Annotated in this window: 109 protein-coding genes, 1 tRNA gene and 1 pseudogene (2 of these 111 cut by a window edge); 64 read left to right on the top strand and 47 right to left on the bottom strand. The window is 59.4% G+C overall.

The features are described from left to right. Together RXV90_RS02220 and RXV90_RS02215 are read right to left on the bottom strand one after the other, a co-directional pair. Window positions 1–1292, bottom strand: the 5' portion of a protein-coding gene (locus tag RXV90_RS02220; RefSeq protein WP_316646603.1) for a lipopolysaccharide biosynthesis protein. The gene continues 52 nt to the left of window position 1, outside the view; the window shows 1292 of its 1344 coding nt (coding positions 1–1292); it begins with the start codon at window positions 1290–1292; the stop codon falls past the left edge of the window. Between the two features lie 140 nt (window positions 1293–1432). After that, window positions 1433–2431, bottom strand: coding sequence for a glycosyltransferase (locus tag RXV90_RS02215; RefSeq protein WP_316646602.1), 999 nt, complete (start codon window positions 2429–2431; stop codon window positions 1433–1435). Here RXV90_RS02215 and RXV90_RS02210 point away from each other — a divergent pair. Then, window positions 2382–3401 (top strand): glycosyltransferase family 2 protein, encoded by a 1020-nt coding sequence (locus tag RXV90_RS02210; RefSeq protein ID WP_316646601.1) that lies wholly within the window; start codon window positions 2382–2384, stop codon window positions 3399–3401. The two genes, RXV90_RS02215 and RXV90_RS02210, sit on opposite strands and share 50 nt — an antisense overlap. 9 nt (window positions 3402–3410) lie before the next feature. Here the strand turns inward: RXV90_RS02210 and RXV90_RS02205 are convergent, their stop codons facing one another. Then, window positions 3411–4418 carry a glycosyltransferase family 2 protein gene (locus RXV90_RS02205; RefSeq protein WP_316646600.1) on the bottom strand — a complete coding sequence of 336 codons (1008 nt, stop codon included), beginning with the start codon at window positions 4416–4418 and terminating at the stop codon, window positions 3411–3413. Window positions 4419–4902: 484 nt separating this feature from the next. On the opposite strand from RXV90_RS02205, the gene RXV90_RS02200 reads away from it, so the two are divergent. Both RXV90_RS02200 and RXV90_RS02195 read left to right on the top strand, forming a co-directional pair. Continuing rightward, the gene (locus tag RXV90_RS02200; protein WP_316646599.1) at window positions 4903–6147 is read left to right on the top strand and encodes a GMC oxidoreductase; all 1245 of its coding nucleotides are present in this window, start codon (window positions 4903–4905) and stop codon (window positions 6145–6147) included. Window positions 6148–6172: 25 nt separating this feature from the next. Next, window positions 6173–7165, top strand: coding sequence for a glycosyltransferase (locus RXV90_RS02195; RefSeq protein ID WP_316646598.1), 993 nt, complete (start codon window positions 6173–6175; stop codon window positions 7163–7165). An 11-nt stretch (window positions 7166–7176) separates the two neighbouring features. On the opposite strand, the gene RXV90_RS02190 is transcribed toward RXV90_RS02195, so the two are convergent. From RXV90_RS02190 to RXV90_RS02160, 7 genes are all read right to left on the bottom strand, one after another. Next, window positions 7177–8484, bottom strand: coding sequence for an NAD(P)/FAD-dependent oxidoreductase (locus RXV90_RS02190; RefSeq protein ID WP_316646597.1), 1308 nt, complete (start codon window positions 8482–8484; stop codon window positions 7177–7179). 129 nt (window positions 8485–8613) lie between these two features. Beyond that, window positions 8614–9297 (bottom strand): transcriptional repressor LexA, encoded by a 684-nt coding sequence (gene lexA, locus RXV90_RS02185; protein WP_316646596.1) that lies wholly within the window; start codon window positions 9295–9297, stop codon window positions 8614–8616. Window positions 9298–9354: 57 nt separating this feature from the next. Then, window positions 9355–10539: a molybdopterin molybdotransferase MoeA gene (locus RXV90_RS02180; RefSeq protein WP_316646595.1), complete on the bottom strand. Its 1185-nt coding sequence runs from the start codon at window positions 10537–10539 to the stop codon at window positions 9355–9357. Beyond that, window positions 10536–11012 carry a cyclic pyranopterin monophosphate synthase MoaC gene (gene moaC, locus RXV90_RS02175; RefSeq protein WP_316646594.1) on the bottom strand — a complete coding sequence of 159 codons (477 nt, stop codon included), beginning with the start codon at window positions 11010–11012 and terminating at the stop codon, window positions 10536–10538. The genes RXV90_RS02180 and moaC overlap by 4 nt, the downstream gene beginning before the upstream one ends. Beyond that, a complete protein-coding gene (gene trpC, locus RXV90_RS02170) occupies window positions 11013–11819 on the bottom strand; it encodes an indole-3-glycerol phosphate synthase TrpC (RefSeq protein ID WP_316646775.1) in 807 nt (268 codons plus the stop codon). A 90-nt stretch (window positions 11820–11909) separates the two neighbouring features. Further along, window positions 11910–12926, bottom strand: coding sequence for an anthranilate phosphoribosyltransferase (gene trpD / locus RXV90_RS02165; protein WP_316646593.1), 1017 nt, complete (start codon window positions 12924–12926; stop codon window positions 11910–11912). Further along, window positions 12923–13504 carry an anthranilate synthase component II gene (locus RXV90_RS02160; protein ID WP_316646592.1) on the bottom strand — a complete coding sequence of 194 codons (582 nt, stop codon included), beginning with the start codon at window positions 13502–13504 and terminating at the stop codon, window positions 12923–12925. The genes trpD and RXV90_RS02160 overlap by 4 nt, the downstream gene beginning before the upstream one ends. Before the next feature lie 178 nt (window positions 13505–13682). Between RXV90_RS02160 and RXV90_RS02155 the strand changes: the two genes are divergently transcribed. After that, on the top strand, window positions 13683–15443 hold the full coding sequence (locus tag RXV90_RS02155; protein WP_316646591.1) for a divergent polysaccharide deacetylase family protein: 1761 nt from the start codon (window positions 13683–13685) through the stop codon (window positions 15441–15443). A gap of 29 nt (window positions 15444–15472) precedes the next feature. Here the strand turns inward: RXV90_RS02155 and RXV90_RS02150 are convergent, their stop codons facing one another. From RXV90_RS02150 to gpt, 4 genes are all read right to left on the bottom strand, one after another. Beyond that, window positions 15473–16093: an HD domain-containing protein gene (locus RXV90_RS02150; RefSeq protein ID WP_316646590.1), complete on the bottom strand. Its 621-nt coding sequence runs from the start codon at window positions 16091–16093 to the stop codon at window positions 15473–15475. An 83-nt stretch (window positions 16094–16176) separates the two neighbouring features. Then, window positions 16177–17688 (bottom strand): anthranilate synthase component I, encoded by a 1512-nt coding sequence (gene trpE, locus RXV90_RS02145; protein ID WP_316646589.1) that lies wholly within the window; start codon window positions 17686–17688, stop codon window positions 16177–16179. Continuing rightward, window positions 17688–19526 carry a peptidylprolyl isomerase gene (locus RXV90_RS02140; protein ID WP_316646588.1) on the bottom strand — a complete coding sequence of 613 codons (1839 nt, stop codon included), beginning with the start codon at window positions 19524–19526 and terminating at the stop codon, window positions 17688–17690. The genes trpE and RXV90_RS02140 overlap by 1 nt, the downstream gene beginning before the upstream one ends. A gap of 72 nt (window positions 19527–19598) precedes the next feature. Further along, window positions 19599–20102, bottom strand: a complete 504-nt coding sequence (gene gpt, locus RXV90_RS02135; RefSeq protein ID WP_316646587.1) for a xanthine phosphoribosyltransferase — start codon at window positions 20100–20102, stop codon at window positions 19599–19601. A 190-nt stretch (window positions 20103–20292) separates the two neighbouring features. Between gpt and RXV90_RS02130 the strand changes: the two genes are divergently transcribed. Together RXV90_RS02130 and RXV90_RS02125 are read left to right on the top strand one after the other, a co-directional pair. Next, window positions 20293–20844 (top strand): YeeE/YedE thiosulfate transporter family protein, encoded by a 552-nt coding sequence (locus RXV90_RS02130; protein WP_316646586.1) that lies wholly within the window; start codon window positions 20293–20295, stop codon window positions 20842–20844. A 3-nt stretch (window positions 20845–20847) separates the two neighbouring features. Then, window positions 20848–21438: a DUF6691 family protein gene (locus tag RXV90_RS02125; RefSeq protein WP_316646585.1), complete on the top strand. Its 591-nt coding sequence runs from the start codon at window positions 20848–20850 to the stop codon at window positions 21436–21438. A gap of 72 nt (window positions 21439–21510) precedes the next feature. On the opposite strand, the gene fabI is transcribed toward RXV90_RS02125, so the two are convergent. After that, window positions 21511–22317 carry an enoyl-ACP reductase FabI gene (gene fabI / locus RXV90_RS02120; RefSeq protein WP_316646584.1) on the bottom strand — a complete coding sequence of 269 codons (807 nt, stop codon included), beginning with the start codon at window positions 22315–22317 and terminating at the stop codon, window positions 21511–21513. A 144-nt stretch (window positions 22318–22461) separates the two neighbouring features. Between fabI and pdxH the strand changes: the two genes are divergently transcribed. The 5 genes from pdxH (at window position 22462) to RXV90_RS02095 (ending at window position 28534) form a co-directional block, all read left to right on the top strand. Beyond that, complete coding sequence (gene pdxH, locus RXV90_RS02115; RefSeq protein WP_316646774.1) at window positions 22462–23064, top strand: pyridoxamine 5'-phosphate oxidase; 603 nt, start codon at window positions 22462–22464, stop codon at window positions 23062–23064. Between the two features lie 120 nt (window positions 23065–23184). Beyond that, window positions 23185–23715, top strand: coding sequence for a cold-shock protein (locus tag RXV90_RS02110; protein WP_316646583.1), 531 nt, complete (start codon window positions 23185–23187; stop codon window positions 23713–23715). Continuing rightward, entirely contained in the window at window positions 23685–24167 is a 483-nt protein-coding gene (locus RXV90_RS02105; protein WP_316646582.1) for a DUF192 domain-containing protein, read from the top strand. The genes RXV90_RS02110 and RXV90_RS02105 overlap by 31 nt, the downstream gene beginning before the upstream one ends. 43 nt (window positions 24168–24210) lie before the next feature. Then, window positions 24211–24287, top strand: a tRNA-Pro gene (locus RXV90_RS02100). 581 nt (window positions 24288–24868) lie between these two features. Next, the gene (locus RXV90_RS02095; protein WP_316646581.1) at window positions 24869–28534 is read left to right on the top strand and encodes a vitamin B12-dependent ribonucleotide reductase; all 3666 of its coding nucleotides are present in this window, start codon (window positions 24869–24871) and stop codon (window positions 28532–28534) included. A gap of 234 nt (window positions 28535–28768) precedes the next feature. Here RXV90_RS02095 and RXV90_RS02090 read toward each other — a convergent pair whose 3' ends face one another. Then, window positions 28769–31165: a glycogen/starch/alpha-glucan phosphorylase gene (locus RXV90_RS02090; protein ID WP_316646580.1), complete on the bottom strand. Its 2397-nt coding sequence runs from the start codon at window positions 31163–31165 to the stop codon at window positions 28769–28771. A 512-nt stretch (window positions 31166–31677) separates the two neighbouring features. Continuing rightward, window positions 31678–32340 carry an SOS response-associated peptidase gene (locus RXV90_RS02085; protein ID WP_316646579.1) on the bottom strand — a complete coding sequence of 221 codons (663 nt, stop codon included), beginning with the start codon at window positions 32338–32340 and terminating at the stop codon, window positions 31678–31680. A 172-nt stretch (window positions 32341–32512) separates the two neighbouring features. Between RXV90_RS02085 and RXV90_RS02080 the strand changes: the two genes are divergently transcribed. After that, complete coding sequence (locus RXV90_RS02080) at window positions 32513–33256, top strand: transglycosylase SLT domain-containing protein (protein ID WP_316646578.1); 744 nt, start codon at window positions 32513–32515, stop codon at window positions 33254–33256. 18 nt (window positions 33257–33274) lie between these two features. Here the strand turns inward: RXV90_RS02080 and RXV90_RS02075 are convergent, their stop codons facing one another. Both RXV90_RS02075 and RXV90_RS02070 read right to left on the bottom strand, forming a co-directional pair. Then, on the bottom strand, window positions 33275–33877 hold the full coding sequence (locus RXV90_RS02075) for a GNAT family N-acetyltransferase (RefSeq protein ID WP_316646577.1): 603 nt from the start codon (window positions 33875–33877) through the stop codon (window positions 33275–33277). A gap of 88 nt (window positions 33878–33965) precedes the next feature. Beyond that, complete coding sequence (locus tag RXV90_RS02070; RefSeq protein ID WP_316646576.1) at window positions 33966–34535, bottom strand: YcbK family protein; 570 nt, start codon at window positions 34533–34535, stop codon at window positions 33966–33968. Window positions 34536–34849: 314 nt separating this feature from the next. Between RXV90_RS02070 and RXV90_RS02065 the strand changes: the two genes are divergently transcribed. Genes RXV90_RS02065 through RXV90_RS02050 form a run of 4 tightly spaced genes read left to right on the top strand, consistent with a single transcriptional unit; the run spans window position 34850 to window position 39082 of the window. Then, window positions 34850–36457, top strand: a complete 1608-nt coding sequence (locus RXV90_RS02065) for a L,D-transpeptidase family protein (RefSeq protein ID WP_316646575.1) — start codon at window positions 34850–34852, stop codon at window positions 36455–36457. 29 nt (window positions 36458–36486) lie between these two features. Continuing rightward, entirely contained in the window at window positions 36487–37578 is a 1092-nt protein-coding gene (gene lpxD / locus RXV90_RS02060) for a UDP-3-O-(3-hydroxymyristoyl)glucosamine N-acyltransferase (protein ID WP_316646574.1), read from the top strand. 32 nt (window positions 37579–37610) lie between these two features. Then, on the top strand, window positions 37611–37877 hold the full coding sequence (locus RXV90_RS02055; RefSeq protein ID WP_316646573.1) for an acyl carrier protein: 267 nt from the start codon (window positions 37611–37613) through the stop codon (window positions 37875–37877). Beyond that, the gene (locus RXV90_RS02050; protein WP_316646572.1) at window positions 37874–39082 is read left to right on the top strand and encodes a beta-ketoacyl-[acyl-carrier-protein] synthase family protein; all 1209 of its coding nucleotides are present in this window, start codon (window positions 37874–37876) and stop codon (window positions 39080–39082) included. The genes RXV90_RS02055 and RXV90_RS02050 overlap by 4 nt, the downstream gene beginning before the upstream one ends. Before the next feature lie 12 nt (window positions 39083–39094). On the opposite strand, the gene RXV90_RS02045 is transcribed toward RXV90_RS02050, so the two are convergent. Beyond that, window positions 39095–39688 (bottom strand): invasion associated locus B family protein, encoded by a 594-nt coding sequence (locus tag RXV90_RS02045; RefSeq protein WP_316646571.1) that lies wholly within the window; start codon window positions 39686–39688, stop codon window positions 39095–39097. 422 nt (window positions 39689–40110) lie between these two features. Here RXV90_RS02045 and RXV90_RS02040 point away from each other — a divergent pair, with 422 nt between their 5' ends. Beyond that, window positions 40111–41655: a helicase HerA-like domain-containing protein gene (locus RXV90_RS02040; protein ID WP_316646570.1), complete on the top strand. Its 1545-nt coding sequence runs from the start codon at window positions 40111–40113 to the stop codon at window positions 41653–41655. A 13-nt stretch (window positions 41656–41668) separates the two neighbouring features. Here the strand turns inward: RXV90_RS02040 and RXV90_RS02035 are convergent, their stop codons facing one another. Then, on the bottom strand, window positions 41669–42952 hold the full coding sequence (locus tag RXV90_RS02035) for an HlyC/CorC family transporter (protein WP_316646569.1): 1284 nt from the start codon (window positions 42950–42952) through the stop codon (window positions 41669–41671). A gap of 73 nt (window positions 42953–43025) precedes the next feature. On the opposite strand from RXV90_RS02035, the gene RXV90_RS02030 reads away from it, so the two are divergent. Further along, on the top strand, window positions 43026–43844 hold the full coding sequence (locus RXV90_RS02030; RefSeq protein WP_316646568.1) for a metallophosphoesterase family protein: 819 nt from the start codon (window positions 43026–43028) through the stop codon (window positions 43842–43844). On the opposite strand, the gene RXV90_RS02025 is transcribed toward RXV90_RS02030, so the two are convergent. Together RXV90_RS02025 and RXV90_RS02020 are read right to left on the bottom strand one after the other, a co-directional pair. Beyond that, window positions 43828–44757, bottom strand: a complete 930-nt coding sequence (locus RXV90_RS02025) for a site-specific tyrosine recombinase XerD (protein WP_410482330.1) — start codon at window positions 44755–44757, stop codon at window positions 43828–43830. The genes RXV90_RS02030 and RXV90_RS02025 overlap by 17 nt on opposite strands. Further along, window positions 44754–46307 (bottom strand): hypothetical protein, encoded by a 1554-nt coding sequence (locus RXV90_RS02020; protein ID WP_316646567.1) that lies wholly within the window; start codon window positions 46305–46307, stop codon window positions 44754–44756. Before RXV90_RS02020 ends, RXV90_RS02025 begins: the two co-directional genes overlap by 4 nt. A gap of 282 nt (window positions 46308–46589) precedes the next feature. Between RXV90_RS02020 and RXV90_RS02015 the strand changes: the two genes are divergently transcribed. The 7 genes from RXV90_RS02015 (at window position 46590) to RXV90_RS01985 (ending at window position 53456) form a co-directional block, all read left to right on the top strand. Next, on the top strand, window positions 46590–47141 hold the full coding sequence (locus RXV90_RS02015) for a shikimate kinase (RefSeq protein ID WP_316646566.1): 552 nt from the start codon (window positions 46590–46592) through the stop codon (window positions 47139–47141). Further along, complete coding sequence (gene aroB, locus RXV90_RS02010; RefSeq protein ID WP_316646565.1) at window positions 47141–48253, top strand: 3-dehydroquinate synthase; 1113 nt, start codon at window positions 47141–47143, stop codon at window positions 48251–48253. The genes RXV90_RS02015 and aroB overlap by 1 nt, the downstream gene beginning before the upstream one ends. A 141-nt stretch (window positions 48254–48394) precedes the next feature. Continuing rightward, window positions 48395–49735, top strand: coding sequence for a proline--tRNA ligase (proS, locus tag RXV90_RS02005; RefSeq protein ID WP_316646563.1), 1341 nt, complete (start codon window positions 48395–48397; stop codon window positions 49733–49735). Next, a complete protein-coding gene (locus RXV90_RS02000) occupies window positions 49732–50562 on the top strand; it encodes an FkbM family methyltransferase (protein WP_316646561.1) in 831 nt (276 codons plus the stop codon). Before proS ends, RXV90_RS02000 begins: the two co-directional genes overlap by 4 nt. Before the next feature lies 1 nt (window position 50563). After that, entirely contained in the window at window positions 50564–51433 is an 870-nt protein-coding gene (locus RXV90_RS01995; protein ID WP_316646560.1) for a glycosyltransferase family 25 protein, read from the top strand. A gap of 66 nt (window positions 51434–51499) precedes the next feature. Beyond that, entirely contained in the window at window positions 51500–52786 is a 1287-nt protein-coding gene (locus RXV90_RS01990; RefSeq protein WP_316646558.1) for a lipoprotein-releasing ABC transporter permease subunit, read from the top strand. Then, window positions 52779–53456: an ABC transporter ATP-binding protein gene (locus RXV90_RS01985; protein WP_316646557.1), complete on the top strand. Its 678-nt coding sequence runs from the start codon at window positions 52779–52781 to the stop codon at window positions 53454–53456. The genes RXV90_RS01990 and RXV90_RS01985 overlap by 8 nt, the downstream gene beginning before the upstream one ends. On the opposite strand, the gene RXV90_RS01980 is transcribed toward RXV90_RS01985, so the two are convergent. Further along, window positions 53449–54360, bottom strand: coding sequence for a hypothetical protein (locus RXV90_RS01980; protein WP_316646556.1), 912 nt, complete (start codon window positions 54358–54360; stop codon window positions 53449–53451). The genes RXV90_RS01985 and RXV90_RS01980 overlap by 8 nt on opposite strands. 134 nt (window positions 54361–54494) lie before the next feature. On the opposite strand from RXV90_RS01980, the gene RXV90_RS01975 reads away from it, so the two are divergent. Continuing rightward, window positions 54495–54902, top strand: a complete 408-nt coding sequence (locus RXV90_RS01975) for a c-type cytochrome (RefSeq protein WP_316646555.1) — start codon at window positions 54495–54497, stop codon at window positions 54900–54902. 11 nt (window positions 54903–54913) lie between these two features. Here the strand turns inward: RXV90_RS01975 and RXV90_RS01970 are convergent, their stop codons facing one another. The 3 genes from RXV90_RS01970 to RXV90_RS01960 form a co-directional block, all read right to left on the bottom strand. Further along, window positions 54914–56152 (bottom strand): aspartate kinase, encoded by a 1239-nt coding sequence (locus tag RXV90_RS01970; protein ID WP_316646554.1) that lies wholly within the window; start codon window positions 56150–56152, stop codon window positions 54914–54916. A gap of 144 nt (window positions 56153–56296) precedes the next feature. After that, entirely contained in the window at window positions 56297–57202 is a 906-nt protein-coding gene (locus RXV90_RS01965) for an AEC family transporter (RefSeq protein WP_316646553.1), read from the bottom strand. A 106-nt stretch (window positions 57203–57308) separates the two neighbouring features. After that, window positions 57309–57989: an ImuA family protein gene (locus RXV90_RS01960; RefSeq protein ID WP_316646552.1), complete on the bottom strand. Its 681-nt coding sequence runs from the start codon at window positions 57987–57989 to the stop codon at window positions 57309–57311. A gap of 185 nt (window positions 57990–58174) precedes the next feature. Here RXV90_RS01960 and RXV90_RS01955 point away from each other — a divergent pair, with 185 nt between their 5' ends. After that, complete coding sequence (locus tag RXV90_RS01955; RefSeq protein ID WP_316646551.1) at window positions 58175–59218, top strand: aldo/keto reductase; 1044 nt, start codon at window positions 58175–58177, stop codon at window positions 59216–59218. Between the two features lie 373 nt (window positions 59219–59591). Further along, complete coding sequence (locus RXV90_RS01950; RefSeq protein ID WP_316646550.1) at window positions 59592–60146, top strand: lipocalin family protein; 555 nt, start codon at window positions 59592–59594, stop codon at window positions 60144–60146. Here the strand turns inward: RXV90_RS01950 and RXV90_RS01945 are convergent. Continuing rightward, on the bottom strand, window positions 60116–60967 hold the full coding sequence (locus RXV90_RS01945; protein WP_316646771.1) for a helix-turn-helix domain-containing protein: 852 nt from the start codon (window positions 60965–60967) through the stop codon (window positions 60116–60118). The genes RXV90_RS01950 and RXV90_RS01945 overlap by 31 nt on opposite strands. A 138-nt stretch (window positions 60968–61105) precedes the next feature. Here RXV90_RS01945 and RXV90_RS01940 point away from each other — a divergent pair, with 138 nt between their 5' ends. Both RXV90_RS01940 and RXV90_RS01935 read left to right on the top strand, forming a co-directional pair. After that, the gene (locus tag RXV90_RS01940; protein WP_316646769.1) at window positions 61106–62005 is read left to right on the top strand and encodes a fatty acid desaturase; all 900 of its coding nucleotides are present in this window, start codon (window positions 61106–61108) and stop codon (window positions 62003–62005) included. Window positions 62006–62044: 39 nt separating this feature from the next. Further along, on the top strand, window positions 62045–62947 hold the full coding sequence (locus tag RXV90_RS01935) for a DMT family transporter (protein WP_316646549.1): 903 nt from the start codon (window positions 62045–62047) through the stop codon (window positions 62945–62947). Between the two features lie 28 nt (window positions 62948–62975). On the opposite strand, the gene RXV90_RS01930 is transcribed toward RXV90_RS01935, so the two are convergent. Both RXV90_RS01930 and RXV90_RS01925 read right to left on the bottom strand, forming a co-directional pair. Then, on the bottom strand, window positions 62976–63650 hold the full coding sequence (locus RXV90_RS01930) for an NUDIX hydrolase (RefSeq protein WP_316646548.1): 675 nt from the start codon (window positions 63648–63650) through the stop codon (window positions 62976–62978). A 46-nt stretch (window positions 63651–63696) separates the two neighbouring features. After that, on the bottom strand, window positions 63697–64095 hold the full coding sequence (locus RXV90_RS01925; RefSeq protein WP_316646547.1) for a DUF983 domain-containing protein: 399 nt from the start codon (window positions 64093–64095) through the stop codon (window positions 63697–63699). Between the two features lie 206 nt (window positions 64096–64301). Between RXV90_RS01925 and RXV90_RS01920 the strand changes: the two genes are divergently transcribed. From RXV90_RS01920 to RXV90_RS01905, 4 genes are read left to right on the top strand one after another with little or no spacing between them, the layout of a single operon-like run. Next, a complete protein-coding gene (locus RXV90_RS01920) occupies window positions 64302–64778 on the top strand; it encodes an EF-hand domain-containing protein (protein WP_316646546.1) in 477 nt (158 codons plus the stop codon). Window positions 64779–64798: 20 nt separating this feature from the next. Further along, entirely contained in the window at window positions 64799–65428 is a 630-nt protein-coding gene (locus RXV90_RS01915; RefSeq protein ID WP_316646545.1) for an RNA polymerase sigma factor, read from the top strand. Then, the gene (locus RXV90_RS01910; protein ID WP_316646544.1) at window positions 65421–65765 is read left to right on the top strand and encodes a hypothetical protein; all 345 of its coding nucleotides are present in this window, start codon (window positions 65421–65423) and stop codon (window positions 65763–65765) included. Before RXV90_RS01915 ends, RXV90_RS01910 begins: the two co-directional genes overlap by 8 nt. Further along, the gene (locus tag RXV90_RS01905; RefSeq protein WP_316646543.1) at window positions 65762–66250 is read left to right on the top strand and encodes a periplasmic heavy metal sensor; all 489 of its coding nucleotides are present in this window, start codon (window positions 65762–65764) and stop codon (window positions 66248–66250) included. The genes RXV90_RS01910 and RXV90_RS01905 overlap by 4 nt, the downstream gene beginning before the upstream one ends. Before the next feature lie 66 nt (window positions 66251–66316). On the opposite strand, the gene RXV90_RS01900 is transcribed toward RXV90_RS01905, so the two are convergent. Continuing rightward, window positions 66317–67687 carry a diguanylate cyclase gene (locus tag RXV90_RS01900; protein WP_316646542.1) on the bottom strand — a complete coding sequence of 457 codons (1371 nt, stop codon included), beginning with the start codon at window positions 67685–67687 and terminating at the stop codon, window positions 66317–66319. A 92-nt stretch (window positions 67688–67779) separates the two neighbouring features. Between RXV90_RS01900 and RXV90_RS01895 the strand changes: the two genes are divergently transcribed. From RXV90_RS01895 to RXV90_RS01825, 15 genes are all read left to right on the top strand, one after another. Continuing rightward, window positions 67780–68058, top strand: coding sequence for a DUF3572 domain-containing protein (locus RXV90_RS01895; protein WP_316646541.1), 279 nt, complete (start codon window positions 67780–67782; stop codon window positions 68056–68058). Beyond that, the gene (locus RXV90_RS01890; RefSeq protein WP_316646540.1) at window positions 68055–68582 is read left to right on the top strand and encodes a hypothetical protein; all 528 of its coding nucleotides are present in this window, start codon (window positions 68055–68057) and stop codon (window positions 68580–68582) included. The genes RXV90_RS01895 and RXV90_RS01890 overlap by 4 nt, the downstream gene beginning before the upstream one ends. Window positions 68583–68711: 129 nt before the next feature. After that, window positions 68712–70148, top strand: coding sequence for a Glu/Leu/Phe/Val family dehydrogenase (locus RXV90_RS01885; protein ID WP_316646539.1), 1437 nt, complete (start codon window positions 68712–68714; stop codon window positions 70146–70148). A gap of 144 nt (window positions 70149–70292) precedes the next feature. Beyond that, the gene (locus RXV90_RS01880) at window positions 70293–70694 is read left to right on the top strand and encodes a TadE/TadG family type IV pilus assembly protein (protein ID WP_316646538.1); all 402 of its coding nucleotides are present in this window, start codon (window positions 70293–70295) and stop codon (window positions 70692–70694) included. Window positions 70695–70917: 223 nt separating this feature from the next. Continuing rightward, window positions 70918–71271, top strand: a complete 354-nt coding sequence (locus RXV90_RS01875) for a pilus assembly protein (protein WP_316646537.1) — start codon at window positions 70918–70920, stop codon at window positions 71269–71271. Between the two features lie 206 nt (window positions 71272–71477). Further along, entirely contained in the window at window positions 71478–71888 is a 411-nt protein-coding gene (locus tag RXV90_RS01870; protein WP_316646536.1) for a TadE/TadG family type IV pilus assembly protein, read from the top strand. A gap of 3 nt (window positions 71889–71891) precedes the next feature. Then, window positions 71892–73220, top strand: a complete 1329-nt coding sequence (locus RXV90_RS01865; RefSeq protein WP_316646535.1) for a Tad domain-containing protein — start codon at window positions 71892–71894, stop codon at window positions 73218–73220. Window positions 73221–73478: 258 nt separating this feature from the next. Beyond that, window positions 73479–73874 (top strand): TadE/TadG family type IV pilus assembly protein, encoded by a 396-nt coding sequence (locus tag RXV90_RS01860; protein WP_316646534.1) that lies wholly within the window; start codon window positions 73479–73481, stop codon window positions 73872–73874. A gap of 4 nt (window positions 73875–73878) precedes the next feature. After that, window positions 73879–75201: a pilus assembly protein TadG-related protein gene (locus tag RXV90_RS01855; RefSeq protein WP_316646533.1), complete on the top strand. Its 1323-nt coding sequence runs from the start codon at window positions 73879–73881 to the stop codon at window positions 75199–75201. A gap of 65 nt (window positions 75202–75266) precedes the next feature. After that, window positions 75267–77204, top strand: a complete 1938-nt coding sequence (gene dnaG, locus RXV90_RS01850) for a DNA primase (protein ID WP_316646532.1) — start codon at window positions 75267–75269, stop codon at window positions 77202–77204. A gap of 107 nt (window positions 77205–77311) precedes the next feature. Continuing rightward, complete coding sequence (gene rpoD, locus RXV90_RS01845) at window positions 77312–79300, top strand: RNA polymerase sigma factor RpoD (RefSeq protein WP_316646531.1); 1989 nt, start codon at window positions 77312–77314, stop codon at window positions 79298–79300. Beyond that, a complete protein-coding gene (locus RXV90_RS01840) occupies window positions 79297–79752 on the top strand; it encodes a macro domain-containing protein (RefSeq protein ID WP_316646530.1) in 456 nt (151 codons plus the stop codon). Before rpoD ends, RXV90_RS01840 begins: the two co-directional genes overlap by 4 nt. 131 nt (window positions 79753–79883) lie before the next feature. Further along, a complete protein-coding gene (locus RXV90_RS01835) occupies window positions 79884–80159 on the top strand; it encodes an HlyU family transcriptional regulator (protein WP_316646528.1) in 276 nt (91 codons plus the stop codon). 13 nt (window positions 80160–80172) lie between these two features. Next, complete coding sequence (locus tag RXV90_RS01830) at window positions 80173–80637, top strand: UDP-N-acetylglucosamine--LPS N-acetylglucosamine transferase (RefSeq protein WP_316646527.1); 465 nt, start codon at window positions 80173–80175, stop codon at window positions 80635–80637. After that, window positions 80634–81107 (top strand): glycosyltransferase, encoded by a 474-nt coding sequence (locus RXV90_RS01825; protein ID WP_316646526.1) that lies wholly within the window; start codon window positions 80634–80636, stop codon window positions 81105–81107. The genes RXV90_RS01830 and RXV90_RS01825 overlap by 4 nt, the downstream gene beginning before the upstream one ends. 234 nt (window positions 81108–81341) lie before the next feature. Here the strand turns inward: RXV90_RS01825 and RXV90_RS01820 are convergent, their stop codons facing one another. Next, complete coding sequence (locus RXV90_RS01820) at window positions 81342–81665, bottom strand: TfoX/Sxy family DNA transformation protein (protein ID WP_316646525.1); 324 nt, start codon at window positions 81663–81665, stop codon at window positions 81342–81344. Window positions 81666–82161: 496 nt separating this feature from the next. Beyond that, the gene (locus RXV90_RS01815; protein WP_316646524.1) at window positions 82162–82905 is read right to left on the bottom strand and encodes a sulfite exporter TauE/SafE family protein; all 744 of its coding nucleotides are present in this window, start codon (window positions 82903–82905) and stop codon (window positions 82162–82164) included. A gap of 113 nt (window positions 82906–83018) precedes the next feature. Here RXV90_RS01815 and RXV90_RS01810 point away from each other — a divergent pair, with 113 nt between their 5' ends. The 11 genes from RXV90_RS01810 (at window position 83019) to phoU (ending at window position 93561) form a co-directional block, all read left to right on the top strand. Continuing rightward, window positions 83019–84050 (top strand): Gfo/Idh/MocA family protein, encoded by a 1032-nt coding sequence (locus RXV90_RS01810; RefSeq protein WP_316646523.1) that lies wholly within the window; start codon window positions 83019–83021, stop codon window positions 84048–84050. Window positions 84051–84154: 104 nt separating this feature from the next. Then, complete coding sequence (locus RXV90_RS01805; protein WP_316646522.1) at window positions 84155–85891, top strand: ABC transporter substrate-binding protein; 1737 nt, start codon at window positions 84155–84157, stop codon at window positions 85889–85891. A 101-nt stretch (window positions 85892–85992) separates the two neighbouring features. Further along, complete coding sequence (locus tag RXV90_RS01800) at window positions 85993–87054, top strand: ABC transporter ATP-binding protein (RefSeq protein ID WP_316646521.1); 1062 nt, start codon at window positions 85993–85995, stop codon at window positions 87052–87054. A 1-nt stretch (window position 87055) separates the two neighbouring features. Then, the gene (locus tag RXV90_RS01795) at window positions 87056–88129 is read left to right on the top strand and encodes an ABC transporter ATP-binding protein (protein WP_316646520.1); all 1074 of its coding nucleotides are present in this window, start codon (window positions 87056–87058) and stop codon (window positions 88127–88129) included. Continuing rightward, a complete protein-coding gene (locus RXV90_RS01790) occupies window positions 88126–88989 on the top strand; it encodes a carbohydrate ABC transporter permease (RefSeq protein WP_316646519.1) in 864 nt (287 codons plus the stop codon). The genes RXV90_RS01795 and RXV90_RS01790 overlap by 4 nt, the downstream gene beginning before the upstream one ends. Beyond that, window positions 88986–89783 carry a carbohydrate ABC transporter permease gene (locus tag RXV90_RS01785; RefSeq protein ID WP_316646518.1) on the top strand — a complete coding sequence of 266 codons (798 nt, stop codon included), beginning with the start codon at window positions 88986–88988 and terminating at the stop codon, window positions 89781–89783. The genes RXV90_RS01790 and RXV90_RS01785 overlap by 4 nt, the downstream gene beginning before the upstream one ends. Window positions 89784–89787: 4 nt before the next feature. After that, window positions 89788–90189, top strand: coding sequence for a DUF2160 domain-containing protein (locus RXV90_RS01780; protein WP_316646517.1), 402 nt, complete (start codon window positions 89788–89790; stop codon window positions 90187–90189). Window positions 90190–90226: 37 nt separating this feature from the next. Beyond that, window positions 90227–90628 carry a BlaI/MecI/CopY family transcriptional regulator gene (locus RXV90_RS01775; protein ID WP_316646516.1) on the top strand — a complete coding sequence of 134 codons (402 nt, stop codon included), beginning with the start codon at window positions 90227–90229 and terminating at the stop codon, window positions 90626–90628. Continuing rightward, entirely contained in the window at window positions 90615–91757 is a 1143-nt protein-coding gene (locus tag RXV90_RS01770; protein WP_316646515.1) for a M56 family metallopeptidase, read from the top strand. Before RXV90_RS01775 ends, RXV90_RS01770 begins: the two co-directional genes overlap by 14 nt. Window positions 91758–92063: 306 nt before the next feature. Further along, the gene (pstB, locus tag RXV90_RS01765; protein WP_316646766.1) at window positions 92064–92825 is read left to right on the top strand and encodes a phosphate ABC transporter ATP-binding protein PstB; all 762 of its coding nucleotides are present in this window, start codon (window positions 92064–92066) and stop codon (window positions 92823–92825) included. A gap of 10 nt (window positions 92826–92835) precedes the next feature. Beyond that, entirely contained in the window at window positions 92836–93561 is a 726-nt protein-coding gene (gene phoU / locus RXV90_RS01760; RefSeq protein ID WP_316646514.1) for a phosphate signaling complex protein PhoU, read from the top strand. Between the two features lie 230 nt (window positions 93562–93791). On the opposite strand, the gene hemN is transcribed toward phoU, so the two are convergent. The 4 genes from hemN to RXV90_RS01740 all read right to left on the bottom strand — a co-directional run bounded on the left by hemN (window position 93792) and on the right by RXV90_RS01740 (window position 98520). Next, on the bottom strand, window positions 93792–95141 hold the full coding sequence (hemN, locus tag RXV90_RS01755) for an oxygen-independent coproporphyrinogen III oxidase (RefSeq protein ID WP_316646513.1): 1350 nt from the start codon (window positions 95139–95141) through the stop codon (window positions 93792–93794). 95 nt (window positions 95142–95236) lie between these two features. Continuing rightward, window positions 95237–96154, bottom strand: coding sequence for a hydroxyacid dehydrogenase (locus tag RXV90_RS01750; RefSeq protein ID WP_316646512.1), 918 nt, complete (start codon window positions 96152–96154; stop codon window positions 95237–95239). A 34-nt stretch (window positions 96155–96188) separates the two neighbouring features. After that, window positions 96189–97571, bottom strand: a complete 1383-nt coding sequence (locus RXV90_RS01745) for an L-fucose/L-arabinose isomerase family protein (protein WP_316646511.1) — start codon at window positions 97569–97571, stop codon at window positions 96189–96191. Window positions 97572–97632: 61 nt separating this feature from the next. Then, window positions 97633–98520, bottom strand: coding sequence for a PfkB family carbohydrate kinase (locus RXV90_RS01740; RefSeq protein WP_316646510.1), 888 nt, complete (start codon window positions 98518–98520; stop codon window positions 97633–97635). Between the two features lie 244 nt (window positions 98521–98764). On the opposite strand from RXV90_RS01740, the gene RXV90_RS01735 reads away from it, so the two are divergent. Both RXV90_RS01735 and RXV90_RS01730 read left to right on the top strand, forming a co-directional pair. Continuing rightward, a complete protein-coding gene (locus tag RXV90_RS01735) occupies window positions 98765–99715 on the top strand; it encodes a tripartite tricarboxylate transporter substrate binding protein (RefSeq protein WP_316646509.1) in 951 nt (316 codons plus the stop codon). Between the two features lie 66 nt (window positions 99716–99781). After that, window positions 99782–101740, top strand: a complete 1959-nt coding sequence (locus tag RXV90_RS01730; RefSeq protein WP_316646508.1) for a tripartite tricarboxylate transporter permease — start codon at window positions 99782–99784, stop codon at window positions 101738–101740. On the opposite strand, the gene RXV90_RS01725 is transcribed toward RXV90_RS01730, so the two are convergent. The 8 genes and pseudogenes from RXV90_RS01725 to RXV90_RS01690 form a co-directional block, all read right to left on the bottom strand. Further along, complete coding sequence (locus RXV90_RS01725; RefSeq protein WP_316646507.1) at window positions 101737–102633, bottom strand: XdhC family protein; 897 nt, start codon at window positions 102631–102633, stop codon at window positions 101737–101739. The genes RXV90_RS01730 and RXV90_RS01725 overlap by 4 nt on opposite strands. A gap of 388 nt (window positions 102634–103021) precedes the next feature. Beyond that, a pseudogene (locus tag RXV90_RS01720) lies at window positions 103022–103843 on the bottom strand (enolase C-terminal domain-like protein). 9 nt (window positions 103844–103852) lie between these two features. Beyond that, window positions 103853–104692 carry an N-formylglutamate amidohydrolase gene (locus RXV90_RS01715; protein ID WP_316646506.1) on the bottom strand — a complete coding sequence of 280 codons (840 nt, stop codon included), beginning with the start codon at window positions 104690–104692 and terminating at the stop codon, window positions 103853–103855. Continuing rightward, entirely contained in the window at window positions 104692–105690 is a 999-nt protein-coding gene (locus tag RXV90_RS01710) for an ABC transporter ATP-binding protein (RefSeq protein ID WP_316646505.1), read from the bottom strand. The genes RXV90_RS01715 and RXV90_RS01710 overlap by 1 nt, the downstream gene beginning before the upstream one ends. Beyond that, window positions 105687–106661, bottom strand: coding sequence for an ABC transporter ATP-binding protein (locus RXV90_RS01705; RefSeq protein WP_316646504.1), 975 nt, complete (start codon window positions 106659–106661; stop codon window positions 105687–105689). The genes RXV90_RS01710 and RXV90_RS01705 overlap by 4 nt, the downstream gene beginning before the upstream one ends. Continuing rightward, the gene (locus RXV90_RS01700; protein WP_316646503.1) at window positions 106658–107578 is read right to left on the bottom strand and encodes an ABC transporter permease; all 921 of its coding nucleotides are present in this window, start codon (window positions 107576–107578) and stop codon (window positions 106658–106660) included. Before RXV90_RS01700 ends, RXV90_RS01705 begins: the two co-directional genes overlap by 4 nt. After that, window positions 107575–108552: an ABC transporter permease gene (locus tag RXV90_RS01695; protein ID WP_316646502.1), complete on the bottom strand. Its 978-nt coding sequence runs from the start codon at window positions 108550–108552 to the stop codon at window positions 107575–107577. The genes RXV90_RS01700 and RXV90_RS01695 overlap by 4 nt, the downstream gene beginning before the upstream one ends. A 58-nt stretch (window positions 108553–108610) precedes the next feature. Then, entirely contained in the window at window positions 108611–110194 is a 1584-nt protein-coding gene (locus RXV90_RS01690; protein WP_316646501.1) for an ABC transporter substrate-binding protein, read from the bottom strand. Between the two features lie 180 nt (window positions 110195–110374). On the opposite strand from RXV90_RS01690, the gene RXV90_RS01685 reads away from it, so the two are divergent. After that, the gene (locus RXV90_RS01685) at window positions 110375–111286 is read left to right on the top strand and encodes a LysR family transcriptional regulator (RefSeq protein ID WP_316646500.1); all 912 of its coding nucleotides are present in this window, start codon (window positions 110375–110377) and stop codon (window positions 111284–111286) included. A gap of 24 nt (window positions 111287–111310) precedes the next feature. Here the strand turns inward: RXV90_RS01685 and RXV90_RS01680 are convergent, their stop codons facing one another. Further along, window positions 111311–112837, bottom strand: a complete 1527-nt coding sequence (locus tag RXV90_RS01680; protein ID WP_316646499.1) for a M81 family metallopeptidase — start codon at window positions 112835–112837, stop codon at window positions 111311–111313. A gap of 48 nt (window positions 112838–112885) precedes the next feature. Between RXV90_RS01680 and RXV90_RS01675 the strand changes: the two genes are divergently transcribed. Beyond that, window positions 112886–113845 (top strand): M14 family metallopeptidase, encoded by a 960-nt coding sequence (locus RXV90_RS01675; protein ID WP_316646498.1) that lies wholly within the window; start codon window positions 112886–112888, stop codon window positions 113843–113845. Between the two features lie 37 nt (window positions 113846–113882). Here the strand turns inward: RXV90_RS01675 and RXV90_RS01670 are convergent, their stop codons facing one another. Next, a protein-coding gene (locus tag RXV90_RS01670; protein ID WP_316646497.1) for a thiamine pyrophosphate-binding protein crosses the window boundary here: on the bottom strand, window positions 113883–114209 show its 3' end. 1332 nt of this gene lie beyond the right edge of the window; 327 of the gene's 1659 nt are visible here — the last part of the coding sequence; the start codon falls outside the window, past its right edge; it ends in the stop codon at window positions 113883–113885.

Here is a 114209-nt window from a genome sequence, read left to right as displayed (position 1 = left end):
GACGTGTTCTGGGCTGCTGTGGTTCCCAGGAGAACTAGCATACCCGCGACGGCGACCCAGGGTGGTGCCGCAGCAAGAGCTGCCATGAGCAATCCGCTAACACCGATGGCAAGCACAAGCGCGTTTGTTGGCGTGAGGGCAGTTATCCCGGCACGTGCCTTCAGGATCCAGATACCCGACAGCCCGAGCACCAGATGGGCGAGCACGAGCGACAGGGCGGCCCCGGTCTGACCAAGCCTGGGCACCAGGACCAGTAGGAAGATAGCCAAAGCCACCAGGCTTCCTAAGCGGGAAAGCGTGGAGAGCCTGAGTTCGCCGACCATGGACAGATGAGCACTGTGAAGGCCGAAACCGACCTGAAGGAGATAGGCCGCGCAAAGTATCAGGAAGGCATCATAGGCCGCGCCGAACTCTCCAAAAAAATCCAGAAGAGGCCGGCCAATCAGGATGAAGATCAGAACTGCCGTTCCGGAGGCGAGGATGCCGAGCGTGCGCGCAACGCCATACTCGCGCGCGACCGTCTCTGCCTTGCCTTCAGCGCTGTGGCGCCGAGCGCGGGGTGTATAGGCGGGAACGAAGACCTGTTGCCCCGCTTCGACAATTGCCGCAAAGCGAGAAGCCACGACGTATTGTGCGACAAGCGACGGGTCCGGGGCGAACGCAGCAAGGACCATGATGTCGAGGTGGTGGAACCCGGTCTGGGCCAAACGTATTGCGAAGAACTGCAAACCATCGCGCATGTCACGGAGCGAGAAGGACCCGGGTTCTGATTCCGTTCGTCCGCGAGCGCGCCAGGCCAAGACGGCAGCCGGCAGAAGCGCGGCTATAACAGCTGCGGGTGCCACTGCTGCAGCTCCGAGACCGAATACGAATGTTGCCGCGAAGCCGAGACAGCGGGAACCGTCGGTCATACCGCCCGTGGTTTGCGGTATCCCGACCTCGTGGTTGGACTGATACCATGTAACCAGTGCAAGCACGATCGCCGTAGCAGGCACTATCGGCGAGAGTGCAATAAGCCAGGGCAGAACCTCGGTTTCTCCCGAGAGGTTGGGCCAGAGTGACAAGACAAGAATAGCAAGGGCGGCGGTTGCCGACGCGGTTACGAAGACTAGCGCGATGATCTGCTGCGCAAGACGCCTCCCTCGCAGGAGGTTTGCTTCCGGGGGCAGACCGCCGATCTTCAGGAGCATAACGCGCTCTGAACCGTAACCGGCCGTGTATCCCAAAATCACGGCGACTGACATCGCGACTGCATAGCCAGCAAAAGCCTCGGCTTCGAGAATGCGCGTCAAAAGCCATAGCGAAAGCACTCCCGCAACCATTGCAATCGCCTGAGATGTAAGAACTCCGATGGATCCGGAGAGATAGCTTCTCCCTGACGGTGTGAGGCTAGGTTTTCCCGAAGGCTTCGGTGCTGCGGTCATTCAAGTGGTCAGTAAATCGGTGCCATTTGCGTTTCTGCTTCTTCCCGTCGGACGTTGCGCCACCGGCAGTATTCCATTTCTGCGAGATCCGATGCACTCGGACCGGATCCAAACAGGTACCCGATTGCCTCGCCAACCGCTCCGAGGCCACAGAACAGGGCGAGATACGGAGACGCGCCTAGCAGCGCTGCCCTTGTGCCCGGCGATTGTGCTGCATGAAGCGCCGAATGCAGAAAGCGTTTCACAGCTATGGCCGGGGAAGCGGCGGCAAATGCCGCGCGCTTGTAGAGCGGCCAGTTTTGTGATCGCGTCGCGGCGAAGGCGCGCCCTGCAAGAACGTGCAGCCTAAGGGACGGGGCGAGCCGTGAGTAATTGAGATGCGCGGTTTCGACCATGGGATCGGTGTAGAAGCGGTGCCCTTTTGCCGCGAGCTCTTTCTGAAGTACCCATTCCGCTTCGAGGAGATCCGGGAGCCTCTCGCCAAGTTCCAGCAAAGCGTCGCGCCGGTATGCTGAGTTATGGCCCGCGACTTGATTCGTTGGGCCGGCCGCATGAGTGCCGAGCCAGTAGGCGTATTCGATGAACAATGTGGCCCAGCTGAGCGAAGTGTCTGGGTTTGCGTTTCGCATGACGGGACCCACTGCAGTATAGCCCTCATCCATCCTGGCGAGCATGCGCTCGGCCCAGTCGTCGCTTAAAGGAAAGGCGTGGTCTTCGCAAAAGATCACACGGTCTTTCGAGGCATGTCTTACACCTTCGGCTCGTCCCCTGGCGGAGGTTGATAGATCGCCTGTAACCGCCTGAAAAGATTGAAACTCATTCGGGCGCAAGGCGCTGATATTATCGACATGCTTTGGGTGCGCAACGACGATCACCTCGAGTTTGTCGGCAACTGTCTGGGATCGAAGACGCGAGAGAAACGCGGTCAGCGCTTCCGGCTTGTCCCCTGTGACGAGGATGGCACTCGCGCCGATCTCGCTGCCACTTGCACTTGCAGCCTCGCTCATCAAGACTTTGCCTCATACCGGTTCGTTCCACGTCGCGAGTACTATGGAGCATTCAGACCATAAAGCCCAAGCTCGAGTGCCCGAGCAGCAAGACGGTGGGGCACAATTACCCCGTTCGACGATCATTGTGCCCAGTTACAATCGGCCGGATGCCCTTGGCCGTTGTCTGCAGGCGCTGATCGAGCAGGACGATGGTGATTTTGAAGTGGTCGTGGTCGACGATGGTTCTGCCACACCTTTGCAGGGAGTTTGCGCACCTTACGGACCGCTTGTGCGTTGTATACGACAGGAGAACGCGGGCCCTGCAAAGGCTCGAAACAGGGCTGTCTCGGAGGCGCGTGGGCGCTTTCTGGCCTTTACGGACGATGATTGCCGGCCGCGCCCCGATTGGCTCCGCCGACTGCGCGAGGCGCATGCTGGGGTCGACGAGCGACTGGTTGGAGGATGGGTCGTGAACGGCCTTCCCGACGACATGCTCGCCACCACGAGCCAGGAGCTTTGCGATTACCTGTACGACTACTTCGGAGCACGAAACGGCACGATGCCGTTTTTCACGACCAACAACATGGGGTGCTCCAAGGCGGAATTTGAACGTGTCGGCAAGTTCGACGAGCGTTTTTCGACGGCGGCTGCCGAGGATCGTGAATTCGGAATGCGTTGGCAGGATCTTGGTGGTGAGCTTCACTTCACCGAAGGTGCGGTGGTCGACCATTACCACGGAATGACTTTGCAAAAGTTTCTGCGCCAACACTGGAATTACGGCCGAGGTGCGCATCGGCTGCATCGGATCATGTCGATCAAACAGTTGGGTAATCGGAAGATCGAGCCGTTCCGCTTCTATCGCGATCTGGTGTTTTACCCGGTCCGCAAGAACGGCATGCTAGCGCTCCCTCGATCTATTATGATGGGGTTGACGCAGTTCGCGATGGTCGTGGGATATGCGCAGGAGCGGTTTCGGAAAACCGGTTGAACCCGAAACTCAACTCGGTTTTGCCGGAGAAAACCGCCCGTAGGCATAGCCGCCGAGGGCGGTTGCGTAGTGTATCGCGTGATAGGGAATTGCCTTGAGAGCGAGGATCGGCCCGCCCACACGCCAGAGGAGGGCAAGGAACGAGGCATTCAGGGCGACGAAGCCGAGGGCTGCGCCCAAGGCGGCCCAGAGCGTAAAGGGCCAGATCAGGGCGCCGAGAAGCGCGCCAGAAAAAGTGAGTACCGCCAGTGCCGACAGCTTGTGCCGCAATCCGGTATTCAGAGCGTCGGGGGCTATCCGGCCCTTCGCGATCAGACGTGTCCATGGGATCGCACGGCCCCAGAAATCGGTGCGGACCATGGAGCGCATTGTCCAGACCTTCAGATGCGATCCGAGAATCTTGGGGTCGAGAATGATCCGGCCACCTTCTGCGATCAGACGCAACCCGAATTCCACGTCTTCAATATCTGTCCAGTCAGGGTCCAGCCCGCCGGCTGCGTCGAATGCGGCCCGGCGCACGGCGCCAAGCCCTGTCCAGAAAGTTTGCGCCTCTCTGGGGGCCGTCTGATGCACATGATGGTGCAGGAGGTTTCGGTACTTGCTTAGGGCGGGTGATGGCGGGGGGGTGTGATCGTAAGATCCGATAACTGCAGTCGTCGAGGGATCGTCGAATGCCTTCAGCAAGCGCTTTAGGGCGTCGGGATGTACGGTGACATCGGCGTCGACGAACAGGATGATCTCTGCGTCCGACGCGGCGACGCCCTTGTTTCGTGCAAGGGCAGGGCGGAGGGGTGTCTCGTTTCTGATCACCGTTACACCTGCGTCGCGGGCAAGATCGCCCGTACCATCTGAAGAGCCGTCATCGACGACGATCAGCCGATCTCGCGGCATCCCCGCATTGTGAAGCGCTGCGATGCAAGCGCCCAGGGTGGAAATGGCATCCTTTGCGGGCACCACGACCACCGCGCCGCGCATATCCAACGCCTCGTGGGATACTGGTTCTGGTTTCTTAGTCAATCGTGGCCCTTCAGAGCTATTATCTGCGGATTCGTCTGCCTTGCTGTTCTCATCCATTGCACTGCTGTAGCACTGAGCCGAGAACACGGCGAGACCGTGACGACGTCGAGAATTCGGGAGACAATCGGTGTTTGTGGATGCGGAGGACCTGCCGGATGCCGGAGACCTGGCGGCAGATATCTGCATTGTCGGGTCCGGACCTGCAGGCCTTTCGGTGCTGGATCGCCTTTTTGAGAGCCGGCTCGACATCATCCTACTCGAAAGTGGAGGCCTGGAGCGGAACGATGAGAGAAGCGCGGCGCTAAACCGGGGCGTGAGCAATCTTGAAGAATATCCGTTCAGCGGCGCGAGAGCACGTGCCTTTGGGGGAACCAGCAAGATATGGTCCGGAGCCTGCGTTCCTTTGGAGCCGGAAGATTTCGAGAGGCGTGCCTGGGTGCCATACAGTGGCTGGCCGATCGGGGCCGAGGACATTGCTCCGCACATGGAAAGGGCGCGAGAGATCTTCTGTATGGTGGACGATAGCGGCTTTGCCGCGCGCCTTGCAGCTTCGCCCTTTCACGGCGGCGATCTTGAAGCGCGGGTGGTGCAATACAGCGGCCCTCGTGATCTGGGGCAGACATATCGGTCGCGCGTGGCGCTTGCGGAGAACGTGAAGTGCGTAACCGGCGCGACGGTTACGGCTCTCGATGTGGCGGAGAGCGGGAAGATCGTGACGGGCGTGAGGTTCAGCGACCTGCGACACCGGTCGCTGCGTCTACGGGCGAGGGTGATCGTGCTTGCCGCGGGGGGGATCGAAACGCCGCGGCTCTTGCTTGCTTCGGGCGGTCGGGAGCGTGGTGGTCTTGGAAATGATCATGACGTCCTGGGACGTTACCACATGGAACATCCGATGCGGTCGGTCGGGACAGTGAGGCTAGGGTCTGCGGCGCGACTTGTGAGGCCGTTCACTGATCTGACCGCTGCGGGGACAGCCGCTTTGGAAGGCACGTTCGGATTGTCTGCGGAGCGCCGGGAGGCAGACGGGCTTCTGAATATGCATCTCAGAGCCTATCGCTATAACCGGTTGGAGGAGCGTAGCGACATAGTGGAGGCGAAGCGTGCCGCGGCATCGGGCGGTCACGCGGCAGTGAGGGCGCTGGACATGGTGCGCACGCTTGGGCCTCGGGGCCTTCCGGCGGGTGCTGTCTACGGTGCCTGGCATTTCTGGAACAAGTCGCTGGCTCATGCGTGGTTTGACAGGGTGCGTTTCGTGGCATTCCTGGAGCAGGAACCCGATCCGCAGAATCGCATAACCCTTTCCGGAGAGCGTGATGTTCACGGGTGTCTTTTGCCACATCTCGGCTGGCGCGAGAGCCGGATGATGACCGATAGCGTGGAACGCTCGCTGCGGGCGATCGCGGCGGCGTTCGAGGAACGTGGGCTGAGCGAGGTGAAGATGGGCACCGAAGCCGTTGCGCATCTTCAAGATTATGGCGGCTATGGCCTGCATCACATGGGTGCGACCCGGATGTCGGATGATCCCCGCACGGGCGTCGTCGACGCGTCCTGCAAGGTGCACGGTGTCGAAAATCTCTATATCGCCGGAAGTTCCGTCTTTCCGACCGGTGGCGCAGCTAATCCGACGTTGATGATTTCTGCTCTTGGTTTGAGGTTGGGCAGCCGCCTTAAGGGAACGCTGTCAAACAGGGCGGACTGTGGTATCTTTTCAAGCAGAGTAAGTGAGTAGCTGAGTTTTTTGGGGGAACTAGCCAATGCAGGGTAAGGAACCATCGTTTTCGATTGTTTCGGCAACGGACGGCGCATTTGACGTTTGTCGGCGGTCGCTTTCGAATTTCGCGAAGCAGACTCTTCGAGATCAGATCGAGATCGTTCTCGTCGGTCCCAGTATCGAGGAAATGCAGCCGGATTATGAGCTTCTGTCCCAATTCGGCGCCTATCAGATCATCGAGGTTGGACGGTTACGATCAACCGGACACGCGCTTTCTCTGGGTTTCAAACACGCGCGGGCGCCATTTGGCGCGTTTCTTGAGGAGCACGGATTTCCGCGGCCTGACTTTGTGGAGAAACTTTTAAAGACGTTCGACGAAACCGGATCGGATGTGGTCGGTTACACCCTCTTGCCTCAGAACCCTGGTACGGTAGCTTGGACGCATATCTTCCTGCAATTCGGCCCGGCTGTTCCGGATGTTGTTTCGGGGCCTGCTAAGCGCCTCGGAGGTCATCACGTGGCGTACCGGAAGGAAGTTCTTACTCCGTTTGGTGATGATCTTGAAATTCTGATGGCGAACGAATCCGTGCTCTTCGAGATTTTTCGAAACAAGAACATTCCGATGTATCTGACCAACGAAATTACCGTGGGCCATACGCAGATATCCTATCTTCCCGCTCTTTTCCGTCACGAGTTCATCTCAGCGATGATCTTTGCCGATGCGCGGTGGAAGACACAGAACTGGCCGGTTTGGAAGCGCGCTGTCTATACTCTCGGCGCACCGGCGATCCCTTTCGTGCGTGTTGGACGATCACTAAGGGATATCCGCCGGACGGGTCGTGGGCCGGAAATGTCGGTTCTTGTGCTGCCCACAATGGTCCTTTCTGCGGGGGTCTCAGCAATGGGTGAAGCCATCGGCTATGTTTTCGGGGCAGGCAGACGCGCCATCGACTACAGGACGGCAGTGGAGCTTGATAGGTACTCCTACACGACGGAGGCGGATCGGAAGCAGCTGGTCGGGGCAGACGCTGCTTGAGACAGCCCCAATCAGCCTAGTACCGAGAAACTCGATTCCTGGTTGATCTCGCGTTTGCGCGAGTAGAATCCGACGTCGATCGTACGGTCGATATAAGGCAGGCGGAACTTGAGCGGGGTGGTGTCGTGATCGGCGCCACCTTCGCAATAATCAATGAGTGCCGCCATCATCTTGCCTGCTATCGGGGCATTCTTGTACTGGTTCCCGCTCGTGCCGCAGGCCATGTAGAAGCCCTTGAGCCACGACTTGTCATAGATGGGTATCCAGTCCGTCGACGCATCATAAAGATCGACGACGCCACGCATCCGTGATGGTATTCCCAGGGAAGGCACGCGCTGGGCGTAGCGGAGGGCTTGGGTTGTCCACTGTTCCGTGAAGTTGCGGTCGTATGTCTTATCATTTTCAGTCCAGACATGGGGATCGCATTCGGGATCTTCGGAGCCGACGAGAATATGGTTGCCGTGTTCGGGACGCACGTAGACGCCGATATCGTTGTCGGAGATGACCGGGGCAGTATTCTCGAAGTCGTAGCCTTCGGGTGACGGGATGTGCACGACCTCCTGGCGGAGGGGGCGTGTTGCGATCGTCATCTCGTCGAGAATGCCTGCCATTCTATTGATGAGCGAAGATCCGGGGCCAGCCACATTGACGACAACAGGCGCATGGATCTCGTTTCCATCGGACAGCCTGACACCCTTCACAATGCCGTTTTCCTTCAGAATCTCGGTGACTTCCGCGTTTAGTCTGAACTCTGCGCCATGCAGTCGGGCCGCGTCGGCGAGGTTCTGTGCAGAAAGAGCCGGGTCGGTCACGTAGCCGCCGTTCGGCCAATATACGGCTCCTTCGAGGCGTCGCCCGTTCGGCGTGCCGAAGGCATCATCATCACGCGCTTTCGGCGGAAAATAACTGTCGAGGGCGTAAATCGGAAGGCGTTCCATGATCTGGTCGCGCCCCCATTCCTCGTGCGGGATGCCGAGATCGCGGGAGTTCTTGATGTGCTTTGCGAGGTGCCCGTTCTCTTCGGTCTTCATGACCATGCATCCGCATTCGCGGAACTCGGCAAGCATCGCCTCGGGACCGAGGCCAAGGTATTCTGCCCAGTCACGCCAGTAGTGATAACCTTCCCATGCAAAGGCCGTTCCGTCGAAGGTGGAGTAATGCATGCGGATGATTGCACAGGATCCCGCAGTTGAGCCGTGGCCGATCTCACGATTGCGATCGAGCGAGATGGTTTTCCAGCCTTTCTTCGCCATCTCAAATGCGGTAGCGGCGCCGATTACGCCCGTACCGATGATGATTGCGTCTTTGGTTTCCGCCATGTCCGTTCCCCTTCGGAGTTCGTTCGGTGATAGAGGGGTTCGGTGCGCAACGTAAAGCCCCGGCGGCGTCATACCGGGGCTTGCGGGCGACAGGGTGTGGGCTTCCGCCCACCAAATGGCGTGAAGGTTTCAGTAAGTGCGGATCAGGCCGACCAGGCGCCCCTGAACCTTTACCTGATCATCACGGAACATGCGTGTTTCGTAGGCAGGATTCGCCGCCTCCAGTGCGATCGAACTGCCTTTGCGGCGGAAACGCTTGAGCGTCGCCTCATGTCCTTCAACAAGCGCTACGACGATATCGCCGTTCTCGGCAGTCGATGTCTCTCGAATTACGACCACATCGCCGTCATTGATCCCCGCTTCGATCATGGAGTCGCCTTTGACTTCCAGCGCATAGTGATGGCCCTGACCCGATAGCATGTCGCCCGGCACAGCTACGGTGTGGGACTGTTCGCTGATCGCCTCGATCGGTACACCTGCTGCGATGCGGCCCATAACGGGAAGCGTCATCGCGGCGGCTTCGACCATGCGCGAGGCCGCCGGTGGATCGCTTCGGTCGCCATCAATGACCCGGGGAGTGAAGCCCGAATTTTCAAGCGCCTCGGGCAGCTTCACGACTTCCAAAGCGCGGGCCCGATGCGGAAGCCGGCGGATGAAGCCCCGTTCCTCCAACGCGCTGATCAGCCGATGAATGCCGGACTTCGACCTGAGATCCAATGCATCCTTCATTTCGTCGAATGAGGGCGGGACGCCATCACGCGTTACGCGGGCATTGATAAACTCTAGAAGCTGCAACTGCTTGCGGGTCAGCATCGGGACCTCCATGCGTGGCTCGTTCAGCTTGTGTTCTAGGCATGTTCTCGTTTTGTGTCAACTTCTGCCCGTCAGAGGCAAGATGTCCACAAACTCGCCTGTGTCTTTGGGGCCGTCGTTGGGAGGACGTACGACGAGGACATCGGCGCCTGCGAGAACACCGATCAGGCCAGAGTCCTGACGTTCAGCCACCCGGATACCGTCAGATTGGTGCGTGGCGCGCATGTAGTGCTCACGTGGGCCGTTCGCCGTGACCGGTTCGGCCAGTGGCGCCCTGCTTTGTTGTAAGGCGGCTGCGGGGAAGCCGAGGAGACGGCGGAGGGCAGGACGCAGGAACACGTGCCCACATACGAGAGAGGATACGGGGTTTCCGGGCAGGCCGATGATCGGTGTGTCATCAAGTCGACCTGCCATGAGCGGTTTTCCAGGACGCATCGCGACTTTGTAAAAAGCCGTGTCGAGGCCGCGTTCTCCGGCTGCGCTGCGGACGAGATCGTGATCCCCGACCGAGGCGCCGCCTATGGTGATTATCAGGTCGGCTCCGCGTGCAAGATCGAACGCAGCGTGGAGGCCTTCCACGGAATCGCGCGCGATCGGCAGAAGGCGAGGAAGGCCGCCTTCCTCCGAGACGAGCCTTGCGAGACCGAGACCGTTGGACGCGATGATTTGATCGGGGCCGGGATCGTCGCCGGGCATCACCAGTTCGTCGCCTGTGGCAAGAAGCGCCACGATAGGGCGCCGCGTGCAGATAAGGACAGGAGCGTTCATGGCGGCCGCGAGGGTGAGGGCCGAAGAATCGAGGCGGCGCGGCGCACCGAGCGTATCGCCAGCTTTGAAATCCGCACCGGAGGGGCGGATATAGGGGCCCTTGTCGAGCGCATCGCTGAGGGTGATGCGGCTTCCGTCGCGCCTGACATCCTCCTGGATCACAACACGGTCGGCACCAGCCGGAACGGGCGCGCCGGTAAAAATCCGGATTGCCTCGCCGGGGCCAAGTGTGAGATCGGAGGCGTGCCCTGCTGCAGATTCGCCCGTGACCTTAAGGCGGGCACCGGGAAGGGCATCGGAGCTGCGTACGGCGTAGCCATCCATCACCGAGGCGGCGAATGGCGGCTGATCGCGCATCGCGGTGACCGGGGAGGCGAGAACCCTACCGCCGGCATCGCGGATCGCAACAGGCTCGGACCCCAGTGGTTCGAGAAGATCGAAGATATGGCCGAGGGCGGTGTCGACCGAAATCATGTCGCTTTGTAACGCCCTGATTTCCCGCCGTCTTTCAAGGTTACTGCGATGCCGCCGATTTCCATGCCTTTTTCGACGGCCTTCAGCATGTCGTATATCGTGAGGCAGGCGGTGCTGACTGCGGTTAGTGCCTCCATCTCCACCCCGGTCTTGCCTGACGTTTTCACCTGGGCAGCTACGCGTATGCCTGGCAAGTCTGCGTCGATTTCAAGATCGAGCGACGCCTTGGTGATCGGAAGCGGGTGGCAGAGTGGGATCAGATCGGAGGTGCGTTTCGCCCCCATAATGCCGGCGAGGCGGGCGATGCCCAGAACGTCGCCTTTCTTCGAAGTGCCGTCGCGGACGATTGCGAGTGTTTCGGACGACATTCGTACATGGCCACGTGCGACGGCGATGCGGTCGGTATCGGCCTTGTCGGAGACATCGACCATGTGAGCCTGACCGGCGGCATCAAAATGGGTGAGGCTGGCCATTCAGGCGCTCCGTGCCAGAGGGTTGGAGAGGATGGCGGTTGTCGCTGCGGCCACATCTTCCTGGCGCATCAGGCTTTCGCCGATCAGGAAGCACCGAGCGCCGTGACGAGCAAGATCTGCGAGATCGTCGGGCGAAGACAACCCTGATTCCGCGACGAGCAGCTTGTCTTCGGGTACACGGGCAGACAGGCGCCGCGTCACGTCGAGATCTGTGACGAATGTTTTCAGGTCCCGATTGTTAACGCCAAGCAGTGGTGATGTGAGCTTAAGCGCGCGATCAAGTTCTGCCTCGTCGTGAACTTCGACGAGCGTGTCCATCCCCCAGCCTGCAGCTGCGTGTTCCAGCTCTGCCGCCTGCGCATCGGTGACGCTGGCCATGATGATAAGAATGCAATCCGCCCCCCAAGCGCGAGCTTCGGCGACCTGATACGTATCGTACATGAAATCCTTGCGCAGGACGGGCAGAGAGACTGCTGCGCGGGCCCCGGTGAGGAACGCGGGCGCGCCCTGAAAGGAAGGTGCGTCGGTCAGTATGGACAGGCACGTGGCGCCTCCAGCGGCGTAGGCGCGGGCGAGGGCAGGCGGGTCGAAATCGTCCCGGATCAGACCTTTAGAAGGGCTTGCCTTCTTGATTTCGGCGATAAGGCCGTAGCCGGTTTCTGTTGCCGCAGACAGGGCGGCGTGAAACCCCCGTGGGGGCGATACTGAGCGGGCGGCATCCTCGACAATGCTCAAGGGGCGCGCAGTTTTGGCTGCGGCGACTTCTTCGAGCTTATAGGCCTTTATGCGGTCGAGTACGGTTGTCATAGGCCTTCTGATACTCGGACCGACCGCCAATGAAAAGCGGCTCGTGTCGCCATGTTTCGGTCGGCTGACGCGACACTCCGGCCTTGGTGATCAGCCTGCTCGGGTGACCTCCGCCAGGGTTTCGACCGCACGTTTCGCCGCGCCGCTGTCGAGGCTTTCCCTGGCCTGGGCGACACCGTCCTCCAGGTCGCCGGCTTTGTCAGCGATCATCAGAGCGGCTGCGGCATTGAGGAGTACCGCATCGCGGTAGGCATTCTCGGCGCCTTCCAGAAGCGCGCGAAAGGCGCGGCCGTTGTCTTCGGGGGAACCACCGAGAATTGCTTCGAAGGGATGAACCGGAAGGCCTGCGTCTTCGGGATGCACTTCGCGGTCGGTTACCGTGCCGTCTTTAAGCTCTGCAACCCAGCTTTTGCCCGTGATCGTTAGTTCGTCGGTGCCATCCGATCCGTGGACGAGCCAGGCGGCCTGCGAGCCCAGCGCCTGCAGCGTCTCGGCCATCGGTCGGATCATTTCTCGCGCAAATGCCCCCGTGAGTTGACGTTTGACGCCGGCGGGGTTCGTAAGTGGACCGAGGATGTTGAAGATCGTTCGTGTTCCGAGTTCGGCGCGGGTCGGCATCACATGGGCGATCGCGGGGTGATGCATCGGCGCCATCATGAAGCCGATACCAGCCTTTTCGATCGCTTTTTCAACGACCTCGGGGCCGACCATAACTTCTATCCCCATTTGCCCCAATGCATCCGCGGCACCGGACTTGGAGCTGAGGTTTCGGTTGCCGTGCTTGGCGACGGGGACGCCCGCGCCCGCAACGACGAAAGCGGTTGCGGTGGATATGTTGAGTGTACCCTTGCCGTCCCCACCGGTTCCGACAATGTCGATCGCTCCTTCTGGCGCCTTCACAGCCCTGCACTTGGCGCGCATGACCGCGGCCGCCGCCGCATATTCCTCGACCGTTTCGCCACGTGTGCGGAGCGTCATGAGGAAACCGCCGATCTGGCTTGGCGTCGCCTCGCCCTCGAACAGTACGGAAAATGCCGCTTCGGCTTCGGCGCGGGTGAGCGGGCGATCGACGGCAGCCGCGATGAGGGGCTTCAGTGCATCGCTCATGCCGGTTCCGGCACCAGTTCGAGGAAATTTCTCAAAAGTGCATGTCCATGTTCTGAGGCTATCGACTCTGGATGGAACTGCACCCCGTGAATGGGAAGCGTCTTGTGCTGCAAACCCATGATCGTGCCGTCTTCAAGCTCTGCGGTCACTTCGAGGCATTCGGGCAGAGTGGCACGTTCCACGATCAGCGAATGATAGCGCGTGGCTTCGAAAGGTGATGGTAGCCCGGCAAACAGGCCGACGCCCCGATGCGTAATGTGGCCCATCTTGCCATGCACGATCTCGTGTGCACGTACGACCTTTCCGCCGAAGGCCTGGCCAATTGTCTGGTGGCCGAGACAGACCCCCATCAGGGGTGTTCCAGTTTCAGCGGCAGCTTCGGTCAGCGCGAGGCAGATGCCTGCCTGATCCGGATCGCAGGGTCCGGGGCTGAGCAGGATTGCGCTTGGACGAAGGCCCATCGCTTCCTGAACGTCGAGCGCGTCGTTTCTGCGCACGACAGTTTCTGCACCTAATTCGCCAAGAAAATGGACGAGATTGTAGGTGAAGCTGTCGTAATTATCGATGAGTAGCAACATGGGTAACGCAGGGCAGCAGATCTGTTTCGTTTGGGGATACCCCCCGGAGGCGGCCCGCGCTATACATGACGTCGAAGATCGGGGACGGTCAAGGCACCATCGCGCAAGGGAAAGACGCGGCGGGCGCTTGGCGGAGGCCCTGATTTCGAGAGGCGCGCGATATTGACGGAGCAGACACGTGTTACGTGGCATTTTCGCAGGTGGATTCTGGGGTGGGCTTATTGGTATCATCACCGTGGCCCTCACGTCTCAGCTGGCGGACTGGCGGGATCTGACACCGGCGGTAACCGAGGCCGAGACAGAGCAGGACATCCGGCCGGAAGAGCCCGCTGAAGCGGCGCAGGAGCCGCCTGTTGTGATTGCGGGAACTGTGACTGACAAGCCGGCGGATACATCAGCCCCCGCATCTGCCACCGATCAGGCGCAGGAGATCTCTGCGCCGTCGCTTGAGACCTCGCCCCCAAGCCAGCCGGCTGCGAGTGATGCGCCAGCAATGGTCACAGCCCCGGCAGAGCCCTCGCTTGTGCCCGGCACAGTTGCAGAAACCGAAGCCGGGAGCCCGGCAGGGGTGAGCATCTCTCAGACGGTTGCGCCTGCCGCCGATACACCGCCGAGTATGATCAGCACGGACACAGCCCTGACGCCTGCGCGGCTTGCTCCGTCTGCGCAATCGGAAACCTTGATGCTGGGTCCCCCTGCCGAAGAGGGAATGGCGCCAGAGGCACCGCTCAAGATGGCTGCTCTTGATCTGGCGCCCGCGCCTAACTCTGCGCTCGCACCGCCTACGGGGCCGGGCGCGGGCGTCGAAGCCCCGGAGATTCCGGATCGACCCGTTCCACCAGCACCCGAAGTCTCGACTGCGGAACCTGTTCTCCCTGACGCCGAACCTGCCCCAGTTGTTCCGGCAGAGATGTATGCGGATCCACGTGCCGTGGCCGATGAACCGGAGCTGTTGCCCACGGAAGAGCCCGCACGCGCGCCCGAGGAAGAATTGCCGCCTGTGGCCGAGACCGCGCCTGCCGCACAACCAGAGACCATTCCCGAAGCACCGGAACCGGTGGTGGTGATCGAGGCGCCTGAGCCGGTGCAAGTAGTTGAGGCGGAGAAGACGGAGCGCGTTGAAGACGCACCCACCGACGTTGCCCAGGCGAACCCCGAGTCGTCTGGGGAGGTTCGTATTCTCAGACTCCCAACGATCGGTGACGGAGCCGAAGGTGACGCGGGCGATGAGGCCGAAGACCCGGGGGCAGAGGAGAATTTGCAATCTGCGCAGGAAGGTATTGGCGGTGCTTTGACGCGGAACGCGATTGACTTTGAGGTGCCCCAAGGGGCCGCGCGTATCGCGATTGTCCTGGTTCACAGCCCGGACGCCCCGGCCGCGGAGGAATTGCCCGTTCCTCTTACATTCGCCGTGCCTTCGGGTATGCCCGATGCGGCTGATGTCGTGTCATCCTACAAGGCAGCCGGACACGAGGTGATCGTGGTGCCGGATCTGCCCGACCGGCCGACGCCGCAGGATGTCGAGGTTGCCGTCTCCGCGGCAGAGCAGATCCTGGCCGGGGCCGTCGCCATGGGCGATGTCTCGGGCGCAGGATTTCAGGGCGTACGTGGAGCGGCGGGGCAGGCGGTTTCGGCTGCCGGTCGCAGCGGACACGGGCTTGTAACTGCTGGCCGCGGTTTCAACAGTGTGGAACGGCTTGCAGCAGAGGCTGGTGTTGCGGCGTTCGCGCTGACAACGACGGTCAGTGAGCAGGTAACGGATCCGCGCGCCATGGCCCGTGCCCTAGATCAGGCGGCGTTTCGCGCGCGGCGCGATGGTGCCGCAGGGTTCCTTGGACACGCCTCGGGGGCGCAGATTGCCGCGATCTTGTCCTGGATCGCTGACGTCGATGACGACTTGGCGGCGGTGCCGATTTCGACAGTGCTCAAGGGGCAGTAACCCGGAACGGATTTATTGTCCTACCGCGGTCACTCGCTGGTCGCGGCGTGAGATTGGCCCATCGGAGAGACGTAGCCCTCCCTTATGATGTCGGCGTCGTAGGCCTTTCGGCCGAAAACTTCCCGCACCATCGGTTCAAAGTAGTCGAGCGGTTTTGAAGCGTAATCCGGATCGAAAGATGATTGATCCCATCTTTCACAGAATGCTGCGCAACTGTCGAAACAGGGATGATCACGGAACCTGTCACGCGCGTTCCTGTCCCACCCGTAATGGTGCGCGAAGTAGAGCATCTGGAAGATCCCGTGATGTTCCACGACCCAGGAAACGTCCCACCTGACAAAGGGGCGAATGACTTCTGCCGACATCCGATCATGGTTCTGTGGAGCCAGCCCGTCGCCGATATCGTGAAGGAGCGCACCAATCACCCAGTCGATGTCGGCCCCGTCGGCCTCGGCCCGTGTGGCCGACTGAAGCCCGTGTTCCAAACGGGTGATCTTGTAGCCCTCAAGCGTTTCCTCGCCCTGGCTGGCAAGTTCGGTGAGGACGCGGTCGGGTGTCATCCGGTGGTAAGAGTGCTCGAACCTGGCGAGAAGCTCGTAATCCTCCTTCGTCCCATCTTTCATCTGGGTGAAGCTGACAGTCTCGGTCATGGTGCGCCTCGGTTCAACATTCCCATCAGGATTGGGCAGCACCCTGGCCGTCTCAAGCCCTTTCGCGACAGCGCAGTTCGTTTTCAGGCGTTACCCAGGCCCGTGAAGAGACCCGCATCCGCCGCGGCTTTGCGGATGGCGCGCGCCTTGTTAACGGTTTCCTGGTATTCCGCTTCGGGATCGCTGTCATAGACGACACCGCCGCCGGCCTGGATGTAAAGCGTCTGATTCTTCAGCACGGCGGTGCGGAGCGCGATGCACATATCCATGTCACCACCGGCCGAGAAGTATCCAACGCCTCCGCCGTAGACGCCGCGTTTCTCAGGCTCCAGTTCGTCGATGATTTCCATGGCGCGAACTTTCGGAGCGCCAGAGACGGTGCCGGCAGGTAGGCCCGCCAGCAGGGCAGACAGTGCATCGTGCTCATCGGAAAGCTCACCAACGACGTTGGATACAATGTGCATGACGTGGCTGTAACGCTCGATAATGAATTGTTCTGTCGGCTTCACGGTTCCGATCTTGGCAACCCGGCCAACGTCGTTCCGCCCGAGATCCAGAAGCATGAGATGTTCGGCGCATTCCTTCTCGTCAGCGAGGAGATCTTCCTCGTGGGCACGGTCTTCTTCTGGCGTTGCGCCGCGAGGGCGTGTTCCCGCGATGGGCCGGATCGTCACCTCGCCACCGAAGACGCGGACAAGAATTTCCGGGCTGGCTCCGATCACCTGGAAGCCACCGAAGTTGAAATAAAACATGAAGGGCGAAGGATTGGTCCGCCGAAGGCTTCGGTACAGTGCGAAGGGCGGCAGGCTGAAAGGCTGGGCCCAGCGTTGCGAGGGGACAACCTGAAAGATGTCGCCGGCACGAATGTATTCCTTGGCCTTCTCAACCGCCTCCAGGTAGGCTTGGTGGCTGAAGTTTGAGGTGGGCTCTGCGATGTCGGCACTTGCGCCCAGATCCCTTGTTTCGCCCGCTACGCCACGGTCGAGGTCGCGCACGGCATCCATCACGCGCTCCGCTGCCTGGGCGTAAGCAGCCTTCGCGCCTAGGCCACTTGATACCCATGCGGGAGAGACAACAGTGACCTCGCCCTTCACCCCGTCGAGAACGGCGATGACAGACGGCCGGATCATCACCGCGTCAGGCAGGCCGAGGGGATCGGGGTTTACGTCGGGCAGGTGTTCTACCAGCCGGATCATGTCGTATCCGAGATATCCGAACAGCCCGGCGGCCGCTGCCGGCAACTCCTCGGGGAGATCGATCCGGCTTTCGCCAATCAGGGCACGGAGCGTTTCGAGCGGGGATCCCTCCAGTTCTTCGAAGGTCGTGCGATCGAAGCGTGCGTGGCGGTTGATGCGGCTTCTTTCGCCGTCGCACTGCCAGATCAGATCGGGTTTCAGGCCGATGATCGAATAGCGGCCCCTGACTTCACCACCTGTTACGGATTCGAGGATGAAGCTGTCCGTCCGAGCCTCCGCCAGTTTCAGCATCAGGGAGACAGGCGTATCGAGGTCGGCAGCAAGCCGGGCATAGACAACCTGGTTCTGTCCAGCTTCGTAGCCGTCACGGAACGCCTCAAAAGGGGACAGCGCCGCCATCAGTTGAACTGGGCGTTCACGGCGTTCAGCGCCTGTTGATTGATCTGGATGCCGGCCGTGTTCTGGATCCGTGTCACGAATAGCTGCAACGCATCGGCTGCCATGGATTGGCTGGCCTGCAGGGAAAACTCGCGAATAAGAGCCGCAGCCTCCGGATCCGTTGCGTCAGGCTGTGTGATGGCGTCGAGACGTACGAGTGCCGCTCCATCTGGTGTCTGGAAGACGCGGATATCGTCCTCATCCATCTGAAAGATGCCTTCGACCATCCCTTGTGGGGCACGTTCGAGGAAGGCATCGCGCGTGATGCCACGTTCGGTTCTGAGCGGCAAATCCTGGCCCGCCATCTCGCCCCCCGCTTCGATGCCCTGCCGGGCGGCCTGGATGCGGTCGGTCAGGCGGTTGCGCGTTTCTGCCGCTTCCCATTCCGCAATGACGTCGTCGCGGATCTCTTCAAAAGACTGGAGCTCCGGGGGGCGGATTTCGTCAAGCCGGATCGCGAAGATGCCGCCTTCTTCGATCTCGATAAGTTCGGGAAAATCACCCTCGGATACGAGGAGCGCCGCGTCACGGAATTCCAGGTAATCCGCGATTCCGCCTTCAACGTCCTGGCGCCAGCCGATCTGGCCCAGTGCCAATTCGGTTTCTTCGGCGAGTTCCTCAAGCGTCGCCCCACCGGCAAGAAGGTCGTCGACCTCGTTGAACATGTCGTCGATCAGGCGGCGGGCGCGATCCGACGCCAATTCGGCCTCGAGTTCCGGGCGGGCTTCTTCGAGCGTTGTCTCGCTCGCCGAAAGAATCGCATTGACACGGAATAGCGCGGGTCCCAGCGGAGAAGGCAACGGCCCGACCACGCCAGTATCATCGAGGGCGAAGACGCCTTCACCCGCGTCACCCAGGTCCGCGACCGTCACATCGCCCAGGTCGATGTCATCGAGCGTCAGGCCACGGTCCGCCACGACATCTTCAAACTGCACCTCGCCGGCCTCGATACGAGCTTTAGCAGCTTCCGCGGCGTCCGCGTTCGGAAAGACCAGCCTTTCCACAAGACGGCGTTCGGGGCGGATGTAGTCGCCGGACCGAGATTCGTAGAGTTGCCGCAGCGCGTCTTCATCGATTGCCACCGTGTCGAGCAGCATCTGCGGCGTTATCCAGGCATATGTGATAATGCGCGTTTCGGGGACGGTGAAACGCGCCGGATTATCGGCGTGAAATGCGCGAAGTATTTCCTCGGTCGGTTCCGGCAATGGCGCCTCTAGATCTTCGGGGCCGAGAATGGACCAGGTGATGTCGCGGGTTTCGCGGGCCCAGTTGTAGATTGTCTGGGTATAGCTGCCAGGGACCGCGATCCCCCCGACCACAGATGCTTCCAGGATGTTGCGCGCAGTGTCTGCGCGGACGCGGTCTTCGAACTCCGCGATCGTCACACCGTTATTGCGGAGTGTCATCTCGTAGGCTTCGCGATTGAAGTTGCCGTCGGCACCGCGAAAGCTCGGGATTTCCAGTATCTGATCGCCAACTGTCTTGTCGCCTACAGAAATGCCCAACTTTGCCGTTTCATTTTCGAGCGCCGCAACGCCGATCAGCCGGCCGAGGATGGCCTGGTCGATGCCAAAGCTGCGGGCCTGTGAGAATGTCATTGGCGTGCCGGCCTGTGCCATTGCGCGCAGTTCGCGCTGTACAGCCTGAGCGTATTGATTGACGCCAATCTCGGTGTCGCCGACCTGACCCACGACCCGTATGGATCCGCCGAAATTCGTCGCCCCGAAACCTGCGAGCCCAATGAAGAGCAGGCCGAGAATGACCCAAATAGCGGCTTTCGAGATCTTGTTCTTCGCCATGCTGCTCGCCCTAAAGAGACCCTTTGGAGGCAGGGTTTATGTCAGGAAATAAAGGCCTGCAAGGGCAGTGGATCAGTCGGTGGCCCGGTAGGGTTCCACATATTGGAGGGCCATGTCCCATGGAAAGAAGATCCACGTATCCTGGCTGACTTCAGTTATGAAGGTATCGACCTGCGGGCGGCCCTTGGGTTTCGCGTAGACCGTCGCGACATGGGCTTTCGGCATAAGGGCGCGGACGACCTCGAGCGTTTTCCCGGTATCGACGAGATCGTCAACGATCAGAACTCCCGTGCCATCGCCCACCACGTCCATATCGGGGGTCTTTATCACCCGGGGTTCGGATTGTTCCTGGTGATTGTAGCTTTTGACACTGATGGTATCGACCGTGCGGATATCGAGTTCGCGCGCCACGATCATCGCCGGCGCCATGCCGCCACGTGTAATTGCGACGACCATGCGCCAAGCGCCATCGTCAGGGCCGTGCCCGTCGAGGCGCCAGGCCAGCGCGCGAGCATCGCGGTGGATCTGATCCCAGCTGACGTGGAAGCCTTTTTCGTGGGGCAATCGGTCGTTCATGATGGCCTACATCGCGGATTGATGGAGGCGCTTCTAGCGGAAACTCCGGGCTCTGAGAAGGTCGGAAGTGCGGCGGCCAGTACGGCACCCGGCGCGGTCAGACAAGATTTTGCATTCAATTTTTGATATGCATCAAGTTCTGCGCACCCAATACGTATTACAATGTTTGAATATAATAATGGAGGTGTCTATGCATATTAAATGGAAGTCTGGAGGCCTACTTCTTGGCCTGGTGTTCTTTCTGGCGGTTGCGCTGGTAAAGCCGATTGGGGTTTCCACGCAATTCGTGATCCTCGACGGTGTACTGTGGGACGCCATTGCGCCGTCGGTGGTGAGTGAAACCGATAGCGGATATACCTCGACAAACGCCTATCTCGCGAAATCCGGTGGCAAGTACGCAGCTTCGGTTGCAGATCCGTTGAACTACAGCTTCGTCTTCGTGCTTGCGATGATGGTAGGGGCGGCTCTTTCCGTATGGCAACGTGGTGGGCTTGATGCCTCCGAGCGCTCGATCCCGGCGCTCTGGCGTGCGAATTTCGGCGATGGAACGTTCAAGAGATACGCGGTGGCCTTCCTGGGCGGCTTTGCGGTGCTCTACGGTGCCAGGCTCGCGGGTGGCTGCACCTCTGGGCACATGATGTCGGGCATGATGCAGACCGCCCTGTCCGGCTACATCTTTGCTGCCGGCGCTTTCGCGGCGGCGATCCCTGTCGCTTTGATGATGTATAAGCAGGAGGCTTGAGCCATGACATCCATCTTACTTGCTACACTGATCGGCGCGGCGTTTGGAGCGGTGTTGGATCGGATCGGGGCAACGAACCCCAACCTCATCGGCAAAATGCTGAACCTCACAAACACGCACCTGATGAAAACCATTCTTCTGGCGATCGGCACTGGATCGATCCTGATGTTTGGCGGTCAGATGATGGGACTCGTGGATGTGGGCCATATGTCGGTGAAGGCCACATATGTGGGTGTCTTCCTCGGTGGCCTCCTTCTCGGCGCTGGCTGGGCCGTTTCGGGCTATTGTCCCGGAACCGGCGTTTGTGCCGCGGCATCGGGAAGAAAGGATGCTCTTTTCTTCGTGGCCGGCGGGCTGCTCGGGGCTGCGGCCTACATGGCGACATATCCCGCATGGAAGGCATCGGGCCTGTTGACGGACATTGCTGGTGGAAAGGTGACGATGGGCGAAATCCCTGCCTCGGGCTATGACGCGGTGACTTCGCTGCCTGGTGATATCCTCGGCATCGCACTTGGAGCGGTGTTCGTGCTGGTAGCGTTCCTACTACCCGAACGCATCGTCCCGGATCACGTGATCGGACATCCGGCTGAATGATCAACCAAGCTTATCGGCCGGATGTGACACTCCAGCCGGAGCCACTATGGCAGCGTATCGGGCAGGGCCGACCTAGACGGTTGAGATATCCGGGGCGTCGACCGCCTTCATCCCGACAACATGATAGCCAGCATCGACGTGAAGTACTTCGCCGGTCACCCCAGAGCCGAGGTCGGACAGAAGATAGAGCGCTGAACCGCCCACGTCATCGATCGTCACGTTGCGACGGAGTGGCGAGTTCAGTTCGTTCCACTTCATGATGTAGCGAAAATCTCCGATACCCGACGCAGCAAGCGTCTTGATCGGGCCGGCCGAAATCGCATTGCAGCGGATGCCGTCCTTGCCGAGATCCTCGGCGATGTAACGCACCGAGGCTTCCAAAGCGGATTTTGCGAGGCCCATGACGTTGTAGTGCGGCATCACCTTTTCGGCGCCGTAGTAGGTAAGTGTCAGAAGATTGCCACCCTCTGGCATCATGGCAGCGGCACGCTGTGCGACGGCGGTGAAGGAATATACAGAGATGTCCATCGACATTAGGAAATTTTCACGGCTGGTGTCGACATAGCGGCCACGGAGTTCGCTCTTGTCGGAAAATCCGATCGCGTGGACAACAAAGTCGAGCGTACCCCATATTTCCTTCAAGCTCGTGAAGAGCGCGTCGAGGGAGGCCTGATCCGACACGTCACAAGGTAGCACGATATCCGATCCGAGCTGGGCCGCCAGCGGATCGACCCGCTTCTTGAGTGCATCGCCCTGATAGGAAAAGGCGAGGTCCGCGCCTGCACCCCGCAGCGCCTTTGCGATGCCCCAGGCAATCGACTTGTCATTGGCAAGGCCCATGATCAGCCCGCGCTTGCCCGTCATCAGTTCGCCCGGCATGTGTTTCGCGTCCTTCACTCGCAGAATTATCGTGCGCGTCCTCTAGGCTATCTGCCGGTCGGCATCAAGAAGTTGGGCTTGCGCAGCGGAGGTCTGAGCCGTATGCCGCGCCTTCGGCGCGCAATCGGGAGCATGTTCGGCATGATGGAAAGAAGTGGGATATTCGCCGGAGACGATCCTTTCGCAATCGTACGGGACTGGCTGGCGGAAGCGGAAGGCAAGGAGTTGAACGACGCAAACGCGATGCAACTCGCCACAGTGGACGCGTCCGGGCTGCCGAATGTGCGCACAGTACTTCTGAAGGAAGTAGAGGACGATGCGTTCGTCTTTTATACGAACTACGAAAGTGCGAAGGGCCGGGAAATCGAGGCGACCGGCGTTGTGGCATTCGTCCTTTACTGGAAATCGCTTCGGCGGCAGGTGCGTGTGCGCGGCCATGTCAGCCGGGAGGACGGACCGCAGGCAGACGCGTATTACAGTTCGCGTGCGTTGCAGAGCCGAATTGGTGCGTGGGCGTCCGAGCAGTCGCGGCCCTTGTCGTCGCGCAGCGCCTTAATGGCGAAGGTGGCAAAGGAGGGCGCGCGCCACGGCACCAACCCACAGCGCCCCCCGTTCTGGGGTGGGTTTCGCATCAGGCCGGTAGAGATCGAGTTTTGGGCAGATGGCGCGTTCCGCCTGCACGACCGTTTCAGATGGACGCGGCAGGAGATTGGCGAACAGTGGAGCATCGAGCGCCTTCATCCGTGATATTCCCGTTTCTGAAAACGTAAAACATCGGGATTTTTCGGATTTTTCCTTGCAACCGGCGCAGGTTGTGTCGCTAACTGAAAAAAACAAGCCCAAAGGGCGATCGGGACACGTAATGTTATGAGCGACGGAGACGAGCGGGGGCGCACGGTTTCTGGTCGGGTCAAATGGTTTGACCCGTCTAAGGGATTCGGATTCGTGGTTGCCGATGAAGGTGGCCCGGACATCTTGCTTCACGCGAATGTTCTGAGAAATTTCGGCCAAAGCTCGGTGGCGGATGCCGCCGGAATTGAGATCATTGCTCAACAGACGGCGCGCGGCATCCAGGCTATCGAAGTTCTGCGCATCGATCCGCCGGAGCCGGATGGCGATGAGGAAGAGAGCGAGGCCGAAATCGGAGAGGCGGTAGATACATCGCTTCCTTTGCAGCCCGCACGCGTGAAATGGTTCGACAAGGCGAAGGGCTTTGGCTTCGCGAACGTCTTCGGACGGCCCGAGGACGTGTTTCTGCATGTCGAGGTTTTGCGGCGGTCAGGGCTCGCCGATCTGCAGCCTGGAGAGGCCGTGTCTTTGCGCGTTGTCGATGGGGCGAGAGGCCGAATGGCGGTTCAGGTGACGAGTTGGGAAGCGGCGCTAAAAGACGATTCCTGACGGTCTTAGCCGCTGCGAACCTGGCGGCAGGCATCGCGAACGCGGCTTGCGTGCCCGATGTTGTCGAGGTGCGCGGCGACTGGGGCAAGGCGCGATTCACCGTGGATATCGCCGACGACCCGCAGGAGCGCGCACGCGGCCTGATGCATGTGCCCGAAATGGCGCAAAGCCGGGGAATGCTGTTTCTCTATGATGCACCGCATCACGCGACCTTCTGGATGAAGAACACGCTTATCCCGCTGGATATGATTTTCATTGGGGAAGACGGTGTTGTGACCCATGTCCATGAAAATGCGATCCCGCACGATGAAACAGTGATTGATGGGGGGGAGGGCGTTGTTGCGGTTCTGGAGATCAATGGCGGCTTGTCGTCCCGGTTTGGGATAGAACCGGGTGACGCCCTGCGTCACCCCGGAATCGATCAGAACCTAGCCGCCTGGCCATGCGAGTAGGGGCTTTTCAGAGGGACCAAGGGCCGATAGAAGGCGCAAGCGTCGGGGCGTAGCGCAGTCTGGTAGCGCACCTGTTTTGGGTACAGGGGGTCGTGAGTTCGAATCTCGCCGCCCCGACCACACTCTGAAAATCAGCCACAGCATGTTGTGGTTCTAAGTTTATAAACCGCTAGACGATAACTGCTGTCGTCAACCCACCAGATATGGTGGTATCTTGTCTTAGTGCAGACGCGTAGAACAGCGCGATTCCCGGTACCCCTGGGCCAAGGCAGTCGCGGAAGATCGTGCCATAGAGACCCTGGTAATTTCCCACAAATTTCGTAGTTTCAGTAGGTTATCAGAGGCATCGTCAGCTTCACCTCAAAGTGATGAATCGCCCCCTCTTGAACGTGCGCAACGGTCAACGATATTTTTTTGTTTCACCCCACATTTTGTGGTTGACGGTTGCCCCCTCACTACGGCAGCTTGTGCGGGCTGGCAGGGTTTCCACAATATGTAGTGGTTAGCGGGCCAGGCGGGAGAGATATCACTGAGCTCGGCCGACCCCAAGCGGCCATCAGCGACCGGCGTGTGCGTACACCGCGCCGGAACCCCCAACTCTTTCCGCCGCTCCCGGCCCTGCCAGCACGAACGCCGGGGTGATCCGTGCCAAACGCGGGCGCTCCCAAAAGAAGCTGAAGAGTGACGATGGGGCACGGCCAATGAAGATCGAACGCGCATTTACCACTGCCGGGGCAGACGCCTATGACGCGGTGGCCTTTACGACGACCACCTCCGAGATTCGGAACCCGGACGGCACGGTTGTTTTCAAGCTTGAAAACGTCGAGGTGCCGGAAGGCTGGAGCCAGGTGGCCTCGGATGTCATTGCTCAGAAATATTTCCGCAAGGCCGGCGTGCCGGCGCGGTTGAAGAAAGTACGCGAAAAACGCGTGCCCGAATTCCTGTGGCGATCCGTGCCCGATGAGGTGGCGCTTGCAGAGCTCCCCGAGGACGAGCGGTTTGTAGGGGAAATCTCGTCAAAGCAGGTCTTCGACCGACTTGCGGGAGCTTGGGCTTATTGGGGCTGGAAGGGAGGCTATTTTACGTCGGAAGAGGATGCGCGTGCCTATTTCGACGAGATGCGGTTCATGCTTTCAACTCAGAGAGCGGCACCGAACAGCCCGCAGTGGTTCAATACCGGCCTCCACTGGGCATACGGAATCGACGGACCGAGCCAAGGCCACCACTATGTCGACCACAAAACCGGCAAGTTGACTAAGTCGAAGTCGGCCTATGAGCATCCGCAACCGCACGCCTGTTTCATTCAGTCATGCGCCGACGATCTGGTGAACGAAGGAGGGATCATGGATCTTTGGGTGCGTGAAGCGCGGCTTTTCAAGTACGGCTCTGGCACCGGGACCAACTTCAGTCACCTCAGGGCAGAGGGCGAACGGCTCTCCGGTGGTGGCAAGTCATCAGGCCTTATGGGCTTTCTGAAGATCGGCGATCGTGCTGCCGGTGCGATCAAATCAGGTGGCACGACACGCCGGGCGGCGAAGATGGTGATCGTCGATGCCGACCATCCCGATATCGAGCAGTTCATCCAGTGGAAGGTGCTGGAGGAGCAGAAGGTGGCGTCGATCGTCGCCGGTTCGAAAATGCATGAGAAGATGTTGAATGGCATCTTTGAAGCGATCCGGACCTGGGATGGCATTGAGGATGACGCATTCGATCCTGCAGCGAACGTTGCGCTGAAAGCGGCGATCCGCGAGGCCAAGAAAGTCGCTATCCCCGAGACCTACATCAAGCGAGTGCTGGATTACGCCCGGCAGGGACACACCTCGATCGAGTTTCCGACCTATGACACGGACTGGGATTCGGAAGCCTATAACAGTGTTTCGGGCCAAAACTCGAACAACTCGATCCGTGTGACCGACGCTTTCCTCAAGGCGGTCGACGAAGACGGCGACTGGGAGCTGATCAATCGTGTGGATGGGAAGGTCGCAAAGACCGTGAAAGCGCGCGACCTCTGGGAAAAGGTCGGTCACGCAGCCTGGGCTTGCGCCGATCCTGGAATTCAATACCACGACACGGTAAACAGTTGGCACACCTGCCCCGAGGATGGGCCGATCCGCGGATCGAACCCCTGTTCGGAGTACATGTTCCTCGACGATACAGCGTGCAACCTGGCATCGATGAACCTGCTGACCTTCCTGAAGGACGGGGTATTCCAGGCCGAAGACTATATGCATGCCACGCGGCTCTGGACGCTGACGCTTGAAATCAGCGTGCTGATGGCGCAGTTCCCGTCGAAGGAGATTGCGCAGCTCAGCTACGACTTCCGGACCCTCGGCCTCGGCTACGCCAATATTGGCGGGCTTCTGATGAATATGGGCTACGGCTATGACAGCCTTGAAGGCCGGGCGCTGTGCGGAGCTCTGACAGCAATCATGACGGGTGTGGCCTATGCCACGTCTGCCGAAATTGCCGGGGAACTTGGCCCGTTCCCAGGGTATCTGAAGAACCGTGAGCACATGCTTCGGGTCATCCGCAATCACCGGCGTGCTGCGCACGGTGCGACCTCGGGCTTTGAGGCGATGAACGTGAACCCGGTGGCACTTGACGCCGAGAACTGCCCGGATGAGCGGCTTATCGATCTGGCGCGCGCCGCCTGGGACGAAGCCCTCGCGCTTGGTGAAGCAAACGGCTACCGCAACGCGCAGGCGACCGTTATCGCGCCCACGGGAACAATTGGCCTTGTGATGGATTGCGACACCACCGGAATCGAGCCGGACTTTGCACTTGTGAAGTTCAAGAAGCTGGCCGGCGGCGGTTACTTCAAGATCATTAACCGATCAGTGCCGGCCGCACTGGAGGGCCTGGGTTACACGACAGCGGAGATCGGTGAGATCGTGAGCTATGCCGTCGGGCACGGCACGCTCGGCAATGCCCCCGGGATCAACCACACGGCCCTGGTCGGCCATGGTTTCGGCCAGACGGAGATCGACAAGATCGAAGCCGCTCTGCCGTCCGCCTTCGATATCCGCTTTGTCTTCAACCAATGGACGCTTGGGTCTGAGTTCTGCACCGATGTGCTGGGTATTCCGGCCGAAAAGCTCAACGATCCGACCTTCGACCTCTTGAAGCATCTCGGCTTCAAAAAGGCCGAGATCGATGCCGCGAACGACCATGTTTGCGGAACGATGACGCTGGAAGGCGCACCGCACCTCAAGGAAGAGCACTACTCGGTGTTCGACTGTGCCAATCCCTGCGGCAAGAAGGGCAAGCGCTTTCTTTCGGTCGACAGTCACATCCGCATGATGGCGGCTGCGCAGAGCTTCATCTCGGGGGCAATCTCAAAGACGATCAACATGCCGAATTCGGCGACGATCGAAGATTGCCAGAAGGCCTATGAACTGTCCTGGTCGCTCGGGGTAAAGGCGAATGCGCTTTACCGCGATGGCTCCAAGCTGTCACAGCCGCTTGCGGCCGCGCTGGTGGAGGATGACGACGAGGCGCTTGAAACGCTCGAGACGGGTACACCGGCCGAGAAAGCGCAGGTTCTTGCCGAGAAGATCGTCGAGAAGGTCGTGGTCAAGGAGATGATCCGCTCGCATCGCGAGAAGATGCCGGAGCGCCGCCGGGGCTATACGCAGAAGGCGATTGTGGGCGGCCATAAGGTTTACCTGCGGACCGGTGAATACGAAGACGGCAAGCTCGGTGAGATCTTCATCGACATGCACAAGGAAGGCGCCGGCTTTCGGGCGATGATGAACAATTTCGCCATCGCCGTATCGGTGGGTCTGCAGTATGGCGTGCCGCTTGAGGAGTTCGTCGATGCCTTCACGTTCACCCGGTTCGAACCCGCCGGGATGGTTCAGGGGAACGAGACGATCAAGAATGCGACCTCGATCCTCGACTACATCTTCCGCGAGCTTGCGGTCAGCTATCTCGACCGGACCGATCTGGCACACGTTAAGCCTGAAGGCGAAACCTTCGACGATCTGGGCCGTGGCGAGGATGAGGGCAAACGGAATTTCACCGAAGTGCCTGGAGCCGTGGGCTCTTCTCCGGTGGAGGTTCTGAAGAGGGTTGCATCGACCGGATACCTTCGAGGCCGCGCGCCACAGGAACTGGTGGTGCTGAACGGCGGCATGGCGCTGGGCGGCAGCGTTGCAACGGATGTTGCTCTGCAAACGCTGGTGGCCGAGCATACGGAAACAACGACGTCGCTTGCGACGGGGACCGTTTCCATTGACGCATCCACCAAGGCGAGGATGCAGGGTTACGAAGGAGATCCGTGTGGCGAGTGCGGGAACTACACGCTCGTCAGAAACGGAACTTGCATGAAGTGCAACACCTGCGGGGGAACATCTGGGTGTTCGTGAATACGGCGGAGGACTGGGGCGGACGAGCAGATATCTGCGTAATCCGCTCCATCCGCCTCCGCAAAACGCGCTAGCGCGTTTCGCGGGACCTGGGGCGGGTGCGCTCGCCCCTGACGCGGGTCAGGCCGCAGGCAGAAACCGGGCGGTACTAAGACAGAGCCTGATCAGCGAAACTCCAGGGGCCCTTTCGGGGGCCCCTTTTTCTTTGGGGCCTTGGCTTCGAACTTCCAGGTATCACTCGGCCGCCGTGCGACGCGCCGCGGTGGCAACTTCCGCGTCCCAAACATCCGCCATGTAGCCGCGGATTGTACGGTCGGACGAGAACCAGCCGGAACGCGCGGTGTTCAGCGCGGCCATTCGGTTCCAGCGTGCAACGTCGCGGAATGCGGCGTCGATCTCTCTCTGAGCACGCCAGTAGTCATTGAAATCCGAGGCGACGAGGAAATAGTCGGGGCCCGAGATATTGTCGGCGATCCCGTGAAACTTTGTCGGCGCCTCTGGGATGAAGGTGCCGTCGCGCAGCGTTTCCAGCGCACGTGCAAGCCTTGCGTCGTCCGCGATGGCCTGCGCGGCGTGATCCGGGATAGTGCGGCGGGCGACGACTTCGTCCGCCGTCATTCCGAAGAGAAAGAAGTTCTCTTCTCCCACGCGTTCGCGGATCTCTACATTTGCACCGTCCAGAGTGCCGACTGTGAGCGCCCCGTTCAGGGCGAATTTCATGTTGCCGGTGCCTGAGGCTTCCTTGCCTGCGGTCGAGATCTGCTCTGACAGGTTCGCCGCAGGTATGAGACGCTCGGCGACGGAGACATTGTAGTTCGCTGGATAGATGACCTGAAGATAGGGCGCTGTTACCGGATCGGAGTTGATCGTGGCGGCGACGCTGTTGATAAGGTGTATGATCTCTTTGGCGAAAACATAGCCCGGAGCCGCCTTGCCACCGAAAATCTTGACACGTGGCGTCCAGCCTGCGTCGGGTTCGTCGCGGATATCCTGCCAGAGGGCGATCGTTTCCAGGATATTGAGGTGCTGGCGCTTGTATTCGTGAATTCGCTTGATCTGCACATCAAAAAGCGCGTCCGGATCCGCGCTGATCCCGGTGATCTCGCCCAGCCAGTTCGACAGTTCGGACTTGTTGGCGCGCTTGATCGCGGCGAAGCGATCGACAAACGCCGGATCCGAGACGTGGGGTTCAAGTTCGGCCAGCCGTTCCGCATCATAGACCCAGTCAGGGCCGATCGCTTCGGTGATCAAGCCCGAGAGTTCGGGGTTGCAGGTCAAGAGCCAGCGCCGCGGCGTTACTCCGTTGGTCTGGTTTACAATCCGCCCCGGATGTAGGGCATGCAGGTTCTCGAAAACTGTAGATTTCATCAGCTCGGTGTGAAGCGCCGAAACGCCGTTCACCCGGTGCGCCATGATGAAGGACAGTTCCCCCATGCGCACCTCGCCGTCATTCAGAACGGAAACGGCCCGGGATGGGTATTGGGTGCGATGGCTTTGGTCGATCTGCTCTATGATCTGCATGTGTCGGGGCAACAGAGAGCGCATCAAGTGCTCGGGCCAGGCCTCGAGCGCTTCGGGCAGGAGCGTATGGTTCGTGTAGGACAGGCAAGCACGGGCCGTCTCTTCGGCATCCGAAAAGGTAAGGCCACGTTCATCAAGAAGGAGCCGGACGAGTTCGGGGCCCGCGATCGCCGGGTGCGTATCGTTGAGTTGGATGGCAACCTTCCGGGGAAGGAGGCTTAGATCATCATACTCGCTTTCAAATCTGCGCAGGATGTCGCGGAGCGATGCTGCGGTGAAGAAGTACTCCTGCTTCAGGCGTAACACCTTGCCTTCATCCGTTGTATCGTCGGGATAAAGGACGCGACTCAATGTTCGCGCGACGGCTTCGGGGTGGGCCGCGCCCTCGAAGTCACCGCGGTTAAACCGGTCAAGATCGAAAACCCGAGTTGGCTCGGCCGCCCAGAGCCGCAGGGTGTTGGCCCAACGCCCTTGCCATCCGATGATCGGCGTATCGTGCGCTTCTGCGACTACGGCTTCGGAAGGACGCCAGATGCCGCGTGCACCCTTTACGTGGACATGGCCGCCGAAGCCGATCTCGAAAGCCGCTTCGGGTCGCGTGAATTCCCAGGGATTTACTGTGCGCAGCCATTCCTCGGGATCCTCGACCTGCCGACCGTCTTCGAACCGTTGACGAAAGAGGCCATGCTCGTAGCGAATTCCGTATCCATAGGCCGGGCAACCCAGGGTCGAGAGGCTTTCCATGAAACATGCGGCGAGCCGTCCGAGCCCGCCATTACCGAGCGCAGCATCGGGCTCACCGTTGATGATATCGGGGAACGACAGGCCGAGGCTGTGGAATGCCTCCGCGGCCTCGTCGAGGATTCCAAGGTTGACCATGGCGTCCTCGAGAAGACGACCGATCAAAAACTCCATCGAAAGATAATAGACCCTTTTTTCGCGCCCTTGGTAGGTTGCACGCGTAGAGGTAAACCAACGGTCTACGATACGGTCACGTACCATGTAGCTCAAAGCCATACGCCAATCATACGGCGTGGCATGATCAGCATCCTTGCCGAGCGTGAATTTCAGGTGCCGCAGAATCTCGTTTTGGATATCGGTAGTCGTCATCGGTGCCCCATGGTGAGTTAACGGAGACCTTTCGGAGCTTGATCCGCAAAGTGCAACCCGTCCGGACTGCTTTTTGCCGAATCCTGACCAAGTCTCTCTCGGTATGCCTGCGAATCGAGCGTCGAGAAATGTTTGCGATAACAGTTCAGAAGGCAAGGGGAGGGATAATTTTTCGGATCTAACACGAGCAGATGCCTGCCGGTAAATGACGGTTTGCGCCGTAGTTCCAGTATGTTTGCGTTACAATCGACACACTCCCCGTCAATTGTGTGCCGATGATGCAACGCAGCACGCGAATGCGTCTATCCAGCAGGACGCCTGCACAAATCTGTGATATCCATAGCGGGACGGCGCATTCAGCTTCGCCCGACCGGTTTGGACATTACAGCAGACCTATCGACAGCACTGATGCGCACTTGGTTTTCGTCGATGTTTCGTCGATGAGTTTGGTTCCTCCCTGACTGGACAGGCCGCGCTTCGGTGCGGCCCTTTTTTTGCCGGTTGACCTTGCGTCAGGCGGAGATCGGTTCGATCAGGTCGCACCCGCTTGCGCGGTTTGAATTGACCCTCGGATCGACCCGCCAGAAATCCAGATAGCTTTCCGGGGCAGGGCGCATCAGCATGGCGGCCCCCTTGCCAGCCTCTCCAAGCCAGAGGGGCCAGTCTTCAGGAGACAGGCAGACGGGCATTCTGTGGTGGATTTTCGCCATTGCCGCATTCGCGGAAGTGGTCACGATCGCACAGGTGTTCATGAGATCGTCGCCATGCCGCCATTCCTGCCAGATCGCGGCGAAGGCGATTGGGCCGCCGCCGCTGGGGCGGATGTACCAGGGAAGGCGTTTGTTGTCGGCATCCTTCGTCCATTCGTAGAATCCTGTCGCCGGAACGATGCAGCGGCGCTCGCGCGCGGCGCTGCGGAAGGCAGGCTTTTCAGCAATCGTTTCGGCGCGTGCGTTGATCAGCAGTGGGCCGTCGCCTGGGCTCTTGTACCAGTGCGGAATAAACCCCCAGCGCATCGATGTGAGACGGCGGCCCTCGCCCCCAAGGACTACAAGTATCTGATTGGTCGGACAGACATTGTGATTGGGAACCTGCGGCAGATCGTTGGCAGGAATGGCTTCGAACAGACGGGCCATCTCGTCGGCGGCTTCAGTGATGACAAAGCGTCCGCACATGCCGCGGAATTCTATGCGTCTTTGACGCAAACGCAATCCGATCCCAAGGCGTGTATATCGCACCGGATCGGCCGAGAAATGCCGTCTGGTCTACCGCAGGCAAGCGGTGTTTGACGCGCAGGCTTGTTCCATAGCAGACTTTCTTGTGGGGCGCTTGGAACCGATACGTTGCATGAGAATGATTTCAGTCTGTTTGTTAGTGCCCAGGTTTCTTGTAGTCCTTACGCTTTCTTTAGGCCCGACGTTTCCGGCACTACTGCTTGCGTCGACAGAGGCCGGTGTTATTCGTTCAATATCTCGTCCAGAGCCTCCCGAGTTCCAGATCGCAACGGCAGAGACTCCTCGACCTCAGGCACGGGTCTCGCATATCCCGCGCGCGCAGTGGGAGTACCGCAGAAACGGTTTGCTTTGGAGCCGCGTTTCGATGTCGGCAATAAGTGGTCATGGTCGGCCACTGATAGAGACCGTGCCCGAGGATATTGCAGATTGGTGCCCGTCGTATCCTTTCCAGACGCAGGAGAATCGGGCGGCCTTCTGGACGGCGCTTCTTTCGACCCTGACACGTTACGAAAGCACCTACGATCCGGGCGCTGTCGGCGGGGGAGGTCTTTGGTTCGGGCTTTTGCAGATTCTTCCGACGACGGCAGAGTTGCGCGGCTGCCGCGCGATCACCGGACGCGAGCTTCGTCACGGGCCGTCGAACCTGAGTTGCGCTGTGCGGATCATGGCGACTACGGTGCCCCGGGATAACGCAATCTCTGTCAAAGGAGAGCAAAGATGGCGCGGCGTGGCGGCGGATTGGGGGCCGATCCGTACCGACTGGATGCGACGTAACATGCAGGCTTATACGCGAAAGCAGCCGTATTGCCGACTTCTGTCCACTGTTCGGCCGAAACAAAGGCCCCCAGGATCCTGACGGAGGCACCTGAACGGATCAGCCGATCTCCGCAACCAGGGATTTGATCCAGACCTGCATCGGTTTTTCAGTTTCGGAGCTGCCACCAAGATCACGCCAAGTGTAGTGCACGATTGTATTGGCAATCGGGGTGTAGCCTCGTTTCTTCCAGAAGCTGTCGAGGGGGCGGTATTCCGGCGGCCGCGCCGGGTGATCTGGCGACCGTATCACTGCGCAGAAAGACGAATATTTGCATCCCTGTGCCCGCGCGGCGGCTTCTCGTTGGTCGAAAAAGGCGTGGCCGGCACCCAGTCCGCGATAGTCGGGTAGGAGAACGGATTCCGCGCAATAGAATATATCTCCGGGATCATATCCGGCGGCAACCAGCGGTGATGCAAAGGCAGGATCGTGCTCCCCGAGCGGGACGCCTGTTGCCGCTCCGACAATTTCATTGCCGTCGCGGGCGAGAACGACTATGGCGCCGGCGCTCTTGGCAAAAGTCGACAGATAGCGTTCTTCGTAGTCAAGATCGCCATCGTAGAGGTAGGGCCAATCCCTGAAAACCCGGATACGCAGCCGCGCCAGAACTGGCAGGAGGGCTGGAAGTTCCGCTGCGCTTGCCGCTGAGATGGTCAGCGTCATCTGAAGCGTATCTCAATTTTTGAGGCAGTAACTCCAAATAAAACGCCCGGCCGAAGCCGCGCGCATGGAGGTGGGGGACCCCTGCGGATCAACCGCCCCAAGTTCTGACCGGGCCGCAATCCATATGGACGAAATTTGATCGCGAGTAGCTTCCGACACCGCCAGCGCGGCACGCTGCTGCGGCACGCGCCATCTGGCCAACCGACCGTCCGTCAAGCCGAAGGTCGGCCGCCTGACCCTTCATGTGCAGAGAATTGCGCGCCACCGAGCGCGACCTCGATCGAAGCATCGCGTTTGTTTCAGGGGAGCGATAACCGGAAAGCATCATGTAGGGCTGAGGAGTATCGAGCAGACGATGTGCCGCCGCCCAGATATCGACTGCACGCGTATCGATGTTGGCGGTTCTGTCCGTTCGCCAGTCACGCATGAAGTTATTGATTTCTACCAGTGCCTCCGGAATGTATTCTCCGTCTACCCAGTAGACCGTGTCGATCTTCTCGCCAGTCCGACCGGAGAACATACTTACGCGCCGAATGTCGCCAGCACCCTTCAGAATGCCGAAGGCATTGGAGTAGGTCGGAGCGGCGGCTAATGCGGTTGCGGCAAAAGCGCCAAGCACGCCACGCCGCGTCCAAGCGGTCACGTCTGAATTGCTCATAGGTCCCGTTTTGTCCCAATTCCACGCCGCGGCGTTGCGCGACTGCTGCCTCATCCCCAGGCGTTAGCGGAGATATCTCACAAGTTCTGAATGTATCCAATGCCTTTGGTTAATATACAGCGACAATCGTCTGAAATCGGCGGAATTTTGCTCACTTATCCCCAGGTCGGGGAAGGCGTGCGCAAATTGCAACGACGTTGCAATCCGGCGACAGGCTCTGCCGGACTAGCTAAAATGTGATTGGAATCCCTTAATTCTTCACAGTTCGGTCTGATATATGCGTTTCTCGGGGGTCGCTGCTAAAGGTTTGTGTCATGTCATCTGTTTCCCGTCGCGATGTGCTGGCCGGAGGTGCCGCCGCCGCGCTCTTAGTTTCTGTTCCGAGTATTGGAAATGCTGCTGTCACGGCCTTCATGCAGGCGGTTGCGGAGGCCGCTTCGAATGATCGCGACATTGCCGCGTTTTATCGGGCGAACGGCTACAAGCCGATATGGACCGGAACGGGCAATCGCGACAAGCAGCGGCGTCAGTCCTTCATTAAAGCCGTTTCTCAGGCCGGTGATCACGGACTTCCCGCGGGCCGATACTCTCCGGATCTGATCGAAACCAATTTGCGTGGGGTTCAGAGCCAGCGCGACCTTGGTCGTCTTGAAGTTGAGTTGAGCCGTCTCTTCCTTCGCTACGCGCGGGACGTGCAGACCGGCATCCTGGCCCCGTCGCGTGTCGATGAACAAATTGTTCGCCAGGTGCCCCTGAGGAGCAGGGAGCAACTTCTGGACAGCTTCTCGAAGTCCACGCCTGCCGCGTATTTCAAGGCGCTGCCGCCGAAGTCTGACGAGTACAAGAACCTGATGAAGGAAAAGCTTCGGCTGGAAAAGGTCATCGGTTCGGGAGATTGGGGTGCGCCGGTTCAGGCCAAGAAGCTTGAACTAGGGAATGGCGGCAATGCCGTCGTCGCGTTGCGAAATCGTCTGATCCGCATGGGCTATCTGAAGCGCACGTCGCAATCCGTCTATGACGACAAGATGATGAAGGCCGTAGCAGCGTTCCAGCACGACCACGGTCTGACCCCCGATGGCGTTGCCGGTCCAAGCACGGTCGGCGAGATCAATACCTCTGCCGCCACGCGTCTGTCGCAGGTCATCGTTGCGATGGAGAGGGAGCGCTGGATCAACCATCCCAACGGGCGCGGCGATCGCCACGTTTGGGTGAACCTCACGGATTTCCGCACGAAGCTTTACGACAAGGGTCGCGTGACCTTCGAAACAAAATCGGTGGTCGGCGAGCGTCTCTACGACAAGAGAACGCCGGAGTTCTCCGATCAGATGGAGTATATGGAGATCAATCCGGACTGGACTGTGCCGCGTTCAATCCTGGGCCGCGATTACTTGCCCAAGCTGAAGCAGGATCCGAACGCGGCGCGGTATCTGCAGTTGATCGACGTGCGCGGCCGTGTGGTATCGCGCGAGAGCATCGACTTCTCGCAATATACCGAGCACAATTTCCCGTTCACGGTGCGCCAGCCGCCGGGACGCGCGAATGCGCTTGGCACGGTGAAGTTCATGTTCCCAAACCCTCATGCGATCTACTTGCACGATACGCCGCAGCGGCACCTCTTCCAGCGTGAGGTTCGGGCCTATTCTTCAGGCTGCATCCGGCTACATGATCCGCATGATTTTGCGTATATCCTTCTTCGCCGACAGATGAAGAACCCGGAATCTTACTTCCAGAACATCCTTGCGAGCGGCAAACAGACCATCGTGCCCCTCGATACTCCCGTACCGGTACATCTGGACTATCGCACGGCGTTCACGGAACCCAAGCGGCGCACGCAGTTCCGTCGTGACATCTACGGTCGCGATGCGAGGATCTGGAAGGCGCTGGAAAATGCCGGGGTGGCACTGCGGGCGGTTCGCGGATAAGGATCGGGGCCTGAACGAAGGGGCCCGACATGCGTTATACCACTGGTGAGATCGCGGAAGGATTGGGCGCGGCGCTTTTCGGCGCGCCCAACCTGACGATCTCTGGTGTGGCGGAACCAGCTGACGCTGGGCCCGATGACCTTGCAATTGCAATGAAGCCGGAATTCGCTGCGCGGTTGAGCGACGGCAAGGCCCGGGCAGCGATCCTTTGGGATGGGGCGGACTGGCTAGCGTTTGGCCTTGATTGTGCGATCATGGTCCCGCGCCCGCGATATGCGCTGTCAGGCCTGACACGATTGATGGATCCCGGGCCGGACATCGCTTCGGGCATTCATGCCGCGGCGGTTGTCGACCCCTCTGCCGTCATCGGCGAGGATGTCAGCATAGGTCCGTTTACAGTGATCGGTGCCGGCGTGCGGATTGGTGCGGGTTGCCGCATCTCTTCGCATGTCGTGATTGCAAGGGGAAGCGAGGTTGGGGAAGGAGCGCTAATCCACTGCGGAGTGCGGATTATGGAGCGCGTACGCATTGGCAAACGACTGATTTGCCATCCCAATGCGGTGGTCGGAAGCGATGGGTTCTCATTCGTTACCCCCGAGAAATCGTCTGCGGAAAGGGCGCGCGAAACCCTTGGCGTTGCCGTCGAACAGGGTGACCAGAGTTGGACGCGCATACATTCCCTCGGAGGCGTCGAGATCGGAGACGACGTTGAGATCGGCGCCGGTTCGACCATCGATGCGGGGACGATTCGCGCAACAAGGGTCGGACGGGGCACAAAGCTCGATAACCTTGTTCACCTTGGTCACAACGTGGTCGTGGGAGAGAACACGCTGCTTTGCGGGCAGGTCGGGGTCGCCGGATCGGCTCGCGTCGGGAATCGCGTCGTTCTCGGAGGTCAGTGTGGGGTGTCCGACAATATCTTTGTCGGAGACGATGTCGTGGCCGGCGGTGCAACGAAAATGTTCACAAACGTACCAGCCGGAAGGGTGGTGCTGGGAAGCCCGGCGATCAAGATGGATCAGCATATTGAACTGACCAAGGGGCTTCGGCGTCTGCCACGCTTGTTTCGAGACGTCGCGGATATCAAGAAAGCTGTTCAAAAACCTGACGGCAGCGACTAAATCAGCGGCAGACAGCAAGCGAGGCACGACAGATGTCCGGCGCAGTGCGCGATAAAGTGATTGAAATCATTGCTGAACAGGCAGTGCTTGAACCGTCCGATGTCAAGATGGACATGTCGCTGAACGATCTCGGGATCGACAGCATGGGGCTGGTCGAGGCGATTTTCGCCATCGAGGAGACGTTCGATGTTCAGGTGCCGTTCAATGCGAATGAACCGGACACCTCGGAATTCGATATCTCGTCGGTGAGTGCCATTGTCCGCGCGGTTGAGCGGCTTGTTGCCGAACAGGCTGCGTGAAAAGGGTTGTCATCACCGGGGCGGGAACAATCAATCCGCTGGGGCATAGTGTGGCCGACACATTCGCGGCGATGCAGGCCGGGACGTGTGGCATCGGCGATTTGGATATCCGAGACGTCGAACGCCTCTCCATCAGGTTGGGTGGTCAGGTCAAGGGGTACGAACCGGACACCTATTTCAACCGGCAGCAGCAAGCACTTTATGACCGGTTCACACAGTTCACCCTCCTCGCCGCGCGGGAGGCAATCGCGCAGTCTGGGCTGGAATTTTCCGGCCAACTCGCAGCCGAGTCTGGCGTTGTTCTTGGAACGTCAGGTGGTGGTCTCAACACGCAGGACGAGAACTACCGGGCCGTCTATGAAGAGGGCAAGAACCGCGTTCACCCCTTTATCGTTCCAAAACTCATGAACAATGCTGCCGCGAGCCATGTGTCGATGGAGTACAACCTGAAGGGGCCGTCATTCACCGTGGCGACGGCCTGCGCCAGTTCGAACCATGCCATGGGGCAGGCATTCTGGCTCATTCGAAATGGAGCGGCCTGCGTGATGGTCACCGGCGGCTCGGAATCTATGCTTTGCTTCGGGGGCGTAAAGGCTTGGGAGGGCCTGCGCGTCATGTCGAAGGATGCTTGCCGCCCGTTCAGCGCGACGCGGAATGGAATGGTTCAGGGCGAGGGCGCCGGCGTATTTGTTTTCGAAGAGCTTGAACATGCGAAAAAGCGGGGGGCCGAGATCCTTGCCGAAATCGTGGGGTTCTCGATGACTTCGGATGCCGCCGACATTGTCATGCCCTCAAAACAGGGCGCCGCCCGCGCAATTCGCGGTGCACTCCAGGACGCCAGGCTGAACCCAAGTGATGTGGGCTACATCAACGCACATGGCACGGGGACAGCGGCCAATGACAAGACGGAATGCGCGGCGGTAGCCGACGTCTTTGGTGCCCACGCAGACAAATTGATGATCTCTTCGACAAAGTCGATGCATGGCCACCTGATTGGCGGCACCGGTGCAGTAGAACTTCTGGCTTGCATCATGGCGCTGACCGAGGGCGTCATTGCTCCTACGATCGGCTATGAAGAGCCCGATCCCGAATGCGCCCTCGATGTCGTTCCTAACACTGCGCGGGAGGCGAAAGTCGATGTCGTCCTGTCCAACGCATTCGCCTTCGGCGGTCTGAACGCCGTTCTGGCGCTCAGAAAACACTGACGGATGCGGGCTTCAGTTTTCACTGCCGATCGCATTGTAACCCGCGGTAAAGCCCGAAAGCGAAACCGTAAGCAGCACATTTTGATCAGGCGCAGTTACCGGTACGATCCGAAGCTGTGCAGCATTGCCTGCCCGAAATGCCGCCAGGTCTTCTTCGAGTAAGCCGATACGGGAAATGCAGCCTGAACGCGTGCAGAAGCTGAACGGGTACCGCTTTGCGCCGCCTGAATCGATCTGCATGGTGATCTGCTCTGTAAGCAGCGTTTCCAGGGGTGTGATGATGGTTGCGCCTGCGACAGCCTGCCCCCCCTGGGGCAAGGGAAAGACGGTAATTTCGGCGACCGACGTTCCGTTTTGGTCTTTGAGCAACTGGTAAAGCTGGCAGGGATCGTTGCCGTCTTCGGTGCGGACGCAGCGCACTTCCCAGTCGCCTGAAGTCTCTTTCACATAGGGTGTGCCAACCCCGTCACTGCTCTCTTCTACAGCCGTACCGGTCGAAAGGCCGGATGACTCCGAGTTGGTTCCGCTTTGGTCCTGGGCAATTGCCGGAACGCCGATCGCAACAAGAATTGCGAGCCCAAGTGATTTCGAGAACGACTGCATCATGTACCTCTAGGTTTTGGCGGATGTTGTTCTTTCGGCACGTCGCGGTTAGCACGCTTAGCATTTGGTGTCAGGCGGAAAACACCGGTCAAGCAAGGTGTTGCTCAGAGCAAAAAAGGGCCCGAGGACGGGCCCTTTTTCACTTTTGGTTCTCCCTGCCGGACGGGCCGACTTAGTCATTGGACGGCACGCTAATCGCTTTGTTTCAGGGCGTCAACAGGGAAGTTTAAGCGCCCGGGGCGGCGCAATATTCTGCGCTTGAGCCTCAAAAAAAGGCCGCGCCAGATAGTTCGGCGCGGCCAGTCCAACAGGGAGGAAATGCCACTCCGCGCGCCATGGGCGGCGGTTTGGCCCGGTCACTCTGGCAGAAAACGGTTAACACTTTATTGTGCCACCAAGAACTTGGATACGCGAGGAGCGCAGGCATGGATGTAGATCGGATCTTCATCGGCGGTGGCGGGGAAGATTATGCGGAGCCTCAGCACTTGCTGTTGAAGTATGCCAACCGCCACGGTCTGGTTGCAGGGGCGACCGGCACCGGTAAAACGGTGACACTTCAGATCCTTGCAGAAAGCTTTTCGACCCAGGGTGTTCCAGTTTTTCTTGCGGACGTGAAGGGCGATCTTTCTGGTCTCGGAAAAGCGGGCTCGGAGACGTTCAAGCTTCATGGCGCATTCACCGAGCGCGCTGAGAAAATTCGCTTCGAAGATTACACCTACGATGCATTCCCAGTGATATTCTGGGACCTGTTCGGGGAACAGGGGCATCCGATCCGCACGACAGTTGCAGAAATGGGGCCGCTTCTGCTTTCGCGGCTTCTGGATTTGACCGAGGCACAGGAGGGCGTGTTGAATATCGCTTTCCGCGTCGCTGACGAAGAAGGTCTGGCCCTTCTCGACTTGAAAGACCTGCGTTCCATGCTGGTCTGGGTGGGCGAGAATTCACGAGATCTGTCGTTGCGTTACGGAAACGTATCAACCGCCTCAATCGGGGCGATCCAGCGCGCCCTTCTTGTTCTGGAGAACCAGGGGGGAGCGGGTTTTTTTGGGGAACCAGCGCTGGAGCTTTCTGACATGATGGCCACGGCGCTGGACGGGCGTGGCCGGATCAGCATTCTAGCCGCCGACAAACTGATGTCTTCGCCGCGGTTATATGCGACGTCGCTTCTTTGGCTGTTGAGCGAGCTGTTCGAGGAACTTCCCGAAGTCGGTGATCCTGACAAACCCCGACTCGTGTTCTTTTTCGATGAGGCGCATCTTCTGTTCGATGGCGCACCACAGGCTCTGGTCGACAAGGTGGAGCAGGTTGCGCGCCTGATCCGGTCAAAAGGGGTTGGCGTCTACTTCGTATCTCAGAACCCAGACGATATTCCTGAGGATATCCTTGGACAGCTTGGCAATCGTGTGCAGCATGCCTTGCGCGCTTTTACGGCACGCGACCGTAAGGCGCTCAGAATGGCTGCTGAGACCTATCGCGAAAATCCGCGGTTTTCGACCGAGGACGCGATCCGAGAAGTCGGAGTAGGCGAAGCCGTGACGTCCATGCTGGAGCGCAAGGGCGCTCCGGGGATCGTGGAGCGAACGCTCATCCGACCGCCGTCGTCGCAGCTTGGGCCGATCGAGAACTCAGAGCGTGCCGCGATCATGAACGCCTCTCCTCTGGCACTCAAATACAATGCGGTCGAAGATCGCGAGAGCGCGCACGAAATCCTGATGGCAAGGGCCGAAAAGGCTGCTGCCGAAGCGGAAGAGGCGGAGCGGATGGCAGAAGAAGCCGAGGCCCGAGAGAGAGAATTCCAGGCGGCGCGACGTTACTCCGGTACGAAGGTCGGGCGAAGCTCATCGCGGAGCAAGCGCGGCAGCACCAGCATTGGTGGCGAGATCGCGAAGGTTGTGATCAAGGAGCTCAAGGGCACCACAGGGCGACGGATCGTAAGGGGTATTCTCGGTGGTTTGTTCCGAGGACGGTAACCCCTTCGGTTCGCTACATCAGTTTTCTGATCTTGAGCCGCGTGATGCGGTTGTCTTTGCGCGCCATCACCTCGAACCTGAACCCGTGGAATGAGAAAACCTGTCCGGTGGTCGGGATCGTCTGTGCCTCGTGGATCACGAGGCCCGCGACTGTGTTTGCCTCATCGTCGGGCAGGGCCCAGTCGTTTGCACGGTTCAGATCCCGGATCGTCATCGCTCCGTCAACGATGTAATCGCCGGTGTCGGTCCGTCGCATCGGGTGATCCGCGGATGTGTCGAATTCATCGGTAATTTCGCCCACGATTTCTTCGAGGATATCCTCGAGCGTGATCAAACCTTGCAGTGCGCCGTATTCATCAACGACCAGCGCGAAGTGCGTATGTCGACGCAGGAACTGGCGCATCTGGTCATCGAGCGTCGTGGTTTCCGGCACGAAGTAGGGTTCCATCGCAACACTCATGATATCGAAGTTTCTGAGGGGGTCCCCCTCGTCGTCGGGTTGATGGGCGTAAATGGCGCGAAGGAGATCTTTGGCGTGTATGACGCCGATTATGTTCTCGGGATTGTCCTTGAAGATAGGCAGGCGCGTGTAGGGACTCTTCAGGCAGATTTCCACCATCTCGAGTGTAGAGAGCGCGACATCGATCATCTCGATCTGGCTGCGGTGGAGCATGATTTCCTCGACCGTGCGGTCGCCAAGATCGAGCGCGCCGAGAAGACGGTCGCGATGTTCCTTTTCCACCGCGCCTTCGGAATGTCCGAGGCTGATTGCACCAACGATCTCTTCGCGGACGGAGAGAATGTTTGTTTCGGCCTCAACCTTCACTCCGAATAGATAGAGAACGCCACGCACGATGGCCCGGACCATGTTCACGACCGGCGAGAAGATCGTCACGACGACCGCAATAAACGGAGCCACGCGCGTCGAAGCGATTTCAGAATTGGTGATCGCGTAAGTCTTTGGAAGGACTTCGGCGAAGACTACGACGAGGGCTGTCATCACCAGCGTGGCTGCCGCCACACCGGATTCTCCGAAGAGACCAGTAAAGAGAACCGTGGCAAGGGACGTCGCCAGGATGTTGACAAGATTGTTGCCCAGCAGGACGGCTCCGATCAGCCGCTCGCTGTCATCCGTCACCTTCAGGGCGCGTTCGGCGGCACGATCGCCCTTGTCGGCGCGTGCCCGAAGCTTGCCGCGAGAAACTGCAGTCAGCGCAGTTTCGCTTCCGGAGAAGAACCCCGATGCGATCAGGAGGGCCAGGATCGCGGCGGCGGTGAGGATAAGATTAGAGTCCATGAGGGTGTACGAGCCGTTCAATATGTAGAATGTCCTGAGAGACAATATGGCGTGGAGCGGAGGGGAGCGGTAGATGGCGCCGGCGGTAAAAGATCTGGGCACGCTTTCCGGCGACATCCTTGTCTATGGTGGGCCTTATTCGAACCTTGAAGCGACGGAGGCTTTGTTCTCCCGGGCCGATACCCTTGGGATCCCACCAGAGCGAAGAATTTGCACAGGCGATGTGGTGGGCTATTGCGCTGATCCGGTTGCGGTTCTGATGCGAGTTTTTGCCAATGGGGGCACGCTCGTGGCCGGAAACGTGGAGCGCCAGATTGCAGCGGGTCGGGATGAATGTGGCTGCGGGTTTGCAGCCGACACAGCCTGTGATTTGCTTTCGCGCGGGTGGTATCCTTATGCGAGGGCCGCGGTTGATAGGGCAGGCGGTTGGGATAAGCGATTACAGTCACTTTCCGATATTGCTCTCTTCATTTCGTCAGGCCGCCGGGTTGCCGTCATCCATGGTGGTGTAAGGGACATCTCACGGTTCATCTGGCCAACTTCGCCTGATGTCGTCTTTGAGGAAGAGTTCGAGACTCTTGAGGATATCGTCGGCCCTGTTGATGCTGTGATCGCGGGGCATGCGGGGATTGCTTTTCACAGGGCCATTGGGGACCGTCATTGGATCAATGCCGGAGTGGTCGGCCTCCCGGCGAACAACGGGTCGGTGGAGACCCGCTTTCTGGTGCTCTCGGCAGATGATCTTAGGATCGAGAGTTTGGCTTACGACCACGCTCTTGCGGGGGAGAAGATGGTCGCGGCGGGGCTGACGCAGGGGTACCACACGACGCTGAGCACAGGTTGGTGGCCCAGCGAAGACGTGCTGCCACGCGAGCTCAGGCGTTGTCGCTGAGGGGGTGGCTTTCGAGCACGAGGTTTCTGAGACGAGCTTCCAGAACATGAGTGTAGATCTGCGTCGTTGAGACGTCGGCGTGGCCGAGAAGCACCTGAATGGAGCGGAGATCCGCACCGTTGGCAAGAAGGTGCGTTGCGAAGGCGTGGCGGAGGGTGTGTGGTGTGACGCGTGACGGGTCTATCCCTGCAGCCACAGCCAGATCCTTGACCAGCCCGTAGAAGCGGTGACGGGTCAGGTGGCCCGAGGCGCCAGTAGACGGAAACAGGTAGGAAGTGGCCTGTGCACCTCGTTTCGCCACGGCCTCAGCCTGCCGGTCGCGTTCTGAGAGCCAAGCTTGCAAGGCGGATCGCGATGGGCCGGAGAGCGGAACTAGCCGTTCCTTACCGCCTTTACCCCTTACAAGAAGCATTTTGGGGTCGCCGCGCGCGGCGGATACCGGTAGCGCCACAAGCTCGCTCACCCGCATGCCGGTCGCGTAGAGAAGCTCCATAAGACAAGTGTTTCTGAGTCGCTCAGCTGTTCGACCGTACGACCGGGCAATCTCTACCAGGCGGCCAGCTTCGTCTTCTGTCAGGGTCTTCGGAAGTTTCCGGGATGGGCCGGGGCCTGAGAGGCGAATCGTCGGGTTCATATTGCGCCAACCCTCTTCATGGGCGAAGCGGTAGAACTGGCGAAGGGAGGAGAGGCGCCGCGCCCGCGTCGGTTTCGAAAGGCCCTCCGCTTCGCATGATCCAAGGTAGGCCTCAATTCCGGTCTGATCGATTGTCGTCCAGTCGTATCCCTGCAGTGAAAGCCACTGGGCGAAGTTCTGAAGATCCCTGCCGTAGGCTAGGGTAGTGTTGCGGGATGCGTTTCGCTCTGCGGTCATCGCGTCGAGGAAAGCGGCAATGGGCCGGTCAAGGAGGCTCAACTGCGAGCCTCCTGTAGGAGAAGTTGAAGTGCGGCGCGACGGGCCTCTTCCTCACGTCCGAGCACCCGGAAAAGCGCAATCGCATCACTCACATCATCTAGGTCACCCGCGCCGCCGCTGGCGAACAGTGTGATTCCGAGGAGAAGTGCCTCGCCATAGCGCGCGTCTTCGACGTAGCGTTGCAAACTTTCTGACAGCGGGCGGGGCCCGAACCCCTGGCGAACCGCAAGCGCGAGCGGATCGGTCGCGATTGCGGTTTCCGGCACCCCGCGTGCCAGTGCGATTATGAAACGCGTTTGGGAACTGTCAGACTCGGCCCGGACGGCCACGCGCTGATAGGCAGGTGATAGTAGGCCGAGCGAGAGCGCTATGTCATGTGCGGCCCCGTCAAGGGGCAACTCTGCCACTTCCGGCCCGTAATGTGCTGCAAGGGCGTGTTCCAGTCCCGCGGCGCGCATTGTGGCCCAGGCTTTCGGAAGGCTGGCTTCGATTTCTGCAACACTACTGTTCGCAAGGCTGCGCTCCAGAGCCTGGACCGCTGCAACTCTTTCCCACACGCCACCAGACGCGGAGGGACGACGTTGAAGATAAAGCCCAATCAGGCGGTTGCCTGACAGAACTCCGGTCTTTGCCAGTCGCTCCGCTGCCTCAATCTGGGCCTTCCAGCCGCGTGTATCTCTGAGATCTGCCCACGCGAAGGCTGTGGGCAATGGGGTGGTCGACAGAGGTTCGCCGATCGCCTCGTACATGCGAAACATCAGTGGCGAGGTGCTGCGAGGATCCGGCTGAATAGAGTCATCGCCGAGAATGTCCGGATCGAGGAACCGTGCCAGAAGCAAGTCCTCTTCGGCCGTCAGGATGCCAAGTGAATTTGCCGTTTCGAGGGTCACCGCCGCAGCAGGCCAATCGCCGCCACGTGCGAGGCAGAATATGCGTGCGGGATATGTGGGCGAGATTTCGGGGCGTGCGCGCAACCGGTCGCAGGCTTCCTGTTCGCGGCCGCGCAGTAGTGCGATATCAAAGTAGCGACGGAAGCGATCCGGCGTGTCGGGACCGGCCCGATCCAGCAAAGCCGCGGCACGCTCCAATGCGCCCAGTTCCAGCAACCGGTCAACCTTGGCAAGCAAAAGTGTGTCGCTGGAACCGCTGTCTTGGGGTGCGTTTCCTTCCGCCAGCAACACCGTAACCAAGAGGTCCATCAAGGCCGGGGGAAGACGGCGCGGCACCGCGTCGATCCGTGCAACGACGTCCTCTGCGCTGGCCGGACCCCACAGAGCGCGCGGGAGGCCGGTATCGGCGGGCGGTAAAAGACCAATCGCGTCGGGCAGGGGAACGCCCAGGGTTTCAACCGTGATCTCACCGGTCGCAGCTCCGCTTTCCCCAAAGGGTGCCGCCGAATCATCGGTAGCGCGCACGCTGTCGGAAAGCCAGTCGATGGCGGAAAGCGGCGCGCCAGGTTCTCCGGCGATCGGTGACTGCGCTATGCCTGCCGTAGCCGGAAGGATGAACGCGAGCGCGGCCGTCAGGATGGCCCTGACCCTAGCCTGCATTCAACTCCACCGGCACGGAGCGATCATCCTGCTCCGGGCTAAGGTCTCCAAGATATGCGTAGCCGATCACACCAATTGCCGCGATAACGACGAGATACCCTATGAATTTCAGTAGACGGACCATTCCTGCCTCGACCCTCTGCCCCCAATGCACTTTTAGCCTCCCGGATTTCCGGGCAATTGCCGCGTCTTCGTCGACTTCTCTAAGTTTATATATGGTCTTTTCGCCGAGTTCACGCCATTCAGTGATGAAATTGTCCCACAGTGGCGGGGTGTTGCCGGGTGGAGTACCGCCTGAAGAAAACGGTTGTGCTTGTTGGCATGATGGGCGCGGGTAAAACTGCGATCGGGACATTCGTGGCCCGGACCCTTGGCGTGCCGTTTCTCGACAGCGATGCCGAGATCGAGCGGGCTGCCAATATGTCGATCCCCGAAATCTTTGCACGGGATGGTGAGGCTTTCTTTCGGAAGAAGGAATCGCAGGTGATCGCACGCCTCCTGGAAGAGGAACGCGGTATTCTTTCCACTGGTGGTGGCGCATATCTTGATCCAAAAAACAGGGCGGAGATTTCGGCGCACGGTGTTGCGCTATGGCTGAAAGCTGACCTCGATCTTCTTTGGATGCGTGTGCGACACAAGGATACACGGCCGCTTCTTAGAACAGGTGATCCGTACGGAACACTGGCGCGTCTCTATGCTGAGCGCACGCCCATCTATGCGCAGGCAGAGCTCTGCGTAGAAGCACGGGCGGAGTACAGCATCGAGGAGATGTCTGTCAAAGTGATCAATACCCTTCTCGGGCACAGTGAAGTGCTGGTGCGGGAGGCTGCGTAATGGACAGTGTTCATGTCGCTCTGGGAGAGCGTTCTTACGATGTTCGGATCGGACAGGGACTTATCGACCGGGCAGGAGAGGAGATTGCTTCGTTCCTTAAGCGCCGCAGAGTGGCGATCCTGACTGACGAGACCGTAGCAGATATTCACCTTGCGGCTTTGACAGAAAGCCTTTCGAGGCAGGGGATTGCGTCTTCGGCGCTCGTGCTTCCCCCGGGGGAGGCGACCAAGAGTTGGGAGATGTTGAGCCGATCGGTTGAGTGGCTTCTCGAGGAACGCATCGAGCGGCGCGATGTTGTCATAGCGCTCGGTGGCGGGGTAGTCGGTGATCTTGCAGGTTTTGCAGCAGCGATACTGCGCCGCGGGGTCGCCTATGTTCAGGCTCCGACCTCGCTGCTTGCGCAGGTCGACAGCTCTGTCGGTGGCAAAACTGCAATCAACTCGCGAGCCGGAAAGAACCTCGTCGGAGCGTTTCACCAGCCCATCCTTGTTCTGGCCGATACGGATGCCCTGGCGACCCTTACGCCCAGAGATTTTCTCGCGGGGTATGGCGAGGTAGTGAAGTACGGGCTTCTTGGCGACGCAGAGTTTTTTGAGTGGCTCGAAGATGCGGGGCCGCGCTTGCTCGACGGCGACGTCGAAGCCCGCATCCGCGCCGTGCGCAGATCTGTGGAGATGAAGGCAGAAATCGTAGCGCGGGATGAAACAGAAACCGGTGACCGCGCCTTGCTCAACCTTGGGCACACGTTCTGTCACGCGCTAGAAGCGGCGACGGGGTATTCCGACCGCTTGTTGCATGGTGAGGGCGTTGCTGTCGGGTGTGCCCTTGCTTTCGAATTGTCGGCTCGTCTTGGCCTGTGCGCGCAGGAGGAGCCGTCGCGTGTGCGTGCGCACCTCAGCACAATGGGAATGAAGTCCGATCTCTCGGACATTCCGGGCGACCTACCCGGTGCTGACGGCCTCCTCGATCTCATGGCGCAGGACAAGAAGGTGATAGATGGGCGATTGAGGTTTATTCTTACGCGGGGGATCGGCGCGGCATTTGTGGCCGAGGATGTTCCGCGGGATGCCGTTCGAACTGTACTGAGCGAAGCACTCGCGGGCCGGACCTGAGTTTCTTTTGTTGTTTGGCGGCCAGGCCGCTGCCGCATCTGGACAGGCAAACGACGAGATGCCGGACATTGCATCACGCCTTGCGCGCTCTTTGCACGGGCCGTAAACCCGGGCACGACCCTGTTCCTATCGAGAAGTGCCATGCGCCTGACCCGCTATTTCCTCCCGGTTCTGAAAGAGACGCCGGCCGATGCACAAATCGTCAGTCACCGATTGATGCTGCGCGCAGGGATGATCAAGCAGGCGAGCGCAGGGATCTATTCCTGGCTGCCTCTTGGATACCGGGTGCTGCGTAACATAGAACGCATCGTGCACGAGGAGCAGGAACGCGCCGGGCATATCCCGATGCTCATGCCGACACTGCAATCGGCGGATCTTTGGCGTGAGAGCGGGCGCTATGACGACTACGGCGAAGAAATGCTGCGCATCCGCGACCGCCACGACCGCGATATGCTTTACGGTCCTACGAATGAGGAGCTGATCACCGACATATTCCGCAGCCATGTGACGAGCTACAAGGATCTGCCGCTGACACTCTACCACATCCAGTGGAAGTTCCGCGACGAGATCCGGCCGCGCTTTGGCGTAATGCGTGGCCGCGAATTCCTGATGAAGGACGGCTATAATTTTGACGTCTCCAAGGAGGCGGCTCTGCATGCGTACAACCGGCACCTAGTGAGCTATCTCAGGACTTACGAGAGAATGGGGCTTCAAGCTATTCCGATGCGCGCAGATGGCGGGCCTATTGGTGGCGACTATACCCACGAGTTCCTGGTGCTGGCGGAAACGGGCGAGTCAGAAGTTTTCTATGACAGTGCTGTGACCGACCTGACCTTTGGCGACCGGGAAATCGATTACGATGACGTGGCACAGTGCCAGGGCGTCCTCGAGGAGTTCACGACACGCTACGCCAGAACCGACGAGACCCATGACGAGGGTGTATTCCATTCTCAGGTGCCCGAAGAGCGGCGCCGCTCGGCCCGTGGGATCGAGGTGGGACAAATCTTCTATTTCGGTACGAAGTATTCGGAGCCGATGGGGGCCATGGTCGATGACGGGCAGGGTGGTCGCGTGCCGGTCCATATGGGATCCCACGGGATCGGCGTCTCGCGGCTTCTCGGTGCGATCATTGAGGCGTCACACGACGACAAGGGCATCATTTGGCCCGAGGGCGTGACCCCGTTCCATGTGGGTATTGTTAACCTTCGACAGGGCGAGAGTGCGACGGATGCTGCGTGCGAAGGTCTTTATGCCGGTTTGAAGGCGAGGGGGTTCGATCCGCTTTACGATGACCGCGACGAACGGGCCGGTGCGAAATTCGCGACGATGGATCTCATTGGATTGCCTTGGCGCATTACCGTGGGTCCCCGAGGTATCGAAAAGGGCGTCGTCGAATTGACCTCGCGGCGGACAGGCGAGAGCGAGGAAGTTTCGGCGGAAGCCGCGGTGGAGCGGATTGCTGAAATTTATGACGACCGATGAGTGAGCTATTGGCACCCCTGCGAAGGCTCAATCGCGTGAGATTGTATCGTCGTGCTGCACGTAAGCGACAGGCGCTGGCCGATGCTCAGATCGCTGATATGTCGGAGCAGAAGATTTCCGAGATTTTAGGCCTAATGCGCAGATTCTCGCCGCTTGATGTTGGCGTGCAATTGGTCCGTATTGGGCCAGAGGGTGACGGTGGCTATCTCGTTCCTGATGACCTGGAAGGGATCGGGGCACTATATTCGCCGGGAGTATCTGACACGACTGGTTTCGACAGTGATATCGCCAATCGTGGCATTCCCTGCCATCTGGCGGATGGAACCGTGGACGTACCGGAAGCCCTCGGTGGCAAGATGACCTTTGAGAAGATAATGGTTGCCGGCACTACGCGCCCGGGATTTACGTCAATGGCGGATTGGGTGAACAGGCGCGGCCCATCTGTCGGTGACCTCCTGCTTCAGATGGACATCGAAGGAGCAGAGTATGAAGTTATCTCGGTGATGGATCCTGATCTGATTAGAAGATTCAGAATCATGATCTTCGAATTGCATGACGTCGTCGGCAAATTGCTGAACGATCGGGCCAGCCTGTCGGCGTTTCTTGATAAATTGCAGGCGGATCACGTCCTTTGCCACCTTCATCCCAACAATGCTTCCCCGCCTGTGAGGCTTTTGGGGCAAAATGTTCCTGACCTTATCGAAGTCACTTTCTTACGCCGGGACAGGGCAACGCCGGCTGGCGAGGCCCGCTATCCACACCCGCAGGATCAACGAAACAACGGAATTTTCCCAGAGCCACCTGCGGATCGCTTTTGGGCTGTTTGACGTGACAGTCACGCAACCGATATCCTATCTGGTAAATCTCGAGCGGGCGGTTGATCGTCTTGAGTATGTCAGGGATGAACTCGCGCGCCTGGTTCCTGGCATGGCATTGTGCCGGGTGCGAGCCATAGATATCCGTGCCGAAAGCTGGTCGCCGCCCAAACGCTATCAGGCCGGCCGCTGGCGGAGCGATCGCTGGGCTCTCGGACCCAGCGATATGGAAATCTTTGCCAGCCACGCAGACGGCTGGCGCCGAATAGCGAAAAGCGGTGTTCCAGGAATTGTGCTAGAGGACGATCTGCTCTTCTCGGAGCATTTCGGGTCTGCACTCGAGTCTCTTGATGCGAGCCGTCCACGTGGGATTGTGAAGCTTGATGGCGTAGCGAAGCCTATTCTATTGGGTGAGGCGAAAGCGCTGGGTGAAGGGTTCTCCCTCAGGGCGATAAACACAATCGCACCATCCTGTGCAGCCTATTGGATCGATCCCAACACGGCGGGTGCACTCTTCGATACCCATCGAATAGAGCGTACAGTGGACGATTTTCTTTTCGATCCGTATCCGCAGGATCGCGGTGCGCGGGGTCACGGGCAGCCTGTCTTTCAGATCGAACCAGCAGTCGCAGTGCAGGGACAGTTCGGGCGGTTTCGCGACGCCGCACGTGAGTTCCCCGATTGCGTGCGTGGCACCGTCCGATCAGATGTTTCGCTCAGGAAGAAGCCTGGCGAAATCGCGGGCCCTTTGCCCTACAGGATCTGGAAGGAGGCCCGCCGTTGGCGAGCGCGATGGCGCGACCGACAACGTGAGGCTGCGATACTCAGTGTCGGTGGCCGGCTTGGGCCGCCGATGTCACCAGACGATCTGATCTGGACTTAGGGGCAGCGCGCCTTGACCTCGACAGGTCGAAAGACCACAGTCTCGCGCGAGCAGCAGGAGCCGAAAGTGGCCGCATCCCCTTCACCTTTTACCTCTTACGAATGGTTGATCGCCTGGCGCTATCTGCGCGCTCGGAGGGCCGAGGGCGGTGTCAGCGTCATGACGTGGATCAGCCTCGTGGGGATAACGTTGGCAGTTGCAGCGCTCATAATCACGCTTGCGGTGCGCGCCGGGTTCCGGACTGAATTCGTCGATACGATCCTGGGCGCGAACGCTCATGTTTCGATATATTCGCAAGCCTACCAGACCGAGACCGGTCAGTTGACCCGTGTGATCGAAGATTTCGACGCGGTCGCAGACCGGGTTCGGGAAATTCCCGGCGTAACGCGGGCTGCTCCTCTTGTCCGTGGTCAGATTATGGCGAATGCCCGAGATCAGAATGCGCCTGGCGATGTCTACGGCATCCGGCTGATTGATCTGGAGACGTTACCCCGCATCACGCAAAGCCCGCAGTCGATCGGCGATCTTTCGCGGTTTGGTGAAGGGGTTGCCATTGGATCCGGCCTTGCGCGGGAGCTTGGTGTCGGTGTGGGCGATGTGATCCGCCTGATTTCTCCAAACGGTGTCAAGACAGCTTTCGGCACATCACCGCGTGTATCGAACTACGAGGTGGTCTTCATTTTCTCGGCCGGGCGATACGACATTGACCGGGTGCGCATCTACATGCCGCTGGAGGAAGCACAGCTGTACTTCAATCGGGACGGTGTCGTTGATCAGATCGAGGTCATGGTTGAAACTCCCGAAGAGGTCGAGCAGTTGACGCCAGCGCTTTCTGAAGCGCTCGGCCCCCAAGCCTTTACTTGGACTTGGCGCCAGAGCGCGGGTGATTTCCTTCGGGCTCTGGAAATCGAGGATACAGTCATGTTCGTCCTTATGAGCGTGCTGGTTCTGATTGCATCGATGAACATCATCTCGGGCCTTGTCATGCTCGTGAAGAACAAGGGCCGCGACATCGGCATCCTCCGGACCATGGGCCTGACGGAGGGATCAGTGATGCGGGTGTTCTTCGTATGTGGTGCGCTCGTAGGTACCTTGGGAACGGTGTTCGGCGTCATCCTTGGCAGCCTGTTCGCAATCTATTTCGATCAAATCCTTGCCTTGGTGAACGGGGCCTCAGACGGGCAGGTCTGGGACGCATCCATTCGGGGAATCTACCGCCTGCCGGCAGAATTGCGGGCAGATGACGTTCTCAAAGCAGTTGGGCTTTCACTGGGTCTTTCCTGGCTCATCACTCTCTTGCCTGCCCGCCGGGCAGCCCGGATGAATCCGGTCGAGGCCCTTCGGTATGAATGAGCCCGCACTGCGTCTTGAGGCGATCGTCAAAACTTACAATCGGGGCCGTCCAAACGCGGTTGAGGTGTTGCGGAGTGTTTCGCTGTCGCTCGAAGCGGGTGAGGTGGTGGCGCTCGTCGCGCCCTCCGGCGCAGGAAAATCGACGTTACTTCACATCGCGGGGCTTCTGGACACAGCCGATGCCGGGCGGGTTTCGATCGCCGGCCGGGATCTGACGCAGGCACCGGACAGAACCCGAACCGAGGCACGTCGCCGGGATGTCGGCTTTGTCTACCAGTTTCATCATCTTCTGCCCGAGTTCTCGGCTGCCGAAAACGTAATCCTGCCGCAGCTGGCGAACGGGACAGGTAAGGCAGCCGCTGCAGATCGGGCGACGGTGCTTCTGGATCGGGTCGGATTGTCCGGTCGGGCGGATCACAGGCCGGCAGCCCTTTCGGGCGGAGAACAGCAAAGGGTGGCATTTTGCCGAGCGCTTGCGAACGCGCCGAGGATTCTTCTGGCGGACGAGCCGACCGGCAACCTCGATCCAGCGACATCTGATGTTGTATTTGACGTCCTATTGGAGTTGGTGCGGGATACAGGCCTATCGGCGCTGATCGCCACGCACAATCCCGATCTGGCGGCCCGGATGGATCGGACCGTGCGACTTGAGGATGGCACCCTTATCTAATGGACTGGTCGATGACGGCTCTGAGCAGGGCATCTTGAGGCTTGGCTACGAGAAGCCGCCCCGAATACTCGACCGCGAGAAAGTACGTAAGCAGTTCATCGATTTCACACTGATCCACGAGGGTTAGTTCGCCGAGGAGCGATGCGATGTCGAGGTCATGTAAGCCCATGATTTTATCGGATGCACTGCAGAAATGGGGCGCTGTCAATGCGAGATCGACAAGGAATCTGGCGACATCGCGCAGAACCGCACCCCACCCGTCGGGCCGCAGCCCGCCGGCCCAAACCACGCTTTTCTCGTGCCAAAGACGCGACGGGCGGAAATCGCCGTGGCAGCGTGCTCGTGTCACCATTCGCCGTCGGGCCTGTCTGCGCGCTTTGCGCATGGTCTCGATCAAGATCTCGAGCCGGGCGCGATCCTCGAAATCGGACACGGCTTTTGCTGCATCGCTGCGCTGCCGGATCCAGTATCCTCCACCAAACGTATCACTGACTGCAGAAGGCGCGGCATAGCTGTTGAGCCACCGACCGGCAGCCGCGAGCGCGACGGCTCGCTCATCACCGCCTGCTTCAATTTGTAATGGGAGATCGGGCGCCTTCGGGATTTCGGTGACGAGAATCCCGGATGCCGTATGTAGCCAGGCCACTTTTGTAACCCGCTCTGTCCCGTCACCCAACCGTTTCGTCGCCTCTTCAAGAACGTCGAATTGCCCCCGGCACAGCATTGCGGCCTCGGGGCGCAGGTGCCGAATGAGCTCGAGCCGTTTGTCCCCCATGCGGGCGTCAAACACTTCCATACCGCTGGAATGTGCGAGACAGGGGCCGAGCACAATGCCTTCAGGGCCGGCTTTGCGCAGAAGACTGGCAATTTGTCGGCGGCTCCTTAAGGTGCGGAGGCGCGTCATTGCGTTGAAAGAAGCTGTGACACTCATGCAATTTCAGTGTCTCCGTGGCGATCGGGGCGGTCAACGGGGTTGATCCGCGTCAAGGACCGGGGTCGGTATGGGATGCAGGCTTCATCCACTGCCGGGAGACCAAGATGCGACACACTGTTTCACCAATACTGACTACACTCATGCTGGCGATGCCGGTGAACGGTCTCGCGCAGGAGCCGGGCGATGGAGATGTCCTGTTTCAGGAGCATTGCGCCGTTTGCCACGGTCGGGACGCGCGGGGAGATGGGCCAATGGCACAAGTGCTGACTCTTGTGCCGCCGGATCTGACCGGACTTTCGGCGCGCGCAGGTGGTACTTTCCCCGCTGCTGCAATCGTCCGCTGGATCGACGGGCGCGACACGATCCCGTCACATGGCGGTCCCATGCCTTTGTTCGGGCGACTGCTGCAAGGCGAGAGCGCTGTTATCGATGGGGCCGATGGTAGCCCCGTTTTCACCACACGCGCGATCTATGACATCGTGGCATGGCTCGAGGAGATTCAGGAGGAGTAGGGCGGCTCGATCTACCCTTCGCGCTCAAGCCCGAAACTGTCATGCAGCGCCTGCACGGCGAGTTCCAAGTACTTGCGGTCAATCAGAACCGAGATCTTGATCTCGGATGTAGTGATGACCTTGATGTTGATGTTTTCATCCTTCAGGGCCGAAAACATCTGCGCCGCGACACCGGCATGGCTACGCATCCCAATCCCGACAACGGAGACCTTGGCCACATCGGTATCCGCAACCAAATCGTGGAAGTTGATCTCGCCCCGCTCTTTCGCTGCGCGCATCGCCTGTTCGGCACGTGCGACCTGGTTGATGGGGCAGGAGAAGGTCATATCCGTGCGGCCTTCTTCCGAGATGTTCTGAACGATCATGTCAACATTCACCCCGGCCTCGGACAGCGGACCAAAGATTGCCGCTGCGATACCCGGACGGTCGGCGACAGAAATGAGCGTCATCTTGGCTTCATCGCGGCTGTAGGCGACACCCGATACCACTTGAGATTCCACGATATCCTCCTCGGGGCAAACAAGCGTGCCCGCATTCTCCCCATTATCCTCGAAGCTCGATAAAACGCGAAGCTTCACGTTATAGCGCATCGCGAGTTCGACCGACCGGGTCTGAAGCACTTTCGCGCCCAGCGAGGCAAGCTCGAGCATTTCCTCGAAGGCGATCCTGTCCAGTTTGCGAGCCTTGTCGGTGATGCGGGGATCGGTGGTGTAGACGCCGTCGACATCGGTGTAGATGTCGCAACGCACCGCACCGAAGGCTGCCGCAAACGCGACGGCGGAGGTATCTGATCCTCCACGACCCAGAGTCGTAATCCGCCCCTCCGGAGATATCCCCTGAAATCCGGCAATCACCGCCACTTTCATGCCTTCGGCGAATTTTGCAGTGATGTTCTTCGTCGGGATCTCTTCGATCCGTGCAGAGGCATGCGATGAGTTCGTGATAAGCGGCACCTGCCAGCCCTGCCACGAGCGGGCGGGAATATCCATCTCCTGAAGGGTCAGAGCCATCAGGCCCGCCGTTACCTGTTCGCCGGAGGAGACGACAGCATCATATTCGCGGGCATCGAAGAAACGAGAGGTCTCTTCTACCCATCCCACCAGTTCGTTTGTTTTCCCTGCCATAGCCGAAACAATAACGATCACGTCGTGACCGTTCGCGACCTCCCGGCCCACACGCTTCGCCGCGCGCCGGATCCGGTCGAGCGTGGCCACTGAGGTGCCACCGAACTTCATGACGAGTACGGACATTTTCCGGCCCGGTTCCCTTTTGGATAGGTGTTGCGGCCTCTTACGCAACGGGCTCGAGCGGGGCAAGGGGCGATGCCTGCTGCACCATCTCCTTCGGCCGACCGTGCCTTCTGTCGTCCCAGACGGTGACTGCGGTGTCCGGTCCTAGGCGAGGATGGCTAGCGTGAAGAGAGACAAAACCGACGTCCAGACAAGTATCTGTGCGATTGTTGTGGTCCTTATGTCGTAGAGTAGGGCGAGGCTCATCGCCATGGCGCCTGTCGGGGGAGCCGCTCCGAATGTCCAAAGATCCGCCTGCGCATCCGGGGCAAGTGTGCGCATCACCACCCAGATCGAGGCTGGGAACAATGCCAGTTTGACGAGTGTGAAGGTCAGAACCGCGGGATCACGGGTGAAAGACGTTTCCGCAAGGATGACGCCCAGAGCAAATAGGGCGACGGGCGCTGCCGCAGCGCCGTTGAAATCGAGGAAGGTCTGCAGGGGGGCGGGGATCGGTAGGGCGAGTGCCCCCATGGCGAGCCCAGCAAAGATCGCGATGAGTGTCGGTGTTTTCAGGAATATGAGTGCGATCCCTTTCGGTGATACCCGTCCCATGGCAAGTGTCTGCAGTGCGACCATCGTGCCTCCGAAGGAGATCGTCGCATCGAGGACGACGATGGTTACGATCGGAAGTGGAGCGGTGCCATAGATGAGCTGCGCGAGTGGAAGCCCGTAGAACACGTTGTTTGCGAAGACTGCGCCATAGCCGAGGACGACGGCTTCGCCTGGCACAAAGCCGAAAGCACGGCGGGCAAGTTGGTATCCGCCCGTGAAGACAATGGCTTGCACGGCGATGTAGAGAAGCGCTGGTTGCAGCTCCAGCTGCCGAAAGGGCGCGTTCGCCAGGAGGTCGAAGACGACGATAGGTATGAGGACCGTCATCGCGAAACGGTTGATCGTACGGGCGGCCTCGGTGGTTGTGCGGCCCGTGCGCCCCATGCCAAATCCGAATGCCAGAATGGAGAAGACGGGCAGGATCGGGTCGATCAGAACGGGCAGAAAGGTTGGCACGTGCGTGCTTAGGCTCGCGCCAGGGCATTTGCCGCCGGATGCATGGCGTATTTCATCTCTGTTTCGTCCCTCTTTCAGCGCGCGAATCGCCCGTGTCGATTGAACTCTAACCGATCGCTGCCGGACGCGGGGGGGCGATGCTCAGGTGCCTCTGACGCGTTGCGGGCGCTCTGAGGCTTACCTCCCAGGCGGCCGGGGGCAGGGTGCGGGCACGCAGGCGTTCAAGTCGCCACGTTGCGCCTCGGGGAGCGCTTGTATTGGCCTGTTTTGTCTCAGGGCCATGGGCCGAGGAAAAGTACCAGCGCGTCTCGATTCCCGGTGTGCCTTCTTGGCCGGGAGTGAGAAGAAGGCCAAGGGGCGGGCTTTCTCCCATGGCGCCGGCCCCGGCTTCGGCCGCGAGGTGCAGACGGCGAACTGGTGTCAACTCGGGCGTTTCGGACAGATCGGCAACCACGAGCGGGACATGGCCGTCGCGCAGTGCTTCTTCCATCGCCCAAAACATATCCTCAGGCCGCTTGCCCATGAGAAAAACAAGGCGTCCGGGATCGATCCATTCGGCGATCGCCACACCGTTGAGCGTATAGCGCGCCTTGAGTGGGCGGATCCAGAGCACCGGCCCCGCCGTCAGCTGCGCGAGGATAAGTGCGAGCGTATGCCGTGCAGGGCCGCAGGCCTCGTGAACCCGACCGGTCTGCAGTTCTAAATCGCCCAGAAAACGCAATCCGCCTTTGGCCCTATGCCGATGGGTGGTGCGGGTCAGAAGATGAGACGCGGCGGGAGGGGGCATCCCGGCAATTTAGAATGTTCCCCATTTGTTCGCAAGATTTGCCATCACACCCTTGATCGCCATCACTTCCAAAACGTGCAAAGGAAACAGGGCGGAAGGACTTCGGGCCCATCCCGGCTCAGGGGGTTGCCGCGCCGCGCGAAACCCCTAAGGTCCGCCCCGACACATTTTCAAGGAACACGTAAATGAAACGTACCACGCTGGGCCGGACCGGCATTGACGTAAGCGCCATCTGCCTCGGTACGATGACCTGGGGCAGCCAGAATACTGAAGCCGAGGGGCATGCACAGATCGATGCCGCGCTGGATCGGGGCGTGGATTTCATGGATACCGCCGAAATGTATCCGGTTGCGCCGGTTCTTGCAGAAACGGTCGGGCATACGGAGACAATCATCGGAAACTGGCTGGCCCGTAGCGGCCGACGCTCCGACGTCGTTATTGCGACCAAGGTCGCCGGCCTCAACGACAGGTTCGTGCGAATGGGCAAGAAAGTGACACCCGAGACGCTGACCGAGGCGCTTGAAGGATCGCTACGACGGTTGAAAACCGATTATATAGATCTCTACCAGCTGCACTGGCCAAACCGGGGAAGCTATCACTTCCGGCAGATGTGGAATTTCAATCCGAGTACACAGGATGCCGCATGGGAGATCGAGAACATCCACGCATTGACTGAAACGCTTGGTGATCAGGTGAAGGCCGGAAAAATCCGTGCATGGGGGCTGTCCAACGAAAGCGCATGGGGCACGATGCAATGGCTGAAGGCGGCGGAGGCCACAGGAGGGCCGCGCGTCGCGACGATACAGAACGAATACTCGCTTCTTTGCCGTATCTACGACACCGACTTGGGCGAGCTTGGAGCGCATGAAGATGTTACGCTTCTTGCGTTCTCGCCACTCGCATGCGGGATGTTATCGGGCAAGTACCAGAACGGGCAGAAGCCTGACGGTTCGCGAATGACGCGGACACCCGACCTTGGTGGACGCGTTACTGACCGGGTCTTCCCGGCGATCGAGGCCTATCTCGACATCGCTCGAACGCATGGGCTTGATCCAAGCGCGATGGCTGTCGCCTGGACGATGACGCGGCCTTTCCCGACGATCCCGATCATCGGAGCAACGTCACTTGAGCAACTCGAAACAGTGCTGGATGCCGATGAGATGAACCTGAGCCAAACGGCTCTCGAAGAAATCGCATCCGCCCAAAAAGCGCATCCGAACCCCTTTTGACAGGCGCAGGAACAGTGGATTTCGCTTGCGGGCTGAAGCGCGTTTCCGGCACATCTTGGAGCATGCGACTGGCTCTCATAATGATCGTGTTTGCATTGGCCGGCTGCGTCGATGAGGAGGCCAATAACGGCAGGTTACCTCCCACCGCGAGCGAGGCCGCCGAAGCATCTTGTCTGAAGGATGGTGGGAATTGGATCTCGCGAGGGTCGGCAAGGATGTTTTGCGAGCGCGAAACACGCGATGGCGGACAAGTATGCAAAACTAGTGCTGACTGCGAAACCGTCTGCCTCGCCCGATCCAGAACCTGTGCTCCGGTCACACCTCTGCTTGGGTGTAACGAGATTATGGGTGCTTCGGGTTCCCTGAGCACGCTATGCGTCGATTAGCGTCACTTTTTGCGGCCGTTCTGCTTCTGGCGGGGTGCGGTGCAGGCGGGCCTTATCGAGACACTTCTGTTCCAATTTCTTCCGCCGCCGCCTTCGATCCGGAGCGTTACACCGGGCTGTGGTATGAGATCGCGCGCTTTCCGGTGCCGTTTCAGTCGGGCTGCGTCGTTGCCACAGCGCGGTATGGGGCTTTGTCAGATGGGCGCCTGAGTGTTGTGAATACATGCAGAGACGGTTCGCCCGATGGTGCTGTCCGGCAGATCCAGGGCGACGCCCGTGTCACGGGCCCCGGCCGCTTGTCCGTCGGATTCACGACGGTGCCGCTGGTGCGGGCGCCGTATTGGGTACTTTGGGTGGATGAGGGATACCGAACTGCAGTGGTCGGCGTGCCATCTGGGAGAGCCGGATGGATCCTGAACCGAAGCCCTCATATCCCAGCGGACAGATTAAGAGCTGCCCTCGAAGTCCTTGAATTCAATGGATACGATGTCGAAAAACTTATTTACTCTGCTCAGGCACCGCGCGCGAGATCAGCAAGATAATCGGGAAATTCGCGTGCCGATATGCTCGCCTCGCGTATGAGCGCGTCGAAATGGCGCGATATGGCCGTGACGCGTTCGGTGTCGCGAAAGACGATGTAGTTGCTACCAAGATAGAGCGCAGCTAGGAGCGGGCCGAAGACAGTGACCGGTGCGGAATGAAGCCGCCTTGCATCGAAAAGAAACACTCTCAGTGTGGGATAGAGCTGATCATGAAGCATAAGCATTCGTTCGATCTGTCCCTTGCGCGTCGCCTCTGGAAGCTCTGCGTAATAACCTTCGCCCCGAACGAATGTCTCGAGTTCGAATATCGGAATGGCGATTTCGTAATCGGACGGGCTGCCTTTCAGCAAATCAAGGCGATCTGACGACGCACCAATCGCCTGGTCGATCGTCCGCCCAAGGTGTGGCGCATATTCCCACCGCAGCATGTCATGGGTTTTGACGAGGTCGGGAAGCCGCGCCGGCACGTGCCGGATCTTGTATCCCGCTGCCTCACGATGCCAGTCGTAAATCTGGTCGTCGATCAAGGCACGGTTTGCGGCAGAGAACTCCATTGACTCCGCAAGAAGCGCGGCGGCTTGTTCGGGGCGCTCTGAGAGACCCAGAAGCCAATCGGCCGAAATCCCCAGAGTTGCTGCGCATTCGGCGACTACCTGGGCATTCGGCAGGCGCACAATATTGGAAGAAACCAGTTGGGAAATTGTCGATCTGTCCACACCAACGGAGCGGGCAAGTGCGCTTTGGGAAAGACCGGCTTCCGTCATTGCCTGCAAGAGGCGACGGCGGAAGCGAGCAGCGCGATCGCGCTTGTCTGTTTTCATAACGTATGTTGATTTTTCAAAACATATGGGAATTCTTGTTGCGTATATACCGGATTTTGCATTCGTCGCGCCAGTGGCATTGTCGATCACGGGAATGTGAGGCTTGCAGTTCTCACAAAGGACACTGGGTTATCGGGGATGCGGAAGCCAGTTCGGCCGGAATGGCCGACGCTTATTTTGCTTGCAATTTGCTATGGCGTCTGGGTTGTCGCCACTACAAACCTTGCCGAATGGTCACTTGCGGCCGCTATCATAATGGTTGCGATCGCGTCTGCGCTTCACGCATCTCTGACACACGAGATCGTTCATGGACATCCGTTTCCCGGACGAGAGAAACTCAATCTTGCACTGGTAGGCGTTCCCCTCGTGGCCACGGTGCCGGTGTTGAGGTTCCTCGACACTCACCTCGCCCATCACAACGACGCAGTGCTCACAGACCCCTATGACGATCCGGAATCCAACTATCTCGATCCGAAAGTTTGGGCGGGTTTGCCCCGAGCAGCACAGGCAATCCTGAAATTCAACAACACGCTTACAGGGCGGCTTCTGGTGGGCCCGGTGCTTGGTCATGTCGCATTCATGTCATCGGATTGGCGCGCCGCGAGGGCCGGGGACCGGCGAGTGATTCTTGGCTGGGTTCTTCATATCCCGGCGCTTGGAGTGCTCTGGCTCTGGTTGACGGAGATCTCTTCTATGCCCATCTGGGCTTATATCATTGCCGTCTATGGCGCGATGTCGATCCTCAAGATCCGGACTTTTCTTGAACATCAGGCTCATGAGCGGGCAAGCGGCCGGACAGTGATCATCGAGGACAGAGGGCCGTTGGCGTTCATGTTCCTGAACAACAACCTTCACGTCGTGCATCACATGCACCCCAAGGTGCCGTGGTACAAGCTGCCGGCACTCTATGCTGCGCACCGCGTGCATTACCAACGTCGGAACGGGGGATACGTCTTTCGTTCCTATGGCGAAGTGTTTCGGCGCTATTTGGTTTCACGGAAGGATCCTGTTGCGCACCCTTTCCGCCCGGCAGGATAGGGCTGGGCGGCGGCGGCACCGCGTGCCAGTAAGTTCCGTGTGGACGCCTGGATTCCGATAACGATTGCCGCCGCTCTGGCGCAGACATTGCGCTTCATGGCGCAGAAGCATCTGAAGTCGACGGCACTGTCGACCGGCGGTGCTACGCTTGCGCGGTTTCTGTATTCAGCACCATTGGTGGCCATCGGAATAGCGCTGTACGCGAATTGGCAAGGCTTTGCGGTCCCATCACTTGATGGAGCGTTTTGGAGCTACGCAATGTTCGGCGGTCTTGCGCAAATCCTCGCGACGATGTGCGTGGTAGCACTGTTTCAGCGCCGGAATTTCGCGGTCGGAATCACCTTCAAGAAAACCGAAGTCATGCTGACCGCTTTGGCGGGGTATCTTATCCTCGGAGACGTAGTGACACCGTTAGCCGGGTTCGCGGTTGCTGTCGGATTTTTCGGGGTCATTTGGCTCTCAGATCCGCCTGGTGGTGATCGCGACGGGTTTCGCCGTTTCTTCAATCGGGCGGCTGGGCTGGGGCTTTTGTCCGGCGTCTTCTTCGCGATCAGCGCGGTGGGTTATCGCGGTGCCGTGCTCGAGGTTGCTGGTGGAGACACGGCCTTTCGGGCGGGTATGACATTGGCTATTGTGACAACGGCGCAGTCGCTGGCGCTCGGAAGCTGGCTGCTATGGCGTGAACCGGGGCAGCTTGGAGCGGTTCTCCGAAATTGGCGTGTCGCCGGGCTGACAGGCGTCTTGTCGATGATCGGAAGCTTTTGCTGGTTTGCCGCCTTCAGCCTGCAGAATGCCGCCTACGTTTTTGCGCTGGGTCAGGTGGAGCTGATGTTTTCGATTGTCGCAGCGACAGTATGGTTTCGCGAACGGATTTCGGCCCGCGAGGCGATTGGAATGGTGGTCCTGACCATGTCGATCGTCATGATCGTTTGGGCGACATGAGCCTGGGTGAGCTGCTGCTCCATAAGCATCAGACGCGTCCAAGAACCCGAAGCCGGCTGTCTTCGTCGTCGTTCTGGAAAAAGGGAACGAGCGCCGGTGGGCCGAGATCAGGCAGGCGGGCGGCCACTTCAGCCAGAACGATTTCGGTGATGAACGGCAGATCGTAACGGCGAACGGCGTCGATGGGAATCCATTGAAGGTGCGTTAACTCGTCGGAGGCGCGTGAAAAATCGTCGGGATCGCCGGAGATGTGGTTGGCATCGACGAGGAAGAAACGGGCGTCGAAGCGGCGGGGGCGGCCGGGTGGCGTTATGGCACGGAAGACGAAGCTCAGCGTGCCTGCATCCGGTCTGTGCCCGGTTGCAGCGAAGGCGGCCCATTCGCTCGGGGCGTCCGGCCAGGATGCCCGCCGACCGAGAATGAGCCCTGTTTCCTCCCACAATTCCCGGATAGCGGCGGTTGCTAGAGCGTTCGCGCCCGGGCCAATGCAATTCTGGGAAATCCGATTTGCACAATTCGTGGGTAACGGTTGGGCGAGCGAAACGTGAGCGTCGTTTGCATCGACGGCTCCGCCCGGAAAGACCACCTTGTTCGGCATGAAGGCCGCGCCCGCGCCCCGTTGTCCCATCAGCACGGCGGGTGAAGTCGTTGCATTTCTCAAGACAATGACTGTGGCCGCATCGCGGATCGGAGTATCAGTCATTTCGGCATGTGCCCCCAATTCGTACCGACCAGGGCAAGGCAAGAAATCAGGCGAAGCCGTGCATCCGTCGTGCCCACTGGAAGGCCACGACCATACCCTTGAGCCGGGGAAGAAGGTAGAGCGAGAGTGCCACGCATCCAACCGAGAACACGCTCGCAAGGATCAGCGGATCGGGACGAAAGGTCGTGAACGCCCAGATCATCGCGGGTGCCATAAGGTGCCCTACGATCAGAACGGTAAGGTAGGCCGGGCCGTCATCGGCACGCGCATGAGTGAAATCTTCCGCGCAAACAGGGCATGCATCGCGCACGGTCAGATACCCCTTAAGCATGGGGCCCGCGCCACAATGCGGGCACCGTCGCCGCCAACCGCGCAACAGTGCTGGCTTCAGCTCGCGTGTGTCCTCTTCCGCTACTGTGATCTCCGAGATCTCGCTATCGTACATGGGCTATCTGCCTTGCAAACGTCCTGCTCTTATTTGGCTACAGGTAGACACTTCCCGCTCAACTGCCATTGCACAGATCGTCCTTGCGGCGGGATGTCGCAAATTTCTTTTGCGGCGTGCCGACGGAATCAGCGGTTAAGCCCGTTTGAAAAGCACGACGCGGACAGGCGCAGAGGCCCGTCCGAAGAATTTAAACGGAGATTGAGATGAAGAAGACACTGATCATTGTGGGGCTTGTAGCAGGAATTGCATTGGCGGGAAGCGCGACACTGGCGCGAGATCATGGTCCCGGTGACATGCGCGCAAAGTTCGATGAGCTGGACTTCAACGGCGACGGCACAGTTACGCGCATGGAAATGGAAACGGCCCGAGAGTCGCGGTTTTCTGACGCCGACAAAGATAGTGACGGTATGTTGACCGAGGCGGAGTTTGTCGCCGCGGCTGTGGATCGGGCGCGCCAAATGGCGGCGCAAGCGTTTCAGCGGTTTGACGCCGATGGCGACGGCTTCTTGTCCCAGGATGCGATTGCGGCACATGACGGGCGCGGCCGGGGATTAGACCGGATGTTTTCGAGGGTCGATGCGAACGGTGACGATCAAGTGACGGCCGAAGAGTTCGAGGCGGCGCTGGCGCACTTCGCTCAGGCGCGCGGGCTCCGTGGCCATGGAAAAGAGCGTCGCTAATTTTGGTGGCCCCGGCTGCATTGTCGGGGCCTCGCGCACACGCTACGCAAAGCAAAGAGGCCAACAGCCGGCGAGCCCCGATGGACGACATTCCGGACGAGGCGCTTCTTGTCGCCTATGGAAACGGCGACATGGAGGCGGCGGGTCTGTTGATCCGACGCCTGACGCCGCGTGTTCTGTCCTTTGCGACACGTATGCTGTCCGGGGATGCCGCCGAAGCCGAAGATGTTACGCAGGAGGCGATGGTGAGGCTTTGGCGGATCGCGCCAGACTGGCGCCAGGGCGAAGCGAAGGTGACGACCTGGCTTTACAAGGTGGTTGCAAACCTCTGCATCGACCGACTGCGAAAGTGCAGGCATCAGGTCGTGGTGGATCCGGTGCACGATCCGGCAGACGATGCGCCGGGGCCAACGGCCCAACTCATTGCTGCCGATCGGTTGGCGGCGCTCGACGCGGCACTGAGGGAACTGCCAGCGCGCCAGCGGCAGACCGTTATCCTGCGCCATATCGAGGGACTAACAAATCCCGAAATTGCGCGGGTGATGGACATCGGAGTGGAGGCGGTCGAGAGTCTGACGGCTCGCGGCAAGCGGGCATTGAAGGCTGCCTTGGAAGGGCGAAAGTACGAACTGGGGTATGAAGATGACTGACGAAGACGCCCTGGAGGATTTGCTCGGACATGCGCGCAAGGCGCGGCCCACTCCGTCGGATGCGCTTTTGGCGCGGATAGAGGTGGATGCGGCAGCGGAAATCGCGAAGCATGCCGCGCCCCCCGCTGCCCGGTGTTCGGTCTGGAAGACGTTTTCTGCCTTAGGCGGCTGGCCGGCTTTTGCGAGCCTGACCGCGGCGGGGGTTGCGGGCGTCTGGATTGGCGCGACAGACCCAGCGGGAGTGGTATCCCAAAGCTTCGGCACCGCCATGATCACTGGGCTGGATGCGACTGACCCCGGATATGGCTACAGCGAATTCGCGTGGGGGCTCGAATGACTGGCCCGGCTGCAAGGGCGGGTGGCGTGCCTTTATGGATGCGCGTTCTTCTGATAGTTTCCTTGACAATAAACCTTCTGGTTCTGGGGGTTGTCATCGGCGTGGTGGCAAGTCGAGGTGACGGGGAACGAGCGGATCGGCTGCGTGGGGCGCGTGACCTTGCTCCCCCCCCTTTCGTCCTTGCTTTGGAGCCACGCGATCGCCGTGCCCTTGTTGGCGCTCTGTACGATCGTGCGTCGGTTTATAGCCGAGACTACGAGGCCGTCAGGCGTGATCTGCGGGTCATCCTCTCGGCGTTGAGAGCAGAACAGTTCGACGCTGCTGGCGTGACGGCACTTCTCGGCGCCGAGCGGGGGCGATCACAGGGGCGGCAGGCGGCAGGCGAAGCCGTTTTCATTGAGTATCTCGAGGGTCTCACCGTTGCCGAACGGCGTGCCTATGCCGACCGGTTGGAGCGTGTTCTGCGCAAGTATTCGCGACGTTGAGTACTGGCTTCATGTGCACGGGATTTGACCGCGTGTCTCTGATCGGATCGCGTTTCCGCAGCCTATTCAAGCCGCGCAAGAAGGGGAGAGCAACACTGTGTCTCGACCGGCTTTCTTGGCCGCGTAAAGCGCTTCGTCCGCACGCTTGATCGCATCCTCTAGCGGTTCGCCAGCTCGTGCTTCAGCGACCCCGAAGCTTGCGGTAACCCGGATCGATTGTGAACCAGTTCTTGGCACCACGGGTGTTTCGTGGATGATATCGCAAAGTCGCTGAGCAGCGCTTTCAGCGGCAACGGGATCGGGGTCAGGAAGGAAAATTAGGAACTCCTCGCCGCCGATGCGCGCAACCATGTCGACGCTTCGCACGTTCTCACGGAGGCGCCGCCCTATTGCGACAAGCACTTCGTCACCGACACTATGGCCGAAACTGTCATTGATGGCTTTGAACCGGTCGAGATCGGCAACTACCACGCAATACCCTACACCAAGTCCCGCCTGCCTCTGTGCATGTGCCAGAACGTAGCGTCGGTTGAACAGGCCAGTCAGCGGATCCTCTAGTGCAAGCCGCAAACCCGTGTCCACTGATGCGCGAAGCTGTTCCGCCTCTCGCTTGGCTCGGGCCAACTGCTCGATCTTGACGGTAAGTTCCTGGGCGAGGAACCCTTCTTCGAGAATCTCGTTCGCTCCGAGATCCAGTGACATGGTGGCCGTGTGTATGTCGGCTTTGTCGTGCACGATTATGATGCCGGAATGCCGTGTCGACGGCCGGGCGCGCAGTTCCGCGAGTAGCCCCAGTGCGGCGCCGGGATACGACATCGGGGCTTCGATGACAGCGATATCGGGTGGCGCAGCTATCTCGAACCCATCGAGCGCCGATCCGAGTGTATAACTCGTCGCACGAATGCCCTTGATGTTTTCAAGATCTCGGGCCCAGTTCTCCGAACCGGTAATTTCCTCGGCGACCAACGCGACACGAATGGGCGTATTGAAGCCCTCGCCGGGGTCGGCAAGACCGAGATCCTGGATTGTATTGCTTCTACGCTGAAGCGCCGCGCGCGTGTCTGCTCTTCTCAGCAAGCTGCGGATCAGGGCCAGAAGCAATTCTTGAGGAGCATCTCTGGCCAGAACGGCGTCCGCGCCCGCGAGAAGATCGCCTAGACGCGTCTTTGCGGAATTCGGAGATACCAAGGCGAGGATCGGGCACTCCGGGCAATCGGGTCGGGCCTTTATGCTCGAAATCGTGGTCTTTTCGATGCTGGAGGTGACGTCGCAACTGATGTCGTAGATGAGAAGGGAAGGCTTGTCCTCTGCAATCCGTCGGCTCAATCCCTCGCTGCCTGTTTCGGAAACAGTTCTATAGCGACCTTGGTCTAGTTTGGTTCGAAGCCGGATTCTACGATCTGAAATGGTGTCGGCGATGAGAATCGTACTGCGCATTGGGATATGCCGATAGTAAGAATTGCGTTCGTAATATTGAGGTATTCTACACAAAGGTTAAGAAAGCCTTTCCGAGGTAAGGAGGCGTTGAGATGGAGCGCAAAACCGCAGAAACGGTGGCGCTTAAGGCATTGACTTGGCTGGCGGGGAACGAAGAGCTTCTTTCTGTTTTCCTAGGCGCAACCGGTGCGACGGCGGACACCCTGCGAGCGGAGGCGGAAAGCGCCGACTTCCTCGGTGCGGTGCTGGGTTTCCTGACCATGGACGACGCATGGGTGATCGCATTTTGCGATGCGAATGGATTGGAATATTCGGCCCCGATGGCAGCAAGGGCTGCACTTCCGGGCGGTGAAATGGTGAACTGGACATGACTGATCCGGGCGATCCCGATCGCATTCTCGCGACTCTCACGCCGCGCGGTACAAGGCGTTGGATCGGTGTGCTAGTGCAGGCAGCTCTTGGCGCTTTGCTCCTGCTTCTTTCGGCGACGATGCTGCGGGGAAGTGTTCTCTGGTCTGTGACGCTGGCGTTTGTCGGTGTCGTGGCGCTCTACGGTGCGTTTCGCCTGATCCGGGCGACCGAAGGCTGGATCGAATTGACACGCGAAGAGCTGCGTTCGAGTTCGGGCCAGGTGTTGGCGCGGATGGAAAACGTGCGCGGCGTCGACCGCGGCGCTTTCGCCTTCAAACCGTCAAACGGATTTCTCGTTACGCTCAACTCTTCGGATGGCAGCCGCACGTGGGTTCCCGGAATGTGGTGGAAGATCGGGCGTTTAGTCGGGGTAGGGGGCGTTACCCCTGCCAGTGAAGGAAAGTTCATGGCCGAGATGATTTCGGCCCTGTTGGCGGAACGGGATGGCCCGATTTCCGATAGGGACGAAGAGAGCTCAAGTTGAAGCTTCTGCTCTGACGTCAGTGAGTTGCCTGTTTTTTGGTCATTGGCACTGGCATCGTTGGCTAGGCCTGTTAACCTCGCCTGAAAAACGTCGGCGCGACCGGCGATATATCAGTCGTGGGAGGACAGAATGGACGCGAGACCGGTGAACGAGCCTGGATTCCGTGAATCCGTAGACTTGATGTTCAATCGTGCCGTCAGCCTGATGGAGCTGCCGCCAGGGCTCGAAGAAAAGATCAGAGTCTGCAACGCGACATACACCGTTCGGTTCGGTGTCCGCCTTCGCGGCAGTATCCACACTTTCACAGGATACCGCAGCGTCCATTCGGAGCATATGGAACCCGTGAAAGGGGGGATCCGGTATGCGCTGACCGTCAACCAGAACGAGGTTGAGGCACTTGCAGCTCTCATGACCTACAAGTGCGCGCTTGTCGAAACCCCGTTCGGTGGTTCTAAGGGGGGGCTCTGCATTGATCCACGAGAGTATAACGAACATGAACTCGAGCAGATTACCCGGCGATTTGCTTACGAGCTTGCGAAGCGCGATCTAATCCACCCCTCGCAAAATGTTCCTGCCCCGGACATGGGCACCGGAGAGCGCGAAATGGCTTGGATCGCCGATCAATATCGGCGCATGAATACGACCGACATCAACGCAAATGCCTGTGTGACCGGGAAACCGCCGCACGCCGGAGGTATTCAGGGGCGAACCGAGGCCACGGGGCGCGGCGTGCAATACGCCCTTCAGGAGTTCTTCAGGCACCCGGAGGACATGGTAATTGCTGGATTGTCGGGAAGTCTCGACGGCAAGCGTATCATCGTTCAGGGGCTTGGAAACGTTGGATACCATGCAGCGAAGTTCCTGTCCGAAGAGAACGGAGCAAAAATCACTGCGATCATCGAACGTGATGGGGCTTTGGTTGATGAAGGCGGATTGAACGTCGAAGCCGTGCGCCGCTGGATTGCGGATCACGGCGGCGTTTCCGGCTACGCGGATGCAACCTATGTCGAGGATGGGTTGAGCGTTCTTGAGAACGAGTGCGACATCCTGATCCCCGCAGCCATCGAAGGCGTTATCAATCTGGGCAACGCGGAGCGTATCAAGGCACCTCTCATCATCGAGGCGGCCAATGGCCCGGTGACGGCGGGGGCGGACGAGCTTCTTCGCAAGAAGGGCTGTGTGATCATTCCGGACATGTACGCCAACGCGGGTGGTGTGACGGTTTCCTATTTCGAATGGGTCAAGAACCTCAGCCATATCCGCTTCGGTCGGATGCAGCGCAGGCAGGAAGAGGCCCGCCACCAATTGATCGTCGACGAACTGGAGCGGCTGTCGAAGGACACAGGCACCGGCTGGACTCTGAGCCCGGGCTTCAAGGACAAGTATCTGCGTGGTGCGGGCGAGCTCGAACTTGTGCGATCTGGTCTCGACGACACAATGCGGGCCGCCTATCAGTCAATGAGGGAGGTCTGGCATGGCCGGGACGATGTCCATGACCTGCGAGTCGCCGCTTACATTGTTTCCATCGGCCGCGTAGCGTCGAGCTACCGGGCCAAGGGGCTCTGAGAGTGACACATTGCGGTGGAAACGGTCTGTTTCTGCCCGAATGTGAACCGCTTCACACATATTTTGCCTAAAACTCTCATCAATTGCGGTTGTGTTTTAGGCGCCCGCGTTTCGAGTGTCTGTGTAACGAGTGAGGTAAGTGCGATGCTGAAGGCGTCCTTCCGCCGGTTCCGGCGCGACGAAGATGGTGCGGTTATGACCATGGAGGCGATCCTCTGGTTCCCGCTCATGTTCTTTATCCTGGTGTCGGTCTGCGATCTCTCGATCTTCTACATGAACAAGGCGCGCATCGACAAAATCGTTGCAGAGGGCGTTCGCGGCTATGCTGTGGGTGCCTTCGACGATTGCGACGAAACCGAGGATTGGCTTGAAGACAAGGTTGGAATCATATCCCCCAACGTCTCTGTATCGTGCAGTGAAGAGGGCGCGATCGCGATTGCCGAGGTCACCTTCCCGGCCAGCGACGTCACGCTGACGGGAAAGACCGGCCTACTGCGGTCAATGACGATGAAGGTTGACCGGTTCCACCTGACCGAGCGGTTCTGACCACCCTCTACCAATCTGTCGAAAAGGTGCAATCGGCGCGCTTCTGGAAGGGGCGGGCCGATTTCCGGCGGGTTGTCGCCAAATTTCTGCCCAACATTTCCGGCTATCGTTCCGTTTGCCGAGTGTCAGCCTGACGCTGGGCATAACTGCGGTTTAGTGGTTGGGGATACAAACGATGCAACGTCGGCTTCGGCGGTTTCGAAATGATGAAGGGGGTTGGGTGATGGTTGAGGCCATCCTCTGGTTCCCGCTCATGTTCTTTATCCTGATGATGGTCGTCGATGCTTCCTTCGTCTTCATGAACAAGGCCCGCATAGAGCGTGTGGTTCAGGATGGACAGCGCTGGATGGCTGTGGGCTGGATCGACGATTGCGATGCGCTCGAAATCTGGATCGAGGAAGCGATTGAGGATTATGCGCCGTCGGCCGTCGCATCCTGCTCGACTACACTGAACATCGCGACGACAGGCGTCGCCGTGCCTGTCACCGATATCGATATCTCAGGTGGCATCGGGTTCCTCACCGGGATGATGGTGAACATCGAATCCATTCATCTCTCAGAGCGCGGCAACTCGTGACCTGACCGCACGATATCGGAGACGTCAAAAACAACGGCCAGAGGCTTGAATTGTCCATGATTTGTCAGGGTCGGTTGAAGGAATTGAGGGCGTGATCTCATGGTGCCCCATTTCTGCCAAAAACATCCGGTCATTTGATGCTGGCTTAAGCCGTGGCCTTGGGGGCGGTCCCGTGTTGGAAGGATGGTAACGTGACGAGATTGAGCTTGACCAAGGCGCGTATCGAGCGCTTCGGCAAGGAGGATGAGGGCAGTGCCACATTCGAGGCGTGCATCTGGATCCCGTTTCTCCTCCTGTTCTTCATCATGATCCTGGACGGAACGTCCATCTTCACCAATCAGGCGAAGGTTCATCGGATCGTTCAGGACGCCAACCGGCAGTTCGTGTCGGGCGTTTTCAAGCTTGAGCCCAATCCCCAGATGGCGATGGAGACGTGGCTCGAGACAGCCCTCGACGATATTGCGCCGAGCGCCGATGCGACGATCTCCATCGACGCAAACGGCCTGTTGACGACGACGGTATCGTACCCAGCTTCAGAAACGGATCTGAGCGGTGTCACCGGCGTCTTCAAAAACCTCACCATGAACGTGAAGGCCATTCATCAAACGGAGTCCTAAGCCATGAAACTGCTTCAAGTCTGTAAGCTGGCGCGGATTGCTGCCGGCAATGAAGAGGGCGGTATCACCGTCCTGTCGCTGTTCCTGTTCATCGTCATGCTGATGGCGGCGGGCTTTGCGATCGACGTCAACAACGCTGTACAGGCGCGCACCCAACTGCAGGGCGCCGCAGACGCCGCAGGTCATGCTGCGCTGTATACGCGCTACAAGGATCCGGTGGAGCAAAACGCGATCGACAAGGGCGTCGCGATCGCGGAAGCGAACATGCCGAAATCTATCTACGGCTCGGTTCTGGCGACGGCCGATATCGAATTCGGAGACTGGGACGGCGTCAAGCGCGAGTTTCTTCCTGGGGTCGGATCAACTGCCGTTCGCGTAACGACCCGGCGCACCGGATCCAACGGCGTGTCGACATTCCTGCTGAAGCTGATTGGTGTCGATTCCTTCGATCTCAACACGGTTTCGGTCTGGGATTACGACGAAGGCTGGTGTCCGCGCGGAGAGGGATATTTTGCCGTCGGTCGCGTCGATATCCAGTCAAACAACCACTATAAGGACGGGTTTTGTGTTCACTCGGAAACCCACGTCGAATTTAACCAGGGTTCGATCTTCGATGCCGGCGTAGTTGTGTCCATGCCGAACGAAAGCGATCTTGTTGTGCCTCAATCGGGCATGGATGGGAATACGGGCCTCTACGAGGCGCTCGACTCGATCAATTACAACTTGACCACCTTCTTCAACGGCCTCGAGGACCTGGTAATGCAATACCTCGTCCCGACAGCCTCCATTCAACCATCTTACATAACCGACATGACGGCTCCCCCGAGTACGCCAAAGAAGTGGAAAACTAACGTTCTGGCCACTGATATCGTACCAAATGCCGTGAATTATATGGATTGTCAGAACAAGACGCTGACCTTTGACAACAACCAAATTATCAAGGATGCGGTCATCGTGACCCCATGCGAGGTTAAGTTTAACTCGGGCGCGGCACTTGAAAATGCAACGTTGGTGGTGCTGAACACTGGCTCGAAGTCTGTGAGTGCTCCATCAGGGTTGAGGATCGGTTCAAGCACTTACTGCAACGATGGTCAGGGCGGTGCAACACTTATTACGATGGGCGATTTCTCTGTTGCCTCAGGGCTTGAGGTCTACGGTGGCAATGTGATCTCGGCGGGCAATCTGAGTGGGACTTCGAACGCAAATGGCCTCGCCGGCATCAATTTTATGGCAGGAGGTGAACTCGATGTGACTGCAAACGGCGACATGGGCTTTTGCAACTTCGGCCCGCCGACGCCCTTTGCGATCCCGGTGTTCAAGATGGTGATGTGATCGCCGGGGCGTGTGCCCTTGGCTCGGTAAAGGCAGAGAGTTGCATCCAGGCACCGGCCCCGATTTCGGGGCCGGTTTGCTTTTGGAATGCGTGCACGCGTTCGAGCGACGTCTGGCCGAATGTGAAATTGTTCACACATCTTGCCATCAGTGTTTACGCCACCTTTCGTGACGAATGCTACCAAGTTTGCGGGGCATTCCGAAGTCATCGGGACGGCGCCTCACAGGTAGGGCGCGTAAGTAAGAGGTGACATCGGGATGTCGATCTTCAACCTGCCGCGGCGGGCCGCCGACGAAGACGGAAGTGCAACAATCGAAGCGGTGCTGTGGCTGCCCTTCTTCATGCTTCTGTTCATCATGATCGCGGATGCTGCGATGATCTTTGCCAATCAGTCGCGGATCCACCGTCTGGTTCAGGATGGGAACCGGAACTTCGTGGTCGGAACGCTCGCAAATTGCGACGCATTGGAAACTTGGTTGGAGGACGTCACACAAAAGCTGGCGCCCAGCGCGACCGCAACCTGCAGCATCGTATCGAATATTGTGACCGCGACGGTGACGCTACCGTCAGGAGAGATCGATTTGTCGGGAGCGACCGGTGTCTTCGGCGGGCTAACCGTCAGGGTGCAGGCGCAGCACCTTCTGGAGAGTTAGGCCAATGGTTTCGCGTCTTTGTATGAAGTTCCGTGGCGAAGAGGACGGAAACATCACCATCCTCTCACTTTTCCTTCTGACGATGATCCTGATGTTCGGAGGTCTTGCGATCGATACGTGGAATGCAACGCGTCAGCACACGCATTTGCAGGTGGCCGCCGATGTCGCTGCGCACGCCGCGCTGGTTTCGCGTCAAAGCACAACGGAGCCGCTGGCAAAGCTCGACGCCGTTTCTCTTGCGGAGGGTAACATGCCGGTCGAGCTCTTCGGAAATGTCCTTGCGTCTGCGAATGTCGAGTTCGGCACATGGAACCCGGCAACGCGGACATTTACGCACACATCAGGAGCCACGTCCGCAGCACGTGCAACAACGCAAATGACGCGCGCGAACGGCAATGGCGTAAAGACATTTCTCATGAAGATCCTCGGTATTTGGGAGATCGATCTGACCACGACATCGGTCTTTGCCATGGAAGAAGGGCTCTGCAATTCCCATGCCGGCTTCTTTGCGGTTGGGATCATCGATGTGCAATCCCAGAACAACTACGACGACGAGTTCTGCCTGCATTCGGAAACCCACGTCGAACTGAACAACGGGAATTCCTTTGCGCCCGGCACGATCGTCTCGATGCCGGTCTATGATGATCTCGTGGCCCCCGGGGACAAATATACAAACAATCCGGGCCTTAAGCAGGCGCACAAAGAAGACTCGATGACGAAGGTCCAGAAGATCATAGACTCTTTGCCGACTGCCATTCTCGAATACGAGGATCCCTACAGCGATATCCAAGACCCAGCGTATCTTAGCGTCATGGCGGTCAACAAAAAAACCATGAAGAAGGATGTGACTGCCTTGGTCATTGCTTCCAACGCCGTGAACATTTTCGGGTGCACCGGCCAAACCCTCACGATCGGGAAGAACGAGATTATCGAAAATGCAGTTTTGATTACCGAATGTAAGCTGACCTTCAGGCAGGGAGCAGCGGTCGAGAATGCTGTTGTGATCTCTACAGCTGTCGGCATGAAGGCGGTAAGCGCGCCTTTGGGACTTCGCCTTGGAGACGTCGACTTCTGCACGGACGGCCTGCGCGGGGCGACGCTGATCTCTATGGGCGACATTCACTTCGCCGCCGGCTTCCAGGGGTATGGCGCGAATATCATTGCTGCGGGAGATATCCACGCCTCCTCTCAGGCGAATGGGCTCGCCGGAGTGAACTTCACTGCGGGCGGCCGCATTGATAATCCGTCGAACAATTCGATGGCGAACTGCGGGCGCGGTCCGGACGTGCCGGAGTTCGTTCCACCCACCTTCACGATGGTTCAGTAGCTGGCGGGCCCCGAACTCCCGGGCTTCCGCTGGACACTTACCCCTGGCGGGATGATAATTCGCCCATGAGTCTTCCCGACGGTTTTCTGGATGAGTTGCGCGGCCGCCTGTCGCTGGCCCAAGTGGTCGGTCGGAAGGTCATGTGGGATGCTCGGAAGTCGAACCAGGGCAAGGGCGACATGTGGGCGCCGTGCCCGTTTCACCAGGAGAAGACTGCGAGCTTTCACGTCGATGACCGGAAGGGATTCTACTACTGCTTCGGCTGCCACGCGAAGGGAGACGCGATTTCCTTTGTGCGGGAGACCGAGAATGTCGGCTTCATGGAGGCGGTGGAGATTCTCGGCCGAGAAGCGGGCATGCAGGTGCCGGCGCGAGATCCGAAGGCGCAGGAAAAGGCTGATCGGCGGACGCTTCTGGCTGATGTCATGGAGCAGGCCGTCCAGCACTATCGCCTTCAGCTAAAGACGGCCGCGGGCGCGATGGCGCGTGAATACCTGCAGGGCCGCGGTCTTTCCGAGGCGGCGTGGGACCGCTGGGAAATTGGTTTCGCTCCGGATGCGCGGCAGGGCGTGTTTCAGCACCTGACCGGTAGAGGGGTGGCTGCCGATCTGGTCGTCGATGCGGGCCTCTGCGCACGGCCCGAAGATAGCGGCGCGCCTTACGATCGATTTCGCGGGCGAATCATTTTTCCCATCCGCGATGCCAGGGGCAGGGCGATCGCGCTTGGCGGGCGCGCAATGGATCCCAACGCGAGGGCGAAGTATCTGAACTCGCCAGAAACCGAGCTCTTCGACAAGGGACGCAGCCTGTACAATCAGGGGCCAGCCCGCGAGGCCGCTGGAAAGAGTGCGCCGCTTATCGTTGCGGAAGGCTACATGGACGTCATCGCGCTGTCCGAAGCTGGCTTTGCGGCGACAGTGGCGCCGCTTGGCACGGCTGTGACCGAAGATCAGCTCAAGTTACTCTGGCGGATGCACCCCGAACCGGTCATTGCTCTTGATGGCGATACTGCCGGTCTCCGGGCGGCGATGCGCGTGATCGACCTGGCTTTGCCGATGCTGGAGGCGGGGCAGAGCCTGCGGTTCGCGATCCTGCCTGAAGGGAAAGATCCTGATGACCTTTTGAAAGCCGACGGCCCGCAGGCGATGCGAAGCCTGATCGACGGGGCAGTGCCGATGGTCCAGCTGCTTTGGCGCCGTGAAACGGAGGGCAGGGCGTTCGACAGCCCAGAGCGTCGTGCCGCCCTGGACCAGGCCTTGCGAGCTGCAATCCGCAGGATCGGAGATCGCTCGATTCGGTCGCACTACGGGGATGAGATCAACAGGCTGAGGCGCGAGCTTTTCGGCCAGTCCCGCCCACCTAACGCTCGCGGCGGGGCATGGCGCCCGAAGGCTGCGCCGGTCTTGCCAACAACTCGCGCTTCCCTTCTGGCGGTAGCGGAAGGGGCGGTTGAGGACGTTCTTCGAGAGGCGGTCATTCTAGCTGCTCTCGTCACGCATCCCGAGCTTGTTTCGGAGTTTGAGAGCGCGCTCGAGATCATGGATCTGAGCCTACCCGAACATGCCGTTATCCGCGATGCTTTGCTTGCGCATGAGGTTCGCGAAGATATAGCCGCCGCCGCTGGTGAGGATGCCCTTGAAAAGCTGTTCAAGCCGCGCCATGTGCAGATCGCGCCGCCGGTTCGACATGCTGGCGATGTGGGCCTCGCGCGGCAATGCGTTACCGAGGAACTTGCGAAACTGGCCGCCCGCAGGGGTGCTGAGCGGGAGATAGCGGAGGCGCTGGAAGACATTACGGAACTGGCGGATGAGGCCGTCACGTGGCGGCTCAGCGAAGCAGCACGGGCCCAGCAAGAGGCCAGCCGCGCTGCAGGCGAGGATAGGGCCGAATACGACATTGCCCCAAACGGCGTGAAGCTGAAGCGGGAGGAGCGGAATGCATTTGATGCGATCCTCCGTCAGCTTGGCCATTCAGGGGCGCCTTCGGACAGTGATCGGGAGTGACACTGTTCTAAAGAATTAGAGGTAAACGGGTTGCGAATCAGTGATTCGCTCTAAATGATTCGGAATATCCGAATCGCCCGGATTTCGAGCACAAGGAGCTGCCACGCATGGCTGCGAAAGATACCGACGACAGCAAGCAGGAAGACCGTGACGGCGATGTAATGCTCGACATGAGCCAGGCAGCGGTCAAGAAGATGATCGCCGAGGCGCGCGAGCGGGGGTACATCACCTACGACCAACTCAATCAAGTTCTTCCGCCTGAGCAGGTGTCGTCAGAGCAGATCGAAGATGTGATGTCGATGCTGAGCGAGATGGGCATCAACGTCATCGAAGACGACGAGGTCGAGGAAGAGGAAGAGAAGAAGGGCGGCGAGGTCGTCGAGGCGTCAACGGGCCGCGAAGTCGCGGTTGCGCAGACCGAAACGGAAAAGCTCGACCGCACCGATGACCCGGTGCGCATGTATTTGCGCGAAATGGGCTCGGTGGAACTTCTGAGCCGCGAGGGCGAGATTGCGATCGCCAAGCGTATCGAAGCCGGCCGAAACACGATGATCCTCGGGCTTTGCGAGAGCCCGCTGACCTTCCAGGCCATCACGATCTGGCGCGATGAACTTCTGAACGAAGAAATTCTCCTGCGCGATGTGATTGATCTCGAGACGACCTTCGGTCGGTCAATGGGCGAGGATGACGAGGAAGAAGATGTCGTGGGAGGCCTCAGCGTCGAAGACGGCGGGGGTGAGAAGAAGGCCGAGAGCGAACCCGAGCTCGATGCGGATGGCAATCCGATCAAGTCGGATGACGACGAGGACGACGACGATCAGGCCAACATGTCTCTCGCAGCCATGGAGGCAGCGCTTAAGCCGCGTGTCCTTGAGACGCTCGACCGTATAGCGGCCGACTACGCCAAGCTTGCCGAGATGCAGGATCTCCGGATGTCAGCGACGCTGAACGAGGACGGTTCGTTCAGTGAGAAGGCTGAAGCAACCTATCAAAAGACGCGTACCGAAATCGTGGAATTAGTGAACGAACTCCACCTCCACAACAATCGGATCGAGGCGCTGATCGACCAGCTTTACGGCATTAACCGCCGGATCATGTCGATCGACGGAGCGATGGTGAAACTGGCCGACCAGGCGCGGATCAACCGTCGCGAGTTCATTGATGCATATCGGGGCTCCGAACTCGATCCGACCTGGATAGATCGGATGGGCGAGAAATCCGGTCGCGGTTGGCAGGCCTTCGTTGAACGCTCTTCGGATAAGGTGGCCGAGCTTCGCGCGGAAATGGCCCAGGTCGGGCAGTATGTCGGCGTCGATATTCCTGAATTCCGCCGGATTGTCGCGCAGGTGCAGAAGGGCGAAAAGGAAGCCCGTCAGGCGAAGAAGGAAATGGTCGAGGCGAACCTGCGTCTTGTGATCTCGATCGCCAAGAAATACACGAACCGCGGCTTGCAATTCCTTGATCTCATTCAGGAAGGCAATATTGGCCTGATGAAGGCGGTCGACAAGTTCGAGTATCGCCGCGGTTACAAGTTCTCGACCTATGCGACATGGTGGATCAGGCAGGCCATAACCCGGTCTATCGCCGACCAGGCTCGCACGATCCGCATCCCGGTTCATATGATCGAGACGATCAACAAGCTTGTCCGCACGGGCCGCCAGATGCTGCACGAAATCGGGCGAGAGCCTACGCCGGAAGAACTGGCCGAAAAGCTCCAGATGCCGCTTGAAAAGGTACGCAAGGTGATGAAGATCGCCAAGGAGCCGATTTCGCTCGAAACGCCCATTGGCGACGAGGAAGACAGCCAGCTTGGCGATTTCATCGAGGACAAGAACGCTGTCTTGCCGCTCGACTCCGCCATCCAGGAAAACCTGAAGGAAACGACGACACGTGTGCTCGCATCGTTGACGCCACGGGAAGAGCGCGTGCTTCGGATGCGGTTCGGGATCGGCATGAATACTGACCACACACTTGAAGAAGTTGGCCAGCAGTTCAGCGTGACGCGCGAGCGCATCCGGCAGATCGAGGCGAAGGCGCTGAGGAAACTAAAGCACCCCAGCCGCAGCAGGAAGCTAAGGTCCTTCCTGGATCAGTGAAGACGATTGAGGGCGATCTGATCGAACTCGCCAAGGCTGGGCGGTTCGATGTGATGGTCCATGGCTGTAATTGTTTCGGAACTATGGGTGCTGGGGTTGCGAAGGCGATCGCCACGTCTTTTCCGCAAGCGCTTGCTGTCGATCGTGCAACGCCGCTTGGGGAACGCGCGAAACTTGGGATTGTAAGCATCGCGGAAGTCGATCTTCAAGACCACCGTCTGACGGTGGTTAATGCTTACACCCAATTCGACTATCGCGGCCGCGGAGTGAAAGTGGACTATGATGCGCTTCGGCTCTGCTTTGAGCGGGTCGCTGAGATGTTTCCGGGCGCGCGCATCGGTTATCCTATGATCGGGGCCGGGTTGGCCGGAGAAGACTGGAGCATCATTGAGGTGATCATCGATGAAGCACTGGAGGCACTGGATCATACACTCATCTTATTGCGTACGTAAGTGACACGCCGCCCGCTCTGGATCTGTTCGAAGTCCGCGCCACGCTGGAGCGGCTTTTGCTTCCTCGGGGTTCACGCTGGCGCGGGGGCAGGATAGGGTTTCCGAAACACACCTTTGCGGGGGCTTTTCCCATGTCTTTACTGTCCAAGCTGTTTGGTGGCGGCGGGTCCGAGCCCGAACCGCGGAAACCGGAAATCTACAAGGATTTCAGTATATTTCCCGATCCTATGAAGGAAGGATCGCGCTACCGTATCGCGGCGCGGATCGAGAAGGAGATTGGCGGAGAGGTGAAAGTTCACCGGCTCATTCGCGCCGACACTCTCGAAAGCCTGGACGCTGCCGTCGAAGCCTCTCTCGGAAAGGCAAAGACCGTTATCGACCAGCAGGGCGAGCGCGTCTTCGACTGATGCGGAGGTTCTGTTGAAGAAGAAGCAGGCGGTGCGATGCGTCCTCGCCATCGCCTCGGGCGGGGGACATTGGCAACAGTTGATGGCAATGCGCGCGGCTTGGGAGGGGTTACCGGTTCACTACGCGACAACGCTTCCCGGGCTTGCTGAACAATACGAAGCTGATCCTGCAAGTCTTGTTCCTGACTGCAATGCGAACGAGCCGGTTGCTGCCCTCCGGTGCGCAGCAAGGATGATGATGCTCATGCTGCGGCTCAGACCCAGCCACGTTGTCACCACCGGCGCCTTGCCGGGTCTCATTGCCGTAGCCTGCGGCAGACTTGTTGGTGCGCGCACTCTCTGGATCGACAGTGTGGCGAATGGCGAAACCCTGAGCGCCTCGGGCCGGCACGCGAAACGGCTTGCCCAACAGACGCTATCTCAATGGCCGGCGGTCGCTGCGGCAGAGGGCGTCAGCTACGAAGGCCGCATCCTGTGATTTTTGTCACCACCGGTACGCAGTTGCCGTTCCCGCGGCTGATTGCGGAAATGGACCGGCTCGCCTTCGAACTTGAAGAAACGGTCGTCGCTCAGGTTGGCCCGGATGATGCTGAGCGTCCGAATCTGGATCTGCGAGGTCGCATGTCGCCAGAGGAGTTTGAAGCGACGTTCAAAGCAGCCCGTTTGGTGGTGGCCCATGCAGGCGTCGGCTCGGTTCTGTCGGCACGCCGCTATGGCAAACCGCTGATCCTAGTACCCCGGAGGTTTTCGTTAGGAGAACATCGCAACGATCATCAGTTCGCCACGGCACAAGCGCTCGACGGCCGTGAGGGGATCTATGTCGCCTGGGAGGTCGATGAAATCGGGGCCCTTGTCAGGAGAACAGAGCTCAGGCCAGCAGAAGACCGCCCCGGTCCCGAGTTGCAGCCACTTGTATCCGCCGTGCGTAACTTTCTTCTGGAAAGATAGTTCGGGCTTGACCCACGAAGACGGACACTCTGACACTTTGCCAAAGCGGTGAGACTGAACATGGATCTGTTTTCTTTGGCTTACTATGGCGCTGTCTGTGCGCTTCTTTGCCTTGTGTCACCACATTTGGGCTCTGTCGCGCCAAGAGTCGCCGCCGGGGTTGCCGTAGGCGTGATAGCCCCCTTGCTTCTTGGGCCCATACGGCTCGCAATCGCAGGATACTGAACGTGGCAGCTACGTCCGAATGACACCGATCTCATCGAGCACACGCTCGAGATCACCGAGGCCTTTGTCATAGTGTTCCGCCACAAGTGCATCGAACCGCGCGCGGAGGCTATCTTTTTCTTTGCCTCTACAATCGTTCCAAGGGCGCCCCTGGAGCCCCATTTCGATAACATAATATGCGATGAAATGTGGCCGACTGCCACTGGCGAGGAGGCGTGCATAAGAGGCATCGGTGCCCAATTCGCGCAGTGCCTCGGCACTGGTTATTCCGGCGCGCGCGAAAGCATCTTCCATCGCGGGGCCAAGATTGCGAATGGTCGAGATGCGGGCCATTTCACCAAGCTAGAACTGCCGGGCCGGTAAGAAAAGAGCTGTGCGGTACAGTACAACGCAGATGTTGTGGGTTCCGGAGGCCTCCCGGAGGTTTTCGTTCTGGCCTCTTGTCTGGATCCTAAATCAAGGCCCAGTCGGTGAAAGTGAATTCTTCCGTCTTTTCGGGCCCTAGCGGCTCGGATTCCTCCCCAGTCAGGTCCTCCGGAAGATTTTCCCCAGTCTGATACTCGTCCGTCTCCATGACGTCTCCTCTCAGGCCCGGCAAACAGCACTCGGTCGGGCCATTTACGGCGGGCGCACGATTAGACGTCTGGCGTACGACCGCCACAAACAGAGGGGATCACGCATTCGTGGTCGTTTGTGGGCGCCGGCGTGCCTCGTGCGGCACGCTTTTGCGGCATCCCCTCGAACCGATGCCTCACTCGTAAACTATGCCTGAACAGATCGAGTTCACGGCATCAACGCACTGTTTCGGAAACAATCATTGGGCGACGGCTCAGATTAACTCGCGCAAAAGCAAGATCGTCCCCGAGACAAGGCAAAGCACGATCAGAAGGCGCCGGAAGGCGAGGTCGGGGATAACGCGAAAGACGGCGAAGCCGACCTGTCCGGCGAGAATCGCTGACGGCAGGGCAACTGCTACAAAGGTGAGCGTGTGCCTCGTGTAGACGCCGTCGAGTGCCAGCATAACAGCAGTGATCAGAAGTACCGCGAAGTTGAAAGGCTGCAGGACGGCACGGGTTTCCGCTTTGGGCCATGGCCGCATCGAGCACCAGATCGTCGGAAGCGCGCCGGAAAGAGCGGCTGCGCCTCCCAATACTCCGCCCAGAGCACCAACGACGGCGTCCGCAAAGGGAGTAGGGCGGTCAAAGGTGGGTAGCGATCGCCTCAAACTGAAATACCCACCGTAGATGATGAGCATTGCAGCAATGAAGATCTTGAGCCCGCGGGGCTCGATCATCGATAGAATCCACAGGCCGAGGGGGATGCCGAAGAGACCGGGAACCAGAAACCGCATTAGCCGAGCGGGGCGCGCGAAGATCGCGTGCCTGACGACCCAGAGGCCTTGGGCGCCCACGACTACAGAGCAGACGACGACCACCGCCACTGCCTGCTTCGGGGGCATAATGGTTAGATAGAACCCAAGCGCAAAAAGCGCGGTTCCGAAGCCGGCCAGCCCGTTGACGAAGCCGCCAAGTGCGGCACCGAGCGCAAGGGTCAGAATGTCAGAAGCGGACATTGGGCGCTGCCTTTCCCGCGAGGCGAGCCTCTGCCTTGCGTCTGGCGCTGAAAAGCAATTGAGTTACGGCGCGTCAAGGAAAACGCGCGTGGACGAATTGATTGCGAGGGCGGATGAGGCGAAAGGGAATTGCGGTTGTCGGGGCCGGGCTGATTGGACGCCGCCATGCCGGACTGATCGCGCGCCACGACCACCTAGCCGCCATAGTCGATCCGGCGCCCGAGGCACGTGCCGTTGCGGAAGACCTGGATGTTCCCTGGGCAGATGATCTCCCGACTTTTTTCGCGGCGGGTGCTCCAGATGGGCTTGTGATTGCCACCCCGAATCAACTTCACGCGAGCCATGCGCATCTGGCCATCTCGGCCGGGTGCCCGATTCTGATCGAAAAGCCGATCACCGATAGCTCTGTGTCTGGGGCTGAGGTCGTTCGTGCGGCCCGGGACAACGGCGTTCCGATCCTCGTCGGCCATCACCGGCGCCACAATCCGATCATTGCGGCGGTGAAGGATGCGATCGACGGCGGAGCGATCGGACGGATTGTCGCGGTGCATGGGCAATTCTGGCTCTACAAACCAGAGGAATACTTTGTCCCATCTTGGCGACGGCGTTCTGGCGCCGGCCCGATTTTCATAAACCTGATCCACGATATCGATCTTTTGCGCTACCTCTGCGGTGAAATCGTTCGGGTAACCGCAGCCCAATCAAATACCGCTCGCGGCCATGACGTCGAAGACTCGGCGGCGGTGCTCATCGAATTCGAGAGTGGCGCCCTGGGAACGTTTTCTGTTTCCGACACCGTTTCGGCCCCCTGGAGTTGGGAGTTCACATCGGGCGAAAACCCGGCATATCCGAGGTGCGACACATCGGCCTATGCCATTGGCGGCACCCATGGATCGATATCTGTCCCTGATCTGATGCTGTGGCTTCACCCCCGAAAGCGCGGATGGTGGGAGCCGATGGAAGGCCGACGGATCGAAGTCGTTTCTGAGGATCCTCTCGTGCGGCAAATCCAGCATTTTAGAGAGGTTATCGAGGGACGTGCATCTCCTCTCGTGAGCGGGGAAGAGGGTCTTCGAACGCTGCGCGTAATCGAGGCGATCAAACATTCGGCAGAGGAGCGACGTGGCGTCGATCTTATCTACTAATTTTTTAGTTTGACAGCGACGGCGGTTCTTTGCTGACATAAAGGTGCCGGGTAAGCCCGGTCGAAAAAACCGGGTTGTCCCCGGACGGAAACAGGGAGGACAAGATGCGGAAGTATCTTATGTCCGCGGTTGCGGTTGGTGCCGTAATCGCGGCGAGCGGCAGTGCGTTCGCGGACGAAGCCGCTGCACAGCGTTGGATCGACAATGAGTTCCAGCCCTCGACGCTCTCGAAGGAAGAGCAGTTGTCGGAAATGCAGTGGTTCATCGAGGCGGCTGCGCCATATGCCGGAATGGAAATCAACGTGCTGTCGGAAGGCATTCCGACCCACGGCTATGAGTCCGAGGTTCTGACCAAGGCCTTCGAGGAAATCACCGGGATCAAGGTGAACCACCAGATCCTCGGTGAAGGCGAGGTTGTACAGGCGGTTCAGACGCAGATGCAGACAGGGCGGAACCTCTACGACGGTTACGTCAACGACTCCGATCTCATCGGCACGCATTCGCGACTGCAACTGGCGTATCCGCTTTCCGATATGATGGCGGGGCCTTGGGCCGCAACGACGAGCCCGACGCTCGACCTGGACGATTTCATGGGAAGTCAGTTCACGACCGGCCCTGATGGCAAGCTCTATCAGCTTCCCGATCAGCAGTTCGCGAACCTTTACTGGTTCCGCAAGGACTGGTTCGACCGCGAAGATTTTCAGGCTGCATTCAAAGAGAAGTACGGCTACGACCTTGGTGTTCCGGTCAACTGGTCGGCATATGAGGACATCGCCGAATTCTTCACAAACGACGTGCAGGAAATCGATGGCGTTCGCATCTACGGACACATGGATTATGGCAAGCGAGCACCTGACCTTGGCTGGCGGATGACCGATGCCTGGCTTTCGATGGCCGGGGCCGGCTCTGTCGGCGAACCGAACGGTGTGCCCGTCGATGAATGGGGTATCCGCATGGAAGCGGGCACCTGTAACCCCGTCGGCGCGTCGGTAACCCGCGGCGGTGCTGCGAACGGCCCTGCGGCTGTCTACGCGATCCGCAAGTGGGACGAGTGGCTTCGCAACTATGCACCTCCGGGGGCGGCGTCGTACGACTTCTACCAGTCACTTCCGGCACTCAGCCAGGGCAATGTGGCCCAGCAGATCTTCTGGTACACCGCCTTCACCGCCGACATGGTGAAGCCGCAATCGGAAGGCAACAACACTGTCGATGCCGATGGCAACCCGCTCTGGCGGATGGCGCCGAGCCCGCATGGTCCGTACTGGGAAGAAGGCCAGAAGGTCGGTTATCAGGACGTGGGTTCGTGGACGTTCCTCAAGTCGACGCCTGAGGATCGTGCACAGGCCGCATGGCTCTATGCTCAGTTCGTAACCTCGAAGACGGTCGACGTGAAGAAGAGCCATGTTGGTCTTACCTTCATCCGTGACAGCACCGTGAATCACGAAAGCTTCTCCGAACGTGCTTCGAAGCTTGGTGGTCTCGTCGAGTTCTACCGTTCGCCGGATCGGGTTGCGTGGTCGCCCACGGGTATCAACGTTCCCGATTATCCGAAGCTGGCCCAAATCTGGTGGCAGCAAATCGGTGACGTGAACTCGGGTGCCTTCACTCCGCAGGAAGCGATGGACCGTCTCGCTGCCGAAATGGACATCACCATGGCCCGGATGCAGGCAGCGGACGAAGCCGCCAATGTCTACGGCGGGTGTGGTCCCAGGCTGAACGAAGAGCGCGACGCCGAATACTGGCTCAGCCAGCCCGGTTCGCCGAAAGCCAAGCTCGACAACGAAAAGCCGCAGGGCGAGACCGTCAACTACGACGAACTAGTCGCGCGCTGGCAGCAGTAAGCGGGCAGTAAGATACATGCGCGGGTCGGTTACTCCGGCCCGCGTGTCCCGTCCCCCGCCGTGCGGAGACCGGGGCAGGGTGAAGCGGGACGCGCACACACATGATCGAGCTAAAGGACATATCGCGTCGGTCTGGGCAGATCGTACATATCAAGCCCACGACGCTGACGCTGGGAGCGGGTCACTTCAACGTACTTCTGGGTGCGACCGGAGCCGGAAAGACCTCGCTTATCAAGCTGATGGCGGGGCTCGAACCCGCCGCCTCGGGGCAGATCCTATTCGACGCGGAAGACGTGACAAAGCTGGACACGCAGAAGCGCAACATCAGCCTCGTGCACCAGTTCTTCGTCAACTACCCTCATATGTCTGTCTTTGAGAACATCGCCTCCCCCTTGCGCGTGGCCGGGATGACCGAAAGCGAAGTGCAGGGCCGGGTCGAGGAAGCTGCAGATATTCTGCAGCTTCGCCCAATGCTTAACCGCAAACCATCCGAGCTGTCGGGTGGTCAGCAACAAAGAACGGCACTCGCACGGGCGATCGCAAAGGAAAGTCGGGCGGTGTTTCTGGACGAGCCGCTGGCCAACCTGGATTACAAGTTGAGAGAGGAACTGCGAGAGCAATTGCCGGAGCTCTTCAAGGGTAGGGGGGCCGTCGTTGTTTATGCGACGTCTGAGCCCGAAGAAGCTCTGCTTCTTGGGGGAAAGACGGCTCTGATGGATGACGGTTCCGTTGCGCAATTCGGGACGACAGCCGAGATCTACCGCAAGCCCGCAAACCTGACGGCCGCCCGGATTTTCTCGGATCCACCAATCAACAGCGCCGGGATTGTTAAGACGGGCAGCGAGGCGCGTATGGATGCAGGTGCAAACTGGACGCTCGCGGGCGCGGCGGCGGCTCTCCCAGACGGGCGCTATACCATCGCCATCCGGCCGCATCACATTTTACCATTCCTCGAAGACAGTGCGAACGTGCCGCTCAGGGGTAAGGTGATGGTCACCGAACTGTCTGGCTCGGAATCGAGCGCGCATTTCGAACTTGGAACCGAAGCCTGGGTGTCGCTGGCTCCAGGTGTGCACCCCTACAAAGTTGGCGAGGCGCACGAATTCTACATGGACCCTTCAAAGTGCTTCGTCTTTGGCGAAGACGGCAACCTGGTGGCATGACATGGCAAGGATCACGCTTTCCAAACTTCGCCACAGTTACTTCGATCTACCATCGGGGCTGGACGACTATGCGTTGAAAGAAATCGACGTGACGTGGGAAGATGGCGGGGCCTATGCACTTCTCGGCCCGTCGGGCTGCGGAAAGTCGACGCTCCTCAATATCATCTCGGGCCTTCTTGTACCGTCCGAGGGCCGAGTTCTTTTCGGTGATACAGATGTTACGGATCTTCCTCCCGACCAACGCAATATCGCTCAGGTTTTCCAGTTTCCGGTCATCTACGACACAATGACAGTGCGCCAGAACCTGGCCTTTCCTTTAAAAAATCGGGGTGTCGCGCAGGACAGGATCGAAGCGCGCGTGCGCGAGATCGCGGAAATGCTTGAGGTGACGGAGATGCTTGATACCCGGGCGTCAAACCTCAGCCCGGACAACAAGCAAAAGATCTCCATGGGTCGCGGTCTCGTGCGCGATGACGTGAACGTCGTGATGTTTGATGAGCCACTTACGGTGATCGATCCACATTTGAAGTGGAAGCTGCGCTCAAAACTGAAGGAACTGCATCAGCGCGTGCGGGCCACGATGATCTACGTCACACACGACCAGACCGAAGCTCTCACCTTCGCCGACAAGGTGGTGGTCATGCAGCTTGGCGAAGTAGTGCAGATCGGAACGCCAGTCGAACTGTTCGAGCGGCCGGCACACACCTTCGTCGGCCATTTCATCGGGTCTCCGGGCATGAACATCCTTCCCGGCGAATTGCGCGATGGCGGTGCCTTCCTGAACGGCGAACGCGTGGAACTGGAAGGACCGGTGCAGGGACCGAACGGCACGGTACAGATCGGGATCCGGCCGGAGTTCGTTAGCCTTGCCGGCTCGGGGATGCCCGGACGGGTCGCCAATGTTTCGGATGTCGGCCGACACAGCATTGTCGAAGTGCATGTCGGCGATCTGCCGGTCAAGGCCAAGATCGAAGGCATGGTGCCTGAACAGGGAGCGGAAGTGCATCTTGCCTTCCGGCGCGACATGACCCGCGCCTATCGTGACGGGTGGATTGTGACGGAGGCGAGCTCATGAGAGTGGAAAACCAGAAGGCATGGTTCTTTGTCCTGCCGGTTCTGATCCTCGTCGCGTTCAATGCCCTCGTGCCGATGATGACTGTGGTCAACTACTCGGTGCAGGAGACATTCGGGGACAACCTCTTCTTCTGGCAGGGGCTCGACTGGTTCCAGCAGATCCTACAATCGGAACGGTTCCAGGCAGCGCTTGGTCGGCAGTTTCTGTTCACAGCAATGATTCTCGCGATCGAGGTGCCGCTGGGCATCGTCATCGCCCTATCCATGCCACGCAAGGGCCCATGGGTCTCTGTCTGCCTCGTCCTGATGGCCCTGCCGATGCTGATCCCGTGGAATGTCGTGGGCGCGATGTGGAACATCTTTGCCCTGCCGAAAATCGGCATGCTGGGCTATTTCATGAACGATGTCCTCGGCATCAACTATGACATGACGCAGGATCCGGTCGCAGCCTGGATCACGATCGTCGTTATGGATGTCTGGCACTGGACGTCGCTCGTCGTTCTGCTTTGCTATGCTGGTCTCGTTTCGATCCCCGACGCGTATTACCAGGCGGCGAAGATCGACGGCGCAAGTCCATGGAGTGTCTTCCGCTACATTCAGCTCCCGAAAATGAAGACTGTGCTGACGATCGCGGTTCTTCTTCGTTTCATGGACAGCTTCAACATTTACACCGAGCCCTTCGTGCTGACGGGCGGCGGGCCGGGCAACTCGACGACACTTCTGTCAATCGACCTCGTGAAGATTGCACTCGGGCAGTTCGATCTCGGGCCGGCGGCGGCGATGAGCCTGATCTATTTCGCGATCACGCTTCTGGTGAGTTGGATCTTCTACACCGTGATGACGAAGGATGACCCGAGATGAGAAAGCGTAGCCTCATTCCCATTCTCTATATCGTCTTCCTGATGCTACCGATCTACTGGCTGGTCTCGATGAGCTTCAAGACCACGAACGAGATTCTCTCTGGCTTCAGCCTCTTTCCTCAATCCTTTACGGTGGACAGCTACGTCGCGATCCTGACTGATCCGACCTGGTACATGGGCTACGTCCATTCGATCCTCTACGTGTCGATCAACACTGTGCTCTCTGTTGCAGTGGCATTGCCGGCAGCATACGCGTTTTCGCGGTACCGTTTCCTTGGGGACAAACAGCTTTTCTTCTGGCTCTTGACGAACCGCATGGCACCGGCGGCGGTCTTCGCTCTGCCTTTCTTTCAGCTCTATTCGTCGATCGGCCTCTTCGATACGCATCTGGCGGTGGCACTGGCGCATACGCTTTTCAACGTGCCGCTGGCTGTGTGGATCCTTGAAGGGTTTATGCGCGGGATCCCCAAGGAACTCGATGAAACGGCTTACGTCGATGGCTATTCGTTCCCTCGCTTTTTCATGAAGATCTTCCTGCCGAACATCAAGGCGGGCGTTGGAGTGGCCGCCTTCTTCTGCTTCATGTTTTCGTGGGTCGAGATGCTTCTGGCCAAGACGCTGACGGCAGTTGAGGCCAAACCAATCGCTGCTGTGATGACTCGTACGGCTTCGAGTGCGGGCTACGAACTGGGTCTTCTGGCTGCAGCCGGGACGCTTACGATCATTCCGGGTGCGATCGTGATTTACTTCGTGCGGAATTACATCGCACGCGGCTTCGCTCTTGGGAGGGTCTGAAGTGATGCGCCTATGGCTTTTCTTGCTTGCGTTCCTGTCACCCTCCATATCGGCGGCCCAGCAAGCCGGTTGGGGCAACGTTGGACAGCAGGAGGAAAAGGGCTTTTCATGGACAGCACCGCTCTGGCCAGACTTCTGGATGGCGTGGACGCCGGCGACACTGGCGGTATTTGTGGGGATTTTTTCCGCAATGGCTGTCATAACGGTGCTTGAGATCCGGAGGCCCGGCGGCGACGAACGCCGTGGTGCCCTCGGCCTCGTCACGACGCGAGGCGACCGCCTTTTCATATCGCTTCTCGGGTCAGTCTACATCTTTCTCGGTTGGATGTTTTTCTTCGGCATGCCGCTATGGGCACCACTTGGTCTTGCCATTGCGTGGGGAATATTCTGCTTTTGGAAGGTGTGAACCGGATGATGACGCGGCGCAGGGATTGGCGGGGCAGATGAACCAGAGACGAACACGCCCGACAGGCCTTTTGACCGATGTTGAACTGGAGTTCATGACGGCGCTGTGGGAGTTGGGCTCTGGCAGTGTGCGGGATGTGCTGGCAAATCTCGCGCCGGAGCGCGCGCTCGCCTACACCTCGGCCGCAACCATCATGCGGATACTGGAAAAAAAGGGTTTTGTATCGAGTGAGAAGGACGGCAAGACGTTGATCTACAGGCCGACCCTCGCGAAGGACATCTATCAGACGCGATCTCTGAAGAATCTTTCAGCCAAACTTTTCGACAATACGCCGGAAAGTCTTGTCGCGAGGCTCGTCGACGATGCAGGATTGTCGCAAGAAACTCTTGAGGAGATTCGGGCGCTGATCGACAGGAGGTTACGGGATGCCTCAGATTAGTGCGTTTGTCGAAGCGTATATCGACGCGAACATAATTCTGACCGCGGCCTTTGCGGTCCTCTGCCTGTTCCGCTGGGGAATACGTCGGCTTGGTCATGGTGACGCGCACCTTCTGCACCTGCGCCTGACCGAAGGCATGCTCGCAGCCGCGATTGCCAGTCCATTACTGGCTTATGGTTTCACAATGGTCGGATCGCGGCTCTTTCCCGGCGTGCCGCTAAATGCAACGGATTTCGCCGTTGCGCAGTTCCTCGACGGGCACTTGCAGATGAATGCTGTGGAGTTCGAGAGCCTCATCGGAATTCGTCGCTCATTCGTCGAGGATGTCGTCTATCTGAATGGCACATATGTGCAGGTAGGTGTCGCCTTGTTTGGATTGTGCTTTGCGATCAGCTTGGCCGGCGTTCTTGCCGAGGTGATCAGGCTCCGTCAATTGATCCGGACAAGCTTTGTCTGGCGGCGCTTCGGACGTGTTGATCTTCGATTGAGCGATCGGGCTCGTGTTCCGTTCTCCACGAGGGGATTGATCCGGCGGCATATCGTGATCCCGTCGAGCTATCTCGCACAGCCGGAAACGTTGAAGATCGCCCTCGCTCACGAACTACAGCACATGCGGCGAGGTGATACCGAATGGGAAGTATTTCTTGTTATATCGCGCCCGTTATTCTTCTGGAACCCGGTGTACTTCGCGTGGAAGCATCAGTTAGAGGTCTTGCGGGAACTGGCATGTGACTCGGCTGTTCTGGAGCGGCGCGTGATTACACCGCGGGCATATGCCGACTGCCTATTGTCCGTCTGCAGACAGGCGATCACAGAGCGGCAGAAAACGGGCTCGCTTGCGCCTCGTGTACCATTTCTTGATATCGGAGGCGCCAAGGCGGGTCGCCGCAATCAGGCCACTCTCGTTCGCCGAATGACCTCGATCGTTGCGGCCCGGTCTGGCGGGGCAACGGATCGGTGCCTGTTTTGGCCGGTGCTCGTAGTTGCGGGATTCATTGTTGCGATAGGCGCAACTGCGATCCAGAGGCACGGGGATTGGAGCCACGATCGGCTGATGCTCTCCACCGTCGTCAACCTCGAGCGGATGGAAATCCGAGCAAATTCGGGGTTGAGCCTCGACGGGTTCTGAGTTCTCCGAGGAAAGTGCGATTGCAGAGCCGACTTGCCACTGGCGGTGCACTATCGATGTGCATGCCGGGCAATTTGCAGCTCGGCGCATAGGACAGCTGCCAAGATGGTCCCATGATCTTCCGTCTGCGGCCATTGCTAGGAACTTCCTACTACCTGCTTTCACCCAGATGAGCCCGTTCGTTTTCGTGGCTGGCCTGAGACCATGTTTCCGCTGGCGATCAAGCTCTGCCGCCGGTACGAACGCGACTGCTTGGAATTCACTCTAACGGATGTTTCAGGATCGGTCGAAGGAGGCACCGAAGGTATGACGGAAATCAAGTTCAGCGCGCGGGGTGTCAACGTCTATTATGGCGCCACGCACGCCATCAAGGATGTAGACGTCGATATTCAGGACAAGACGGTTACCGCGTTCATCGGGCCCTCCGGATGCGGGAAATCAACCTTCCTCCGCTGCCTGAATCGCATGAACGACGTGATCCCAATCGCCCGGGTGAACGGCGACATTCGCCTCGACGGTGAGGATATCTATGACAGACGAGTGGATCCGGTTCAGCTTCGGGCCAAGGTTGGCATGGTATTTCAGAAGCCAAACCCCTTTCCGAAATCGATCTATGACAATGTTGCCTACGGTCCGAAAATCCATGGACTTGCGAAGAACAAAACTGAACTCGACCAGATAGTAGAGCGGTCACTTCGGCGCGGTGCACTTTGGAACGAAGTGAAAGACAGGCTCGATGCCCCGGGAACCGGGCTCTCAGGTGGGCAGCAACAACGGCTTTGCATTGCGCGCGCTGTCGCAACGGAACCTGAGGTTCTCCTTATGGATGAACCCTGTTCTGCGCTTGATCCGATCGCGACAGCACAGATCGAGGAACTAATCGACGAGTTGAAGCAAAGCTACTCTTTGGTGATTGTTACACATTCGATGCAACAGGCCGCACGGGTCAGTCAGAAGACGGCTTTTTTCCACTTGGGCCACCTCGTGGAATATGGGGAAACCGGCCATATCTTCACTAACCCGGACGATCCGCGGACTGAATCCTATATTACCGGTCGGATCGGCTAGGAGCGATACGATGAATGACAGTCAGCACATATCATCTGCATTCGACCGCGATCTCGAAGCGATCCAGGCAATGATTATGAAAATGGGTGGCCTTGTGGAGGCTGGCCTTCTAGACGCCGCCAAAGCGCTCGAAACCAATGACGAAGAACTCGCAGCTACGGTCCGCCAAAACGACATGGAGATCGACGCGCTCGAAGAACTCGTGAACGAAGAAGCCGCGCGCGTGATTGCGCTACGCGCGCCAACGGCGTCGGATCTGAGAACGGTTCTGACGGTTATCAAGATCTCGGGGAACCTCGAACGCTGTGGGGATTATGCGAAGAACCTTGCCAAACGAACGAGTGTACTTGTCCAGATGCGCCCGCCGCAGGGGACGGCAACCTCGATCCGAAGGATGGCGCGCGAAGTAGAACTCATGCTGAAGGATGTCCTCGATGCTTACATCCAACGCGATGCCGATCTCGCCGAGGACGTACGCCAGCGTGATCACGAGGTCGACCAGATGTACAATGCGCTCTTCCGTGAGTTCCTGACCTTCATGATGGAGGACCCGCGCTATATCACCTCCTGCATGCACCTGCATTTCATAGCAAAGAACCTTGAGCGGGTAGGCGATCACGTCACTTCGATCGCTGATCAGGTAATCTACCTCGTTACGGGAGAGATGCCCGATGATGCCCGACCGAAGGGGGACAGGACATCATTCGCCAATCCTTCGATCGACAAGATCCCATAATGCAGGCTGATCGCCCTCTCGTGCTTGTGGTCTAGGATGAGCGGGGGCGACGCGAGGTGCTTGCTTACAAGCTTGAGGCTGAAGGGGGCGGCGTAGCTCAGGCGGAAGCAGGAGTAGAGGCTCTGCTCTTGATTGCGGATTACGGGGCGGTGGAACAGATCCGCTTCGAACCGTGCGCGGTTCGGGCTATTCACCGGGGCAGGGCCCGGAAATTTGACAATCAGGATGGCTCAAAGAGCGGCTGAATGCCTTGCTGTTCCGGCGGGCAGATAGCTATCGAAGGCCGCAGCCACCACACGCGCAAGCGGAGCCCCCCGTTTCGTCAGAGTGATCCCGGAGTCACCAACTTGGACGAGCCCGTCAGCGGCAAGGTCTTCAAGCCGCTCGGCTGCATCGGCCCACCAGCCGGGACGTGCACCGAAGTTGCGTCCTAATGCGTCGGGGTCGGCTGCCCCATCACACATGATGCGTTCGATCACTGCAGCGCGCAGGGTATCTTCTCCTTGCAACTGAAGCCCCTTCGCCACGGGCAATTCGCCAGCTTCAATCGCTCTCGCCCAAGCACCGGTTTCCGGCTGGTTCTGTATGAACCCCATCGGTGTCCGCCCGATCGACGTTGCTCCGACACCCAGAAGCGTGTCCGAAGCATCATCGGTGTAGCCTTGGAAGTTCCGGCGCAGTCTTCCTGAACGCTTTGCAACGGAAAGCCCGTCATGGGGTTTTGCGAAATGATCGATGCCGATGGCTTCATACCCGGCATCAACGATTGCGAGGGCTGCGCAGTTTGCTTGTTCGGCGCGCTCGCGCGGAGCGGGTAGCGCCGACTCCGGAATCATACGCTGGTTCTTCGCCACCCAAGGCACATGTGCGTATCCGAACAGCGCTATACGGTCTGGTGCCATTTCCGAAACTAGCCTGATCGTATCGAGTAGCTTGGCAGTCGTCTGATAGGGCAATCCATAGATCAGATCGAAGTTTATTGCATCGATACCATTGCGGCGGAACAGATCCACAGTCTCTGCCACCATCTCCGGCGGCTGGATCCGGTTTATCGCTCGCTGTACCTCCGGGTCGAACTCCTGAACCCCGAAACTTGCCCGGGTGAATCCCAGTGCAGCGAGCCGTTGGATCATATTCGGTGTCAGAGTGCGCGGGTCGCTCTCGATTGCGATTTCCGCGTCCGGCAGGAGGTCGAACGCCGCACGCACTGCTGTCATCACCCGTTCTAGATCGTCTGGTGCAAGCGCAGTCGGTGTGCCGCCACCCCAGTGCAGATGTGCCACCGACATCCGTGCCGGCAGTGCATTGGCAAGCAGGGCAATTTCGGCAAGCAACCCTTCTACATAGGCCTTCAGCGGGCCTTCGCGCTTCACCAGCTTCATGTTGCATCCGCAATACCAGCACATCTGCCGGCAGAACGGCACGTGAATGTAAAGCGAGATGGGAGCATCGGGGTTCAGCTTCTTGAGCCAGCCCTGGTAGACATCCTCTGAGAAACCCCTCTGAAACTGAGGCGCCGTCGGGTAGCTCGTGTATCGCGGAGTTGCAATGCTGGCATAGCGTTCAACGACGGGATCCATCGACAGGCCTCGCGGGACAGGACGTTCAGGTTCCTTAATCCTGCCCTGAACCAGCGGAGACGCCCTTGATGCGGATCAAACTTTCTTCGGTGCTGTCAAAGCCGTTTGAGCACCTCATCCGCGATCATGCCGCTCACGCGAACATTGCTGTCCTCTGTAACTCCGGCGATATGCGGGGTTAGGATGAGGTTTTGCAGACCTTCGAATTTTCTTGCAGATGTTGCCGTCAGTGGCTCTGATTCGAAGACATCGAGGGCCGCGCCCGAAAGATGGCCCGATCTCAGGGCGTCACATAGGGCTGTCTCGTCGACGATTCCGCCGCGTGCGGCATTGATCAGAACAGACCCTGCGGGCATACGCGCCAGCATGCCCGCATTGATAATGTGGTGCGTCGCGTCCGTTAGCGGCACATGCAGACTCAGAACCTCTGACGTTGATATCAGTTCGTCGAGATCCATTCGCTCGGTGCCTGCCCAGGCCGGGTCATCTGCGGAAAGATATGGGTCGTACCCTGCTACCGTCATCCCGAGAGGAAGCGCAAGGCGCGCCGTTTCCTGTGCGATCGCTCCAAAACCCACCAGCCCAAGTCGGCGCCCCCGCACTTCGCGACCGGCACCGCAAGTGCCCCTGGGCCATGCTCCCGACATCATCTCGTCACGGGCCATATAGGCGTCGCGTAACAGGATCAGGGCGTTTGTAACGACATACTCTGCGACCGAAAGCGTATTCGCACCAGTGGCAGGGATAACCTCAATGCCGCGCGCCGCACAGGCATCGAGATCGATGTTGTCTAGACCGACGCCAAGCCGTCCGACCATTTTCAGGTCAGGCGCTTCGGCGATTAACTCCGCCGTCACTCGGGTGCGATTTCGCACGATAAGGGCCTGAACGCCGGGCATCATAGCCCGAATGTCACCCTGACGATCGGCGAGATCCGGCACGTACCGGGTGGAATGAGCGGAAGAAAGGCGCTCAACGGCAGCCTCATCCATGAACTCGGTGATCAGGATCATCTCTGGATCTTTCTGTTTTCGTGGTGGGAGAGGCTCAGAGTTCGACGATGGGTAGGTCCAGCGTCCCGGCGAGGCCGCGCAGCGCCGCGCGATGGTCCCCATAGGCAAGCGCTAGATGATGCTCGAGCCCGCACCCGATGAGCTTCTCCAGAACGTCGCGAACGGGACGCTCGAAACGAAGCACTCCGGACGTGCCTGAGAAGGACAGGGGGCGTTTCAGCATCTCGGCCCGCCCCAGAACCATGCGAGGCTGGCCAAACGCTTGACTGACACGAAGAAGCGTAATCGGGCCTGGCTTCAGAGGGAACTGGTAGAGAAGCGGCATTTTGCGGTTCGAGTGAAGGGTTGCCACTGGCTCGATAGAAGGGTCGCACATCGATGCTGGCGCTTGGCCACAATGCCAGACAACTCCGGTGTCGTCTTCGGCATCCATGTCGACAAGGTCGGTCAGAAAGACCGGTGCGTCTGCCGCGGCTAGAAGCGCAAGCTGCGTGAGCGCGCCGTATACGTCAGCCTCGCACGCACAGGGTCTTCGTGCTTCCCCCATCATTGCTGCGGGCCCGCAGACCGCGCCACCGTACTCCGTGAATGCCTCGGGCCAGCAGCGGATGGCAAAGGCATCGTAGCCCTTTCCGTCGGCCAGCCCGTCAAGGGCGAGTTTCAGCCGCAGCGATCTATCCAGTTCTTCCTGATCGACGGTGTCGAGCCCGATGATCCAGGGTGCCAACGCCTCCCTGAGCCGGGTCGAGGCCTCGGCAGAGGCCGAGCGCGCTGCATCGAACAGCGGCGGAAGTTCCATCTCATCCACTTCGACGCCTGCGAGCATTTGCAAGGCGCCCTTGTCATAGGCACAGGTGTCAAATCCGGCCGGGTGGGCGCCGATGCGGGCGATACGCTGTCCCGAGAGAGTCTTGGCGATCCGCTGGCCTTCCGACGTTGCGATTGGCGGACGTGCAGGTTCAATAGGTTTCACCGTGCGAGCGCCGCCGATGAGGTCTTCAAGCGCGGCTCCTACGCTGCCTTCCGGATCGGCATAAAGCCAGCCGAAGCTGCGATCTCGGAGACTCAAGGCGTGTGAGGCAAGATTCAATCCGCAGAACGAATTCAACCGCAAGCGATCTCCGGTTCTGGGTTCCGGTGTAGACCAGATGAGAAGAGGCTGGTCGAACGTCGCTGCTACATCGCAGGTTATCCTGGCATCCGTAAAGCTGACCTGCAGGATCAAGATTTTGTCGGGTTGCGCAGCTTTCAGTTCATCCATCGCCGCTCGGGCGCTGTCGTCGTCAAGCAGAAGCGTCCTTGGCCCCGCCGTTTCATGGCAGGTTGTGTCGATATGGGCGAGCATGGCGTCGAGCTTTTGCTGCGCGAAAACCATATCGAAGGTCGGTCGGCCGAGCGGAAGCAGTCCAAGTTTCATAAGCATCTCTCAGTGGCAGCGGAACGGAGCTTCCGTGGGTTTAGTATTGCCTCAGGTAGTGTCATAGTCGGCGGTTCTCCAGGAAGCCCTGAAGGGCGGGCCGTGTCGGTGATCCTGCGCGCCCGCCCGGTACCGTACATTTCAACGCAGCGGCGGCACTCGCGAAGCGTACGGCCTCGGCTTCGGTTTGCCCTTCTCCAAGAGCGAGCGAAAATGCGCCGTGCCAGATGTCGCCGGCCCCCAATGTGTCCTTCACTATGACATTGAAGGCAGGCATGTGGGCGGTCCTATCGTCGGTCGTGTACCAGACACCTTTCTCCCCGTCGGTCACGCAGGCCCAGATTCCGTACCGAATTGAGACCTCGCGCAACGCATCTTCAAGTGCCGATTGGGGATAGAGAGAGGCAAGGCCCCGACGCGAGAAAGCTGCGTGGGTCGCGTTGTCGAGAAGCCCGTCGGGGATCGGCGCTTCACCGTCTATGATGCCGGGAACTCCTCGCGATCTCGCAAAAGCGAGACCGGCCCGTGCGAGTTCTGACCTGCGAGTGTCGACGAGAACCGCCGCGACCGCGCCAAGATTGTCAAACCAGTCTGTTTGCGGGGCCATCGGCGTCCCCCGATAATTGACAATCTGCCGCTCGCCTGCGTGGTCCACAAGAACCGATGAATAGGATGATCTTGCGCCCGGTACAGGCGATATGCCGCTTATGTCGACGCCCTCCGCAGCAAGATCTTCGAGAACAAGCCTGCCGACCGGATCGTCTCCAAGGTCAGCGGCAAGGATGGCCTTTCCTCCGAGACGCGCGACTGCAACCGCGGCATTGGCCGCGCATCCTCCTCCGACGATCGACGTGTCATGCGCCACGTACTTCTCCGCCGTCCGGGGAAACTCCTCGACTTCGAATACGAAGTCGAGAACCGCGATTCCGGCGCAGAGTACACTCGTCATGTCGCTTCATTCCTCCCGCGATCTCGCGGTGATGCCGGCAAGGACGCGAGACCGTTATTCCCAACCGTCGCGTGGGGCACAAGGGGCAGGAGGCATGTTTACCTCACCGTTGAAATCTGGCCTTAATGGCAATGATCCAGGCGGGCGGTGCTTGCTTGGAGGCTTGGCTCCGAACCAATGGAGTTGGTATGGAAGGCGGGCGCAAAGAGTGACGACAAAACAAGACACTACGGGAGGAACTTAGATGAGATTTGGAACCAGCCTTCTTGCGGCTGCCTTTGTTGCCGTGGCCGGTATGGCTGCTGCCGAAGATTTTCCGAAGGGAAGCGTGGATTACGTAATCCCGTTCGGCCCCGGCGGTGAGTCGGATATCACGGCCCGTTTTCAGCAGCCTTTCTTCGAAAAGATCTACGGCGAACAACTTGTCGTTTCTTACAAGCCTGGTGGCGGCGGTGCCGTTGGGTGGGCGCAGCTCAACAGCATGGCCGGAGATGGCTCCGTGATCATGGGGATCAACCTGCCCCATATCATCATCAAGCCGCAGCAGGGCGATGTGGGCTTCCAGACAGAAGATCTCGCTGCCGTCTACATGTTCCACTACACGCCTGACGCAATCGTGGTGAAGGCCGACAGCCCTTTCCAGACCCTCGAGGATCTAGTGAGTTTCGCGAAGGACAACCCCAGGCAGGTTATCTTCTCGGGCTCGGGCAAGGGTTCGGCCAATCATCTTGCACAGGTCGCCTTTGATGGTGCGGCGGATATCGAGACAACCTACGTCTCGTTCCAAGGCACCGGGGCATCCGTGACGGCGCTTCTGGGGGGGCAGGTTTCAGCTGCCTGGGGCTATACCACCGTGGGCGCAGCGCAGGGCGATGCGGTTCGCATGCTCGCTGTTGCGATGGAAGAGCGTCACCCGGCCTTCCCGGATGTGCCGACATTCAAGGAACTCGGGTATGATCTCGTTTCCGGTGCCTATCGCGGCATTGCGGTGCCGAATTCCGCGTCCGAGGAAGTGCGCCAGCAGGTCTCTGATGCGATCGAGGCGATCAATGCCGATCCGGATTTCCAAAAGCAGATGATCGATGGTGGTTTCGCACTGGTTGATGTCGGCTACGGCGAAGAGATGGATGCTTTCCTTTCGGAGAAGGCCACCGGCTACATCTCCGCGGCAAAGGCCGCTGGCATCATCGAGTAGGAACCAACTCACCTGACGCGCGCGCCCGGAGCGGGCGCGCGCAATCGCAGGGCTCCCGGGGGACAGATGTTCGATTTTCTGATCGCGGCGGTTTCGCCGCTGAACCTGATGCTTGCCCTGTTGGGCGTCGCGGCCGGCACGATTATCGGATCGATCCCCGGTCTGACCGCAACAATGGCTGTGGCGGTACTTGTTCCGCTGACATTCACCATGTCCCCGGATAGCGCCCTGATCCTTATGGGGGCGATCTATACCGGCGCGATCTATGGCGGCGCTTATGCCGCGATCCTTTTGAACACGCCTGGCACTCCGTCCGCAATTGCAACGACGTTCGACGGCTACCCGATGGCCAAGCGTGGGGATGGCGACCTTGCGGTGTCTATCGCGTGTCTTGCCTCGGTGATTGGCGGGCTTGTCGGGGCGCTCGCACTTCTGCTCTTGGCGCCCCCCCTTGCAGAAGCAGCGCTTGCCTTCGGTCCGGTTGAGTATTTCTGGCTCGCCGTCTTCGGCCTGTCGCTCATCTCGGCTCTCTCAAGCGGTGACTTCTTCAAGGGCGTGATCGGGGCCTGCTTCGGGCTCCTGATCGCGATGATCGGAATCTCGGAGACGAGCGCTGAAGTCCGCTTCACTTTCGGTTCGAATACGCTGCTCGGTGGGGTGGAAACGGTCTCCGCTCTCATAGGGTTATACTGTATTCCGGTGCTGATCGATCTGGTGGCCACGCCAGATCGGCATCTCAAGATGCCAGAAGGCAAGCGTGGCTTCCGCCTCTTCGAAGCCGTGGGTGTCGTGCTAAAGAACAAGATCAACGTGATCCGCAGTTCGGTGATCGGCACGATGGTCGGCGCATTGCCGGGGGCGGGCGGGTCGATCGCAGGGCTGGTCGCCTATTCCGAAGCCCGCCGCAGCGGCAAGGGCGACGAGAAGTATGGCGAGGGTAATCCGGGCGGCATCATCGCAACTGAATCCGCCAACAATGCCACCGTAGGGGGCGGATTCATCCCGACACTTGTCCTCGGAATCCCCGGCACTCCGCCAGATGCGGTGATCCTTGGTGCGCTTCTCGTTCAGGGTGTGCGCACGGGGCCGTCCCTTTTCGCGGACGGGGCAAGCATCGTCTACACCTTCATTTTTGGGCTGTTGCTGGCGACGATTCTGATGCTTCCGGTGGGCCTTCTGATCGGGCGCTTTGCCTATCGCGCGATCGTGCAGGCGCCAAAGGCCGCACTTGTGCCTGTCGTCGCCTTCATGACGGTGATTGGGGCTTTCGCGATCCGCAACAGCATCTCCGACATCGCGATCATGATCGTGCTTGGCGTGATCGGCTGGATCGCCGGCAAGCGTGGCTTCTCCGCTTCGCCGATCGTTCTGGGTCTCATACTCGGGCGGATCGCAGAGCAGGGCTTCGTCCAGAGTTGGACGATCGGGGATGCAATCGGCAACCTTTGGGGGCAGTTCTTCGGCCGGCCTCTCTCGCTGGCGATCATCGCGCTTACGGTGCTGACCTTCCTCTACCCATTCTGGCCGCGCATCATTGCGCTCTTCACAAAGCGCACTTCCGAAGAACATGGGGAACGTCCGGCACTGGCATCTGGCAAGGCCGTTGTCCGGGATCTTCTGGGTTTCGCGGCATTCGCGGTTATCGGGACAATTGCAATGCGCCACACGGCAACACTGAATCCCGAAGCGGCCGTCTTCCCGCGAACCATCGCGATGGCAATGCTGGTCTTTGTCGCTTTGGCCGTGGTGCGGCTGTTCTTGACACGACGGGTAACGGAGGAACGCGTCGCGGGGTCGCCTTTACGGATGGTGTCGGTCCCGCTCCTGATGCTCGGCGCGGTGTTGGCCTTACCGGTCCTCGGCTTCGAGATTGTCGCTGCTCTCTTGGGGGTCACGTTGATTTTTCCCGCACAGCATGATCGCTTCACAGGCCGTGGCTGGGTGATCCTCGTCGGAGGCGTCATTGTCGTCACGCTCGGCGTCACTCTTCTTTTCAGCGAAGGTTTGGGCGTGCCGCTGCCTTAGGCGCCCAAGTCTCCCGACTTCGCTTTTGCAAGGACTTCTGCAAGAACCGATACGGCCAACGTTCCGGCATCTCGCGCCGAAGGGATCAGCCCAACGGGCCCGTGAAGCCGGGCGCGCTGATCTTCCGGCACACCCATACCTTCAAGCATCAGCAGGCGGGCATCCCGTGCCCGCTGGCTGCCTTGCGCCCCGATGTAGAAGGCAGGCGTCTTCAGTGCGCCTTCGAGGATCGGCGGCTCCCAATCATGATCGTGAAAAAAGAGGATGATCGCGGTCAGCGCGTCTGCGTTCAGATCATCTGGAAACGTCTGGCTCACAAGGTGCTGCGTCTCGCATCCGTCTGCCGCCCCATGCGCGAGGGTTTCATGGTCGGGCGAAAGCAACAGATTGGGATAGCCGGCCGATTGAACAAGCCCTGCAAACGTGCTGGCCTCCGGGCCTTTGCCAAAGACGAGAAACCGGATTGCAGGGTCGAACCTCACGGTCAGCATATCGCCAATACGCCCGGTCGAGCCAGGCTCCGTGACTGTCATGGCACCGGTCGTCACATTAACCGAAAGGCCGCATGGAACCCGTGCCGCGCGCCTGCGTGAAAGCTCTGAAAGAGCCTTCCGGTCCGGCGCGGGGATCAGCAAGATATCAAGCCCACCTCCGCAGGGAAGCTGGATGTCCACGAACGGAGAGCCTCTGCCATATCGGATCAGCTTCGTCTTGCCTGCATCTCGGGCAGCCAGTGCATGAAGTGCGATATCCGACTCGACGCAACCCGAAGAGAGCGTACCCACACGATCATGCGGCCCGATCACGGCCATCGTCGCACCAACTGGGCGGTAGGACGGTCCTTCGACCCCTGCGATGATCGCAAGTACGGCACCATCGCCAGCCTCGAGCACGGCGTCGATTGGGTCCTGCCGCAAATGAGTCCTAGGGTTTTGCACGGGGAGAAAGCTCCTTGCGTTAAGCGCTGTCTAACATGCGCCCTCTGGATCCACTCGGCAAGGGTTGGTCAGCTTCGGCCATCCTGTGCCGCCTCCAGTCGTGCCCAGTCGAAAGTTACGCCGATCCCGGGCGCATCGGGCGCAACCGCAAGGCCATTTTCAAGCCGAAGAGGTCGGGTCGTATGGCGATCGATGGGAAAGCTATGGATTTCAAGCCAACCGGCCTTTCCCTGGCAGAGACAAGGCTCACATGAAGCTCCTGCATTCCGTGGCTGTACACCGGAACTCCATGAGCCTCGGCCAGCTCAGCAACCCGAAGCCAGCCGGTTATGTCACCGCAATTTTAAGCACCGGGCTTAATGTAGGAAAGTTGCGCGTCGGCAAGCGCGTTCTCGAATTCATGGGTCGTATGCAGGTTCTCGCCCATTGCGAGCGGCACTCCCGTTTCGCGGGCGATCCTGCCAAATCCGTTGTAGTCATCGGGTATGTTCGGCTCCTCGAATCAGAGAATGTCGAAGGCCCGAAATCCACGCGCCGCACTGATGGCTTCGTCAACTGTCCTCGAGTATTTCGGGTCAACCATGAAGGCGCGGTCGGATCCAGATGTTTTCCGCACCGCCTTTGCACGGGCCATGTCATCGTCAAGCGACGGGCGGCCAACCTTGATCTTCACGGCCTCTACCCCGCCATAGAGATAGCCTTCCGTCTGCCGTATCAGCTTTTTGAGCGGGACGTTGAAGTCTATCCCGCCTGTATACGCCTTGCATCGGTCGGCTGCACTGCCGGTCAATTGTTGCAGTGAAAGACCCTCGCGTTTTCCGCGCAGATCCCAAAGCGCAATGTCGACCGCCGTAATCGCGACTGAGACGATCCCACCCCGACCGACGTATTGCAAGTGCCACTGCATCGCGTCGTTGACAGATCCAACCTCCGCACCGTCTCGCCCGATAAGAAATGGCGCAAGATCACCCTTGATAATCGCAATGATCGCGATGCCTCCTCTCCCCCCGGTATAGGTGTATCCGGTGCCATTGGATCCATCCGAAAGATGAACGGTCACGGTAACATTCTGGAAATGCGTGCGATCGCCGTGCTTGGCGTCCGTCAAAACCTCGTCGAGCGGTACACTAATGAGCCGGGCATAAACTGAGCGGATCGTGTCCATCCCGCTGCTCTAGAGAGTAGAGGCGAGATTTCGCAAAGCGTCCGTCAACCGCCGCATTGTCGCGATCGTATCGTGAAAACCCGGGCGCTTGGAGAGCGTCGCCTCGTCCATATAAAGCTTCCGGTTGATCTCCACCTGAAGGCTGTGGCGTCCATCCTCAGGCCGACCGTGACGGCGGACGAGTTCCATTCCTTTGTAGGGGTCGTTTACCGAAACCGAAAACCCTTCGCCCCTCAGAAGATCCACCACGCATTCAAGCAACGCTGGCGCACAGGTCGTCCCTTCCCGGTCGCTGATCACGAAATCGGGGCGAGGCACGGGGCCATCCTCCGTCGTGATGTCGCCCATGCTGGCCATTGAATGGCAATCGATATGTATGACGCGCCCGAACGCGGCATGGCGTGCGTCGATCACCTTGGCAAGCGCGTTGTGATAGGGGCGCCAGTATCCTTCGATCCTCTCCCTCACCTCGTCCGGTAAAAGCTTGCGGTCGTAGACTGGTCCGAACGCCTTCATATCGCGCCAGATTAGGCCCACGCCTCGCTCAGTGGTCTTGAAGCTTGCATTGACCGGGCCGGTCCATTCGCCCTCTACAAGCGACAGGTCGATGTCGTCTTCGTTTCGGTTCGGGTCGATGAAGACGCGTGGAAAGAGCGCATGAACGAGCGTACCGCCAAATTCCGTGACATGGGCGAAGATCTCGTCGATATGCGCATCTTCCGATCGGCGTAGCGTCATACGATCAATAGCGTGGTCGAAGGTCTCGGGGTAGATCGAACCAGAATGCGGACTGTCGAACACAAGCGGCGCGATATCTTCTGCAGGCTCTGCGATTGCGACGGGTTGCATCAGGTATTTGTCCAATGATGGCAGGCGACATGCCGGGTTCCGGAGATCGCCTCGATTTCGGGGGGCGCCGACTTGCAGAGGTCCGTGGCGAGGGGGCAACGCGGATGGAAGTGGCAGCCGGGCGGTGGATCGAGGGGCGAGGGGATCTCGCCGACGATCGGCTCAAATTCGCGATTGCGCTGGTCGAGCCGCGGGGCCTCCGGAAGAAGCGCCTTGGTGTAGGGGTGCCTGGGTGCCGCAAAGAGTTCTTCGGTCGACGCCGTCTCAACGATCCGCCCAAGATACATGATCGCAACCCGATCGGCGATATGCTCGACCACGCTGAGATCATGGCTGATGAATAGATACGTGAGGCCGAGTTCTTCCCGAAGATCCATGAAAAGGTTCAGAACTTGGGCTTGGATCGAAACGTCGAGCGCAGCGATCGCCTCGTCGCAAACAAGGAACTTCGGGTTCACGGCAAGGGCGCGCGCAATGCCGATCCGCTGCCTCTGCCCACCGGAAAACTGGTGTGCATAACGTCGCTTCAATGATGGGTCGAGCCCGACCTTCCGCATAACTCCGTCGACGTAATCTGGGATCTCGCCTGCAGGAACGAGCCCATGCACGCGGGGGGCCTCGCCGATGATGTCCTCCACACGCATACGGGGGTTGAGTGAAGCAAACGGATCCTGAAAGATCATCTGGATTGCGAGCGTGGCCTCGCGCCGTTCCTGCGAGGTCATTTGCGCGATGCTTTTGCCCTCGTATCGGATCTCTCCCTCGGTGGCACCATGAATGCCCGCGACGACGCGTCCGAGAGTGGACTTTCCGCACCCCGACTCTCCCACGAGACCAAGCACCTCCCCTGGTGCAATCGAAAGGTTCACGCTGTCGACGGCATGAACTGTCTCCTCGCGGATATCGGCGCCGAGGCGCGCCGCGATCTTTCCAGCAACATCAAGCCGTTTGACAAAGCGCTTGGACACGCCGTCGATTTCGAGGATCGGTGCGCTCATGTCTCGACGGTCTCGACTTGAGGATGCATGCACCGAATGCGCCGTCCTGCGAGATCCCGGATCGCAGGTTCCGTTTTGCATGCGTCGCTTGCCCGCCGACAGCGGGGGGCAAAGGCACAGCCTTCAGGCAGTGCCAGCATGTTGGGCGTCATCCCCTCGATCTGGTAAAGCCTCTGCCCCCGGCTGTTCGCGGTCGGCACGGATCCCAACAGACCTATGGTATAGGGGTGAAGGGGCCGATCGATGACGTCGTCCGTGCCTCCCTGCTCGACGATCCGCCCCGCGTACATCACCGAGATGCGGTCCGCGAGACCCGCGACCACTGCAAGGTCATGGGTGATCCAGATCATCGCCGTGCCCGTCTGCCGCGTGAGCTTCTGAGCTTCGTGGATGATCTGTGCCTGAATCGTGACGTCGAGCGCAGTTGTCGGCTCGTCAGCGATGATAAGATCGGGGCGGTTGAGGAAAGCGATGGCGATCGCCACGCGCTGCCGCATGCCGCCTGAAAGCTGGTGCGGATAGGCGCGAAGACGCTCCTCCGGGGATGGGATCCCAACGAGGCCGAGGGCATCACGGCTCCTTGCCCAGGCGTCTGCCTTCGAGACATCTTCATGCGCAGTGATTGCTTCGATCATCTGCGTATCGATCCTGAGAACCGGGTTCAGCGTCATCATCGGGTCCTGAAAGATCATTGCGATCTTGTTGCCCCGCAAAGCCTGAAGCTGCGACTCTGGTGCGCTTGCCAATTCCGTTCCGTTGAATCTGATCGATCCCTCCACGATCCGGCCCGGCGGATCGATGAGGCCTAGGATCGAAAATCCGGTGATCGACTTGCCGGATCCCGATTCCCCAACAAGCCCCATCACCTCGCCTCGGGCCACCGAGAAATCGACGCCGTCCACGGCCTTCACCACGCCTGCACGCGTGAAGAAATGCGTCTTGAGACCCGAAACCTCGAGCGTCGCGGTCATTTCTTGAGCCTCGGGTTCAGAACGTCACGGAGCTGGTCACCCACGAGATTGATCGAAACGACCGTGAAGAGAAGTGCGAGACCGGGGAAGACGGAAATCCAATACCGTCCGGAAAGCATGTACTCGAACCCGTTCGCGATCAGCACACCAAGTGATGGTTCCGTCTGCGGAAGGCCGACGCCGAGGAACGACAACGTCGCTTCCAGCGATATCGCGCTGGCTGTCTGCACCGTGCCGACGACGATCAGCGGGGCAAGGCAATTCGGCAAGATATGACGAAAGACGATCCGGGCATTGGACAGGCCTAGGCATTGCGCGGCCTCGACATATTCCTTGCGCCGCTCGACGAGGGCTGTTCCCCGAACCGTTCGTGCGTAATACGCCCACTGCGCCACGACGAGGGCCAGTACGATCTTGTCGATCCCCTTGCCCAGCATCGCCACGAGCATGAGCGCCACAAGGGCGGCGGGAAACGACAGCTGCAGATCAACGATCCGCATGATTATGTTTTCGGTGCGGCCCCCGATATATGCGGCGAGAAGGCCGATCGCCATGCCAATGACCAGAGCGATCAGCCCGGCGGTCACGCCGACAGAAAGAGAGATGCGCAACCCATACAGGATCGCCGAGTAGAGATCGCGCCCCGCGCCATCTGAACCAAGCCACATTGTATACCCGGCAAAGGCTTTTTCGCCTGGGGCGAGACGCGCGTCGAGAACGTCAACCTGGCCAAGATCATAGGGGTTCTGGGGCGTGATTATTGGGGCGAGGAGCGCAAGCGTGACGATCGTGACCAGCAGGATAAGCGCGGCAGTCGCGATCTTGCTTTCGAAGAATTCCGACCGAAACCGCTGGAAGGGTGTCTCGACCCGCGATGCAGGTACTTCTGCCGCAACCTGGCTCGCAACCTCGCTCATGAGCCTTGATCCTGAAGCCGCACTCTCGGGTCGAGGATCGAATAAAGGATATCGACGACGAGGTTTATGAGAACGAAGAACAGAACGATGATCATCAGATAGGCGACCACGACGGGCCGATCGAGCTGAAGGATCGCGTCGATCAGAAGCTTGCCCATTCCGGGCCAGGCAAAGATCGATTCCGTTACAACCGAGAAAGCGATCAGGCTGCCGAATTCCAGCCCGAGAACGGTCACCACCGGGATAAGGATGTTCTTCATCACGTGAACGAAGATGATCCGCCGGATCGACAGCCCCTTCGCGCGCGCGAATTTCACATAGTCCTGGCTCATCGCTTCGCGCACCCCGGCGCGAGTCAGGCGAATGGTGAGAGAGATGTTCGTCAGCGCGAGGTTCAATGCCGGAAGGAACACGTGGGACAGGCCATCCCAGGTGGCCAGGCTCGTCTCAATCCCTAACACGACAGCCGTGTCACCGCGTCCCGTCGATGGAAGCCAGCCGAGTTGAACCGCAAATATCATGATCAGCATCAAGCCAACCCAGAAGGTTGGCAAAGAAAAGCCGAGGATCGAGCTTGCCATGATCGTCTTTGATACCCGGCTTTCCGGATAAAGCCCTGCATAAAGCCCAAGCGGGATGCCAAGGAGTATAGAAAGAAATAGCGACGTCAGAGCCAGTTCCATCGTCGCCGGCATATGATGGAGAATCAACCGAAGCGCTGGCTCGCCGAAGATGAAAGAGTTGCCGAGATCGCCCTGCGCTGCTCCCTTGAGAAACAGCCAGTACTGCTCGAGGATCGGGCGGTCGAGGCCAAGCCGCTGGATTGCCGCTTCGATATCTGCCTGGTCGGCATCTGGGCTGACCAGCATGTAAACCGGGTCGCCGATGACGTTAACGCCGAAGAACACGATCACCGACATCAGGAACACCACGATCAGCGCCTGAAGCATCCGGCGAATGGCAAATACGGTCATTGTTCAGGCGCCCCGGGAAAAGCAGCCCGGGCCATCGCGTGGCCCGGGCCCTTTGGCATCATTCTTTCACGACACCCATGACGAGCGTGTACTCGTCGGTGCGCGGAATGTAGCGAAGGCCCTTCTTAGCGGCCCAGGTGTTGACCTGGAAATGCGTCGGGATGATCGCGACATTCTCGATTGCCATCTCGGTTGCCTCGGCCAGAAGCGCCTGACGCTTGTCGTCGTCAACGGTGCGCAGCGCTTCTTCGATCTTGGCATCGATCACGGGATCGGAGTGGCGACCACGGTTCGATGAACCAAAGCCGGCATCCTTGTCGTAGGAGTGGATCAGGGATTTCAGAGGCGAAGAGGCTTCCCCCGAACCTGCACCCCAACCAACGAGGATGAAGCTGAACTCGGGAAGGCCCTCGGGGCTGCCGGACGAGGCGCGACCGAAATAGACCGAACGCGGCATGGTCTCAACCGCGGTCTGGATACCCACGCGGGTCAGCATCTGCCCGATCGCCTCCGCGATCTTGGCGTCGTTGATATAGCGGTCATTCGGCCCATGTATCGTCAGCTGAAAGCCGTCGGGATAGCCTGCTTCGGCCATAAGTGCCTTCGCGCCCTCCGGATCGTATGCGACCGGCTGCAGCTTTTCAGAGACGCCGAAAAATCCATCGGGCAGAAGCTGCCCGGCACTGATCGCGACGCCTTCCATCACACGATCGACAATTGCGTCACGGTTGATCGCCATGCTGATCGCTTTCCTCACCCTCTGGTCGAGAAGCGGGTTCTTGATGTCCTCGCCATTCGGACCCTTCACAAAGGGAGAATTCTCGCGGAACTGATCAAGATGAAGGTAGATTACACGGTTGGACACACCCTGGCTCAGCTGGATGTCGTCGTTCGCTTCCAACGTCGCGATGTCCGTCGTCGGCACGCCGGAAATCATGTCAACATCGCCTGCCAGAAGGGCTGCGACACGCGAGGGGCCGGATTTGATCGGGCGGTACTCGACTTCCGTCCAGATCGGCTTCTCGCCCCAGTAGTCTTGGTTGATCGCCAAAGTGATCGACTCACCCGGCTTGTAGTCGACGAACTTGTAGGGGCCCGTCCCCACAGCGGCGGTACCTGCGTTGAACTCCTCCGTCGTGCCCCCGCAGCCCACGCTGTCTGAAATGATTGGGATGGTCGACACGTCATTGCCCATCAACGGATAAGGCTCCGCCGTCTTGAAGTGCACCGTGTAATCGTCTATTTTCTCGAGCGTTTTGCCCTTTGTATAGGTGCCGTAACCCGAAGGCGAATTTGGCACATTCGGTGCACGCTCGAACGTGCAGATCACATCGTCAGCATTGAAATCAGTGCCATCGTGAAACTTGACGCCCTCGCGCAGCTTGAACTCCCAAGTCAGGTCGTCGATCGGTTTCCATGAGACCGCGAGGCCCGGCGAAAGCCGCTGCTTATCGTCCTGTGCGATCAGCCGATCGAATATATGAACCGAAAGGGCGTTGTTGGGCCCGAGGTTATGGAAGTGCGGATCGATCGATGTCGGCTCGGAAGCGAGCCCGATGGTGATCTTCTCTGCGGTAGCTGCCCCTGCACCAAGTGCCAGAACGCTCGCCGCCACCGCGAATGCGGTTGTGACATGCTTCATAATAAGTCTCCCTGTGGGTCACGAGCGTGTCATTCGCCAAGCAAGGGCGTGCCCGCGTTACCGCCTGCCATGCTATTGGCAGCTTTCGGCATTGCCAACGAATAATCCTATGCGATTCTGCATACCTCAATTCCATATCGATGGATGGCGTTGGCCCTCCGGGCGGGAAAGGGTGGGACCATGAGTGGAAACAGACACAGGCTTCGCGAACTCGAAGCGCTCCGAGCCCTCGTAACGACCGGGACGACCGTGGGTGCGGCACGACGGCTTGGCATCTCGCAATCCGCCGTCAGTCGTGCCCTCGCTCAACTTGAGGGGCGGGTCGGACGCACGCTCTTCATTCGTTCCTCAGGCCGGATCACCCCGACGGCAGAGGGGCTGAAGCTGAACGACAGGCTCGATCCCCTGTTCGCGACACTCGCGGAAATCGAGGGCACCGATTGGGCGGGTCAAGACGACGAACCGTTGCGCCTGATTGTGCCGCCGACACTCGCCCACCACTTCATAATCTCGCGCGTGGCGAACTTTCTGAAGCGCAACCCCGGACGCCGGGTGCAACTCGACATCCAGGCTACAGACGTTCTGGTGTCGGGTATTCTCGATCTCCGATACGACCTTGGCCTGACCAGCGCGATGATCCAGCGTGCCGGTGTCAACCTTCTGCCTTGGAGGACGTCCAAGGTGGTTTGCGCCGTGCCAAAGGGTCATCATCTCGGTGAACTCAAGATCGTCCGGCCGGAGGATTTGGAGGGGGTCGAAATGATAGAGTTCCTGAGGCGCCTTGGCACCCGATCGATCACCGAACAAATCTTCGCGCGCGTCGGGGTAAGGCCACGGCCGGTGGCGGAAACTGCTACGAATATGGCTGCGCTGGAGTTGGTGCGCGAGGGTCTGGGGGTTGCCGTACTTAATCCTTTTCCCCTTTTGGTCGACGGGTTCGAAGGGGTCGAGATCAGGCCCTTCGATGCCCCCATCGTCTACCGGACGAGTTTCGTCCTTCCCGCCGGTCGGCCAGCAACCGAAGTCGCGCGACAGTTCATGCGCTTCGTCAAACTGACGACACCGCAAGACACGTTGTCGGAGCCGGTCTGAATGAACGGCTGTCCCAGATCCTTATCAGCGATTCCAGTTCGTGTCGGGATCCAGGGGGTAAGAAGGACGCGGCAGATGTTGGAACGGCCAGCGCTCCAGTATCGGGCTCGTCAGACCCATCGTGTCGATCTCATGGATCTGCTCGGGCTTGAACCAAAGGTCGAAACCAGCGCGGAAATGACCTCGAGATTTCACCACGACTGTCCGCGCGGCGGAAATGTCGAGGCCGAGCATGTGGAAGAACACCGGATCAGCGGTTTGCGAACGATCGGAAATGACGACCACCGTGATCCCACCTATCCGAAGCGCGGCCGTAGGGCCGAGCGTCAGCCGACGTCCGCCGAAAAGCCCGCGTTCTCCGGTGACATGCCCGTCGCCAAGCGCCACGACCTCTGCTTCCGCCATCAGCGGCCTATCCCATTGCGCCCATGTGTCGGTGCCGTGAGTTCGGTTGAAATGCGCGGTGAACCGGGCGCCGATGCCGAGTTCGTGGGCCTCATTCGCCAATTCGGGATCGTGGAAGGAGCCATAGAGAACGCCTTCGGCGCGCGCGTCAATCAGGGCCTCCAGAAGCTCCGTCGTGCGTCCCGATCCGCCGCCGCCGGGATTGTCACCAGCGTCGGAGAAGAGAACCGGAGGGTCCTCGGTCGCCGTGGCCATCTCCGCAGCATCGGAAACCGAGCGAAGGCGCCGCGTGAAACGCTCGCGCATCTTCCAGGCCAGCTCGCCGATCTCGCGCGCCAGCGTATCGGCCGCTTGTGCGTCCTCTCTTGCCGTCACGACTACGGCGATCCCATTCTCCGGCACATCGGAAAAAACGAAGTTGCCGAAGATCGATACGTTCAGGATTGCCGCGGCCATTTCGGCCTGCCGGCGCTGACCGTAGTTGATGAGATCGCCATAGGGTCCTTCGGCGGTAAGAAGTGTAACGGAGGCGGGCGCAATCGGCGGCTTGCACAGTGCCACACAGGGGCGCCTGCCGGACGCGATGATGCGACGCAGAGAGAAGGCGGCTTCCTCGCCCCTCTCAATCATATCGACATGCGGGTTCGTGCGGTAACCCACGATCAGATCGGCGGCGTCGACCATGCGGGCAGAGACATTCGCGTGAAGATCGAGTGTGGCGACCATGATCGCATCGGGCCCTGCCGCTGCGCGCAGGCGAGCGAAGATCTCACCATCCGGATCGTGCAGGTGCTCGGCCACCATTGCGCCGTGGTTGCAAATGTAAACCGCGTCGACTGGCCCGGTGGCTCGAAGTCGGTCTTCCATAATCGTGACCGCGCGCTCGAAGACATCGCGTTTCACCGGGCCCGCGGGATGGCTCGCCGCCAGAAGAAGCGGGCAGGGGCTCCATCGCCCAGTTGCATCCATCGCACGAACGAAAGCCGCACATTCCGCCGCGAGCGCCGGCGTCTTGGACTTGGCCTGGTCAAGCAACGCTTCGCCCTCCGCCCAAGTCAGGCTGTCGAAGTCAGCTTGGTCGGCCGGCTTCGCGAAGCGGTTCGACTCCAGAATCATCCCCGCAAGGGCGACACGTGGTGCTGACATGAAACTCAATCTCCTGATCCAAATACTCATGCGAAGGAACGCCCAAAGATGACTACAATCAATATCCCGAACGCGTATCCCGTCGAACTCAGCCCGCCTGACTTAAGCACTTATGCCAAGGGAAGCGACGGTGTGCCGTACATCTGGACATTCGACAGTGGTGCGCCGGGGCCGCACGCAATGGTTAGCGCGATCGTCCATGGCAATGAGCTTTCGGGCGCGATTGCGGTTGACTGGCTCTTGAACCAGGATGTGCGCCCTTCAGCAGGCAAGCTGAGCTTCGCATTCATGAACATCGCGGCCTACGCGGCCTTCGATCCGGGCGATCCGAACGCGACGCGCTGGGTGGATGAGGATTTCAACCGCGTCTGGGACGTCGCGGTGCTGGACGGTGAGCGCGACAGCGTCGAACTTCGCCGCGCCCGCGAAGTGCGGCCCGTGCTCGACACCGTGGATTTCCTTTTTGACATTCATACGATGCAGCATCTTGCTCCACCGCTCATGATGTCAGGTCGACATGCCAAGTCGAAAGCTTTGGCGGCCAGGATCGGCGTACCCGAAAGGGTGGTCGGCGATCATGGACACGCCGCGGGCCGCAGAATGCGCGATTACCAGGAGTTCGACGATCCGGCCTCCCCGAAAACCGCTCTTCTGATCGAATGCGGTCAGCACTGGGAAGCAGCGTCGGAAGATCTTGCGAAGCTCTCGGCGGTCCGCTTTCTCGAAGTGGTCGGAATGGTGCCACAAGGTTCGATAGCGGTCGGCGGCTTGCCCGAAGCTCGCCAGCGGTTCTTTACCGTGGTGGAGGCGGTGACAATCGAAAGTGATAGCTTCTCATTCGCCCGTGAATTCACCGGAGGAGAGATCATCACTGAAGCCGGAACGCTCCTTGGCCATGATGGGGACCGGCCAGTGGTTACGCCCGCCGACAACATTATGCTTGTTATGCCGTCGATGCGCCTCTGGAAGGGGCAGACGGCCGTGCGGCTTGCGCGCGAAGACGACTGACTGCGACGCAACGAGGGGCGCGAACGCTTCCGTTTGCCTAAGTGGCGTCCGGAAGCGTCATCGACGGCGAAATTGCAAGCGGCGACAGCTTGAGATCAAGGATCGCCGGGCGACCTGCCGTCATTGCTTCGGCCAGTGCCTTGGGAAACGCCGCGTTCTCGGTGACGGTAGCACCATAGGCCCCGTAGCTTCGTGCCCAAGCTGAAAAATCGGGGTTAACCATTTGCGTGCCCGAAACGCGGCCGGGATAATTGCGCTCCTGATGCATCCGGATCGTGCCGTACTGGCCGTTGTTGAAAACGAGGATTACGATATTCGCACTGTACTGGCAGGCGGTCCCAAACTCCGCGGCGACCATTTGAAA

The sequence above is a fragment of the Ovoidimarina sediminis genome, from assembly GCF_032586175.1.
Taxonomy (GTDB): Bacteria; Pseudomonadota; Alphaproteobacteria; order Rhodobacterales; family Rhodobacteraceae; genus Ovoidimarina; species Ovoidimarina sediminis.
This window is presented reverse-complemented; position numbering and strand designations above follow the sequence as displayed.

Coding starts and splice junctions, on each gene's coding strand:
- RXV90_RS02210 (WP_316646601.1), top strand. CDS start 2,382: ATGGCACTCGCGCCGATCTCGCTGCCACTTGCACTTGCAGCCTCGCTC.
- RXV90_RS02215 (WP_316646602.1), bottom strand. CDS start 2,431: ATGAGCGAGGCTGCAAGTGCAAGTGGCAGCGAGATCGGCGCGAGTGCC.
- RXV90_RS02200 (WP_316646599.1), top strand. CDS start 4,903: ATGGAAAGGGCGCGAGAGATCTTCTGTATGGTGGACGATAGCGGCTTT.
- RXV90_RS02195 (WP_316646598.1), top strand. CDS start 6,173: ATGCAGGGTAAGGAACCATCGTTTTCGATTGTTTCGGCAACGGACGGC.
- RXV90_RS02190 (WP_316646597.1), bottom strand. CDS start 8,484: ATGGCGGAAACCAAAGACGCAATCATCATCGGTACGGGCGTAATCGGC.
- lexA (WP_316646596.1), bottom strand. CDS start 9,297: ATGCTGACCCGCAAGCAGTTGCAGCTTCTAGAGTTTATCAATGCCCGC.
- RXV90_RS02180 (WP_316646595.1), bottom strand. CDS start 10,539: ATGATTTCGGTCGACACCGCCCTCGGCCATATCTTCGATCTTCTCGAA.
- moaC (WP_316646594.1), bottom strand. CDS start 11,012: ATGGCCAGCCTCACCCATTTTGATGCCGCCGGTCAGGCTCACATGGTC.
- trpC (WP_316646775.1), bottom strand. CDS start 11,819: ATGACAACCGTACTCGACCGCATAAAGGCCTATAAGCTCGAAGAAGTC.
- trpD (WP_316646593.1), bottom strand. CDS start 12,926: ATGAGCGATGCACTGAAGCCCCTCATCGCGGCTGCCGTCGATCGCCCG.
- RXV90_RS02160 (WP_316646592.1), bottom strand. CDS start 13,504: ATGTTGCTACTCATCGATAATTACGACAGCTTCACCTACAATCTCGTC.
- RXV90_RS02150 (WP_316646590.1), bottom strand. CDS start 16,093: ATGACCGAGACTGTCAGCTTCACCCAGATGAAAGATGGGACGAAGGAG.
- trpE (WP_316646589.1), bottom strand. CDS start 17,688: ATGGCGGCGCTGTCCCCTTTTGAGGCGTTCCGTGACGGCTACGAAGCT.
- RXV90_RS02140 (WP_316646588.1), bottom strand. CDS start 19,526: ATGGCGAAGAACAAGATCTCGAAAGCCGCTATTTGGGTCATTCTCGGC.
- gpt (WP_316646587.1), bottom strand. CDS start 20,102: ATGAACGACCGATTGCCCCACGAAAAAGGCTTCCACGTCAGCTGGGAT.
- RXV90_RS02130 (WP_316646586.1), top strand. CDS start 20,293: ATGCATATTAAATGGAAGTCTGGAGGCCTACTTCTTGGCCTGGTGTTC.
- RXV90_RS02125 (WP_316646585.1), top strand. CDS start 20,848: ATGACATCCATCTTACTTGCTACACTGATCGGCGCGGCGTTTGGAGCG.
- fabI (WP_316646584.1), bottom strand. CDS start 22,317: ATGCCGGGCGAACTGATGACGGGCAAGCGCGGGCTGATCATGGGCCTT.
- pdxH (WP_316646774.1), top strand. CDS start 22,462: ATGGAAAGAAGTGGGATATTCGCCGGAGACGATCCTTTCGCAATCGTA.
- RXV90_RS02110 (WP_316646583.1), top strand. CDS start 23,185: ATGAGCGACGGAGACGAGCGGGGGCGCACGGTTTCTGGTCGGGTCAAA.
- RXV90_RS02095 (WP_316646581.1), top strand. CDS start 24,869: ATGAAGATCGAACGCGCATTTACCACTGCCGGGGCAGACGCCTATGAC.
- RXV90_RS02090 (WP_316646580.1), bottom strand. CDS start 31,165: ATGACGACTACCGATATCCAAAACGAGATTCTGCGGCACCTGAAATTC.
- RXV90_RS02085 (WP_316646579.1), bottom strand. CDS start 32,340: ATGTGCGGACGCTTTGTCATCACTGAAGCCGCCGACGAGATGGCCCGT.
- RXV90_RS02080 (WP_316646578.1), top strand. CDS start 32,513: ATGAGAATGATTTCAGTCTGTTTGTTAGTGCCCAGGTTTCTTGTAGTC.
- RXV90_RS02075 (WP_316646577.1), bottom strand. CDS start 33,877: ATGACGCTGACCATCTCAGCGGCAAGCGCAGCGGAACTTCCAGCCCTC.
- RXV90_RS02070 (WP_316646576.1), bottom strand. CDS start 34,535: ATGAGCAATTCAGACGTGACCGCTTGGACGCGGCGTGGCGTGCTTGGC.
- RXV90_RS02065 (WP_316646575.1), top strand. CDS start 34,850: ATGTCATCTGTTTCCCGTCGCGATGTGCTGGCCGGAGGTGCCGCCGCC.
- lpxD (WP_316646574.1), top strand. CDS start 36,487: ATGCGTTATACCACTGGTGAGATCGCGGAAGGATTGGGCGCGGCGCTT.
- RXV90_RS02055 (WP_316646573.1), top strand. CDS start 37,611: ATGTCCGGCGCAGTGCGCGATAAAGTGATTGAAATCATTGCTGAACAG.
- RXV90_RS02045 (WP_316646571.1), bottom strand. CDS start 39,688: ATGATGCAGTCGTTCTCGAAATCACTTGGGCTCGCAATTCTTGTTGCG.
- RXV90_RS02040 (WP_316646570.1), top strand. CDS start 40,111: ATGGATGTAGATCGGATCTTCATCGGCGGTGGCGGGGAAGATTATGCG.
- RXV90_RS02035 (WP_316646569.1), bottom strand. CDS start 42,952: ATGGACTCTAATCTTATCCTCACCGCCGCCGCGATCCTGGCCCTCCTG.
- RXV90_RS02030 (WP_316646568.1), top strand. CDS start 43,026: ATGGCGCCGGCGGTAAAAGATCTGGGCACGCTTTCCGGCGACATCCTT.
- RXV90_RS02020 (WP_316646567.1), bottom strand. CDS start 46,307: ATGCAGGCTAGGGTCAGGGCCATCCTGACGGCCGCGCTCGCGTTCATC.
- aroB (WP_316646565.1), top strand. CDS start 47,141: ATGGACAGTGTTCATGTCGCTCTGGGAGAGCGTTCTTACGATGTTCGG.
- proS (WP_316646563.1), top strand. CDS start 48,395: ATGCGCCTGACCCGCTATTTCCTCCCGGTTCTGAAAGAGACGCCGGCC.
- RXV90_RS02000 (WP_316646561.1), top strand. CDS start 49,732: ATGAGTGAGCTATTGGCACCCCTGCGAAGGCTCAATCGCGTGAGATTG.
- RXV90_RS01985 (WP_316646557.1), top strand. CDS start 52,779: ATGAATGAGCCCGCACTGCGTCTTGAGGCGATCGTCAAAACTTACAAT.
- RXV90_RS01980 (WP_316646556.1), bottom strand. CDS start 54,360: ATGACGCGCCTCCGCACCTTAAGGAGCCGCCGACAAATTGCCAGTCTT.
- RXV90_RS01975 (WP_316646555.1), top strand. CDS start 54,495: ATGCGACACACTGTTTCACCAATACTGACTACACTCATGCTGGCGATG.
- RXV90_RS01970 (WP_316646554.1), bottom strand. CDS start 56,152: ATGTCCGTACTCGTCATGAAGTTCGGTGGCACCTCAGTGGCCACGCTC.
- RXV90_RS01960 (WP_316646552.1), bottom strand. CDS start 57,989: ATGCCCCCTCCCGCCGCGTCTCATCTTCTGACCCGCACCACCCATCGG.
- RXV90_RS01955 (WP_316646551.1), top strand. CDS start 58,175: ATGAAACGTACCACGCTGGGCCGGACCGGCATTGACGTAAGCGCCATC.
- RXV90_RS01950 (WP_316646550.1), top strand. CDS start 59,592: ATGCGTCGATTAGCGTCACTTTTTGCGGCCGTTCTGCTTCTGGCGGGG.
- RXV90_RS01945 (WP_316646771.1), bottom strand. CDS start 60,967: ATGAAAACAGACAAGCGCGATCGCGCTGCTCGCTTCCGCCGTCGCCTC.
- RXV90_RS01940 (WP_316646769.1), top strand. CDS start 61,106: ATGCGGAAGCCAGTTCGGCCGGAATGGCCGACGCTTATTTTGCTTGCA.
- RXV90_RS01930 (WP_316646548.1), bottom strand. CDS start 63,650: ATGACTGATACTCCGATCCGCGATGCGGCCACAGTCATTGTCTTGAGA.
- RXV90_RS01925 (WP_316646547.1), bottom strand. CDS start 64,095: ATGTACGATAGCGAGATCTCGGAGATCACAGTAGCGGAAGAGGACACA.
- RXV90_RS01920 (WP_316646546.1), top strand. CDS start 64,302: ATGAAGAAGACACTGATCATTGTGGGGCTTGTAGCAGGAATTGCATTG.
- RXV90_RS01910 (WP_316646544.1), top strand. CDS start 65,421: ATGACTGACGAAGACGCCCTGGAGGATTTGCTCGGACATGCGCGCAAG.
- RXV90_RS01905 (WP_316646543.1), top strand. CDS start 65,762: ATGACTGGCCCGGCTGCAAGGGCGGGTGGCGTGCCTTTATGGATGCGC.
- RXV90_RS01900 (WP_316646542.1), bottom strand. CDS start 67,687: ATGCGCAGTACGATTCTCATCGCCGACACCATTTCAGATCGTAGAATC.
- RXV90_RS01895 (WP_316646541.1), top strand. CDS start 67,780: ATGGAGCGCAAAACCGCAGAAACGGTGGCGCTTAAGGCATTGACTTGG.
- RXV90_RS01890 (WP_316646540.1), top strand. CDS start 68,055: ATGACTGATCCGGGCGATCCCGATCGCATTCTCGCGACTCTCACGCCG.
- RXV90_RS01885 (WP_316646539.1), top strand. CDS start 68,712: ATGGACGCGAGACCGGTGAACGAGCCTGGATTCCGTGAATCCGTAGAC.
- RXV90_RS01880 (WP_316646538.1), top strand. CDS start 70,293: ATGCTGAAGGCGTCCTTCCGCCGGTTCCGGCGCGACGAAGATGGTGCG.
- RXV90_RS01875 (WP_316646537.1), top strand. CDS start 70,918: ATGGTTGAGGCCATCCTCTGGTTCCCGCTCATGTTCTTTATCCTGATG.
- RXV90_RS01865 (WP_316646535.1), top strand. CDS start 71,892: ATGAAACTGCTTCAAGTCTGTAAGCTGGCGCGGATTGCTGCCGGCAAT.
- RXV90_RS01860 (WP_316646534.1), top strand. CDS start 73,479: ATGTCGATCTTCAACCTGCCGCGGCGGGCCGCCGACGAAGACGGAAGT.
- RXV90_RS01855 (WP_316646533.1), top strand. CDS start 73,879: ATGGTTTCGCGTCTTTGTATGAAGTTCCGTGGCGAAGAGGACGGAAAC.
- dnaG (WP_316646532.1), top strand. CDS start 75,267: ATGAGTCTTCCCGACGGTTTTCTGGATGAGTTGCGCGGCCGCCTGTCG.
- rpoD (WP_316646531.1), top strand. CDS start 77,312: ATGGCTGCGAAAGATACCGACGACAGCAAGCAGGAAGACCGTGACGGC.
- RXV90_RS01835 (WP_316646528.1), top strand. CDS start 79,884: ATGTCTTTACTGTCCAAGCTGTTTGGTGGCGGCGGGTCCGAGCCCGAA.
- RXV90_RS01820 (WP_316646525.1), bottom strand. CDS start 81,665: ATGGCCCGCATCTCGACCATTCGCAATCTTGGCCCCGCGATGGAAGAT.
- RXV90_RS01815 (WP_316646524.1), bottom strand. CDS start 82,905: ATGTCCGCTTCTGACATTCTGACCCTTGCGCTCGGTGCCGCACTTGGC.
- RXV90_RS01810 (WP_316646523.1), top strand. CDS start 83,019: ATGAGGCGAAAGGGAATTGCGGTTGTCGGGGCCGGGCTGATTGGACGC.
- RXV90_RS01805 (WP_316646522.1), top strand. CDS start 84,155: ATGCGGAAGTATCTTATGTCCGCGGTTGCGGTTGGTGCCGTAATCGCG.
- RXV90_RS01800 (WP_316646521.1), top strand. CDS start 85,993: ATGATCGAGCTAAAGGACATATCGCGTCGGTCTGGGCAGATCGTACAT.
- RXV90_RS01795 (WP_316646520.1), top strand. CDS start 87,056: ATGGCAAGGATCACGCTTTCCAAACTTCGCCACAGTTACTTCGATCTA.
- RXV90_RS01790 (WP_316646519.1), top strand. CDS start 88,126: ATGAGAGTGGAAAACCAGAAGGCATGGTTCTTTGTCCTGCCGGTTCTG.
- RXV90_RS01785 (WP_316646518.1), top strand. CDS start 88,986: ATGAGAAAGCGTAGCCTCATTCCCATTCTCTATATCGTCTTCCTGATG.
- RXV90_RS01780 (WP_316646517.1), top strand. CDS start 89,788: ATGCGCCTATGGCTTTTCTTGCTTGCGTTCCTGTCACCCTCCATATCG.
- RXV90_RS01775 (WP_316646516.1), top strand. CDS start 90,227: ATGAACCAGAGACGAACACGCCCGACAGGCCTTTTGACCGATGTTGAA.
- RXV90_RS01770 (WP_316646515.1), top strand. CDS start 90,615: ATGCCTCAGATTAGTGCGTTTGTCGAAGCGTATATCGACGCGAACATA.
- pstB (WP_316646766.1), top strand. CDS start 92,064: ATGACGGAAATCAAGTTCAGCGCGCGGGGTGTCAACGTCTATTATGGC.
- phoU (WP_316646514.1), top strand. CDS start 92,836: ATGAATGACAGTCAGCACATATCATCTGCATTCGACCGCGATCTCGAA.
- hemN (WP_316646513.1), bottom strand. CDS start 95,141: ATGGATCCCGTCGTTGAACGCTATGCCAGCATTGCAACTCCGCGATAC.
- RXV90_RS01750 (WP_316646512.1), bottom strand. CDS start 96,154: ATGATCCTGATCACCGAGTTCATGGATGAGGCTGCCGTTGAGCGCCTT.
- RXV90_RS01745 (WP_316646511.1), bottom strand. CDS start 97,571: ATGAAACTTGGACTGCTTCCGCTCGGCCGACCGACCTTCGATATGGTT.
- RXV90_RS01740 (WP_316646510.1), bottom strand. CDS start 98,520: ATGACGAGTGTACTCTGCGCCGGAATCGCGGTTCTCGACTTCGTATTC.
- RXV90_RS01735 (WP_316646509.1), top strand. CDS start 98,765: ATGAGATTTGGAACCAGCCTTCTTGCGGCTGCCTTTGTTGCCGTGGCC.
- RXV90_RS01730 (WP_316646508.1), top strand. CDS start 99,782: ATGTTCGATTTTCTGATCGCGGCGGTTTCGCCGCTGAACCTGATGCTT.
- RXV90_RS01715 (WP_316646506.1), bottom strand. CDS start 104,692: ATGCAACCCGTCGCAATCGCAGAGCCTGCAGAAGATATCGCGCCGCTT.
- RXV90_RS01710 (WP_316646505.1), bottom strand. CDS start 105,690: ATGAGCGCACCGATCCTCGAAATCGACGGCGTGTCCAAGCGCTTTGTC.
- RXV90_RS01705 (WP_316646504.1), bottom strand. CDS start 106,661: ATGACCGCGACGCTCGAGGTTTCGGGTCTCAAGACGCATTTCTTCACG.
- RXV90_RS01700 (WP_316646503.1), bottom strand. CDS start 107,578: ATGAGCGAGGTTGCGAGCCAGGTTGCGGCAGAAGTACCTGCATCGCGG.
- RXV90_RS01695 (WP_316646502.1), bottom strand. CDS start 108,552: ATGACCGTATTTGCCATTCGCCGGATGCTTCAGGCGCTGATCGTGGTG.
- RXV90_RS01690 (WP_316646501.1), bottom strand. CDS start 110,194: ATGAAGCATGTCACAACCGCATTCGCGGTGGCGGCGAGCGTTCTGGCA.
- RXV90_RS01685 (WP_316646500.1), top strand. CDS start 110,375: ATGAGTGGAAACAGACACAGGCTTCGCGAACTCGAAGCGCTCCGAGCC.
- RXV90_RS01680 (WP_316646499.1), bottom strand. CDS start 112,837: ATGTCAGCACCACGTGTCGCCCTTGCGGGGATGATTCTGGAGTCGAAC.
- RXV90_RS01675 (WP_316646498.1), top strand. CDS start 112,886: ATGACTACAATCAATATCCCGAACGCGTATCCCGTCGAACTCAGCCCG.